98 protein-coding genes (2 of these 98 running past the window's edge) are annotated in these 115,343 nt (G+C 68.6%); 45 read left to right on the top strand and 53 right to left on the bottom strand.

Going from position 1 to position 115,343, the window contains the following annotated elements; all coding sequences use genetic code 11:
• The 5 genes from FM105_RS00915 to hutI form a co-directional block, all read right to left on the bottom strand.
• Window positions 1-168 carry the 5' portion of an IclR family transcriptional regulator gene (locus FM105_RS00915; protein ID WP_087003302.1) on the bottom strand. Its footprint begins 621 nt before the window's first position, so the window shows 168 of its 789 coding nt (coding positions 1-168); it begins with the start codon at window positions 166-168; its stop codon lies beyond the left edge, outside the window.
• Window positions 165-1,943 (bottom strand): amidohydrolase family protein, encoded by a 1,779-nt coding sequence (locus tag FM105_RS00920; RefSeq protein ID WP_087003305.1) that lies wholly within the window; start codon window positions 1,941-1,943, stop codon window positions 165-167. Before FM105_RS00920 ends, FM105_RS00915 begins: the two co-directional genes overlap by 4 nt.
• Entirely contained in the window at window positions 1,940-3,208 is a 1,269-nt protein-coding gene (locus FM105_RS00925; RefSeq protein ID WP_087003309.1) for an allantoate amidohydrolase, read from the bottom strand. The genes FM105_RS00920 and FM105_RS00925 overlap by 4 nt, the downstream gene beginning before the upstream one ends.
• Before the next feature lie 64 nt (window positions 3,209-3,272).
• Window positions 3,273-5,018, bottom strand: a complete 1,746-nt coding sequence (gene hutH, locus FM105_RS00930) for a histidine ammonia-lyase (RefSeq protein ID WP_087003312.1) — start codon at window positions 5,016-5,018, stop codon at window positions 3,273-3,275.
• 163 nt (window positions 5,019-5,181) lie between these two features.
• Entirely contained in the window at window positions 5,182-6,369 is a 1,188-nt protein-coding gene (gene hutI / locus FM105_RS00935; protein WP_087003315.1) for an imidazolonepropionase, read from the bottom strand.
• A 312-nt stretch (window positions 6,370-6,681) separates the two neighbouring features.
• Between hutI and FM105_RS00940 the strand changes: the two genes are divergently transcribed.
• From FM105_RS00940 to FM105_RS00950, 3 genes are all read left to right on the top strand, one after another.
• A complete protein-coding gene (locus tag FM105_RS00940) occupies window positions 6,682-9,234 on the top strand; it encodes an immunoglobulin-like domain-containing protein (protein ID WP_087003318.1) in 2,553 nt (850 codons plus the stop codon).
• Between the two features lie 246 nt (window positions 9,235-9,480).
• Window positions 9,481-9,798 (top strand): TM2 domain-containing protein, encoded by a 318-nt coding sequence (locus FM105_RS00945; RefSeq protein WP_087003321.1) that lies wholly within the window; start codon window positions 9,481-9,483, stop codon window positions 9,796-9,798.
• Between the two features lie 244 nt (window positions 9,799-10,042).
• Entirely contained in the window at window positions 10,043-11,647 is a 1,605-nt protein-coding gene (locus tag FM105_RS00950) for a BCCT family transporter (RefSeq protein ID WP_087003324.1), read from the top strand.
• Here FM105_RS00950 and hutU read toward each other — a convergent pair.
• The 6 genes from hutU to FM105_RS00980 all read right to left on the bottom strand — a co-directional run bounded on the left by hutU (window position 11,617) and on the right by FM105_RS00980 (window position 19,792).
• A complete protein-coding gene (hutU, locus tag FM105_RS00955; protein WP_087003327.1) occupies window positions 11,617-13,377 on the bottom strand; it encodes a urocanate hydratase in 1,761 nt (586 codons plus the stop codon). The two genes, FM105_RS00950 and hutU, sit on opposite strands and share 31 nt — an antisense overlap.
• A 133-nt stretch (window positions 13,378-13,510) precedes the next feature.
• Window positions 13,511-14,962 (bottom strand): sodium:solute symporter family protein, encoded by a 1,452-nt coding sequence (locus FM105_RS00960; RefSeq protein WP_087003330.1) that lies wholly within the window; start codon window positions 14,960-14,962, stop codon window positions 13,511-13,513.
• A gap of 278 nt (window positions 14,963-15,240) precedes the next feature.
• Complete coding sequence (locus FM105_RS00965) at window positions 15,241-16,083, bottom strand: crotonase/enoyl-CoA hydratase family protein (RefSeq protein WP_087003333.1); 843 nt, start codon at window positions 16,081-16,083, stop codon at window positions 15,241-15,243.
• Window positions 16,084-16,152: 69 nt separating this feature from the next.
• On the bottom strand, window positions 16,153-17,397 hold the full coding sequence (locus tag FM105_RS00970) for a CaiB/BaiF CoA transferase family protein (protein WP_087004229.1): 1,245 nt from the start codon (window positions 17,395-17,397) through the stop codon (window positions 16,153-16,155).
• Window positions 17,394-18,476 carry an acyl-CoA dehydrogenase family protein gene (locus FM105_RS00975; RefSeq protein ID WP_087003336.1) on the bottom strand — a complete coding sequence of 361 codons (1,083 nt, stop codon included), beginning with the start codon at window positions 18,474-18,476 and terminating at the stop codon, window positions 17,394-17,396. The genes FM105_RS00970 and FM105_RS00975 overlap by 4 nt, the downstream gene beginning before the upstream one ends.
• Window positions 18,477-18,490: 14 nt before the next feature.
• Window positions 18,491-19,792 (bottom strand): acyl-CoA dehydrogenase family protein, encoded by a 1,302-nt coding sequence (locus FM105_RS00980; protein ID WP_087003338.1) that lies wholly within the window; start codon window positions 19,790-19,792, stop codon window positions 18,491-18,493.
• Window positions 19,793-19,951: 159 nt separating this feature from the next.
• Here FM105_RS00980 and FM105_RS00985 point away from each other — a divergent pair, with 159 nt between their 5' ends.
• The gene (locus tag FM105_RS00985; protein ID WP_087003341.1) at window positions 19,952-20,704 is read left to right on the top strand and encodes an IclR family transcriptional regulator; all 753 of its coding nucleotides are present in this window, start codon (window positions 19,952-19,954) and stop codon (window positions 20,702-20,704) included.
• A 77-nt stretch (window positions 20,705-20,781) separates the two neighbouring features.
• On the opposite strand, the gene FM105_RS00990 is transcribed toward FM105_RS00985, so the two are convergent.
• Both FM105_RS00990 and FM105_RS00995 read right to left on the bottom strand, forming a co-directional pair.
• Window positions 20,782-21,411, bottom strand: a complete 630-nt coding sequence (locus FM105_RS00990) for a class I SAM-dependent methyltransferase (protein WP_256970167.1) — start codon at window positions 21,409-21,411, stop codon at window positions 20,782-20,784.
• Window positions 21,412-21,423: 12 nt separating this feature from the next.
• On the bottom strand, window positions 21,424-21,750 hold the full coding sequence (locus FM105_RS00995; RefSeq protein ID WP_087003344.1) for a hypothetical protein: 327 nt from the start codon (window positions 21,748-21,750) through the stop codon (window positions 21,424-21,426).
• A 179-nt stretch (window positions 21,751-21,929) separates the two neighbouring features.
• Here FM105_RS00995 and FM105_RS01000 point away from each other — a divergent pair, with 179 nt between their 5' ends.
• The 7 genes from FM105_RS01000 to FM105_RS01030 all read left to right on the top strand — a co-directional run bounded on the left by FM105_RS01000 (window position 21,930) and on the right by FM105_RS01030 (window position 31,016).
• Window positions 21,930-23,336: a TM2 domain-containing protein gene (locus tag FM105_RS01000; RefSeq protein ID WP_087003347.1), complete on the top strand. Its 1,407-nt coding sequence runs from the start codon at window positions 21,930-21,932 to the stop codon at window positions 23,334-23,336.
• 197 nt (window positions 23,337-23,533) lie between these two features.
• Complete coding sequence (locus FM105_RS01005) at window positions 23,534-24,079, top strand: MaoC family dehydratase (RefSeq protein WP_087003350.1); 546 nt, start codon at window positions 23,534-23,536, stop codon at window positions 24,077-24,079.
• Between the two features lie 254 nt (window positions 24,080-24,333).
• Window positions 24,334-25,332 carry a Bug family tripartite tricarboxylate transporter substrate binding protein gene (locus FM105_RS01010; protein WP_087003353.1) on the top strand — a complete coding sequence of 333 codons (999 nt, stop codon included), beginning with the start codon at window positions 24,334-24,336 and terminating at the stop codon, window positions 25,330-25,332.
• Complete coding sequence (locus tag FM105_RS01015; protein WP_087003356.1) at window positions 25,329-25,916, top strand: tripartite tricarboxylate transporter TctB family protein; 588 nt, start codon at window positions 25,329-25,331, stop codon at window positions 25,914-25,916. The genes FM105_RS01010 and FM105_RS01015 overlap by 4 nt, the downstream gene beginning before the upstream one ends.
• Before the next feature lies 1 nt (window position 25,917).
• The gene (locus FM105_RS01020; protein WP_087003359.1) at window positions 25,918-27,447 is read left to right on the top strand and encodes a tripartite tricarboxylate transporter permease; all 1,530 of its coding nucleotides are present in this window, start codon (window positions 25,918-25,920) and stop codon (window positions 27,445-27,447) included.
• A gap of 356 nt (window positions 27,448-27,803) precedes the next feature.
• Entirely contained in the window at window positions 27,804-29,264 is a 1,461-nt protein-coding gene (locus FM105_RS01025) for a lipase family protein (protein ID WP_087003362.1), read from the top strand.
• Between the two features lie 123 nt (window positions 29,265-29,387).
• Window positions 29,388-31,016 carry a nuclease-related domain-containing DEAD/DEAH box helicase gene (locus tag FM105_RS01030; RefSeq protein WP_087004235.1) on the top strand — a complete coding sequence of 543 codons (1,629 nt, stop codon included), beginning with the start codon at window positions 29,388-29,390 and terminating at the stop codon, window positions 31,014-31,016.
• Window positions 31,017-31,139: 123 nt separating this feature from the next.
• Here the strand turns inward: FM105_RS01030 and FM105_RS01035 are convergent, their stop codons facing one another.
• A complete protein-coding gene (locus FM105_RS01035; protein WP_087003365.1) occupies window positions 31,140-33,047 on the bottom strand; it encodes a gamma-glutamyltransferase family protein in 1,908 nt (635 codons plus the stop codon).
• Window positions 33,048-33,233: 186 nt separating this feature from the next.
• Here FM105_RS01035 and FM105_RS01040 point away from each other — a divergent pair, with 186 nt between their 5' ends.
• Window positions 33,234-33,932, top strand: a complete 699-nt coding sequence (locus FM105_RS01040) for a DNA alkylation repair protein (protein ID WP_087003369.1) — start codon at window positions 33,234-33,236, stop codon at window positions 33,930-33,932.
• Window positions 33,933-33,994: 62 nt separating this feature from the next.
• Here FM105_RS01040 and FM105_RS01045 read toward each other — a convergent pair whose 3' ends face one another.
• From FM105_RS01045 to FM105_RS01055, 3 genes are all read right to left on the bottom strand, one after another.
• Window positions 33,995-34,447: a DUF2871 domain-containing protein gene (locus tag FM105_RS01045; RefSeq protein WP_087003372.1), complete on the bottom strand. Its 453-nt coding sequence runs from the start codon at window positions 34,445-34,447 to the stop codon at window positions 33,995-33,997.
• Window positions 34,448-34,703: 256 nt separating this feature from the next.
• Window positions 34,704-35,606, bottom strand: coding sequence for a hydroxymethylglutaryl-CoA lyase (locus FM105_RS01050; RefSeq protein ID WP_087003374.1), 903 nt, complete (start codon window positions 35,604-35,606; stop codon window positions 34,704-34,706).
• Window positions 35,603-36,757 carry a CaiB/BaiF CoA transferase family protein gene (locus FM105_RS01055; RefSeq protein WP_143275774.1) on the bottom strand — a complete coding sequence of 385 codons (1,155 nt, stop codon included), beginning with the start codon at window positions 36,755-36,757 and terminating at the stop codon, window positions 35,603-35,605. Before FM105_RS01055 ends, FM105_RS01050 begins: the two co-directional genes overlap by 4 nt.
• 319 nt (window positions 36,758-37,076) lie before the next feature.
• On the opposite strand from FM105_RS01055, the gene FM105_RS01060 reads away from it, so the two are divergent.
• The 12 genes from FM105_RS01060 (at window position 37,077) to FM105_RS01115 (ending at window position 47,155) form a co-directional block, all read left to right on the top strand.
• A complete protein-coding gene (locus FM105_RS01060) occupies window positions 37,077-37,379 on the top strand; it encodes an urease subunit gamma (protein ID WP_087003380.1) in 303 nt (100 codons plus the stop codon).
• Between the two features lie 12 nt (window positions 37,380-37,391).
• Window positions 37,392-38,078 carry an urease subunit beta gene (locus FM105_RS15025; protein ID WP_087003382.1) on the top strand — a complete coding sequence of 229 codons (687 nt, stop codon included), beginning with the start codon at window positions 37,392-37,394 and terminating at the stop codon, window positions 38,076-38,078.
• Window positions 38,075-39,787, top strand: a complete 1,713-nt coding sequence (gene ureC / locus FM105_RS01070; protein ID WP_087003385.1) for an urease subunit alpha — start codon at window positions 38,075-38,077, stop codon at window positions 39,785-39,787. Before FM105_RS15025 ends, ureC begins: the two co-directional genes overlap by 4 nt.
• 19 nt (window positions 39,788-39,806) lie before the next feature.
• Window positions 39,807-40,280, top strand: a complete 474-nt coding sequence (gene ureE, locus FM105_RS01075) for an urease accessory protein UreE (protein WP_087003387.1) — start codon at window positions 39,807-39,809, stop codon at window positions 40,278-40,280.
• Window positions 40,261-40,965: an urease accessory protein UreF gene (locus FM105_RS01080; protein ID WP_087003390.1), complete on the top strand. Its 705-nt coding sequence runs from the start codon at window positions 40,261-40,263 to the stop codon at window positions 40,963-40,965. The genes ureE and FM105_RS01080 overlap by 20 nt, the downstream gene beginning before the upstream one ends.
• 61 nt (window positions 40,966-41,026) lie before the next feature.
• A complete protein-coding gene (ureG, locus tag FM105_RS01085) occupies window positions 41,027-41,641 on the top strand; it encodes an urease accessory protein UreG (protein ID WP_087003393.1) in 615 nt (204 codons plus the stop codon).
• Window positions 41,638-42,546 (top strand): urease accessory protein UreD, encoded by a 909-nt coding sequence (locus FM105_RS01090; RefSeq protein ID WP_087003396.1) that lies wholly within the window; start codon window positions 41,638-41,640, stop codon window positions 42,544-42,546. Before ureG ends, FM105_RS01090 begins: the two co-directional genes overlap by 4 nt.
• 85 nt (window positions 42,547-42,631) lie before the next feature.
• On the top strand, window positions 42,632-43,753 hold the full coding sequence (locus FM105_RS01095) for a FecCD family ABC transporter permease (protein WP_256970128.1): 1,122 nt from the start codon (window positions 42,632-42,634) through the stop codon (window positions 43,751-43,753).
• Window positions 43,754-43,761: 8 nt separating this feature from the next.
• Window positions 43,762-44,826: an ABC transporter substrate-binding protein gene (locus FM105_RS01100; RefSeq protein ID WP_087003399.1), complete on the top strand. Its 1,065-nt coding sequence runs from the start codon at window positions 43,762-43,764 to the stop codon at window positions 44,824-44,826.
• Window positions 44,823-45,593: an ABC transporter ATP-binding protein gene (locus FM105_RS01105; protein ID WP_087003403.1), complete on the top strand. Its 771-nt coding sequence runs from the start codon at window positions 44,823-44,825 to the stop codon at window positions 45,591-45,593. Before FM105_RS01100 ends, FM105_RS01105 begins: the two co-directional genes overlap by 4 nt.
• Window positions 45,590-46,693 (top strand): metalloregulator ArsR/SmtB family transcription factor, encoded by a 1,104-nt coding sequence (locus FM105_RS01110; RefSeq protein WP_087003406.1) that lies wholly within the window; start codon window positions 45,590-45,592, stop codon window positions 46,691-46,693. Before FM105_RS01105 ends, FM105_RS01110 begins: the two co-directional genes overlap by 4 nt.
• 141 nt (window positions 46,694-46,834) lie before the next feature.
• The gene (locus FM105_RS01115) at window positions 46,835-47,155 is read left to right on the top strand and encodes a putative quinol monooxygenase (RefSeq protein WP_087003409.1); all 321 of its coding nucleotides are present in this window, start codon (window positions 46,835-46,837) and stop codon (window positions 47,153-47,155) included.
• Window positions 47,156-47,374: 219 nt separating this feature from the next.
• Here the strand turns inward: FM105_RS01115 and FM105_RS01120 are convergent, their stop codons facing one another.
• The 5 genes from FM105_RS01120 to FM105_RS01140 form a co-directional block, all read right to left on the bottom strand.
• On the bottom strand, window positions 47,375-48,088 hold the full coding sequence (locus tag FM105_RS01120) for a VOC family protein (protein WP_256970129.1): 714 nt from the start codon (window positions 48,086-48,088) through the stop codon (window positions 47,375-47,377).
• Window positions 48,089-48,095: 7 nt separating this feature from the next.
• Window positions 48,096-48,758: a VOC family protein gene (locus tag FM105_RS01125; RefSeq protein WP_087003415.1), complete on the bottom strand. Its 663-nt coding sequence runs from the start codon at window positions 48,756-48,758 to the stop codon at window positions 48,096-48,098.
• 83 nt (window positions 48,759-48,841) lie between these two features.
• Complete coding sequence (locus FM105_RS01130) at window positions 48,842-50,479, bottom strand: peptidoglycan recognition protein family protein (protein WP_087003418.1); 1,638 nt, start codon at window positions 50,477-50,479, stop codon at window positions 48,842-48,844.
• Between the two features lie 332 nt (window positions 50,480-50,811).
• A complete protein-coding gene (locus FM105_RS01135; RefSeq protein WP_087003421.1) occupies window positions 50,812-51,135 on the bottom strand; it encodes a hypothetical protein in 324 nt (107 codons plus the stop codon).
• Between the two features lie 141 nt (window positions 51,136-51,276).
• The gene (locus FM105_RS01140; RefSeq protein ID WP_087003424.1) at window positions 51,277-51,768 is read right to left on the bottom strand and encodes a hypothetical protein; all 492 of its coding nucleotides are present in this window, start codon (window positions 51,766-51,768) and stop codon (window positions 51,277-51,279) included.
• Between the two features lie 271 nt (window positions 51,769-52,039).
• Here FM105_RS01140 and FM105_RS01145 point away from each other — a divergent pair, with 271 nt between their 5' ends.
• The 4 genes from FM105_RS01145 to FM105_RS01160 are packed head-to-tail and all read left to right on the top strand — an operon-like array spanning window position 52,040 to window position 57,952.
• Window positions 52,040-53,827, top strand: coding sequence for a TIGR04028 family ABC transporter substrate-binding protein (locus tag FM105_RS01145; protein WP_256970130.1), 1,788 nt, complete (start codon window positions 52,040-52,042; stop codon window positions 53,825-53,827).
• A 2-nt stretch (window positions 53,828-53,829) separates the two neighbouring features.
• Window positions 53,830-55,014, top strand: coding sequence for an ABC transporter permease (locus FM105_RS01150; protein ID WP_087003428.1), 1,185 nt, complete (start codon window positions 53,830-53,832; stop codon window positions 55,012-55,014).
• Window positions 55,011-55,898, top strand: a complete 888-nt coding sequence (locus tag FM105_RS01155) for an ABC transporter permease (RefSeq protein WP_087003431.1) — start codon at window positions 55,011-55,013, stop codon at window positions 55,896-55,898. The genes FM105_RS01150 and FM105_RS01155 overlap by 4 nt, the downstream gene beginning before the upstream one ends.
• Window positions 55,895-57,952 (top strand): dipeptide ABC transporter ATP-binding protein, encoded by a 2,058-nt coding sequence (locus tag FM105_RS01160; protein WP_087003434.1) that lies wholly within the window; start codon window positions 55,895-55,897, stop codon window positions 57,950-57,952. The genes FM105_RS01155 and FM105_RS01160 overlap by 4 nt, the downstream gene beginning before the upstream one ends.
• A 36-nt stretch (window positions 57,953-57,988) precedes the next feature.
• Here FM105_RS01160 and FM105_RS01165 read toward each other — a convergent pair whose 3' ends face one another.
• Together FM105_RS01165 and FM105_RS01170 are read right to left on the bottom strand one after the other, a co-directional pair.
• Entirely contained in the window at window positions 57,989-59,239 is a 1,251-nt protein-coding gene (locus FM105_RS01165; RefSeq protein ID WP_087003438.1) for an amidohydrolase, read from the bottom strand.
• Window positions 59,240-59,298: 59 nt separating this feature from the next.
• Window positions 59,299-59,721, bottom strand: coding sequence for an organic hydroperoxide resistance protein (locus FM105_RS01170; protein WP_087003441.1), 423 nt, complete (start codon window positions 59,719-59,721; stop codon window positions 59,299-59,301).
• Between the two features lie 184 nt (window positions 59,722-59,905).
• Here FM105_RS01170 and FM105_RS01175 point away from each other — a divergent pair, with 184 nt between their 5' ends.
• A complete protein-coding gene (locus FM105_RS01175; protein ID WP_087003444.1) occupies window positions 59,906-60,751 on the top strand; it encodes an SDR family NAD(P)-dependent oxidoreductase in 846 nt (281 codons plus the stop codon).
• A 115-nt stretch (window positions 60,752-60,866) separates the two neighbouring features.
• On the opposite strand, the gene FM105_RS01180 is transcribed toward FM105_RS01175, so the two are convergent.
• The 5 genes from FM105_RS01180 to FM105_RS01200 form a co-directional block, all read right to left on the bottom strand.
• A complete protein-coding gene (locus FM105_RS01180; protein WP_256970131.1) occupies window positions 60,867-61,328 on the bottom strand; it encodes a DUF6176 family protein in 462 nt (153 codons plus the stop codon).
• On the bottom strand, window positions 61,321-61,797 hold the full coding sequence (locus FM105_RS01185; RefSeq protein WP_087003450.1) for a DUF2087 domain-containing protein: 477 nt from the start codon (window positions 61,795-61,797) through the stop codon (window positions 61,321-61,323). The genes FM105_RS01180 and FM105_RS01185 overlap by 8 nt, the downstream gene beginning before the upstream one ends.
• 243 nt (window positions 61,798-62,040) lie before the next feature.
• Window positions 62,041-62,496 carry a VOC family protein gene (locus FM105_RS01190; protein ID WP_087003453.1) on the bottom strand — a complete coding sequence of 152 codons (456 nt, stop codon included), beginning with the start codon at window positions 62,494-62,496 and terminating at the stop codon, window positions 62,041-62,043.
• 105 nt (window positions 62,497-62,601) lie between these two features.
• Window positions 62,602-63,906, bottom strand: coding sequence for a flavin reductase family protein (locus tag FM105_RS01195; RefSeq protein ID WP_087003456.1), 1,305 nt, complete (start codon window positions 63,904-63,906; stop codon window positions 62,602-62,604).
• The gene (locus tag FM105_RS01200) at window positions 63,903-65,318 is read right to left on the bottom strand and encodes an aromatic ring-hydroxylating oxygenase subunit alpha (protein ID WP_256970132.1); all 1,416 of its coding nucleotides are present in this window, start codon (window positions 65,316-65,318) and stop codon (window positions 63,903-63,905) included. Before FM105_RS01200 ends, FM105_RS01195 begins: the two co-directional genes overlap by 4 nt.
• 107 nt (window positions 65,319-65,425) lie before the next feature.
• Between FM105_RS01200 and FM105_RS01205 the strand changes: the two genes are divergently transcribed.
• Window positions 65,426-66,355 carry a LysR family transcriptional regulator gene (locus tag FM105_RS01205; RefSeq protein ID WP_087003459.1) on the top strand — a complete coding sequence of 310 codons (930 nt, stop codon included), beginning with the start codon at window positions 65,426-65,428 and terminating at the stop codon, window positions 66,353-66,355.
• 217 nt (window positions 66,356-66,572) lie between these two features.
• Entirely contained in the window at window positions 66,573-67,298 is a 726-nt protein-coding gene (locus tag FM105_RS01210; protein WP_179207003.1) for an SDR family NAD(P)-dependent oxidoreductase, read from the top strand.
• A gap of 167 nt (window positions 67,299-67,465) precedes the next feature.
• Here the strand turns inward: FM105_RS01210 and FM105_RS01215 are convergent, their stop codons facing one another.
• Together FM105_RS01215 and FM105_RS01220 are read right to left on the bottom strand one after the other, a co-directional pair.
• Window positions 67,466-68,512 (bottom strand): LLM class flavin-dependent oxidoreductase, encoded by a 1,047-nt coding sequence (locus FM105_RS01215; RefSeq protein WP_087003464.1) that lies wholly within the window; start codon window positions 68,510-68,512, stop codon window positions 67,466-67,468.
• Window positions 68,513-68,612: 100 nt separating this feature from the next.
• Window positions 68,613-69,278 carry an NADPH-dependent F420 reductase gene (locus FM105_RS01220; RefSeq protein ID WP_256970133.1) on the bottom strand — a complete coding sequence of 222 codons (666 nt, stop codon included), beginning with the start codon at window positions 69,276-69,278 and terminating at the stop codon, window positions 68,613-68,615.
• A 97-nt stretch (window positions 69,279-69,375) separates the two neighbouring features.
• Here FM105_RS01220 and FM105_RS01225 point away from each other — a divergent pair, with 97 nt between their 5' ends.
• Both FM105_RS01225 and FM105_RS01230 read left to right on the top strand, forming a co-directional pair.
• Window positions 69,376-69,882: a MarR family winged helix-turn-helix transcriptional regulator gene (locus FM105_RS01225; RefSeq protein WP_179207004.1), complete on the top strand. Its 507-nt coding sequence runs from the start codon at window positions 69,376-69,378 to the stop codon at window positions 69,880-69,882.
• A gap of 99 nt (window positions 69,883-69,981) precedes the next feature.
• A complete protein-coding gene (locus FM105_RS01230) occupies window positions 69,982-70,392 on the top strand; it encodes a cupin domain-containing protein (RefSeq protein WP_179207005.1) in 411 nt (136 codons plus the stop codon).
• Window positions 70,393-70,418: 26 nt separating this feature from the next.
• Here FM105_RS01230 and FM105_RS01235 read toward each other — a convergent pair whose 3' ends face one another.
• The 4 genes from FM105_RS01235 to FM105_RS14610 form a co-directional block, all read right to left on the bottom strand.
• The gene (locus tag FM105_RS01235) at window positions 70,419-71,342 is read right to left on the bottom strand and encodes a ketopantoate reductase family protein (RefSeq protein WP_087003476.1); all 924 of its coding nucleotides are present in this window, start codon (window positions 71,340-71,342) and stop codon (window positions 70,419-70,421) included.
• 102 nt (window positions 71,343-71,444) lie between these two features.
• On the bottom strand, window positions 71,445-74,312 hold the full coding sequence (locus tag FM105_RS01240; protein ID WP_087003480.1) for an AAA family ATPase: 2,868 nt from the start codon (window positions 74,310-74,312) through the stop codon (window positions 71,445-71,447).
• Window positions 74,313-74,453: 141 nt separating this feature from the next.
• Entirely contained in the window at window positions 74,454-75,572 is a 1,119-nt protein-coding gene (locus tag FM105_RS01245; RefSeq protein ID WP_218777882.1) for a GmrSD restriction endonuclease domain-containing protein, read from the bottom strand.
• Between the two features lie 118 nt (window positions 75,573-75,690).
• Window positions 75,691-75,867, bottom strand: coding sequence for a hypothetical protein (locus FM105_RS14610; protein ID WP_179207006.1), 177 nt, complete (start codon window positions 75,865-75,867; stop codon window positions 75,691-75,693).
• Between the two features lie 128 nt (window positions 75,868-75,995).
• Here FM105_RS14610 and FM105_RS01250 point away from each other — a divergent pair, with 128 nt between their 5' ends.
• Window positions 75,996-77,309: a hypothetical protein gene (locus tag FM105_RS01250; protein ID WP_087003483.1), complete on the top strand. Its 1,314-nt coding sequence runs from the start codon at window positions 75,996-75,998 to the stop codon at window positions 77,307-77,309.
• On the opposite strand, the gene FM105_RS01255 is transcribed toward FM105_RS01250, so the two are convergent.
• From FM105_RS01255 to FM105_RS01265, 3 genes are all read right to left on the bottom strand, one after another.
• Entirely contained in the window at window positions 77,278-78,477 is a 1,200-nt protein-coding gene (locus FM105_RS01255) for an MFS transporter (RefSeq protein WP_087003486.1), read from the bottom strand. The two genes, FM105_RS01250 and FM105_RS01255, sit on opposite strands and share 32 nt — an antisense overlap.
• A 167-nt stretch (window positions 78,478-78,644) precedes the next feature.
• Entirely contained in the window at window positions 78,645-81,572 is a 2,928-nt protein-coding gene (locus tag FM105_RS01260) for a DUF3427 domain-containing protein (RefSeq protein WP_087003489.1), read from the bottom strand.
• On the bottom strand, window positions 81,569-81,964 hold the full coding sequence (locus FM105_RS01265) for a (deoxy)nucleoside triphosphate pyrophosphohydrolase (protein ID WP_087003492.1): 396 nt from the start codon (window positions 81,962-81,964) through the stop codon (window positions 81,569-81,571). The genes FM105_RS01260 and FM105_RS01265 overlap by 4 nt, the downstream gene beginning before the upstream one ends.
• Before the next feature lie 503 nt (window positions 81,965-82,467).
• Between FM105_RS01265 and FM105_RS01270 the strand changes: the two genes are divergently transcribed.
• On the top strand, window positions 82,468-83,757 hold the full coding sequence (locus tag FM105_RS01270; protein WP_087003495.1) for a Fic family protein: 1,290 nt from the start codon (window positions 82,468-82,470) through the stop codon (window positions 83,755-83,757).
• Window positions 83,758-83,789: 32 nt separating this feature from the next.
• On the opposite strand, the gene FM105_RS01275 is transcribed toward FM105_RS01270, so the two are convergent.
• From FM105_RS01275 to FM105_RS01305, 7 genes are all read right to left on the bottom strand, one after another.
• Window positions 83,790-85,121, bottom strand: coding sequence for a metal-dependent hydrolase family protein (locus tag FM105_RS01275; RefSeq protein WP_087003498.1), 1,332 nt, complete (start codon window positions 85,119-85,121; stop codon window positions 83,790-83,792).
• A gap of 195 nt (window positions 85,122-85,316) precedes the next feature.
• Window positions 85,317-86,567: a M20 metallopeptidase family protein gene (locus FM105_RS01280; protein WP_087004250.1), complete on the bottom strand. Its 1,251-nt coding sequence runs from the start codon at window positions 86,565-86,567 to the stop codon at window positions 85,317-85,319.
• A gap of 991 nt (window positions 86,568-87,558) precedes the next feature.
• Window positions 87,559-91,263: an efflux RND transporter permease subunit gene (locus FM105_RS01285; RefSeq protein ID WP_087003501.1), complete on the bottom strand. Its 3,705-nt coding sequence runs from the start codon at window positions 91,261-91,263 to the stop codon at window positions 87,559-87,561.
• A gap of 190 nt (window positions 91,264-91,453) precedes the next feature.
• Window positions 91,454-92,671 carry an ABC transporter permease gene (locus tag FM105_RS01290; RefSeq protein WP_087003504.1) on the bottom strand — a complete coding sequence of 406 codons (1,218 nt, stop codon included), beginning with the start codon at window positions 92,669-92,671 and terminating at the stop codon, window positions 91,454-91,456.
• A gap of 26 nt (window positions 92,672-92,697) precedes the next feature.
• Entirely contained in the window at window positions 92,698-93,579 is an 882-nt protein-coding gene (locus FM105_RS01295) for an ABC transporter ATP-binding protein (protein ID WP_087003507.1), read from the bottom strand.
• 244 nt (window positions 93,580-93,823) lie between these two features.
• Window positions 93,824-94,624: a response regulator gene (locus FM105_RS01300; protein WP_087003508.1), complete on the bottom strand. Its 801-nt coding sequence runs from the start codon at window positions 94,622-94,624 to the stop codon at window positions 93,824-93,826.
• Window positions 94,602-96,089: a sensor histidine kinase gene (locus FM105_RS01305; RefSeq protein WP_087003513.1), complete on the bottom strand. Its 1,488-nt coding sequence runs from the start codon at window positions 96,087-96,089 to the stop codon at window positions 94,602-94,604. Before FM105_RS01305 ends, FM105_RS01300 begins: the two co-directional genes overlap by 23 nt.
• 62 nt (window positions 96,090-96,151) lie before the next feature.
• Here FM105_RS01305 and FM105_RS01310 point away from each other — a divergent pair, with 62 nt between their 5' ends.
• Complete coding sequence (locus tag FM105_RS01310) at window positions 96,152-96,856, top strand: GOLPH3/VPS74 family protein (RefSeq protein WP_087003516.1); 705 nt, start codon at window positions 96,152-96,154, stop codon at window positions 96,854-96,856.
• A 78-nt stretch (window positions 96,857-96,934) separates the two neighbouring features.
• Here the strand turns inward: FM105_RS01310 and FM105_RS01315 are convergent, their stop codons facing one another.
• Complete coding sequence (locus FM105_RS01315; protein ID WP_256970134.1) at window positions 96,935-97,798, bottom strand: 2-keto-4-pentenoate hydratase; 864 nt, start codon at window positions 97,796-97,798, stop codon at window positions 96,935-96,937.
• Window positions 97,799-98,084: 286 nt separating this feature from the next.
• On the opposite strand from FM105_RS01315, the gene FM105_RS01320 reads away from it, so the two are divergent.
• The 7 genes from FM105_RS01320 to FM105_RS01350 all read left to right on the top strand — a co-directional run bounded on the left by FM105_RS01320 (window position 98,085) and on the right by FM105_RS01350 (window position 105,615).
• Window positions 98,085-100,196 carry a TRAP transporter permease gene (locus FM105_RS01320; RefSeq protein ID WP_087003519.1) on the top strand — a complete coding sequence of 704 codons (2,112 nt, stop codon included), beginning with the start codon at window positions 98,085-98,087 and terminating at the stop codon, window positions 100,194-100,196.
• Window positions 100,193-101,350: a TAXI family TRAP transporter solute-binding subunit gene (locus FM105_RS01325; protein WP_087003522.1), complete on the top strand. Its 1,158-nt coding sequence runs from the start codon at window positions 100,193-100,195 to the stop codon at window positions 101,348-101,350. The genes FM105_RS01320 and FM105_RS01325 overlap by 4 nt, the downstream gene beginning before the upstream one ends.
• A 263-nt stretch (window positions 101,351-101,613) precedes the next feature.
• Window positions 101,614-101,811, top strand: coding sequence for a hypothetical protein (locus FM105_RS01330; RefSeq protein WP_087003524.1), 198 nt, complete (start codon window positions 101,614-101,616; stop codon window positions 101,809-101,811).
• Window positions 101,811-103,349, top strand: a complete 1,539-nt coding sequence (locus tag FM105_RS01335; protein WP_087003526.1) for a sodium/proline symporter — start codon at window positions 101,811-101,813, stop codon at window positions 103,347-103,349. Before FM105_RS01330 ends, FM105_RS01335 begins: the two co-directional genes overlap by 1 nt.
• Window positions 103,350-103,377: 28 nt before the next feature.
• Entirely contained in the window at window positions 103,378-104,055 is a 678-nt protein-coding gene (locus FM105_RS01340; RefSeq protein ID WP_087003528.1) for a hypothetical protein, read from the top strand.
• Window positions 104,056-104,185: 130 nt separating this feature from the next.
• Entirely contained in the window at window positions 104,186-104,761 is a 576-nt protein-coding gene (locus FM105_RS01345; protein WP_087003530.1) for a dihydrofolate reductase family protein, read from the top strand.
• Between the two features lie 167 nt (window positions 104,762-104,928).
• Complete coding sequence (locus FM105_RS01350) at window positions 104,929-105,615, top strand: hypothetical protein (RefSeq protein WP_087003532.1); 687 nt, start codon at window positions 104,929-104,931, stop codon at window positions 105,613-105,615.
• 288 nt (window positions 105,616-105,903) lie between these two features.
• On the opposite strand, the gene FM105_RS01355 is transcribed toward FM105_RS01350, so the two are convergent.
• On the bottom strand, window positions 105,904-106,356 hold the full coding sequence (locus tag FM105_RS01355; protein WP_087004256.1) for a MarR family winged helix-turn-helix transcriptional regulator: 453 nt from the start codon (window positions 106,354-106,356) through the stop codon (window positions 105,904-105,906).
• Between the two features lie 141 nt (window positions 106,357-106,497).
• Here FM105_RS01355 and FM105_RS01360 point away from each other — a divergent pair, with 141 nt between their 5' ends.
• Complete coding sequence (locus FM105_RS01360) at window positions 106,498-108,015, top strand: MFS transporter (protein WP_087003534.1); 1,518 nt, start codon at window positions 106,498-106,500, stop codon at window positions 108,013-108,015.
• Window positions 108,016-108,423: 408 nt separating this feature from the next.
• On the opposite strand, the gene FM105_RS01365 is transcribed toward FM105_RS01360, so the two are convergent.
• From FM105_RS01365 to FM105_RS01380, 4 genes are all read right to left on the bottom strand, one after another.
• On the bottom strand, window positions 108,424-109,455 hold the full coding sequence (locus FM105_RS01365; RefSeq protein ID WP_143275776.1) for a GNAT family N-acetyltransferase: 1,032 nt from the start codon (window positions 109,453-109,455) through the stop codon (window positions 108,424-108,426).
• The gene (locus FM105_RS01370; RefSeq protein ID WP_256970135.1) at window positions 109,452-110,840 is read right to left on the bottom strand and encodes a hypothetical protein; all 1,389 of its coding nucleotides are present in this window, start codon (window positions 110,838-110,840) and stop codon (window positions 109,452-109,454) included. The genes FM105_RS01365 and FM105_RS01370 overlap by 4 nt, the downstream gene beginning before the upstream one ends.
• Complete coding sequence (locus FM105_RS01375) at window positions 110,810-111,559, bottom strand: ATP-grasp domain-containing protein (RefSeq protein ID WP_143275777.1); 750 nt, start codon at window positions 111,557-111,559, stop codon at window positions 110,810-110,812. The genes FM105_RS01370 and FM105_RS01375 overlap by 31 nt, the downstream gene beginning before the upstream one ends.
• 278 nt (window positions 111,560-111,837) lie before the next feature.
• The gene (locus tag FM105_RS01380) at window positions 111,838-113,031 is read right to left on the bottom strand and encodes a CobW family GTP-binding protein (protein WP_218777884.1); all 1,194 of its coding nucleotides are present in this window, start codon (window positions 113,029-113,031) and stop codon (window positions 111,838-111,840) included.
• Between the two features lie 103 nt (window positions 113,032-113,134).
• Here FM105_RS01380 and FM105_RS01385 point away from each other — a divergent pair, with 103 nt between their 5' ends.
• Window positions 113,135-113,779 carry a hypothetical protein gene (locus tag FM105_RS01385; protein ID WP_087003554.1) on the top strand — a complete coding sequence of 215 codons (645 nt, stop codon included), beginning with the start codon at window positions 113,135-113,137 and terminating at the stop codon, window positions 113,777-113,779.
• A gap of 81 nt (window positions 113,780-113,860) precedes the next feature.
• On the opposite strand, the gene FM105_RS01390 is transcribed toward FM105_RS01385, so the two are convergent.
• Together FM105_RS01390 and FM105_RS01395 are read right to left on the bottom strand one after the other, a co-directional pair.
• Complete coding sequence (locus FM105_RS01390) at window positions 113,861-114,973, bottom strand: alcohol dehydrogenase catalytic domain-containing protein (protein ID WP_087003556.1); 1,113 nt, start codon at window positions 114,971-114,973, stop codon at window positions 113,861-113,863.
• A 96-nt stretch (window positions 114,974-115,069) separates the two neighbouring features.
• Window positions 115,070-115,343: the end of a zinc-binding dehydrogenase gene (locus tag FM105_RS01395; RefSeq protein ID WP_179207007.1), read on the bottom strand. It continues 815 nt past the right edge of the window; 274 of the gene's 1,089 nt are visible here — the last part of the coding sequence; the start codon falls outside the window, past its right edge; it ends in the stop codon at window positions 115,070-115,072.

Raw genomic sequence — 115,343 nt, forward strand, 5'->3', positions numbered from 1 at the left:
TCGGTGGACCATGCCGAGCTCCTCGAGCACACCCAGCAGGTCGTACACCGTCGACCGCGGCAGATCGAGCAACCGCACGAGCGTCCCGGCGCTCACCGCGCGGTTCGAGGCGGACAGCTGGCGCAGGATGGCGACGCTGCGGCGCAGTGCCGGAACCTCGGCGCTCATGACGGGGACTCCGTTGCGTCAGGCACCTCAGCAGCGGTCTGCCGCGTGTGTGCTGCGGACGCGTCGAGCCCCAGCGCGGCGTATGCGTCGCGGTAGAGCGCGCCGATGTCGCCCAGCGTCGTGTGCCTGCCGTCGCGCACCCGTACTCGCCCGGCTGTGACGACCGTATGCACGTCCGCCGAGCTCCCCGCCAGCACCACCTGCTCCCCCACCGACCCGTACGTCCGAGGGCTCGCCGGGTCCACCGCGAAGAGGTCGCACACGCGGCCCACCTCGAACGACCCTGCTGGAAGATCCAGGCTGCGGGCGCCTCCGGTCGTCATCGCTTCGATCAGCTGGGTCGGGGTGAACCGTCCGCGCTGCCCGGAGCGCAGCCGTTCACCCGCTTCCAGTCCCTGCAGCTCCCGCAGCGCGTCGAGCACAACGTGCTGGTCGGAGCCCAGGGCGATCGTCGCGCCCGCATGCGCGAGGTCGAGCGCCGGCCCGATCCCGTCGGCCAGATCCGCCTCCGTGGAGGGACACATGACGATCGTCGTGCCCGCTGCACCCAGCGCCGCGATGTCCGCCTCCGTCAGGTGCGTGGCGTGCACGGGTGACAGCGCGGGGCCCAGGACACCCGCGTCTTCGAGCACCCCTGTGGGCGTGCGGCCGTAGGAGGCCAGGCACGCGTCGTTCTCTGCGGGCTGCTCGGAGACATGGATGTGCACGGGACCGCCGAGTTCCTGGAAGCGCGCGATGTCCGCCGCGGGTACCGCTCGAACGGAGTGGATCGCGGCCCCCAGGGTGACGAGGCGGGCGGATGCCGCCTCGGCGGGCGCCCCTGCAGCCGGCTCCACCGCGGCGGTCTCTCCCTCTCCCTCTCCCGTGACGCACCGGTTACCGGCACGGAACACCGCGCCGTGAACCGGCGCCTCGGACCGTTCACCGGCGTCTGGGCGCTCCGCCGGGTTCGGTTCGTCCGCGAGGGACGGGCCAGTGGTTCGAGGGACACCCGCAGACACCCGTCCGTCAGACCGGCGGCCCGTCCCTCGCGGTGAGGGGGCCCGCACGGAGGGGGCCCGCACGGAGGAATCGCGCGCCTCGAGAGTCCGGGCGAGGTCCGCGTGCCTGCGGAGGTAGCCGTCGATGTCCCCGTCGCCGAACCGCGCCTGCTCCTCCGAGAGCTCCTCCCCGATCGCCCCGGTCAGATAGCAGGTGTCCAGGAGGCGCATGCGAATGCCGACGTCCTCCGCGGCCGCCGCGAGCGCCAGCTCCATCGCGTGCGTTCCCGCAGCATGCTCGGAACCTCCCGCTCCCCGCCCGTACGGTTCGCCGCCTGGCGCGTGGTGGACGTAGTGGAACTCGCCCACACTGGTCCACCCGCCGGCGAGCATCTCTGCGAACACTGCCCGCGCCACCACCCGACACGACTCCGGGGTGAGTCTCCGCGCCACGTCGTACATGACCTCGCGCCACGTCCAGAAAGTCCCGCCGTCCGCGTGGGTGCGGCCCCGCAGCATGCGGTGGAACGCGTGCGAGTGCGCGTTCACCCCACCGGGGAACACGATCCCGGACAGCTGCTGGACACCGTCGGCCGGGAGCTCGGCGGCGGTGACCCCGACCCGCACCTCTGTGAGGAGACCTGCGTCGTCCGTCCGCAGGAGCACACCGTCGCGCACAGCACCGTCCACCCAGGCGCGCTCGCACCAGAAGGCCGAGGCCCCGACTGGCCCCGGTTCTCGGGCAGGCGCCGAGGCATCCCCCAGTGCCGAGGTCTCCGGCCGTGCCGCGGTCACGACCGGTCCTCGACTCCCACTCCCTCCGCTCCCGACTCCTCCACTCCCAGCTCCATCGCCAGGGCATCGGCGAGTGCCCGCACGCCTGCGCGGGCGTCATCGTCCTCGCAGGCCTCCTCCGCCGCGTGGGACACGCCGGTGGGGTTGCGGACGAACAGCATGGCGGACGGCACGTGCGCGGCGAGGATGCCCGCGTCGTGGCCCGCACCCGTCGACTGCGCGGGCGCTTCCGGCAGCAGCGCCGACAGCCGCTGAGTGAGGTCGGTGTGGAAGTGGGTCGTCGGCGAGTACGACTCCTGGTCAACGGTGAGTGTGACCTCCTGGCCCCGGTATCCGGCACCCGAGGCCCGGTCACGGGCCCGCGCGGCGATCTCCTTCAGCACCTCCTGGACAACCTCGTCATCGGGGTGGCGGATGTCGAGCCACACGTCCATCGCGGAGGCGATGACGTTCGTGCCGCCGGGGTGCACCCGCATGCGGCCGACCGTCGCGACCGCACCGTCGAAGCGGCCTACGATCGTCGGGATGTCTCCGATGATGCGTGCCGCCGCGACGACCGGGTCCGCGCGGCGCGCCATGGGGGTCGTGCCCGCGTGGTTGCCCTGTCCCTCGAAGCGGATGTGCCAGCGGCCGTGACCCAGGATCGACGACCCCACCGCGACCGGCTGATCCGTGTTGATCAGTCCCACGCTCTGCTCGACGTGCAGCTCGAGGAACGAACCGATGCGACTCAACCGCTCGTCGTCCCTGCCCACCCGCTCCGGGTCCAGGCCGTGGCGGGTGAGGACCTCTGCGAACGTGTCGCCGCGGTCGTCGGTCATCGCAAGCGCGCGCTTCGGCCCGACCGCACCCGTGAGCAGGCGCGACCCCAGGCATGAGATGCCGAACCGGGATCCCTCCTCTTCTGGGAACACCGCGATCGCGAGTGGTCTGCGAGCGCGTGCGAGCCTGCCCGACTCACGGAGCTCGTCGATCGCCGCAAGCGCCGAGGCCACACCCAGCGGCCCGTCGAACTCACCACCGCCTGGCACCGAGTCCAGGTGCGAGCCGGTCACGACCGCGTTCTCACCCGGCGGGGTCGCCCAGGCCCACGTGATGCCGTTGTGGTCGACCTCCACGTCGAGGCCGCGGGACTCTGCCTCCGCAATGAACCATTCGCGCAGATCGCGCTCCACGCGACTGAAGCCGGGACGCAGGTAGCCGGGACCTCGCGGGTCGCGGCCGGTGTCCTTGATCTGTGCCAGCAGGGAGACGACGTCCGTCATGGTGATCCTCCTCCAGTGCGGTGAAGCGGGTGTGCGGGTCAGTGGGAGCGTGGGGCGATGGGCCTCAGGGTGCAGGGGCAGCGGATGGGTCAGTGGCAGTGCGCGCTGCGCGGGCAACGGCCTCGGGCGCGGCGAACTCGGGAAGGACGCGCACGAGGTGGGCCGCGGAGTCCGCGGCGGCGAGGATCTCACCGGAGCGGACCAGGGCGATCGTCGCCTCGAGCTCCGGGGAGAGGAAGCGATCTGGGCCCGGCCCGGGGACGGTGGGCCGCAGGCGCTCGAGCACAGCGGTGGAGACGGGGGACGGAGCGGCGTCGCGCAGCTCCACTCCGCGGGAGGCCGCGTAGAGCTCGATCCCGACGACGTTCGCGAACGCGTCGACGGAGCGGCGCAGCTTGCGGGCCGCGGCCCACCCCATGGACACGTGGTCCTCCTGCATCGCCGACGAGGGGATGGAGTCGACGCTCGAGGGTGCCGCGAGGCGCTTCATCTCCGAGACGGCGCCGGCCTGCGTGTAGTGGGCGATCATGAGACCGGAGTCCACACCGGGGTCGTCCGCGAGGAACGGGTTGAGGTCCTGGTTGCGGGACGTGTCCATGAAGCGGTCGGTGCGGCGCTCCGCCATCGAGGCGACGTCGGCCAGCACGATCGCCAGGAAATCGAGTGCGTAGGCCAGCGGTGCGCCGTGGAAGTTCCCGTTGGAGGACACGGTTCCGTCGGGCAGGACGACGGGGTTGTCGATCGCGGCGCGCAGTTCGCGGGAGGCCGTCTGCGCGGCGAAGGACACCGCATCACGAGCCGCTCCGTTGACCTGCGGGGCGCAGCGCAGGGAGTAGGCGTCCTGGACGAGGTGCGTCGAGTCGCGGTGGCTCGCGACGATGCCGGAGTCGGTGAGCGTCGTGAGCATGTTCGCTGCGGCCTCAGCCTGGCCCGGATGGGGACGCAGCGGGTGGTGGAGATCCGGCTGGAAGACGCGGTCCGTGCCGAGCAGTCCCTCAACACTCATGGCGGCGGTGACGTCAACGGTCGTGAGGAGGACGTCGATGTCGTGGAGGGCGAGAATCAGCATGCCGAGCATCCCGTCGGTGCCGTTGACCAGTGCGAGGCCCTCCTTCTCGCGCAGTTCGACGGGAGCGATCCCGGCCTCGGCGAGAGCTTCGGCGGCCTGGACAGGTGCAGTGGGGGTGCCGTCGTCGGCCAGCGGTCCGTGGACCTCTCCCTCACCCATGAGGACCAGCGCGCAGGCGGACAGGGGCGCGAGGTCCCCCGAGCAGCCCAGCGACCCGTACTCGTGGACCACGGGGGTGATGCCCGCATTGAGCAGAGCGACGTAGGACTCGAACGTCTCCGTGCGCACACCCGTGCGACCGGTCGCGAGCGTGCGGGCGCGCAGGAGCATGAGGGCGCGGACGACCTCGGGCTCGACGGATGCGCCCACGCCGGCGGCATGCGAGCGGATGAGCGACTTCTGCAGCTGCGTGCGCAGGTCGTGCGGGATGTGGCGCTGTGCGAGCGCGCCGAACCCGGTGGAGACGCCGTAGACCGGGCGGTCCGCGGTGGCGAGAGCGTCGACCGCATCCCGGGCCTTCGCGACGGCGTCCCGCACCGCCTTCGGGATCGTGACCCGTGCGCCGTAGCGCGCGACGGCGACGACGTCCGCGAAGCTCAGCGCGTCGGGGTCGAGCGCGACGGATGCCGGGGCCGAGGCGCCTGCCGGGTCGTGGGAGGTGGGCCCGTGGGAGGTGGTCCGGTCGTGGGCTCGGGCCACAGAACGGTCGGCTCGGGTGCGGTCGGTGGGGGTGTCGGTCATGGGGCCTCCTTGCTGCGGGACGGAACGGTGGTCGTCGGCCGGGGCCGACGGGATGCCCTCAGGTCCATCGTCGCCCATGTGGACGCGGAACGGGAGGGGTACGGACGAGGTCGTGCGACGGGGTGTCACGGTGGAGTCGTGCGGCGCAGTCAGCGCGGCGGGGTCAGTGCGCTTCTTCACCTGCGACGAAGACGCGCTGCACGAGCGGAACCCCCGGCCGGTACATCAGCTGCACGTAGGACGGCGCGTCGAGGATCGCGAAGTCTGCGCGGGCGCCCGGGGCCAGGTGGCCGACGTCCGTGCGGCGGAGCGCGCGGGCGCCTCCCGCCGTGGCCGCGTGGAGCGCCTGTGCGGGGGTGAAGTGCATGTCGCGGACGGCGACGGCGAGGCAGAACGGCATGGAGTTCGTGAAGCTCGACCCGGGGTTGCAGTCGGTGGCCAGTGCCAGGTGCACGCCGGCCGCGACGAAGCGGCGGGCGTCCGGGTAGACCGCTCTGGTGGAGAATTCCGCGCCGGGCAGCAGGGTGGCGACGGTGCCGGCGTCGGCGAGTGCGGCGAGGTCCTCGTCCGTCGCGTGCGTCGCGTGGTCGGCGGAGGCGCAGCCGGTCCGGGCGGCGAACTGCAGTCCGTCACCGTGGTCGAGCTGGTTCGCGTGGACGCGCGGCAGGAGGCCCGCGGTCTTCCCGGCGGTGAGGATGCGCTCCGTCTGCTTAAGCGTGAAGGCCCCGCGGTCGCAGAAGACGTCGATCCACTTCGCCGCGTCTGCCCGCGGAATGATCTCCTCGACGATGAGGTCGACGTACCCGTCCGGGTCGTCCTCGTATTCGGGCGGGAAGATGTGGGCGGCGAGCAGAGTGGCCTCGCTGGTGTGGCGGGCGATGATCTCCAGGCCGCGCAGCTCGTCGGAGACCGTGAGCCCGTAGCCGGTCTTGATCTCCAGTGTGGTCGTGCCCTGGCGCCGCGCCTGGTCGACGAGGTGGACGAGGTTCGCTTCGAGCTGTGCGTCGGTGGCTGCACGCGTGGCGTTCATCGTCGTGCGGATGCCGCCGGCGGAGTAGGACTGTCCGGACATCCGGGCGGCGAACTCCTCCGTCCTGTCGCCGGCGAAGACGAGGTGGTTGTGGCTGTCGACGAAGCCGGGGATGACGGAACGGCCCGCGACGTCGACGGCGAGGTCGTCCGAGGAGGCGGACGGGGCATCGGCGGCGGGGCCCGCGAAGGCGACGTGGCCGTCCTCGACAACGAGGACGGCGTCGTGCACGACGCCCAGCCGGTCACCGGGGTCCGCATGGTGCGCGTGGGCGGGGTCGTTCGTGACCAGCTCTGCGATGCCGGTGATGCGGGTGCTCATCGTGGCTCCTCCTGGCTGCGTGCGGGGCGGTTGGGCGGGGCGGTGCACGGCGGCGGGCGCGATCGCCGACGTGATGTGAAGCCAGTATGCGCGCGTAGGAGCCGGCTGGAACGGGATCTGAGGAAAGCGCTGTCCGATATTTCGGACGAGACGTCGCGTCGTTCCGTCGGCTTCGCCCTCAACGCTCCACACCCAGACCCTTCGCGTGCGCTCCACACTCAGCACCCTCCAGCTTCACTTTCGGGTAACCCTCAGGAAACTCCGCCCCCATAGCGTCGTGCGGGCACAGCCCCACTTCCGTGAAGGACCCCCATGAAGCATCTGACCAGGTTGTTCGCCGCCACGGCAGCACTCACACTCCTGAGCCCGGCGGCCGCCACCTCCGCCTTCGCCTCACCGTCCGATACCGTCTCCCCGACGAACCTGCTGGTGAGCGGCGAGGCCGAGTGGAGCTACCTGGACGACGACACGGACCCCGCCGACGGCCTGCCCGAGCGCACAGACTGGACCGACGCGTCCTTCGACGACTCAGCATGGGAGTCCGCTACCGGGTCGTTCGGTGCACTCCGCGGCGAACTCGACGAGCTCAACGGCGGCTTCACTCCGGACAACCTGCTCCAGCAGTACAAGGACGGCGAGGGCGCGCCGAATACTGAGGCCTTCTTCTTCCGCACGAACATCACGGTCGAAGCCGAGGACCTGGAGGACGCCGGCCAGCTCGCCGGGGCCCTGCAGTACGACGACGCGGCGACCGTCTACGTCAACGGCGAGCGCGTCGCAGGCTTCGACGATGACGGTATCGACTACCCGTCCGAGGGCGAGCGCCGGAACATGCAGTACGGCGGGTCGAACCGGTCCGCTCCGCAGGAAGGCACCTTCGCGATCGACCCGGAGGTCCTGGAGCCCGGTGAGAACACGATCGCCGTCCAGCTGCACCAGGGCCGGGCCACGAGCTCCGACCTGTACTTCGATTTCAAGGACCTCGCGCTCGAACCGGAGCCGGGGAAGGTCGGCCAGTCGTCGATCCTCCTGGGTGTGGGATCGGATCAGTCCGAGCGGAACCTGTCTTGGTTCACCGATTCCGGCGTCGACGAGTCCGTCCAGATCGCTGCGGGGCAGCACGAGACCCTGCCGGGCAACGCGCAGACCTTCGAGCAGACGGAGCGCGGCACCGCCGACGACGGCGCGAACGACTACGTGCACTCCACCGTGACCGGCCTTGAGCCCAGTACCTGGTACTCGTACCGCGTGGGCAGTGAGGAGGGCGGCTGGTCCGACGTCCAGCAGTTCCAGAACCACGACGCAGACCTCGAGCACGAGTTCACGTTCATCGGCGATGCGCAGATCGGTTCCTCGGGCAACATCGAGAGCGACGGCGACGGCTGGCAGACCACGCTCGACCGCACGAATGAGATGTTCCCCGACTCGCACTTCCTCCTGTCCGCCGGCGATCAGATCGAGACGGGCTCCGGCAATCCGGACGAGTACCAGGCCTACCTCGAGCCGGAGCAGATGCGCACGCAGACGTCGGCGCAGACGCTGGGCAACCACGACTACGACGGCAACCAGCCGCAGGCGCTGTTCGGCCAGCACTTCAACCTGCCCAACCAGTGGGAGGGCGACCCCACCGGCGGCAACTACTGGTTCACGCAGAACGACGTCCTGCACCTCAACATCTCGACGGAGAACCGCGACTTCGAGTCGCACCGCGAGTTCATCGAGCAGACGATCGCGGAGCAGGGTGACGAGACCAGCTGGACGATCCTCACCTTCCACCGCTCGATCTACAGCGCCGGCATCCACGCGCACACGGACGGGCGGGAGATCCGCGAGGAGTTCGCGCCGGTCCTCGCGGATATCGAGGGCATCGACATGGTGCTCGCCGGTCACGACCACACGTACGCGCGCACGCACCTGATGGACGGCACGGAGGTGTCCAGCGAGGAGACGACGCAGGCGCCGGAGGGCCATGACCAGGTCCATCCTGAGGGCAACGAGCTGATGTACATCACTGCGAACTCGTCGTCCGGCAGCAAGTACTACAACCTGGTGCCGGAGTCGACAACCCCGTGGACCGCGGTGCGCGACCAGTCCCGCACACCCACGACGGCCAATGTCGAGGTGGGCGAGTGCTCGATCACGACGACGTCCGTGCGTGTGGACAACGGCGAGCAGATCGACAAGGTCGAGCTGGTCAAGGACAAGACCGGTCCGGAGATCGAGACCCCGGGTGACACGGAGCTGACGGTGGGAGACGATTTCGATCCGATGGACGGAGTCGAGGCGTCCGACGAGTGCGGCGAGCTGACGGACGAGGGCATCACGGTCGACGGAAGCGTCGACACTGCCACGGCCGGCACGTACGACCTCACGTACAGCGCGACGGACACCGCCGGGAACGAGGGCACTGCGACCCGCACCATCACCGTCGCCGAGGCCCCCTCGCCGGAGCCGACCGAGGATCCGACACAGGACCCGACGGACGAGCCGTCCGACGAGCCGTCCGACGACCCGTCGGACGATCCGACGGACGGACCGTCGGATGACCCGACGGATCAGCCGACCGGTGAGCCCACGGATCAGCCCACCGACGGGCCGATCGACGACCCCTCGGACGACCCGAGCGACGATTCCGACGAGGGCCGTGACGACGATGGCCAGGATGACGGCCAGGGCGACGGCGGTCAGGACGACGAGGGTCAGGGCGATGACGGAGACGACGCCCCGCAGGGCGGCGAGGACGACCGCAACGACGGCGGAGACCTGCCGCGGACCGGCGCGACCCTTGCGGGCCTCGGCGCGGGTGTGACCCTGCTGGGTGCAGGCATCGCAGCGCTCGTCGCCTCGCGTCGCAGGAAGGCGTGACGCCGAGCTGAGAGCCAGCCGGGCTACCGGCCGGACAACCAGCCGGGCGACCAGCCGGGCGACCATCCGGGCGACCATCCGGGCGGGGCCCACCGACTCGTGTCGGTGGGCCCCGCCTCGTCATGGGTGCGAACGCTCCGGTCGCCCGCGCGCGGCAGGTCCGTTCCCCAGACGTTCGCGTGACGTTGCGGAACTGACACACGGAAACAGTGCGGGCCGGGGGTCAGCGCATCGTACGCTTATGCCATGAACAAGTCCTACCTCGTCACCTGGGCCCTCGCACAGTTCCTGGGCACCCTCGGCATCGACCGCTTCTACCTGGGCAAGATCGGCACCGGCATCCTCAAGCTCATCACCGCCGGCGGATTCGGGATCTGGGCCCTCATCGACCTCATCATGGTCCTCACCGGCAACACGCGGGACAAGAACGGCCAGCCGCTCGAGGGCTTCGAGCAGCACAAGAAGGTCACCCGCATCGTCACGATCGCCCTTCTCGTCCTCGGACTGCTGTCCGGCGGCTGCTCCGCGATGCTGACCGCAGGGAACGTCACTGAGATGATGTGACACCGACCGGCCCCGAGCCGCACACAGAAGAACCGCCTCCGCGTCCTCACGCGGGGGCGGTTCTTCTGTGTGCTCCGTCCCATAACGCTCGAAGCGACGGTTCCATGCGAGCGCCGCCTGTCATCGGGGCTAGGGTATACCGCGCCGTGAATAGCGAAACGGCTCTGACCGTCCGCCCAGCCCTGCAGCGCCTTCAGCCTCCTGACCTGAGCGGACACCCCCTAATCAGCAGGCAGAAGGAATCATGGACCGTCTCGACGGCAGTACTCCCAGCGACCCCCCTCAACGTCCGTCGGATGTCCCTCCGGCCGAACGGACACGCCCCGTCGGCGCGGTGTTCTGGGGAGCACTCGCCATCATCGCCTTCTTCGTCGTCTGGGCATGGATCTCCGCCACCTCGCTCAACGATGCGATGACGTCCGCGATGAACGCGGCTGCGGGCAGCGTGGGCTGGCTGTACCTCCTCGTCCCACTGGGCTGCATCGGCCTGCTGATCTACCTGGCGCTCAGCCGCTACGGCACGATCCGCCTGGGATCCGACGAAGCGCGCCCGGAGTACAGCACCTGGGCATGGCTCGCGATGATCCTCTCCGCCGTGATGGGGGTCGGCCTCATCAGCTACGCGGTCGCAGAGCCCATCTCCCACTTCGCCGCTCCCCCGCACGGACGCGCGGAGGCGGGCACGATCGACGCGGCCGTCACCGCGATGCAGTTCTCCTACTTCGACTGGGGCCCCCACGCGTGGGGCGTGTTCGGCGTGTTCGGACTCGCCATCGCGTACTCCACCCACCGGCGGAAGCGCCCCGGCCTCGTCTCGCCGATGCTCCGTCCGGTCTTCGGGGACCGCGTCGACGGGTGGCTGGGCAAGGTCATCGACATCTTCGCCGTCATCGCCACCCTCTTCGGCACGACGACGTCGCTGGGCCTCGGCGCAGCCCAGATCGCGGAAGGTCTGGATGGTGTGTTCGGCATCCCGTCAACGATGGTCGGACAGATCGTCATCATCGCCGTCATCACCGTGCTCTTCACGCTGTCCGCCCTGTCCGGCGTGCACCGCGGCATCAAGTACCTCAGCCAGACCACGATGCTGCTGTCCGCCGGGCTGGGCGTCTACGTCCTGATCGTCGGTCCCACGAACTTCATCTCCAACCTGTTCTTCCGGTCGGTGGGCCAGTACCTGAGCGAGTTCTTCGCCGTCAGCCTCATCACGCCCACCAGCGCGGAGGACGTCGAGTGGATGCAGTGGTGGACCTTCTTCATGATGGCCTGGTGGCTGAGCTGGGGCGCGTTCGTCGGAGTCTTCCTCGCGAAGATCTCCCAGGGCCGCACGGTCCGCGGCTTCGTCGCAGGAGTGGTCGGGATCCCGAGTCTCGTCTTCTTCCTCTGGTTCACGATCTTCGGCGGCACGGCCATCAGCCTCGACATGAACGGCGCCGGTGACATCGGAACGGCAGCGGCCGCGGACATCAACTCCGCGTTCTTCGCCATGCTCGAGCACCTTCCGCTCGTGACGGTCACCTCGATCATCGCGATCGTCCTCGTCGTCATGTACTTCGTGTCCGGCGCCGACGCGAACACGTTCGTCCTCAGCATGATGTCCTCGCAGGGCTCCCTGCACCCGCGCCGCGCGATCCTGCTCGTCTGGGGACTCGTCACCGGACTGACGGCCGTCGTGCTCCTGCTGGTCGGAGGCCTCGCAGCACTCCAGCAGGCCGCGATGCTCTCTGCCCTGCCGTTCACGCTGATCGTGGCGCTGCTCGGCATCTCACTCGTGATCGAGCTGCGGGGCGACGCGGAATTCAACGCGTCCCAGCGGAGTCAGACCACCGTCGAATCCGGATCGCGCTGATCCAGCGTCACGTCGCTCGGCACCCAGACGCCGCGCTCGTGCGCGACCTCGTGCGCACGGTCGTAGCCGGCGTCCACGTGCCGCAGCACGCCCATGCCGGGATCGTTCGTCAGCAGGCGCTCCAGCTTCTGCGCGGCCAGGTCCGTCCCGTCGGCCACAGAGACCTGGCCGGCGTGGATGGACCTGCCCATGCCGACTCCGCCGCCGTGGTGCAGCGACACCCACGTCGCCCCCGATGAGGTGTTGACCAGCGCATTGAGCAGCGGCCAGTCCGCCACCGCGTCGCTGCCGTCGGCCATCTCCTCCGTCTCCCGGTAGGGCGAGGCGACTGATCCGGAGTCCAGATGATCGCGTCCGATGACGATTGGGGCGGACACCTTCCCCTCCGCGACCAGGCGGTTGAAGAGGAGACCCGCCTGATGCCTCTCCTTGTAGCCCAGCCAGCAGATGCGGGCCGGCAGCCCCTCGAACTCGACGAACTCGTTCGCCGCATCGAGCCACGTGTGCAGGTGCTCGTTGTCCGGGAACAGATCCTTGAGGGCCGCGTCCGTCACGGCGATGTCCTGCGGGTCCCCGGACAGCGCCACCCAGCGGAAGGGGCCCATCCCCTCGCAGAACAGCGGGCGGATGTAGGCGGGAACGAAGCCGGGGAACGCGAACGCACGGTCGTAGCCGGCCGTGCGGGCTTCATCGCGGATCGAGTTGCCGTAGTCGAACACCTCTGCACCGCGGTCCTGGAACTCGACCATCGCACGGACGTGACCCGCCATGGACTCCTGCGCCCGCAGGGTGAACTTCTCCGGATCCTGTGCCGCTTCCTCGTGCCAGTCGTCCAGGCTCACGCCCACCGGCAGGTAGGACAGGGGGTCGTGCGCGGACGTCTGGTCGGTGACGATGTCCACCTGCGCGGACTCGGGCCGGTCCAGCAGGGTGGGCAGCACCTCGGCGGCGTTGCCCACGAGTCCCACGGACAGCGGACGCCTCTCCGCCTTCGCGGCCAGCACCTTCGCGAGTGCCGTGTCCAGGTCCGTCTCGACCTCGTCGAGGTAGCGCTTGGACCGGCGCCGGCGCAGGCACGCTTCGTTCACATCGATGATGAGGCACGCGCCGCCGTTGAGGGTGACGGACAGCGGCTGCGCACCGCCCATCCCGCCGCAGCCCGCGGTGACGGTCAGTGTGCCGGCGAGCGTCCCGCCGAACCGCTTGTCCGCGACCGCGCCGAACGTCTCGTAGGTGCCCTGCAGGATCCCCTGCGTCGCGATGTAGATCCAGGACCCGGCGGTCATCTGGCCGTACATCATGAGGCCCTCCGCCTCGAGCTTGCGGAAGTGTTCCCAGTTCGCCCAGTCGCCCACGAGATTTGAGTTGGCCAGCAGGACGCGCGGTGCCCACTCGTGGGTGCGCAGGACGCCGACGGGCTTACCGGACTGTACGAGGAGGGTCTCGTCGTCCTCGAGTTCGTCGAGGGTGCGGACGATCGCGTCGTAGGCCTCCCACGACCGTGCGGCGCGGCCCGTGCCTCCGTAGACGACGAGGTCCTCGGGACGCTCAGCGACCTCGGGGTCGAGGTTGTTCATGAGCATCCGCTTGGGCGCCTCGGTCTGCCAGGACTTGGCGGTGATCTCCGTGCCGCGTGGGGCGCGGATCGTGCGGGAGGGGTCGTGGGTGGTGCGGGTGGGAGTGGTGCTGGTGGTGCGGGGGCGGAGCGCAGAGTTGGTCGGCTGTGACATGGGAACTCCTCCGGTGCGGACGGCGGCGAACAGGATCGGATCCGTTGCTCACCATCGTGAGGCCCGCAGCCTCGGCGGAGAAGGGGTCAGGGCGCACCTGCCGTCCGAGATCTCGGACTTTGTGGCGAGAGCCTCAGACCTCGGTGGCCAGCTCCTGCTGCAGCTTCGCCGGGTCGGCCTCGGCGTCGGGCTTCGTGAGCAGGGAGACCACTATGAAGGCGATGAGCGACGCTGCGCCCCCGACCACGACCTCCGGGACGGCTCCGTAGTCGACGAGGCCGAACACGCCGGCGAGCCCGCCCACAGACCCCGCGATGATCGCGGCGAGGGCTCCCACGCGAGTGGCCCGCCGCCAGAGCAGACCGCCGATCACGGGCACGAAGACTCCGGAGGCATACATCGTGTAGGCGAGGGAGAGGACAGTGATGATCCCGGGCACGCTGAGTGCGAACACCAGCGCGCCCACACCCAGGATGAGGGTCCAGACGCGGGCGACGGCGAGAGTCCGCGGACTGTTGTCCTCCGGGTCGCGCCCCATGATCTCGCGGTAGAAGTCGTTGGTGATGTGCGTGCTGCCGGCGATCAGCAGCGAATCCGCCGTGGACATGACGGCCGCCAGGATCGCGGCGACGATGACGGCGGCGACGCCGATGGGAAGTACCTCGGAGATGAGGGTCGGCAGGGCCGACGACGAGTGCTCCAGGTCTCCGAACAGCGCACGCGCGCTCATGCCGCCGATGACCGGGAAGATCGCGAAGACCAGGAGGAGCAGGCCGGCGGAGATCGCGGAGATCCGCGCGACGGCCGCACTGCGCGCGGAGAAGAGGCGCTGGTAGAAGTCCTGACCGATGAGGTCGTACATGATCACCGGAGTGATGATGCCGAGCATCGCCATGACGCCCATGCCGACCGGGGAGAAGTAGTCGGCGCTCACGATGTCTCCGCTGGTCTCCGCGAACGTCCGCAGCCCGTCGAGTCCGCCTGCCGCACGCAGACCGGCGATCGCGGCGATGGGCACTCCGATGACGACGATGATGACCTGCACGGCGTCAGTGAGCGCCACGCCCCACATTCCCGCGAAGACCGTGTAGGCGATGAACAGCAGCACTGCGACGATGGCGCCGATCGTCGGATCGATGCCCAGGATGGCCAAGGCTCCGCCGGCGGCGTTGACCTGGGCGGCCACGATGCCGGTCACGGCGATGATGGAGAGGCCCGAGGCCAGACCGCGCACCATCTTCGAGTTGTAGCGAAGCGCGAGGTAGTCGGTGATGGTCCGCAGGGAGAGACTCCGCAGCCTCTCCGCTGACAGCACGCCCAGCAGGATGAGGCCCAGTGCGGTGCCGACGCTGTACGCGACGCCGCTGACGCCGTAGACGTAGCTGTCCTCGCTCACTCCCATGACCGCGCCGCCGCCGATGTGGGTGGCGGTCAGGCCCGCGATCACCATGAAGGGACCGAGCTTGCGGCCCGCCAGCATGAAGTCGTCCGAGCCCTTGATGAGCTTGGTCCCGGCGAGTCCGATCACCGCGACGATCCCCAGGTAGGCGGCGATGATGAGCATCATGATCGTCGTATCAGTCATTCCGATTCCCCGTTCAGCGTCCGTGAGTCGACGGCAGGGAAATGCACCCCTCCCCCGAGCCTCTCAGAGAGTACTGGGCCCCCCGGGACTCCGATGCACCGGGTGGGAGCCGGTGGGGCGACCGCGCGACGTTACCGCACGAGGGACCGCACGAAGTAACCGCACGTCGCCGCCGAGTGAGTACAACCTGGTCCACCGCAGCGCGTCCGGGGACCAGGTTGTACTCACTCGCGGGAGGGGGTGGTTAGCTGTCCCCCGCTCCCCTGCGAAGGTCGGGCTTACTCCCCCGTGAAGGTCGCGTCCCGCTTGTCGAGGAACGCCCCGATCGCCTCTGCGTGGTCCGGTGCGCTGTGGGCCAGCGGCTGCATCGCGGCGGACAGCTCCAGCAGCGACGACAGGTTCGACCCGTCCGACTCCTTCAGCAGCTTCTTCGCCATGCGCACGGCGTGCGGCGGGTTGACCGCGACGCGATCGGCCAGCGCACGCGCCTCCGACATGAGGTCCTCCGGCGCCACGACGCGGCTGACCAGACCCCACTCCAGCGCCGTCTTCGCGTCGACCCGGTCACCGGTGAGCGTCATCTCCGCAGCGCGCGCCGGCCCCACGAGGCGGGGCAGGAACCATGCGCCGCCGTCGCCGGGGATGATGCCGAGCTTCACGAAGGACTCCGCGAACCACGCCGTCTCCGACGCGATGCGCATGTCCGCCATCGCGGTGAGATCGCAGCCGGCGCCCACTGCCGGCCCGTTGACCGCGGCGATGAGCGGCACGTCGAGGCGCTGCAGCGCCAGCGGGATCTGCTGGATGCCGTAGCGGTAGCCGTTGCGCATCTGGTGCGGGTGCCCGCCGAACATGCCGGACTGGTCCCGCATCTTCTTCACGTCGCCGCCGGCGGAGAACGCCTTGCCCGCACCGGTGAGGATGACGACGCGGACCTCGGGGTTCGCATTCGCGGCATCGACCGCGTCGACGATCGCCGCGACCATGTCGTCGTCGGAGATCGGGTTGCGGCTGTCGGGGCGGTTCAGCGTCCACGTCTCCACGTGCCCGTCCAGCTCGACCAGCAGCGCGACGTCGTTCCCGCCGTCCTGCGGTGTCGTATCCTGCGATGTCTCTGTCATGGTGTGCTCCTCATTCGTCAGTGTGCTGCGTCGTGTGCGGACATCAGGTCCGGATACGAACCGGATCAGTCAGCGGGCGTCGGCACCCGCGGGCTCCCCCGCCGTGACGACGGTGCCGTCGTCCTCCAACCGGGCGATCCGCTGGTCGTCGAATCCGTGCCGCTCGAGGACCGCGCGCGTGTCGGCCCCCTTCGCCCGAGGTGCCCACCGGTACCCGGCAGGCGTCCGTCCCAGCTTCACCGGGTTGGCGATCCCGCGGTAGTCACCGTCCTCGAGCACCATGCCGCGGTGGCGAACCTGCGGATCGGCGAGAGCCTGCGACATCGTGTGGACCGGCCCACCGGGGACTCCGCGTGCCAGCAGGGACGCTCCGAGTGCCTCGCGCGCGAACCCTGCCAGGGCCTCGGCGAGTACGGCGCGCAGCTGAGGATAGTTCGTCACCCGGTCGCCGTTCGTGGCGAACCGGGGGTCGTCGACGAGCTCAGGCAGGCCGATCACCTCAGCGAACGAGCGGAACTGCCGGTCATTGCCGACGGCCAGGAAGAACTGCCCGTCGGCGACGTCGAACACGTCGTAGGGGGCGACGTTGCTGTGCGCGGATCCCATCCGCACAGGCTCGTCCCCGCCGTTGAGCAGGTTCGCCGAATGCGGGTGGAGCATCGCGATCGCCGAGTCCAGCAGAGCCGCATCGACGAGCTGTCCACGCCCTGACGTGTCACGCTCCCGCAGTGCCAGCAGGATCCCGGAGAACGACAGGTAGCCCGTCATCATGTCCACGATCGGCACGCCGACCCGGGTGGGCGGCCCGCCGGCCTCGCCGTTGATGCTCATCACAGCGCCATAGGCCTGCAGCACCGCGTCGTACCCGGGCGCTCCGCCCATCGGTCCGTCGGTTCCGAAGCCGGTGATCCGGCAGTGGATCAGCCGCGGATAGCGCTGCGCGATCGTATCGTCCGACAGTCCCCACTTCTCCAGGGTGCCTGCTTTGAAGTTCTCGATGACCACGTCTGCGTCCGCGAGCAGGCGGTCGAGCACCTCCATCCCGGCCTCGGTACGGAGGTCCAGCGCGATGTTGTGCTTGTTCCGGTTGAGCCCGGTGAAGTACGCACCGGTGCCGTCGGGCAGGAACGGCGGGCCCCAGGTGCGCGTGTCGTCGCCCGCGGGCGGCTCCACCTTGATGACCTCGGCACCGTGGTCCGCGAGCATCTGCCCGCACAGCGGTCCCGCGAGCACGCGCGACAGATCGACGACCGTCACTCCGTCCAAGGGGCGCGCCGCACCCTCGACCCCGTTCGGGTGGTCGGCCCCGCTCATGCCGTCACCAGCTCCCACAGGTCCGCGTCACCGTCGAGGACCAGCTCCTCGATCCGCGTCTCCCATTCCGCCGTGGAGCCGAACTCGCGGCGCCACCCCATGACGGGGCGCGTGCGCCGCTGCAGAGAGTGCTCGAGCGTCGTGCCGATCGCCCCGTGGATCTGGTGGGCGTTGCGCACGATCGTCTCCGCCGCTCCCCCGGCGCACGCCTTCGCGGCGGCGATGAAGAAGCGTGAGCGGGCGTCCTGCATGCCGTGCTCCGCGACGGTCAGCACCGCACGGTCCACGATGGTCCGCGTGAGTGCCGCCTCGCTCGCGACGTCCGTGACCAGCTGCTGCACGGCCTGGAACTTCCCGATCGGTCGGCCGAACTGCACGCGGGTCGTCACGTGCTCCACGCACAGCTGGGAGATCGCCTCGCCGGCTCCCGCCATCTGCACCGCGCGGCCCAGCGCCCCGCGGTACCGGAACTCGTCGGCGACCTCCGCGGAGACCTCGACCGCGCCGGCGACTCCCGTCGGCAGCACGACGACGGCCTGCGGCTCGCCGCTCACGGAGGTGCGCTCGTCGAACACGAGGTCGCTCGCCGCGATCTCGTAGACCTGCGGACGCTCGCCGCTCGAGTCGAGCACCACGACCGAGGCCGCAGCCGGCAGCCACGGCACCGTCACCGGACGGCCGGTCGCCACTGCCTCGGCGGCGGTGGAGATGGCCGGAGTGCTCCCGGCGGCATCGGCCGGCGAACCGGTCGGGGCCTCGGCAGAAGCGGGCGGCCCAGCCGCATCGCGCAGCCAGCCGGCCAGCAGATCGTGCTCGAGCAGGGGCAGCGGCACGCCCGCGGAGGCGGCCTCGCCGAGCACGGCGGCGGCCTCGAGCCAGCCGGCATCGCTGCCGCCGGAGTCCTCGGAGCCGGTGAGGCGGGCGAGCCCGGTCTCCTCGAGCGTCGCCCACACCTGGGCGTCGAGGGGGCGGGCGACGGTGTCCGCGAGTCGGTCCGCCGCGTCCGTGAAGATGTCGGCGGCGACTGTGCGGAGTTCGGCTGCGACCTCGGCCGCGTCGGTGATCTGTTCGTTCGTCATCGTGTGTTCCTCTCTCACCGCAGGCCCAGGCTGCGCGCGACCACGCCGCGGAGCACTTCGTTCGTCCCGCCGCGCAGGGTGAAGCCGGGACGCTGCGCGATCGCGGCGTCGACCAGGTCCTGCAGGCGGGGGTTGTCTGCGGCGACGTCGCCGACCAGCCGATCGACGGTCTCCGCGATGTCGCCTTCCTCAGTGGTGCCGAGCACCTTGACCAGCGCGGCGGCGGTGTCCGCGTTCTCGCCGGCCTGCAGGCTGGAGGCGACCGACAGCGACATGTGGTGCAGCGCGGTCACGCGCGCGACGTGGCGGCCCAGCGCTCCGCCTGTGGCGGGGAGGGCGGACGGCGCGGCCGAGGCGGTGGTCGCGGTCGAGGCGGTGGTCGCGGTCGAGGACAGCGAGCCGACCGTGGCCGCCCGGGCCGGCAGCGACGAGCCGCTGTCTGCGGGGCCTTGGCCTGCGGGAGCGTTCTCGAGGGGGGCCTGCGTACGCGCTGCGCGCAGGTGGTCGAAAGCCTCCTCGAGCAGGGCGAAGGTCGACAGGAAGCGCTCCGGGCCGCTGCGCTCGAAGGCGAGTTCGGATGTGACCTGGTGCCACCCCTCCCCCGGCTCGCCGAGCACGCGGTCGTCCGGGATGAAGACGTCGTCGAGGGTGACCTCGTTGAAGTGGTGGCCGCCGTTCATCGAGACGATCGGGTCGATGCTCACGCCGTCGGCGCGCAGATCGACGATGAACTGCGAGAGCCCCGCGTGGCGGTGGGCGGGGTCGAGCGGCTCCGTGCGGACGAGCGCGAAGAAGCCGTCCGCCACATGACCGCCGGACGTCCACGTCTTGCGGCCGGTGATGCGCCAGCCGCCCTCGACGCGGCGTCCCTTCGTCTGGACGCTCGCGAGGTCGGAGCCGGATTCGGGTTCGGACATGCCGATGCCGAAGCACAGGTCCCCGGAGGCGATCTTGGGCAGGAAGGCCTGCTTCTGCTCCTCCGTGCCGAACCGCAGCAGCGACGGGGCGATCTGGCGGTCCGCCACCCACTGCGCGGCGACGGGGGCACCCATGGCCAGCAGCTCCTCCGTCACCGCGAAGCGCTCGAGGAACGTCCGCCCGTGTCCGCCGTACTCCGTGGGGATCGTCATGCCGACCCAGCCGCGGGCGGCGAGCTTCTTCGTGAAGTCGTTGTCCCAGCGGGTCAGCCACGTGTCGACCCACGGGGTGAAGGTGCCGGCTGCGGCCTCCCGGCGGAGGAAGCTGCGGACCTCCAGTCTCAGTGCGCGGGTCTGCTCGTCCTCTGTGACGAGCTGCGGGACGAGTTGTCCGCCCATCCGGGTGTCACCTCAATCGTCGTCGGAGCCGCGGGACTGTCTGTGCACCGCGACTGACCTCACACATTAATACGTGATCCTGTACTCGTCTACTTAATTGCGGTGGACGATGGGACGAATCTACACTGTGGCGAAGACCGCTGACCCTCTGGAGACCCCGTGCACACTCCCCCCTCGCCCGACGGGGCGAAGCCGCGACCGCGCCACCGGATGATCGACCGGGTCGCGGAGATCCTCGACCTCGTGGCCAGGCGCCCTCATGGGGCGAGCCTCACGGAGCTGGCGCGGATCCTCGAAGCACCGCTGAGCTCTGTCCAGGGCCTGTCGAACGGCCTGGTCGCCACCGGGTACCTGGAGGAGCGCGACAGGCTCTACACGCTGGGGCCGGCCCCGCACTTCCTCACCCGGCTCGCGGGGACCCCGGATTCGGATGTCGTCACGCACGAGGATCTGGCGGAGATCTACGAGCAGACGGGCATGACGACCGTGCTGGGGATCATCGTGGGATCCGACCTCTACTACGTCGACCACGCCTCGACCAGCCCGACGTACGGCTATCTGGCGGAGAACTACGTGAAGCGGTCGCTGCTGCGCTGTTCGAGCGGCTGGGTGCTGCTCGCGGGCATGGAGCGGCGCGACCTGTGGGCGCGGCTGGGGGCGGCCAGGGAGCAGGATCAGCCGCTGGTGGAGCGCTTCCTCCAGGAGCTGCCGGCCATCGAACGCGACGGGTTCGTGGTGACACCGGATGTATCAGAGGTGGAGATCGAGGGGATCGCGACTGCGGTGCAGGTCGACGGCCGCACGGTCGCAGCGGTCGCCTGCATCGGCGACCACGCCGAGGTGCGGGACCGCGCGGACGTCATCGTCGACTTCCTGCGGGGCAAGCGGGAGCGGTGGGGCGCGGGGCGCTGAGGCGGGTGCGCTGAGGCGACGGGCCTGACTGACTGAGCCGAGGCCTCGGCGACGGGATCCCGGCTGGGGCGGAAGCGTCAGCGGCGGGAGAAGACCGCGACGAGGAAGTCGTCCGCCGCCGGCTTCAGATCCCACGTGCCCAATCGCAGGTCGAGGGTGAGCCCGGCCGCATCAGCATCCGCGAAGAACTCATCGAACGAGTACCCGCGACCCGCGCCGAACCCGCAGACGAAGCGGCTGTCCGGGTCCATGTGATCGGCGATGCGCTCGAGCACCAGGCGGCGCTCGTCCGACGCGACGAACGTCATGACGTTGCCCGCCATGACGACCAGGTCGAATCGGATGCGGTCGCCGTACGGCTGGCGCAGGTCCATCTGCCCCAGATCGACGGCCTGCCAGTCGGCGTCCGGATGATCCTCCTGCGCGACCTCGATGAGGTAGGGGTCCAGGTCGACTCCGACGACGGTGTGTCCACGCTGTGCGAGCCAGCCTCCCACCCGGCCGGTGCCGCAGCCCGCGTCGAGGATCCGTGCACCCCGTTCCGCCATCGCGTCGATGAGGCGGGCCTCGCCGTAGACGTCCTGGCCGGACGCCTCGATGCGCCGCCACCGGTCCGCGTAGTTCTTCGAGTGCTCCGGATTGCGTTCGAGCGCTTCGGTCCACAGGTTCCCGCGGCGCTCAGGCTGCGCGGCACCTCCGATGGTCAGTCCCGCCACGCGTCAGTCCCGATCGACCAGCAGGTACGAGGCACCCGCAGCGACAGCCGTGACCGACAGGACCGCCGGCCAGGGGCCGATCTTCTTGGCAAGCGGATGGGAGAGCCCGAAGCCCAGGACGTATGCGGCGGACAGCCCGACGGTCGTCCCCGCACCCCGCTTCTGCAGCCACGTGCGTCCCGCGTACGCCCCCGCGGCGGCCAGCACGGCGCCGCCCAGAGGACGGATCATCGTCTCCCGTGCCGTGAGGTAGCCGCCCAGCAGACCCAGTGCGACGACGGGTGCGGTCGAGACCTCGTGCGCGTCCTTGAAGATCGGTTCATTGCTCATGTCTCGGAGTCTACGCACGGGGTCTGACACACGCGCATGGCCGTCCTGTTACACGGCGGATCCGTCTAAGCAACGCGGACGTGTCAGACTTGTCACGACCCCACCTCGGGCGGGCCGCGCAGCATGCCGCGCGCACATCCGCGCAGCGGACCGCCCCCGCAGTCGAAGAGGAAGACCCCATGTCTCAACCGCCCTACGGAACCTCCGGTTCCGGTTCCGCCGACAACGGCGAGCCCCAGTACAACCCGAACACGGGACTGCCCCTGTCGTCCTACGGATCCCAGGACGACTACCGCGGCGACCAGAGCCAGTTCGCCGGACAGTACGGCGGCGGGCAGGACGGCGGCGGGCAGTACGCTTCGCAGCCCGGTCACTACGGCGAGGACGCCGGACAGTACGGCGGCGCTGCACCCTACGGCGCTCAGCCCGACCAGTACGGCGGACACTACGGCTCCCCTCCCGGCCAGTACGGCGCGGCTCCCGACCAGTTCTCGACCGCACAGTACGGATCCGAGCAGTACGGGGCCGGACAGTACGGGTCGGAACAGTCGGCTTTCGGCGGCTACGGCGCAGGCCCGGCACAGGGCGAATCGGACAAGTCCTTCGTCGTCACGTGGCTGCTCGGCTGGCTGCTGGGCACCCTCGGCGCGGATCGCTTCTACCTGGGCAAGATCGGCACTGCGATCGCCAAGCTCCTCACCGCGGGCGGTCTGGGAATCTGGGCACTCGTCGACCTCATCATGCACCTCGTCGGTGCGACGAGGGACAAAGAGGGACGCAGGCTCGCGGGCTACGACCGCCACAAGAAGAAGGCCTGGATCATCACGATCGGCGTGTGGCTGATCGGCATCGTGCTCAACATCATCCTCGTGATCGTCCTGACCATGACCGGCGCACTCTCCTTCACCGGCGGGACGACGCCCGGTTCGGATGACACGACGACGTCGGACTCCTCCGATGACAACGCGCAGGACGATCAGGCCGGAGGCGACGACGCCGGCGACGCACCGGACGACCAGCAGGCAGCCGGGGGCGCTGCCGCCGACTGGGCCGATTCCACCTACGGCACGTTCGAGCCCACCACGACGAGCGGCTCCGGCGAGGACGTCGTGGCGCTGCCGGAGGACGTCACCGCTGCCTACGTGACGGTCGAGGACGTGAGCGGCGACGGCGTGCGCACGTACGGCGTCGACGATGCGGGCGAGATGACGGGCTCACAGCTCGTGGCGCTGACGGACGGCGGCTCCGGATCCAACGTCATCGGGGTCGACGACTACGGCGACGCGACCGGCATCGAGGTCAGCGCGACAGGCGATTGGACCATCACCCTGGCCCCCATCTCCAGCGCGCCGGCGATGCCGGAGAGCGGCACGGGTCCCGGAGCCTTCCTCTACGAGGGACCGGGCGGCGAGGCGACGCTCAGCCACGACGGCGAGTCCAACTTCATCGGCCTCCAGTACACCGACAGCTCGACCAATCTCATCGTGAATGAGATCGGCGTCTGGGACGGCGCGGGCACCGTGGAGCCCGGCCCGTCGCTCGTGACCGTCTCCGCAGACGGCTCGTGGGAGTTCGTCGTCGGCTGACGCACGTCCTGCTCGACACCCGCCAGACGGCGGTCCGCCCGGTTCACGGTGCGGACCGCCGTCTGTCATATGGGCTCCCCCACCGTCATCGGTGCGTCCTCCGTACGATGGTGGCGATCACACTCCGCCCGGAACGGGCCGGAGGCGCGCGGGGCCCAGGCACTGCGCTCGACACCCCAGGCACGGAGGAACCGAGTATGACCACGCACTACGGATGGAACGGCCGCTACTTCGAGGACTTCGTCGTGGGCGACCGCTTCGAGCACCCGCTGGGCCGCACTGTGACCACCACGGACAACTCCTGGTTCACACTGCTGACCCAGAACACCGCACCGCTGCACTTCGACCACGAGTACGCCGCGAACACGGAGTTCGGCCAGCCGCTCGTGAACTCCACGTTCACGCTGGCGCTGGTGACCGGCCAGACCGTCACGGACATCTCGCAGAACGTGTTCGCGAACCTCGCGTGGGAGAACATCAGCCTCCCGAAGCCCGTGTTCGAGGGCGACACGATCCGCTCCCGCTCCGAGGTCCTGGGCGTCCGCGAGTCGAAGTCGCGCCCCACGATGGGCATGGTGACCGTCCGCACGGAGGGCTACAACCAGCGCGATGAGGTCGTCTGCTCCTTCGAGCGCACGGCGATGGTCTACAAGACGGGCCACGGCCCCAACGCGGAGCGCATCGCGAAGCTCGAGGAGAAGTACGCGGCGAAGGACGCCGAGGCCGCCGGCACCGAGGGCTGACACCGCCGACTCCGCCGCACACGACCCGGGCGTCTGCTCCAGGATCAGGAACCCACCTGATCCTGGAGCAGACGCCCGGGTCTTTCCCTGTGCGCATAGCCACATCCCGCCCACCCGTCCACTGAAACCAGGGGATTGTTCGCTGTCTCACAGATGACGCTAAAGTTGTCCGGACTCACAGCCGTCGGCAGCCATCGCAGTGCGGTGGAGCGGCCGATCGGACAGAAGAATTCCGCAAGGAAGAGGAACCCCCTATGAAGACGTCATCAGGCGTCCGGCGCACCGTACTCGCCGTCTACGCGATCATCACTGCGGTGGTGGTCGTGGCGGCGATGACGGTGTCCGTCAAGAAGGCGACGGCCGCGCCGGACATCACCGCGAACCTCACGCTCATCGCCCCGGCAGGACCCGGCGGAGGCTGGGACGGGTTCGTCCGCGAGCAGCAGCAGGCGATGCGCTCAGCCGGTCTGGTCGGCAATGCGCAGGTCGTCAACATCCCCGGTGCCGGTGGGACGATCGGCCTGGGCCGCTTCACCACGATGGGCGACCGGTCGGACACGCTGCTCGCCACCGGCTCCGCGATGACCGGCGGCGTGCTCATCAACGACTCCCCCGTGGGCTACGACGATGTCCGCCCCATCGCGAAGATCGCAGAGGACTACGACGTCGTCATCGTGCCCGCGGACTCCCCCGTCGAATCGATCGACGACCTGCTCGCGGAATGGTCCGAGGATCCGAAGGGGCACCCCTGGACGGGCGGCTCCGCGGGATCCCTCGACCACCTCGTCGTCGCAGAGCTCGCACTCGCGGGCGGACTGGACGCCAGCGAGATCACGTTCATCCCCAAGTCCGGCGGCGGCGAAGCCATCCAGGCGCTCCTCAACGGCACCGCGGACTACGCGGCGACCGGGTACAACGAGGTCTCCGACCAGATCGAGGCCGGCCGTGTCCGCGCAGTCGGCGTGACCGGACCGGAGCGGATCGAGGGGACGGACATCCCGACCATCATCGAGCAGGGGCACGACGTCGAGCTCTCGAACTGGCGCGGCATGCTCGCCACGAAGAACGTCCCCGAAGAGGAGTTCCAGCAGCAGCTCGACCTCCTCGCCCAGATGCGGGAGACCCCCGAATGGCAGGACGCGCTGGAGCGCAACGCCTGGGCCGATGCGTGGGAGACCGGCGACGATCTGGACCGGTTCCTCGACGAGGACCGTGAGAAGACGGAAATGCTGCTCGAGGAGCTGGGACTGTGAACGAGGAACTGCAGGAAGTCGCCCCGGGCCAGTCGATCGACCCGGAGGTCTACGGCACCGAACAGGTGAAGGAGCACGGCTGGTGGACCGGCCGTGCGGGACTCGCGATCCCGGCGCTCATGGTGGCCGTCGCGACGTACATGCTCATCAACCAGTTCACGATGGATGTCGCCCCCGATGCGGAGGGCCCCGGCCCACGGTTCTTCCCCGGCGTCCTCATCGCCGCGCTGTTCGTCATCGCGATCGCGCTGGCCGTGGACATCATCCGCAAGCCCCAGTCGCCGGAGATGGCGGTGATCACCGACCAGGACCAGGTGGGCACGGTCCACTCCTGGTACACCGATTGGCCGCGGCTCGCTTGGGCGGTGGGCGGCATGGTCGTCTTCATCGCGCTGCTGCTTCCTCTTGGCTGGATCCTCGCGGCCGCACTGCTCTTCTGGTGCATCGCCCGCTCGATGGGGTCGAAGCGCCCCGTCTTCGACATCACCCTGGCGCTGCTGTTCTCGAGCGCCATCTACCTGATCTTCGGAGTTGCGCTGTCAGTCGATCTGCCCAGCGGCTTCATCTTCGGGGGAGGACTCTGACATGGATGCTCTGCTCTCTCTGATGGACGGGTTCGGCTCTGCGCTGAGCCCGATGAACATGCTGTGGGTCCTCGTCGGCTGTCTGCTCGGCACCGCCGTGGGCGTCCTGCCGGGCCTCGGCTCATCGATGGCGGTCGCGCTGCTGCTGCCCATGACCTTCGCGCTCGATCCCACCGGCGCGTTCATCATGTTCGCCGGCGTCTACTTCGGCGGCCTGTTCGGCGATTCGACGATGGCGATCCTCATGAACACCCCGGGTCAGGGGTCCGCGATCGCATCCACGTTCGAGGGCCACAAGATGGCCAAGTCCGGGCGGGCGCCCCAGGCACTCGCCACGGCGGCGATCGGCGCCTTCACCGGTGGCATGATCTCCTCGATCCTCGTCGTCTTCCTGGCGCCGGCCCTCGCATCGCTGTCCGCGGTGTTCGGCCCCGCCGAATACTTCGCGCTGGCGCTCTTCGCGTTCGTCGCGACGTCGTCCGTGGTGTCCGACTCCGTCCTCAAGGGACTGGCATCGCTGGTGCTGGGCCTCGCCATCGCGGTCGTCGGCATCGACTCCGTCACCGGCACGGAGCGCTTCACCTCCGGTGTGCCGGAGCTGTTCGACGGCATCTCGCTGGTCACCGTCACGGTCGCGGTCCTCGCCCTGGGCGAGGTCTTCCGGGTCGCGTCGCGCCTGCGCCGGGATCCCGAGGCCATGGTCATGGTCTCGTCCGGCCGCCCCTTCCTGTCCGGCAGGGAGTTCCGCGAGGCGATCCCCGCATGGCTGCGCGGCGCCGGCATCGGTCTGCCGTTCGGCGTCGTCCCCGTAGGCGGCTCCGAGGTGCCCACGTTCATGGCCTACGGCCTGGAGCGCCGCCTCGACAAGCGGAGCGGTCGCAACAAGTTCGGCAAGGGCGCCATCCGCGGCCTCGCCGCACCGGAGGCCGCGGGCAACGCCACGACCGGCACCGCCATGGCGTCCCTGCTGGCACTGGGACTGCCGGTGTCCGCGACCGCGGCGATCATGCTGGCGGCCTTCCAGCAGTACGGTCTGCAGCCGGGACCTCTGCTGTTCGACCGCGCACCGGATCTGGTGTGGGGTCTGCTGGCCAGCTTCTTCATCGCGATGGTCGTGCTGCTGATCCTCAACCTGCCGTTCGCGCCGCTGTGGGCGAAGCTGCTGCTCATCCCCAAGCCGTACCTGTACGCGGGCATCACGGTGTTCTGTGCGCTGGGCATCTACGCCACGTCGAACAACATCTTCGACCTGGGGATGCTGCTGGGGATCGGGATCGTCGGCTTCATGATGCGCCGCTTCGACATCCCGCTGGCGCCGCTCATGATCGGCATGGTCCTGGGTCCGCTCGCGGAATCGAGCCTGCGCGATGCTCTGCTGAGCTCGAACGGGGACTACTCCATCCTGGTCAGCAGCTGGATCACGGCCATCCTCTACGTCGTGCTCGCCGGCGTGGTCTTCCTGTCGCTGTACGGGAAGCTCGCGCAGCGTCGCAAGGAGCGGGGCACTGCGATGACCGACGTCGACAGCTGAGGTCACCCGCCGCGGGGCCGTCCGGGCTCTGCGGCACAGCGCCCTGACTCTGACGACTTATCCAGACAATTGACCCAGAAGACACCAACTTTCATCCGACCGCACAGGTTCCTTCCTATGCGGCCTGATGAAAGCTGGTGTCTTCTGTTCGTCACGCCTCCGAACCGATTCAGTGAGCCCCAGGGGTTACCGATCGGTTCTACTGTTGAGTAACGTACACGGAGGTCGGCCATCACAGGGCCGCCGCAGTCCCGAGGACGCGAGAGGACGACACCCTCGTCCGACCGCTCCGCGACGCCACCCCTGTCCGATCCCTCTCAGCGACGAGACGCACGACAGAACAGGAACATCGAACAATGAGAATCCGCCCCACCACGCGCACCCGGCATCTGAGCAGGGCGACTGCCGCCGGCGCGGCAGCGTTCACCGGCCTCGTCCTGGCATTCGCCACGACGGCGGGCCCCGCGCAGGCCGCCGAGGCCATCCCCGCGACCGATGCGGAGGCCGAGCAGTTCGTCGAGGACCGTCTGGCCGAGGACTCGTCGGCCCTGTCCGCTGACGAGGTGCCCGAGGGCGTGAGCCTCGATGAGGCCCGCGACGCCGTCGACGGAAGCGATGAGATCACGTCCGCGGACATCGAGTACGCCGCCGCACTCGAGGACCTCCCCGCGGAGGAGGGTGCGGACGGATCCGCAGAGGACTTCTACGCGTCCCCCGCGCAGCTGCCCGAGGAGGACGGCGCACTCATCATGCAGAAGTCCGCCTCCTTCTACCTCGACCCGGTCAAGCTCATCCGCCACGATGCGGAGACGACGACGTTCATGTATCGCACGACCGACGAGCACGGCGAGGCCCGTGCGGCGACGGCGACCCTCCTCACGCCCTCGGACAAGGTCGGCGAGCATGCGGAGAACGTGGTCGTCCACGCTCCGGGCACCCAGGGCATCGACGACTCGTGCGCTCCCAGCCGTCAGCTGGGCATGGGCACGGAGTACGAGGGCATCTCCGTGGCATCGGCTCTGGCCGCGGGGCACTCCGTGGTGATCGCCGATTACGTGGGACTGGGGACCGAGGGCCCCCACAGCTACCTCAACAGCACCGAGGAGGGCCGCTCGGTGCTCGACGCGGCGCGCGCGGCGCAGCAGGTCGAGGGAGGCGGCATCGACGAGGAGAGCCGGCTGCAGCTGCGTGGCTACTCGCAGGGCGGGCACGCGACCACCGCTGCGCTGGAGATCGCCGATGAGTGGGCGCCGGAGCTCAACATCGTCTCCGCCTCCGCCGGAGCGGTTCCCACTGACCTGGAGGAAGTGGTCACCGGCGTCTCCGCCATGCAGACCGGCCTGCTGGTCCTGGGCCTGTCGTCCTTCGCGGAGCAGGCAGAGGTGGACCTGTCCGAACTCCTGAACGAGGAGGGCCTCGAGACGGTCGAGCGGACGTCCGGCCAGTGCACGATCGCCGCGCTGCTCTCCAATGCGTTCTCAGACACGACGGAGCTGACGAAGGACGGACGGTCCTTCGCCGAACTCGTGGGCGACGAGCGGTTCGCGGAGGTCCTGCGCGAGCAGAAGCTGGGCGACGGCCCCACCCCGGATGTGCCGGTGCTGGTCAACCACAGCCGCCTCGACGACGTCGTGCCCTTCGAGATGGGCCGTGGCTTGGCGGCGACCTGGTGCCGTGACGGCGCGGACGTCGCGTTCGAGGACAACATCGCGCCCACGCACATCGGCGGCTACATCGGCGCACTGCCGCGCGTGGAGATCTTCACCGCGCGGACGTTCGACGGCAAGAGGCCGCTGAACAGCTGCTGGAGGCTATGAGCGGGAACCCGTCTGAGTCTGCTCACGCTCGGGTCCTCCGCGATCCGAGCGTGAGCAGCTCGCGCGTGAGCGGTCCGAGCGTGAGCGACCTCGGAACCGGTGTTCGGCCGCTACGCTGAGCACATGCCCGTGTGCATTCCGGAAGACCCGGACTTCGCAGAGTCCCGCGCTGAGAAGGCGGTCTGGGACGCGCTCGTCGAGCAGCTGCCGGACAGCGCCGTCCTGCTGCACGGCCAGCGCCTGACCGACGACCGCGACGACATCGAACTGGACCTCCTCGTGCTGTGGCCGGGGTTGGGCGCCGCAGTCCTGGAGGTGAAGGGCGGCAGGGTCGGCATCACCGACGGTCGCTGGCACACGGACGGCGGGGGCCGCAGCAGCACGCTGCGGCGCTCACCCCTCGAACAGGCGATGGTCGGCAAGCACACCCTCTACAGGTACCTGCAGAAGCGGCTGTCCGTCGTGCTGACTCCGCTCGTGGATTCCGCGGTGCTCCCCTACACGATCCTCCCGGACGACTGGGACGTGCCCGATGCGCCGCGGGAGAAACTGCTGGACGGCGAGGACCTCCCCCGTCTGGCGGACCGGATCGCAGGTCTCCTCCGGCGGGCGCACGACCCGGACCGCGACGACCCGTTCGTCCCGCTGGAACCCACGCTGCGCATCCTGCGGCGCACCCACCAGGCACTGGAGAACGTGCGCCTGTGGGCCCGGCAGATCGAGGACAGCGGGAACGCGATGACGGTGGAGCAGGAGAAGCTTCTGCGCATCCTCCGTCACCAGCAGCGCGCTCAGATCAGCGGCGGGGCGGGCACCGGCAAGACGCACCTGGCGCTCATGAAGGCCAGGGCGCTCGTCCGGGAGGGCAGGAAGGTGGCGCTCATGTGCTACTCGCGCGGCCTCGGGCGCTACCTGCAGCTGGCGGTGGCGCAGTGGCCGGAGGAGGAGCGGCCGGCGTACACCGGCCTCTTCCACGACCTCGCCTTCGCGTGGGGCGCGGAACCCGGCGCGGACGACGACTCCGACTTCTGGGAGGAGCGGCTGCCGCGGGAGCTGAAGTCACTCGCCGATGATCGCCCTCGCCGTGAGCTCTTCGATGCGATCGTCATCGACGAGGCCCAGGACTTCTCCTCGCTGTGGTGGGAGGCGGTCCAGTCGGTGCTGCGCAATCAGGTGAAGGACACCCTCTACGCGTTCACGGACGAGCAGCAGCGCCTGTTCCCCCGCGACGGCACCGCTCCGATCACCATGAGCCCGTTCCAGCTGGACGAGAACCTGCGGAACTCCGCGCAGATCGCGGAGGTGCTGGGTCACCTGTCCACCGACCAGGCGATCGTGCGCAACGACCCGGCGTTCGACGTCGAATGGATCGAGTCCCCCGCAGACGACGCTGTCGCCACCGCGGATGAGGTCGTGGAGCGCCTCATGGACGAGGGGTGGAATCCGGGCGACATCGCGCTGCTCACGACCGGCCGGCGCCACCCCGTGCACAAGGAGCACGTCGACGAGTACGGCTGGGACGACTACTGGGAGCAGTGCTTCGCGGAGGAGGACGTGTTCTACGGTCACGTCCTGGGCTTCAAGGGGCTCGAGCGACCGGCCGTCGTCCTCAGCGTCAACGGGATCCGCGACGCCGCCCGCGCGCCGAAGATGCTCTACACCGGAATGTCACGCGCGACGACCCGGCTGGTCGTCGTGGGTGACCTGGAGAGGATCAGGGACCTGGGGCGGGACGCGCGGGCCGAGGGCTGACCGGAATTCCAGTCACGGAGTTCCAGACCTACCAGCTTTCATCGGACCGCACAGCTTCTTTCCTATGCGGTCTGATGAAAGCTGGTGGCTCGATCACCGGACGTCGATCACCGGACGCCGTGGTCACCGTCCCACCGCGTAGCCCTGCGCACCGCGCGGATTCGCTCCCGCCGTCATGAGCCCGGTCGCCGGATCGCGAGTCACGGCGGACAGTCGGCCCAGCGCCCAGTCCCCCGCGCGCGTGACCACGTGGCCACGTGCTTCGAGCCCTGCGATGACGTCATCGCCCAGTCGGTCCTCGACGACCACGCCGGCAGGCGTCCACGTCCGCGGCCAGAACGACCCCGCCATCGCCGTCGTGTGCAACGCCGGCGCATCGATCGCCTGCTGCGGCTCGTATCCGCCCACCAGCAGCCGGAGGACGAGCGCCAGCTGCCACTGGTCCTGCTGGTCGCCGCCGGGAGTGCCGAGCGCGATGACGGGCCTGCCGTCCTTGAGGATCAGGGTGGGCGACAGGGTCGTACGCGGGCGGCGCCCCGGCGTGAGCGGCTGGCCCGATGCCTCGTCCAGCCACGTCATCTGCAGGCGAGTGCCCAGGCTGAAGCCCAGGCCGGGGATCGTCGGCGACGACTGCAGCCAGCCGCCGGACGGCGTCGCGGAGATCATGTTCCCCCACCGATCCACGACGTCGATGTGGCACGTGTCCCCGCGGACGGCGCCGCTGCCATCGGCACCCGCCTCCGCCTCGGTGACGGCGAACATGTGGCCGGAGCCGCCGGCGAACGCCTTCGCGACGGAGGCAGCCCCGCCCGAGGCCCCGGGCACCGTGGGCTCCCCGCCGCCGGACGCCGTCGTGTCGCCGCCGAACTTCGCCGCGAACTCCTCCGCGGTGACCAGCGGCGGCAAGTGGCCCTCGCGTCCGCCCGGCGCCCCCGGTCGGAACTCCGCGGACGCGGTATCGCCGATGAGCGCACGGCGCTGCGCGATGTACTCATCGGACAGCAGGTCTGCGAGGTCGAGGTCGTTGTCGCCGAAGTGCACGTCGCGGTCCGCCATCGCAAGCTTGAGCGCTTCGATGATGGTGTGCGCACCGATCTCCGTCGAGGGATCGAGGCGCTCGTCGTCGAAGCCGTCGAGGATGCGCAGCGCCTCGAGGAGGATCGGACCCTGGCTCCATGCACCGACCTTCGCGATCGTGTACCCGCGGAACTCGATCGTCGCGGCCTCGTCGAACCGTGCGGACGACCCGGCGAAGTCCTCCTCCGTCATGACGCCCGCGTAGTCGCCGCCGTCGGAATGGCGGTGCGGCATGCGGATGAACTCCGCAGCGAGGCGAGCGACCCGACCGGTCCGCCACTCGTGCCGTGCCGCCTCGATCCGCTCCTCCCGAGTGGAGTCCGCGCCGCCGGCCGCCACGAGGTCACGCAGCACCTGCGCATACTCGGGGTTGCGGATGAGCTCGCCGGGCTCCGGCACTCGCCCGTCCGGCATCCAGAGTTCCGCGCTGGTCGGCCAGTGCTCCACGAAGAGACCCTTGACCGCCTTGATCTGGCCGACTGTGCGCGCGAGGACCGGGTGGCCCGCTTCCGCGTAGTGGATCGCGAAGTCCAGAACGTCGGACAGCTCCCACGTACCGTGCTCCTGCAGGAGCAGCAGCCACGCGTCGACGGCGGCGGGGATCGCAGCGGCGAGCGCGCCGGCGCCGGGCACCAGCTCCAGGCCCAGGGAGGCGAAGTGCTCGATCGTCGCGCCTGCGGGTGCCGCCCCCTGCCCCATCATGACGACGGGGGTGCTCGGGTCCTCGGCCGTGGCGAAGAGCCCGGTCATGTCGCCCGCGGGGCCGTTGAGGTGCGGTTCGACGACGTGCAGCACGAAAGCACTCGCCGTCGCCGCATCGAACGCGTTGCCCCCGCGCTCCAGCACCGCCTGGGATGTGGCCGTAGCGATCCAGTGGGTCGAGGCGGACATCCCGAAGGTGCCCTCGAGGGTCGGACGGGTCGTGAACTCTTCGGGTGCGACGAAAGCGGTCATCGATGATCTCCTTCTGCGGTGGAGCGCGAGTGGCGGGTTCTGCGGCGCCAGGTTCATCTGCAGATCCCAGGGGGCTGCCGGTGTATACGTTACTGACCCTTGCGAGGCCGCACACTCCAGCTGCGATGTCACCGGGACCGTCGACGAGTCCGGACATAGGATTCAGAACAGACGAAAGGGGCCCCGATGACCCGGACTGAGCAGTCCACCGCAGACACACCCACCACGACCGAGGTCCTGGCTGAGCTCTCCGACCTCGCCGACCCCCGCATCCTCGCGGTCAATGCACGCCGTGGCGACGACCACGCGGTGAACCTCACGAAGCTCCGGGCCGTCGCGAAGCGGCTGAAGACCCAGCACGACCTCGCGCGGGACCTCTGGTCGACCGGGGATACCGCCGCGAGGCTGCTCGCCCTGCTGGTGTGCCGCCCCAAGGCGTTCGATCGCGATGAGCTCGACACGATGATCCGGCAGGCCCGCACTCCCAAGGTCCACGACTGGTGCGTGAACTACGCCGTGAAGAAGAGCACGCACGCTGAGGAGCTCCGCCGGATGTGGCACACCGATGCCGATCCGCTCGTCGAGACAGCCGGGTGGGCACTCACCGCAGACCGCGTCGCCAAGAAGCCGGACGGCCTGGACCTGTCCGCACTCCTCGATGAGATCGAAGAGCGGATGACCAGCGCCCCGGACCGCCTGCAGTGGGCGATGAACACGTGCCTCGCCCAGATCGGCATCAGTCACCCGGACCAGCGCGAGCGCGCGGTGCGGATCGGCGAGCGGCTCGAGGTCCTCAAGGACTATCCGACTCCTCCGCACTGCACGTCGCCGTACGCGCCGGAGTGGATCGCAGAGATGGTGCGACGGCAGGAGGCGCGGGGCTGATCCTCCGCCCTCGCGCCTCCCACAGGTCTTCCTCACGCCGCAGCAGGGCCCTCAGCCCTTGCTTACGCAGCAACCAGTTCGCGCTCCTCCTCGGTCCGCACATTCGCCGCAGCCATGACACCGGGGCGAAGAGCGAGGAACAGCAGGATCGTGCCCGCGGTGAGGAAGATATGGCCAAGGCCCGCGATGCCGGAGATCATCGCACCCGCTTCCTCGCCGAGCACCGTGAGCGTGCCGTGCCAGACCAGCAGGCCGGTGGTCACGACGACGCCTGCGTTGTAGAGCCAGAAGAACCACGGGAAGAGGCGTGAGCGCGACAGGCCGAACGCCTTGTCGAGCACCAGTGCGAGCAGCATCACGATGAAGCCGAGCACCAGCAGGTGGGTGTGAGCGACGCTCAGCTGCGTGTCGCCTCCGGATTCGAAGGCGGTGCCCTTCGTGAGCTCGCGGTAGTAGAGGCCCGCGAGGAGACCGGCGATCAGGTAGGCGAATGCGGCGTAGAACATCTTCTTCATGGAGACTCCTCATCAGGTGATCGGGATGTCTCCATTCCACCGTCTCCGCGGGCCCGTCACATCAGCGCGGAGGCTGACTCTCCGCTCATCCGATCGATGGATACGGACATGGTCCTCACGGTCAGCGCCACCCTGTTCACCACCACCCACAACCTTTCATCAGACCGCACACCTTCTTACCTGTGCGGTCTGATGAAAGTTGGTAGGTATGGCGGGAGCTGTGAGGGCGGGAGCTGCAGCGGGGACCGGTGTCTGGTCAGCGTCCGGCTGGGAAGGGTCCTGCGGCTGCGATTCCGGAGCCCGGCTCCTTGCCCAGGATCCCCGTGATCCAGCGGCCGGTGTCCACGGCGGATTCCAGGTCGATGCCCGTCGTGCAGCCGTCACGCTCGAGCGCCCACACGAGGTCCTCCGTCGCCACATTGCCCGCGGCTCCGGGGGCGAACGGGCAACCGCCCAGACCGGCCACACTGCTGTCGAAACGCCTCACGCCAGCCGCACGAGCCGCCGCCACGTTGGCGATCGCGGTCCGCCGGGTGTCGTGGAAGTGGGCACGCAGAGGCACGTCGCTCAGCGCCCCCACCTGCTCGAAGAGGTTCTGCGCCTGGCCCGGGACGCCGCAGCCGATCGTGTCCGCGATCGCCAGCTCGTCCAGCGGCGCAGCGTCGAGCAGGGTGCCCGCGATGCGCACGACGTCGGCGATCGGCACCTCGCCCTGGTACGGGCAGCCGAACGCGACGGCCAGCGTCACGCTGAGCTTCTTGCCCGATCCCTCGAGGTCCGGCAGGGCGGTCTCGAGCTCTGCCAGCAGGCTGCCGGTCGACCCGCCCTGGTTCGCCTCGGCGAAGGCGTCCGTGATGGGGAGGACGAAGTTCACCTCGTCGACGGAGGTCTCCAGAGCGCGCAGGATCCCGCGGGTGTTGAGCGCCAGGCCGATGTAGGACACGTCCTCGCGCACCGGGACGCGCTCCATCACCGCTTCCGCATCGGCCATCGTCGGGACACGGCGCGGGTGGACGAAGCTCACGGCCTCGATCCGGCGGGCGCCGGCGTCCGCGAGCCGGGTGATGAGCTCGACCTTGTCCTCGGTGGACACGACCTGCTTCTCGATCTGCAGACCGTCGCGCGGGGTGACGTCGATGATGTCGATTGCTGTGCTCATGATGCGTCTCCTACTTCTGACGGTCCGTTCCAGCGGATGGATCCCGGGGTCCGGGTGAGGCGGGGGACAATGCCGGGATGCGTCACAGTGTCTTCGTCATCACTCACCTCGACGAGCATGTCGCGCTCGCGGAACAGCGGATCCTCGAAGACGTCCGCGATGTCGTTGACCTTCGACGTCGGCACGTTGTGCTCGTCGAGGATCCGGCCGATCTCGTCGGCGTCGCGTGCCGCGGCCCATGCTGCGATGAGGTCGTCCAGTTCGTCCTGGTGCACACCGCGGGCGTGATGGTCGAGGAAGCGCGAGTCGTCGGCCAGCTCCGGGCGCCCCATCGCGCCCGTGAGCCTGCGGAACACCGTGTCCTGGTTCGCCGCGATGACGACCCACTTCCCATCGCTGCTCTGATAGATGTTCGACGGTGCGATGCCCTTGAGCCGCGAGCCGCTGGGGCCTGGAACCACCTGACTGTGGGCGTACTCCGCGGTGGCGCCCTCGAGCAGGGAGAACGACGATTCGACGAGGGACACGTCGACGACCTGCCCCTTGCCGCCGCCTGCAGCATCCCGCCAGTACAGCGCCATCATCACGCCCTGCACGGCGTAGAGCGACGCGACCGAATCGCCCAGGGAGATGCCCGTGCGCGGAGGAGGCTGGTCCGGATACCCGTTCATGTGGCGGAGTCCGCTCGCGGCCTCGGCCACCGCCGCATACCCGGGCTTGTGCGACTTGCTGCCCGTCTGGCCGTAGCCCGACACCCTCGCGATCACGAGGCCGGGGTTCGTCTTCCACAGCACGTCCGGGCCGAAGCCCAGCCGCTCCAGCGTGCCGGGCCGGAAGTTCTCGATGAGGACATCCGCCTCGTCGAGCAGCTCGCGCAGGCGAGCGCTGCCCTCCTCCGACTTGAGGTCGAGGCCGACGCTCGTCTTGTTGCGCGACTGCACCGCCCACCACAGCGAGCGCCGCGCGCCCTGGACGCGCCCCCACGTGCGCATGGGGTCGGGGCTCGACGGGTTCTCGACCTTGATGACCGTCGCCCCGAAGTCCGCCATGATCCGGCCCGCGAAGGGCCCCGCGATCAGAGTCCCGAGCTCGACGACACGCACTCCGTCCAGAGCGTGGGGAGTCGGCCCGCCCGTCGTTCCGTGCTGCATGTGTGCGCCCTCCTCAGAGCCGTGATCACGTGTCGATCCGCGTGCTTCCCATGTGACGGTCACTCTCCTGCATCTCGCCGAGGCGGGACAAGCGGACCGCACGGTTCTGAGATCGCATGTCTGAGATCGCTGGTGGTCGGCTGACCGTCACTTCGACATCGGGACTCCGAGGCCCCGCGTCGGCTAGGGTTCGAAGAGATGTGATCGCTGGGGCCGTCACGCCGACTCACCTTCACGGAATCCGATCGTCGTACGGTCCTCCGACCGGAGGCTGACGGAGCGCGGCCCGCAGCGGGAGCCCGACCGAAGGAGTGCCGCCATGCACCTGACTCCGCGCGAACAGGAGAAGCTGCTCATCGTCGTCGCAGCCGATCTCGCACGACGACGACGTGAGCGCGGACTGCGCCTCAATCATCCGGAGGCGGTCGCCATCATCACCGCGGAGCTGATGGAGGGCGCGCGCGACGGCCGGAGCGTCGCAGACCTCATGAACTGGGGTGCGACCCTGCTGCACCGTGAGGACGTCATGGACGGAGTCCCGGAGATGATCCCGGACGTGCAGGTCGAGGCCACGTTCCCGGACGGCACGAAGCTCGTCACCGTCCACAATCCGATTCGCTGAGCGGAGGCTGCCGTGATCCCCGGTGAGTACGTCCTGAGCAGGGACCCCATCACATGCAACGCGGGCAAGGCGACCCGCATCATCAACGTCGTCAATCGAGGCGACCGTCCCATCCAGGTGGGCTCGCACTACCACTTCTCCGAAGCGAATCCGCAGCTGCAGTTCGACCGCCTGGCCGCCCGCGGCATGCGTCTCGACTCCCCCGCCGGCACCGCGGTGCGGTTCGAGCCCGGCGACGCACGCAGCGTCCACCTCGTGGAGCTCGGCGGTGCGCGCGAGGTGTACGGACTGCGCGACGAGGTCAACGGTCCCGTCGGCTCGACCGTGTCGATGTTCTCCACCGAGGCGATCGGCGGCAGCGCGGGATACGACATCGCCCGCGACCCGGACCTCGCCGTCCGCCACAAGGAGTACCGCAAGGAGAGCGCACCCGAGCAGGAGCTGCACGGCGAGCAGGCGGAGACCGTCTCCCCCGCCAAGAACTCGACCGCCACGGACCAGGAGTTCCACGGCGACCCGGAGACCCAGACGAACTCGATGCAGGCCGTCTCGAGCGCCTCGGGCGATGTGCCGACGGAGAGCACCAGTCGCTCCGAGGGCCGGCCCGCAGACCCGTCGTCCGACGGTCGGTCTGTCGCAGACCAGTCGTCTGAGGACCCGTCCTCCGACGACCCGGCATCCGAGGAGGAGCGTCCATGAGCTTCGAGATGAGCCGCAAGCAGTACGCGGAGATGTACGGTCCCACCACCGGTGATGCCATCCGGCTCGCGGACACGGAACTGCTCGCAGAGATCGAGCACGACTACACCGTCTACGGCGAAGAGGTGTCGTTCGGCGGCGGCAAGGTCATCCGCGACGGCATGGGTCAGAACGGCCAGATGGTGCGCGCGGGGGGAATCCCCGACACCGTCATCACGAACGTCGTCATCCTCGATCACACCGGCATCGTCAAGGCGGACGTCGCACTGCGCGACGGGCACATCTTCGCGATCGGCAAGGCGGGGAACCCTGCCACCCAGGACGGGGTCACGATCCCTGTGGGCGTGGCGACGGACGTGATCTCCGGCGAGCACAAGATCCTCACCGCAGGAGCCATCGACACCCACGTCCACTTCATCAACCCGGATCAGGTGGGAGTGGCCCTCGCCAACGGGACGACGACGCTGATCGGCGGAGGCACCGGTCCCTCCGACGCCTCGAACGCCACGACCGTGACGCCGGGCGAATGGCACATCTCCCGGATGCTGCAGGCGGTCGATTCCCTGCCGATCAATATCGGACTCCTGGGCAAGGGCCACGCGAGCAGTGTCGATCCACTGACGGAGCAGATCCGCGCCGGCGCCATCGGCCTGAAGATCCACGAGGATTGGGGCGCCACCCACGCATCCATCGACCGCGCGCTGCAGGCAGCGGACCTCATGGACATCCAGATCGCGATCCATGCGGACACGCTCAACGAGTGCGGCTTCGTCGAGGACACCATCCGGTCGATCGACGGCCGCGTCATCCACACCTTCCACACGGAGGGCGCCGGCGGCGGACACGCACCGGACATCATCCGCATGGCAGCGCTGTCGAACGTGCTGCCCGCGTCGACGAACCCCACCCTCCCGTACACACGCAACACCGTGGACGAGCACCTCGACATGGTGATGGTGGCGCACAACCTCAACCCCGACATCCCCGAGGACGTCGCATTCGCGGACTCGCGGATCAGGAACGAGACGATCGGTGCGGAGGACGTCCTGCAGGACCTGGGCATCTTCTCCATCACCAGCTCCGATTCGCAGGCGATGGGTCGCGTGGGCGAGGTCGCGCTGCGCACGTGGCAGGTCGCGAACGCGATGAAGCAGCAGCGCGGGCGCATGGCCGGCGACCCCGCGGTCGGGGACAACGCTCGCCTCAAGCGGTACGTCGCGAAGTACACGATCAACCCGGCGATCGCGCACGGGATCGCCGATTCCGTGGGGTCCGTCGAGGTCGGCAAGTTCGCGGACCTCGTCCTGTGGGACCCCGCGTTCTTCGGCGTCAAGCCGCAGCTGATCATCAAGGGCGGGCAGATCGTCCAGGCCCTCATGGGCGACTCCAACGGCTCGATCCCCACTCCGCAGCCCCGCACCATGCGGTACAACTTCGGTGCGATGGGCCGCGCGGTGCACGAGTCCTCTCTCACCTTCCTGCCGACGGCGGCACTGGACGCCGAGGTGCCCGCCCGGCTGGGGCTGCAGCACTCGATCCGCGAGGCCAAGGGGATGCGGGACCTCTCGAAGGCCGACCTCAGACTCAACGACGCGACGCCCCGCATCGACGTCGACCCGGAGACGTACAGGGTCCTGGTCGACGGCGAGCACGTCACGTCGCAGCCCTCCGATGAGCTGCCCATGGCCCAGCGCTACTTCCTCTTCTAGGCCTCCGGAAGGAGACAGCTTGATCATCGACAGCATCCAGGGGAACCGGTCCGACCTCCCCGCAGACGACCTCGCCGCGCTGCGCGAGGACCGCGTCCCCCTCACGAACGCGCAGCTGCTCAAGCGCGTCCAGCGCGTGTCCACGGAAGCCGGTGAGGAGATCGGCCTCCAGCTCGCGCAGCAGCAGGAGCTGCGCGACGGGGACGTGCTCCACCGCGACGATTCGCGGATCATCACCGTGCATGTCCTGCCGACGGACGTCCTCGTGATCTCGCCGGAGGACATCACGACGATGGGCTTCGTCGCCCACAGCCTGGGCAACCGTCATCTGCAGGCGCAGTTCTTCGGCCCGGAGTCCGAGTACGGCAGACCCGTCATGGTGGTGCTCTACGACCACACGGTGGAGGACTTCCTGACCCACCACGGCACGCCCTTCACCCGCGAGGACCGGGTCATGCCGGCCGCGTTCCGCCATGCCGAGCACAGCCACTGATCCAGCAGGGCTGCTGACCCTCATCCAGCTGTCCGACTCCGCTCTGCCGACTGGCTCGTTCAGCCACTCGTTCGGACTCGAGTCATACCTGGAGCGCGGGCTGGTCGCCGACGCGGAGGGCTTCGCCCAGTGGCTGCGCGGCTACCTGCACCAGATGGCGTTCGTCGATGCACTCGCCGTCCGGCTGACCGCCGAGGCCGCACGGACGGGCGATGACGCAGGAGTGCGCCGGACCGACCACCTCCTCCACGCCGCTGCGATCCCCCGTCAGGTGCGCGACGCGGGCACCGCGATGGGGCTGCGGATGAACCGCATCGCCCAGGTCGCGTTCCCGCACGCGACTGCCGCCGCCCGGTACCGCGACGCCGTCGAAGAGGGCGCGTGCCACGGGCACCCGGCCCTCGTCTTCGCGCTCGTCGCGCACGACGCGGGCCTGGATGCGCGCACCAGCACCACCGCGTACCTCATGCAGCTCGCGACGGCGCTCACCCAGAACGCGATCCGGGCGATCCCGCTCGGCCAGGACGCCGGGCAGCGGGTGCTCGCCGAGGCCCGGGGGACGATCCCGGACATCGTCGAGGTGGTCTTCACCCTCGAGGAGCACGACCTGGGGGCGAGCGCCCCCGGACTGGAGATCGCGCAGATGCAGCACGAGACCCAGAGAGCCCGGATGTTCATGTCGTAGGACAGACGCAGACGCATCACCAGACGCACGCACGTCACCAGACACAGTCAGGAGCAGCACGATGAAACCAGTTCGCATCGGAGTCGGCGGCCCGGTCGGAGCCGGCAAGACCCAGCTGGTGGAGCGCATCACCCGCGCTCTGCAGGACAAGTTCTCGATGGCCGCCATCACGAACGACATCTACACGATCGAGGACGCGAAGATCCTCGCCGCGGACGGGGTCCTCCCCCTGGACCGGATCATCGGCATCGAGACGGGTGGCTGCCCCCACACCGCCATCCGCGAGGACACCTCGATGAACGAGGCGGCGATCACGGAGCTCAAGCGCCGGCACGAGGACCTCGACATCGTCTTCGTCGAATCCGGCGGCGACAACCTCTCCGCCACGTTCAGCCCGGAGCTCGTCGACTTCTCGATCTATGTCATCGACGTCGCGCAGGGCGAGAAGATCCCCCGCAAGGCGGGTCAGGGCATGATCAAATCGGACTTCTTCGTCATCAACAAGACGGACCTCGCACCCATGGTGGGCGCGGACCTGAGCGTCATGGAGGCGGACTCGAAGCAGTTCCGCGGCGAGCGCCCCTTCGGCTTCACCAACCTGAGGACGGACGAGGGCCTGGACGCGATCCTCTCCTGGATCCGCCGCGACGTGATGATGGCAGACCTGGCTCAGTGACGGACTCCCGCGCCACCGTTGATCGGGCCGACGCACTCGCCGGGCCGGTCGGCAGTCTCCGACTGCACGTCGCGAACAGGGGCGATCGGGCCATCGCCACGGACCAGTACTTCCAGGGCGCGCTGCGCGTCCTGCGGCCGCACTACCTCGATGAGTCGGGGCAGGTGACGTACACGATCGTGAATCCGGGGGGCGGATACCTGGGCGGCGACGTCTACGACATCGACGTGGAGGTCGCCCAGGACGCCTCGCTCCTGCTCACGACCCAGTCCGCGACGAAGGTCTACCGCACGCCGGAGGCCGCCGCGCACCAGCGCACGGTCTTCCGGCTGGGCCCGCGCGCCGTGCTGGAGAACCTGCCGGACCAGCTCATCGCCTACCGCGAAGCCCACTACGTGCAGGACACGGTCGTGGACATGGACGCATCCGCGACCTTCGTGACGGCTGAGATCATCACCCCGGGGTGGGCGCCCGACGGCACCCTGTTCACCTACGACGAGGTGCGGCTGCGCCAGGAGGTCCGCATCGACGAGGTCCCCGTCGTCCTCGACAGCCTCATCGTGCGCCCGGATGCTGGAGACGAGTCGGTCGAATCGACCCTGTTCATGGCCGGGCGCACGCACCTGGGCACACTGCTGGCGGTGGACGGCCGCATCGACGACGCGCTCGTCGCAGAGGTCCGTGCCCTGGTCGACACCGCGCTTCAGGAGCGCACCGGACCCAGCACCGCAGGCCGCGGGCACGTCACGCCCGTCGCCGGCGTCTCCGCAGTCCCCGGCCCGGGACTCGCCGTCCGGGTCCTCGGCACCTCGACGGAGCACGTCCAGTCCGCCCTCATGGCGGTCGTGGACCTGCTGCGCGCGCGCTGGCGCGCACAGGACCCGGTGCACCTCCGCAAGTACTGAGCCGGCGCGCGACCCCACCTCCAGCACCCCCGCGCCTCCCACAACCCCACCGTGCCGTCCATCCGCCCGGTGCTAACGTGTCCGAGTGGACACATATTCGCCGTCGCGCGCACCGCGCTCTCCGCAGACGGCCGGACCGCCGGAGTCCGCTCGCCGCATCCTCGGGGTGGACCGTCAGCGACGGCGGGGCCGGATCTGGCTCACCGTTCTCACGATCGGCCTCGTCCTCACCGCCATCGCGGGCATCGCACTGGGCTCCGTGGGGATCGCGCCGCAGCACGTGGCGGGGATCCTCGGCCACCACCTGTTCGGGCTCCCCGTCGGTTCCTGGTCGCCCGCGGACGAGGCGATCGTCTGGCAGGTCAGGACCCCGCGCATGGCGCTGGGCCTGTGCGTCGGCGCGGGGCTGGCCGTGTGCGGCATGGCCCTGCAGGCGATGGTCCGCAACGTGCTCGCCGATCCGTACCTGCTCGGTGTGAACTCCGGAGCCTCGTCCGGTGCGGCAGCCGCGATCCTGTTCGGCGCCGGCGCCGTGCTGGGCGAGCACGCTCTCCAGGGCAGTGCGTTCCTCGGCGCCCTCGCCGCGTCACTCCTCGTCTACGCGGTCGCGCGATCCGGCGGCCGGGTCACGTCGCTCCGCCTGCTGTTCGCCGGCGTCGCCGTCGGGTACGCGCTCTACGCGCTCACCAGCTTCCTCATCTTCGCGAGCGGGTCCGCCGAGGGCGCCCGCTCCGTCATGTTCTGGCTGCTGGGCTCTTTGTCGCTGGCGCAGTGGGGCACCCCGCTCCTCGCCGTCGCCGTGGTCACGCTCATCACCGTCGTCGTGCTGACGCTGCACGGCGGGCACCTCGATGCGATGGCCGCCGGCGATGAGACCGCGCGCACCCTGGGCATCTCCCCCGAGGTCCTGCGCACCGGCCTGCTCCTCCTCGTCTCGCTGTGCATCGGTGTGCTCGTGTCCGCGTCCGGCAGCATCGGCTTCGTCGGACTGGTCGTCCCCCACCTCGCGCGCCGGATCGTCGGCTCCGCACATGCCCGCGCGGTGCCGATCACCGCACTGCTGGGCGGCCTGCTGCTGGTGTGGGCGGACGTCGCGGCCCGCACCGCCCTGGCGCCGCAGGAGATCCCCATCGGCATCCTCACAGCACTCGTGGGCGCCCCGTTCCTCCTCATCCTGATCCGCCGGATGCAGGCCACCACCGCATGAGGTCACCCATGTCCCCACATCCCCGCCCCACCCGGCCCGCCGGCTCCCATCTGCGCACCCTCGTCCTCGCCGCCGCCTCGGGCCTGGTGCTGTCCGCGTGCGGAGCAGGCGACACCGCCGCCGAGGCCCCGGCCGGCTCCCAGCAGGAGGCTGAATCCCAGCAGGAGGCCGGATCCCAGCAGTACGGCGACGGCCAGCCGGTCACCGTCACGAACTGCGGTGCCGAGGTGACGTTCGAGTCCCCGCCGGAGCGGCTCGTCCTGCTGAAGTCCGCACCCGTCGCCGCCCTGCACGCGCTGGGGGTGCTGGACCGCGCGGTCGCCCGCGCGGGTGCGTACCCGGAGGAGTACTGGGATGCGGACACGCACACGCAGCTCGAGCAGATCCCGGAGCTCACGTCGAACGTCGACGGCACCGGCCACCTGCACATCTCGAAGGACGTCGTCATCGCCCAGGAGCCGGACGTCGTGTTCGGCGAGGTGGAGAACCTGCCGCGGAGCGGGCTGGCCGATCTGGGGATCCCCGTCCTCGAGGAGCCCCTGCTCTGCACCAACCAGGCGGACACGTCGCCGGACTTCGCCGATGTGGGTGAGCAGATGCGCCTCTACGGCGAAGTCTTCGATGAGGCGGAGCGCGCCGACGAGGTCGCCGACGGGCTCGCACAGCGGGTCGACGCGGTCCGCACGCGCACGGAGGACGCTCCCGATCGCACTGCCGCCGTGCTGTACCCCACCGTGGGCGGCGGCACGACCTACGCCTACGGCACGGGCTCGATGGCTCAGGCCCAGCTGGAGGCTGCCGGGTTCGCCAACGTGTTCGGCGAGCAGCGGGAGCGGGTGTTCGAGGTGACGGCGGAGCAGCTGCTGGGCCGGGACCCGGACGTCGTCATCCTCCTCCACTCGGACGGGGATCCGCAGGCGGTCGAGCAATCGCTCGCGCAGCTGCCCGGTGCGGACCAGCTGACCGCGGTGCAGGACGGGACCGTCATGGCGCAGCTGCTCCACTTCTCCGAGCCCGCGACGCCGCTGGCGGTCGACGGCCTCGAGCAGATCGCGGAGAGGTTCGACCGATGATCAGCGCATCCGGGCTCACTGTCGCGTTCGGGGACACCACGGTCGTGCGCGACGTCTCGCTGTCGACGCTGGACGGCGGTGTCGTGGGGCTCATCGGGCCGAACGGCAGCGGGAAGACGACGGTGCTGCGCATGCTCCACGGCGCGCTGCGTCCGCGCGCGGGATCGGTCGCCCTGGACGACGTGCCGCTGGAGGACATGTCCGCGCGGGACATCGCCCGGGTGCTCGCCGTCGTCGTCCAGGAGGAGCAGTCGGACACCTCGATGACAGTCGGCGAGATGGTGCTGATGGGCCGCCTCCCGCATCTGCCCAGCTTCGCGCGGACCCGGGACGAGGACCATCTCGTCGCGGCCCGGGCGCTGGAGCAGGTGGGTGCGGACCACCTCGGCGGCAGGGTCTTCACGAGCCTGTCGGGAGGCGAGCGGCAGCGGGTGCTCATCGCACGCGCGGTCGCGCAGCAGGGGACCCACCTGCTGCTGGACGAGCCGACCAACCACCTGGACATCCGCTATCAGCACGACGTCCTGCGGCTGGTCCGCAGGCTCGGGACGACGACCGTCGTGGTGCTGCACGACCTCAACCTGGCGGCCCGCTACTGCGACCGACTGGTCCTGCTCGAGGAGGGGACGGTGGCCGCGAGCGGCACACCTCGCGAGGTGCTCACCCCGGACCTCATCCGCCGTGTCTACGGCATCGGAGCGACACCGCTCGAGGCGGAGGGGTCGCTGCAGCTGCTGTTCGCACCGCTGACGGAGGGGGCCGCATGAGCGCGCAGAAGAGGAGCACTGTGGAGGAGTCCGACGAGCTCCAGGCCACCATCACGCACTACTGGGACGGGCGGGCGCGCGCCTACGATGCGCACCAGCTGCGGGATGACCGGGCCTCGGCCGATCACGCCGCGTGGAGCCGCGCCCTCACCCGCGCGCTGCCGGACGGTCCCCTCGATGTGCTCGACGTCGGCACCGGATCCGGGTACCTCGCGTTCCTGCTCGCGGACCTGCGCCACCGCGTGACGGGGATCGATCTGTCGAGCCGGATGCTCGCCCTCGCCACAGACCACGCCCGCGACCGTCGTGCCGCGGATCAGCCGACCGCCGCGTTCGTGCTTGGCGATGCGATGGCCCCTGCGTTCTCCGCGCAGTCGTTCGATGCCGTGGTCAACCGCTATGTCATGTGGACGCTGCACGATCCGTTCACGGCGCTCACGCGGTGGCGACGGCTGCTGCGGCCGGGCGGACGGATCGTGCTCATCGACGCCCCGTGGTTCCCGTACGGCATCGAGGCGAACACGACGGAGGGGTTCGCCGACCACTACGGGGGCACGGTCGCTGAACAGCTGCCGCTGGCCGAGGCGACGAGCATCGAGGATACCGTCGCGCTGGTGCGCCGGGCGGGGTTCCAGCACGTGAGCGCGACGCCGCTCACGGAGATCCTGGAGCTCGACGCGACGATGGGCACCGTGCCCGGTCATCATGTGCAGCTGCAGCACCTCATCAGCGGTGTCGCGCCAGAGGTCGTCGATGGCGTCGGCGCTCATCGCGACGTCGCGGTGAGTGCGGTTGAGGCACTGGAGGAGGGGATCGACGGATGGACCCGCGCCTTCGCCGTCTGCTCTGATCCGACGCGGCTGCGGCTGCTGGTCGCGCTGCATTCGGCACCGGAGGCTGCGGTGTCGGAGCTCGCCGAGGCCGTCGGCAGCACCCCGAACGCGGTCACCCAGGCGCTGCGCCGGCTCGAGGACGCGGGGGTCGCCGTACCGCGGCGGGACGGCCGGCACCGGCGCTGGCGGCTGATCGACGACCGCATCCACCAGCTGCTGCACCATGCCTCCGCGCCGCATTCATCGCTGCACCCCGAACATCCGTGACGCGCTGTCGATATGTGACGCGATGGCGATCCGGGGCGTCGATGAGAGGATGATCGTGACGGTCCGGGCCATCGAGAGGTCCACACGCGCCTCAGGAGCTCGGGCCGGAACATCATGTGAGTCGATCCTGCAGGAGGAACCGTGTACTTCATCGCCGTCCGTTTCGAGGTCAAGCCGGAGAGCGTCGAGAGCTTCCCGGAGGCCGTCCGCGAATTCACCGAGGCCGTCCGCGCGGAGGAGGGCAACCTCTTCTTCGACTGGTCCAAGAGCCTGGAGAAGGACAACGAGTACGTGCTCATCGAGGGCTACACGAACGAAGGCGCGGCACCGCACGTCCAGAGCGACCACTTCGCGAAGGGCCTCGAGGCGATCCGCCCGCACCTCACCAGGACCCCGAGCATCATCTCCCGCAAGGTCGAGGGCAACGGGTGGGACGAGATGGGCGAGCTCAAGCTCGACTGAGCTCCGCACTCCCGACTGCGCAGGACCGGCCCGTCACTCCATGCGGAGTGGCGGGCCGGTCGTCTGTGCGGCACACCAGTCCTGGCCGCGACCGAGGACGTCCCCGCGGGGACGTCCTGCAGCAGGTGCACCCACCCGCGCTGAGGCAGAACCCACCATGGGCAACCGAGGCGTCCCCGCGGGGACGCGGTGCGACAGAAACGTCCCCGCGGGGACGGTTCAGGGATGACCCGGCGAGACGAGGGCGAACTCCCCGCGTGGACCACTGAGCACCGCCCGGAAGCCGGGATCCGCGTCGTCGACAGACGCGACCCGCTCCCCCGTCAGGACGTCGATCGCCCCCGTCAGCCCGTCCGGGTCCGGTCCGAAGAACTCAAGACGCTCCAGCACGAGGGCGCCCTCGAACGAGGCCGCCACTTCCCCGCGTGAGGCCCCCTCCCGCAGCGTGTTCGCCGGGTGCGGGGACGTCCCCCAGTCGATGAGGAACGGCTGCGCCCCGCCGAATGCCAACGGCGTCCGACGGGTGAGCCGCCACTCCAGACGTCCCCCGTCCGGCGTCGCCCTCGTCATGTCGAACACGTTCCCGTAGTCGACACCTGCCACATCTGCAGCCTTGACCGTCCCGTCGAAATCGTCCGGGTGCACGGCCCACCGCTGAGCGCAGATCCCCGTCACACCGGGCAGGGAGCGCGCGGCGAGCGCGGGATCCTGATCCGGATCCGGTCCCAGGATCTCCAGGTACGTCAGGGACTCGTCACCCCAGCCGCGAGGCACCATCGACACGAGGTGGTTCGCCGTCCCACGGCCCGGATGGCTGCCGCCCGGGACCGAGCGGACACCGGTGAGCTCCTCGAACTCGGCGACTCCCGCCGCCAGGTCCGGCACCGCGACGACGAGGTGGTCGAACGTCCCCGGGACGCCGTCAGCACTCACGCCCATCTCAGAGGGTGACAGTGCCGTTGGGTGTGCCCAGCCGTGCACTCATGCCCACCTCGGAGCCCTGTTCGACGTCCGTGCCGTCGGCACCGAGGACGCCCAGCGGCGGCCGCAGAGCCGTCGGATCGGAGTGGGTGAGGGTGAGCGATTCGAGCGTGAGGACGGGCATGTCCTTCGACGCCGGATGCGGGGACTCGCCCCAGTCGATGAGGAACGGCTGCAGTCCGCCGAACGGCAGCGCGCCGCGCACCGTCAGACGCCACTCCAGCAGATCGCCCTCGAGCGTGCGCCGCGAGAGGTCCTGCACCTCGCCGAAGTCGACGCCCTCCGCCTCCGCCCGCGCCACCACCGCGTCGAAGCCCGCCGGGTGGATCGCCCACGTCTGCAGCCGCGGCGCATCGACGTCGTCGACGCCCAGCGGACGCACGGTCCCCTCCTCGAGGTCCTGCTCCGGGTCGGGCCCGAGGATCTCCAGGTACGTGAGCGGACGCGGCTCCTCCGCCCAGTCGGCCGGCTGCAGCCGCAGGAGGTAGTTGGCGGTCCCCCGCCCCTCGTGCGCACCGCCGAAGACGGGCTGCACGCCGGTGGCCTCCGCGAACTCCGCGACCCCGGCCTCCAGGTCGGGAACGACGTAGACGAGATGGTCGAGGGTCTGTGTGATCGTCATGATCAGACTCTACCGACTCGGCGTGCGCACGGGAGGGCGTCAGTCCTCCCGCGGCAGGGCACCGGACCTCCCGCGAGAAGGCGTCAGTCCTGGGCGACTCCGGGCGACAGCTGCTCGACACCGGCGCCGAGGCCGTCGTCCGAGCCCTTGTCGCCAGACTTCTCGCCCTTTCCCTTCTTGTCCTTCTTCTCCTTGGACTCACCGTCGGACTTCTTCTTGTCCGACTTCTTGTCCTCGGACTTCTTCTTGTCCTTGTCGGACTGCGCGTCGACGCTGCGCTCACCTTCCTGCATCGCGACGGCGGTGGAGCGCACGTCCCCCAGCGCGGAGTAGAACGCGTCACCCGGGCAGCTGGTCGTGCCCACGTCGCGGTGGCCGATCACGGTGCGCATCCGCTCACCCGCCACGGTCGTCTTCGCGTCCGCCGAGGTGCCGCTGAGCGACAGCTTCCACGCGATCGCGCCGCTGACCGCGTCGAGCGTCTTCTGCGGCGGCGCCTTCGACTCGAACGTCCCCAGCACGGAGATGCCGAACGTCCCGGTGTTGTAGCCCGCGGCGTGGGCCCCGACGACGGCCTTCGACAGCCCGCCCGCGCGGCCCTCCCAGAGGCGTCCGTACTTGTCCGCGAACATGTTGTAGCCGACGTCGTCCCAGCCCTGGCCCTCGACATGGAAGGTGTGGATGCCGCGCAGGATCGCGGGCACGTCCTCGGCGTCGTAGTCGTTCGCGCCGGCGGTGTGGTGGACGACTGCCGCCGTCGCCTCGTCCGCGATCGCCGGGTCAGTGCTGCCGATGGATTCGTCTGCGCCCCAGTCGTCACGACTGCGGACCTTCGGCTTGTCCGTCTTCTTCACCGAGGACGACACGGGCTGCGCCGCGGTGGCGCTGCCCGGCACGTACGACATCTGCCGTGCGTCGAGGCCGTCCTCTGCTGCGGCACCGTCGCCGGTGTCCGCTTCGGTGCCCGAATCGGGCTCCTCAGCCGGCTGCTGCGGTGCGACGGGCACGTTGTCCTGGACGGCCTCGGCGTCGGAATCGCGACGTTCGGGGTCGACCAGCAGCACACGAGTGCCCTCCGGCTCCCATCCGTCGCCCAGGATCCGCACCTGAGCGCTCTGCGCGCCCGCGACGTAGTAGGGGTCGGTGCCGGGACTGCCCTTGCCGCCCTCATCGTCCGTGTCGCTCTGGAGCTCGGACCAGTTCGACCACTGGCCTGCCTGCTTCGTGCGGATCTCGAAGCGGACGTCGGAATGCTCGTCGTACACGAGCCCGACGATGCCCAGCCCGTCGTCCGGCATGTCGATCTCGTCCGTGAGGCCGGCGATCGTGATGCCGTCCTCGGTCGTATCCGACACGGATCCGTAGGTGCCGGACATGGGGGTCGCGGTGGCTGCCGAGCCCTGCGCCTGTCCGCCGGATGCCGGCTGACCGGAGGATGCCGGCTGTGCGTTCACTCCAGTCTGTGCACCGGGTGCGCGCAGCAGCGAGGGCAGGTTGGAGACTCGATCGGTGAAGCTCGAGCCGGTCGCATCGAAGGTCGTGGCCGATGACGAGCGGGCGCCGGGAAGCTCCAGGCCCGCCTGATCGACGTCCGAGAGCTTCGATTCGGTCAGTTCGGGCGCCTCATCGACCGCAGCGATCGACGGGGCGCCGTGGGCGGTGGAGAGTATGAAGAGCGCAGCCGTACCAGCGACTGCGGCGACAAGGGGTCGCGCATGCATGTCAAGAACCTCTGTTCGCGGGGAAGAAGAAGCGCGACCCGCACGGATCTCCCGCGCGCGACGCACCTGAACTCACAGGGGTGGGTCTGTCCACTCAACATGCTGGCACATCTCAGGGGCGCTGGGTCGGCGCCACGCTCGGCGCGTCACAGTCCGCAATTCGTCACAGTCCGCTCATCCCGCGGACCGATTCCACGGACCTGTGCCCTCCCAGCGCCCTCAGCATCGTCGGCGACTGCTGTCGGCGGCTGGCGTCAGGTACTCGTGTCAGCGACTGCGGCGAGCCGCTGCTGTCGACGGCCGGTGTGAGCCGCCGGTGTCAGCTAATGCTGTCAGCGGCCGCTCTCCGGGTTGATCGCGCCGGGGGCGTTCTGGGGGTCTCCCACGCTGTCGCCCTTCCGGCCCACCGGCTTGTCCGCCCAGCCGCCCGTCGGAGCATCCGCCGGGCTGGGCGCGACCGATTCGACGACGTGCGTCCCGTCAGGATTGCGGACGATCCGATCGCCGTGGGCCGCGCCCGCCACGTCGATCGCGATGTCGTCGGGCTCCGTGTAGTGCTCGGCCGCCGCGTAGTCGACCGCGCCGTCGCCCAGCACTTGGCGGGCTCCCTCATTCACCTTGTCGATCGGCCCCGATCCGCTCGAATTCGTCGCCACGTCGGCCTCCTCTGCTGGTCGTGTACCTGCTGGTCCTGTCCCTGCTGGTCCAGTCTCGCCTGACCCTGTCTCTGCTTGCCGTTCTTCTGGTCGTCGTGTCATCTGTCTCCGTTCACGTCCGTCGTGCAGCGCGGGGTGCTGTCACATCCACACCGGCTTGTCGGGGCGGTTCCGCAGCGCTTCGCTGGCCTCCGTGTCCGCCTGGTCATCGGCCGGGCTGGGTGCCATGGACTCCACGAGGTGCGACCCGTCGCCCTGGCGGGTGATCCGGTCGCCGTGGGCCCTGCCCGCCGCGTCGATCGCGCCGTCGTCGGGCTCCATGTAGAGCTCAGCCGCAGCGTAGTCGACCTCTGCGTCACCCAGGAACAGCCGGGCCCCCGCATTCAGCCGATCGATCGTCCTGCTGCCGCTGGTCTCCGCAGCGAGGGGATGGATCCTCCCCTCCGCGACCGCGATCCGCACACGATTGTGATCGGGGACCGCGTTCCGGTACTCCTCGTCTCTGCGCAGACCGCTCTCCGCGTCCTGATGCATCGCGCTGTCGCGATTGCGGTCAGGGTCCCGGCTCTCCACGGACATCCGGTGGAGATGCTCACGGGTATTGAGGACATGTTCACCATGCGACGTCATCATCACTGCCTCCCTGGGCCGTGCGTGCAGGGTCCCTCCAGTTTACCGGCGCCGCGCGCGCACGGCTATGGGTCAGCCGCGGCACTTCCGGATGAGTTGACACTTCAAGCGATCGACGGTTAGATCTCATACGTGATGACACGACCCGACTCTCTGCTGTGCTGGCGCCGCCGGCACATCGACAACATGGTCATCACCACGTCGTCCTGTTGAGCTGAGCCGCACCGACGGCTCTCACGCCCTCCCCGCTCGCTCTTCGGACGAAAAGAACACCGTGTCCTCACACACCCCCCGATCGACCTCACCCAGCCCTGTCCTGGGCGCACCGGCCAGCGCACACACCGCCGCCGAGGCCGTCCTCACCCCGCGCACCATTCCCCGGCGAGCGCTGCTGGGCGGCGGCCTGGGCCTCGGCGCCCTGCTCACCCTTGCCGCGTGCACGCCTGCGGACACCGCCGCCGTCGACCTCACCGGCGACCCCACGCCGGGCGGCGTGCTGCGGTACTTCGAGCCGCAGACCTGGACGACGCTGTTCCCACCGCAGGCGGGCTTCTACCCCAACGGCGGCATCGTCAACAACATCACCGACCGCCTGCTCTACCAGGACGAGGAGACACTCGACCTGCACCCGTGGATCGCGGAGGAGCTGCCGGAGGTCAACGAGGACGCGACCGAATTCGTCTTCCGCATCCGTGACGGCGTCACCTACTCCGACGGCTCACCACTGGACGCGGCGAACGTCGCGAAGAACTTCGACCTGTTCGGTCTGGGCGACAACGCCCGCGGCCTGCCGATCTCCGAGCAGATCACGAACTTTGCCGGCAGCGAGGTCGTCGACGACCGCACGGTCGTCTTCCGCTTCGACGCTCCCGCGCCGGGCTTCCCGCAGGCCACGTCGACGATGAACGCGGGCCTGCTGTCGAACGCGACGCTGGACCTGGACTCGGAGGGCTTCGGCCCCGGCCGCGCAACAGGGATCTCGACCTCCGGCCCGTTCTACATCGCCGATGAAGTCGTGGGCACCCGCCTGTCCGTCCGCGTCCGTGAGGACTACGACTGGGCACCGCCGCACGTCACACACCAGGGCCGGGCGTACCTGGACGGGCTCGACTACCTGGTGAACGCGGAGTACTCGGTGCGGATCGGCGCGCTGGTGTCCGGCCAGGCCGACGGTGTGCGCGACGTCCAGGCGCCGGACGAGGCCCGCATCGTGGAGAGGGACATCCAGCTCTTCGCACAGCCCACGAACGGCATCAACAACTGCATGAGCTTCCGTGAGCGCGACCCGATCCTCGCGGACGTCGAGGTCCGCCGGGCACTCACCGCCGCGATCGACCGTGAGCGCATCGTGAGCAAGCTGTTCACCGACAACTACCCCGTCGCCACCGGCATCCTGGCCACGAACGCGGCCGGCTACGTCGAAGCGCCCGGCGCGTGGGCATTCGATCCGGAGGAGGCGGACCGCATCCTCGACGAGGCCGGCTGGGAGCGACCCGCCGACGGCGGCTACCGGGTGAAGGACGGAACCCAGCTGAGTGTCCGGGTCAACATCGCGCTGCCGCAGCCTCGGTCGCGGGAGGTCCAGAGCCTCGTGCAGGAGGACTTCCGCCGCGTGGGCGCCCGACTCCTGATCAACGAGGGCGACCAGGCGCAGCAGACCATCGACTCCGCCAACCTGGACCGCGTGCAGATCTACCACTCGATGGTGGCGCGCGCGGACTACGACGTCGTCGCCAGCCAGTGGTCGGTGAACAACCGCAATGCGTTTCTCAACCACGATCCGGAGACGGACGAGTGGGGCGACGAGGAGGTCGAGCGGATCCTTGCGAAAGTCACCGGATCCGCCCGCGTGGAGGACCGGGAGGCCGCCGTCGCGGAGCTCCAGGAGCACTTCATCGACCAGGCCCTCGTCGTGCCGCTCTTCGAGGAGCCGCAGGTGTTCGGCTTCCGGCGGACCGTCCAGGGCTTCGGCACGGAGCCGGTGGGCCGTCCCCGCTTCTACTCCGTCTGGCTGGCCGACCCCGACCGGGCCGCTGACGCCGGCGAGATCTCGGAGGTCTGATCATGTCACCCACGCTCCGCTACATCCTGTCCCGTCTGGGCCAGGCCGTACTCGTTCTGTTCCTCGCCTTCACCCTCGCCGCACTGCTGCTCATGATCCTGCCGGGCGACGGCGTGCTGGCCCGCTTCGCGAACCCCGCCTTGGGTCTGTCCGCCGATCAGGTGGCGGACATCCGCGACTCCTACGGCGCCGACGCACCCTGGTACATCCAGTACTGGCAGTCGCTCGTGGGCTTCCTGCAGGGTGACTTCGGCTTCTCCGTGAACTCCGGTGCCGCGGTGTCCACGCTGATCACGGCAGCTCTGCCATCGACCGCGGTGCTGGCGCTGTGCGGCTTCGTCGCCGCGATCCTGTTGGCACTGATCGTCACGGTGCTCGCCTCCTACGGCAAGCCGCCGTGGCTGGCGAATGTCATCGACTCCGCGCCCGCCCTCTTCGTGTCCGTGCCGGTGTTCTGGCTGGGCATCGTCATCATCCAGGTGCTGAGCTTCCAGCTGGGCTGGGTGAACGTCGTGGACCCGGGGCCCGTCGAAGCACTCATCCTGCCGACGCTGACCCTGGCGATCCCACTGTCCGCACCGCTGGCACAGGTGCTCATCCGGGCGGTCGCCGATGTCCGGACCCAGTCGTTCGTCCACGTGTCCCGCGCGAAGGGCGCGTCCGAGGGCTGGCTGCTGGTGAACACCGTCATCCGCAATGCGACGCTGCCGGCCCTCACGATCGCGGGTCTGCTGTTCGGTGAGCTGGTCGCCGGTGCGGTCGTCACGGAGACGGTGTTCGGCCGCAACGGACTGGGCAGCCTCACCGCCCAGGCGGTCGCGAACCGCGACAACCCGGTGCTGCTGGCGATCGTCGTCATCGCGACGATCGGCTTCGTGCTGGTCAACCTGATCGTCGACCTGCTCTACCCGCTCGTCGATCCGCGCCTGCGCCACCGAGGGCGGGTCGGACGTGCCGCGCGGAAGCACCTGGCGACCAGCACGGCTGACCCGGCCGGCACCTCGGGCGCGGTGGGTGCCGGCACAGCTGGCGCCCCCGGCAACGGCACCTCCGGAACCCCCGGCACCTCTTCCTCGTCGAGTGAGTACAACCCGGACCAGAATTCTGGTTCCGGGGCCGGATCGCACTCACTCGATCGCACGGCGCGGGGATCCGGCACACAGAGCGCAGAGGAGTCCTCGTCATGAGCACCGTCGAACTCGCGGGCGCCGATTCCCGCTCCGCCGCGCAGCCGCCGGCCCGCGGCCGGAAGGGCTCGAGCCGCTCCACCGCGCGCACGTTCTTCACCCCGGGCACGATCATCGCCTCAGTCCTCCTGGGGATCACGATCATCTGGGCGCTGTTCCCGGGCCTCTTCACCGGCCACGATCCCGTCGACGGCGGGGACACCGCCGCGCTGCTGGCGCCGTCCGCCGAGCACTGGTTCGGCACGGACCAGATCGGCCGCGACGTGTACTCGCGCGTGGTCCACGGAGCGTCCCGGTCGTTGCTGGCAGCTCTCATCGCGGTGGGCGTCGGACTGGTCGTGGGCTCCGCGATCGGTCTGATCGCAGGCTCGCGCGGAGGCTGGGTCGGCGAGGTGCTCATGCGCATCGTCGACGTCCTGCTGTCCATCCCGGCCCTGCTCCTGAGCCTCACGATCGTCATCGTGCTGGGCTTCGGCATCGTGAACGTCGCGGTCGCGGTCGGGATCACGGCGATCGCCCAGTTCGCCCGGCTGTCCCGGTCGCAGGCGGTCACGATCATGCAGGCGGACTACGTGCAGGCGGCCTACGGGTCCGGGGGCACGTACTGGTCCGTCCTCCTGCGGCACGTGGTGCCCAACGCGGTGTCCGCCGTGCTCGCGCTCGCGGTTCTGCAGGTGGGCAGCGCGATCCTGCAGATCTCCACCCTGGGATTCCTGGGCTACGGCGCGCCCGCGCCCACACCGGAATGGGGCCTCATCATCGCGGAGGGTCGCAACTTCGTCGCCACCGCCTGGTGGCTGACCGTCCTGCCCGGCCTCATCGTCATGGCCGTCGTCGTGTCGACGCACCGCCTGGGCACCGCACTGCGAAAGGCAGCGGAATGAGCAGCGAAAACAGAGGACGCGGGCCGGCATCCCGCCCGACGGCCGCTCAGAAGCCGGCATCCCGCGGGGTCGGCACCGGTACGCCGGAGAAGTACCAGAGCCGCATCGGCATCGACTACTCGATCGAGTACCCGGAATCGTTCGCGCGGGCGGCTGCGGCAGCAGGCGCGGTTCCCCTCCTGAGCGTCCGCGATCTGGGGGTGGCGTACACGACGCGGTCGGGCGAGCCGTCTGCGGCGATCCGTGACGTCGACCTGGACATCCATGCGGGATCGATGACGGCTGTCGTCGGCGAATCAGGTTCGGGGAAGTCGACCACAGCTGGCGCGGTGATCGGCCTGCTGGCTTCGAACGCGCAGGTCACGAGCGGTGAGATCCGACTGAGCGCTCACGGCGACGACCCGGAGCTGGATCTGCGCGCCCTGTCGCCGCGCGAGTGGCAGAAGGTGCGCGGGGCGCGGATCGGGTACATCCCGCAGGATCCGGGCACGTCGCTCAATCCGCTGAAGACGGTGGGAGCGAACGTCGCGGAATCCCTGCGGCTGCACACCGGCCTGGGGTCGGCGCAGCGGCGAGCGCGTGTCCTCGAACTGCTGGACCGTGTGGGGATCGACCGGCCGCAGATGCGAGCGGAGCAGTACCCGCACGAACTGTCCGGCGGGATGCGCCAGCGCGCACTCATCGCCGCGGCGATCTCGTTGGATCCGCAGCTGCTCATCGCCGACGAGCCCACGTCCGCGCTGGACGTGACCGTGCAGAAGCGGATCCTCGACCTGCTCGACGAGCTGCGCCGTGAGGCCGGCACCGGGATCCTCTTCATCACCCACGATCTGGCGGTCGCGGCGGAGCGCGCCGACGACCTGGTCGTCGTGCGCGACGGGATCGTCGAGGAGCAGGGCCCGGCCCGCAGGCTGCTGGGCCGGCCGGAGAGCGAGTACACGCGCAGGCTGCTGGCCGACGCGCCCTCGATGCAGACACTGGTGGGGGCGGTGGCAGCGCCCGCGTCGTCGAGTGAGTACAACCCGGACCATTCCGGGACCGATCGGGCCGCTTTGCACTCACTCGATGAGGAGAACGCCCCCGCCGAGGCCGGAGTCGGCTCGGAGGAGTCCCGCACCACCGCCGAGGCCGGCGCCGGCTCCACAGAGCGCGTCGCCTCTGCGGGGTCCGGCACGCCCGCCTCTGCGGCACCACTCGTCGAGGTCCGCGGCCTCACTCAGGTGTTCGCCCGGGTGCCGCGAGATGAGGACGACGCGGACACCACGTCGACCACCGCCGCACCGGCTTCTCCCGTCACCGATGACACCGCGATCATCGGCATCGAGGATGTGAGCTTCACAGTCCCCGAGGGCACGACACTGGGCCTCGTCGGCGAATCCGGTTCGGGCAAGTCGACGATCGGTCGCGCGCTGGCGGGCTTCAGCACACCGCAGTCCGGGTCGATCCGCGTGGGCCACTACGAGGCGGAGAGCCTCTCCAAGCGGCAGCTGCGGGAGTTCCGCCGCACGGTGCAGCTCGTCCACCAGAACCCGGCGAGCGCGCTGGACCCCGTCCATTCTGTCGGAGCATCGATCGCGGAGCCGCTGCGGAACTTCCGGATCGGTTCGAAGGCGGACCGTGCCGACCGTGTCGCACAGGCGATGGAGCGCGTCGCGCTCGAACCGGGCCTGGCGTCACGGCGTCCCCGCGAACTGTCGGGCGGTCAGCTGCAGCGGGTCGCGATCGCGCGGGCGCTGGTCATCGAGCCGCGGCTGGTGGTGTTCGATGAGGCGGTGTCCGCCCTGGACGTGACGGTGCAGTCGCAGATCCTCGACCTCATCCAGCGGCTGCAGGAGGAGCTGGGACTCACGTACGTGTTCATCTCCCACGACCTCGCGGTGGTACGGCAGGTCGCGCACACCGTCACGGTCCTATCGCGCGGTCATCAGGTGGAGACAGGACCCGTCGAACAGGTCTTCGCCCGCCCGGAGGACCCGTACACGCAGCAGCTGCTCGCGGCGATCCCCCGGCCGCTCGACACCCAGGTGCTCGACCTGCAGGCACTGTCGATCTGACGCGCGCGCCGTCAGCCCTCTGCACCCTCCGCGCCGTCAGCCCTCCGTGCCGTCCACACCCTCCGCGCCCAGGTACGCCAGAGCGGCGACGACCTGGGTGCGGGTGGCGGTCTCCAGCGTGGGATCGATGGCGGGCGCGAAGAACGGCGAGTGGTTCGCCGGGATGTCGGAGGAGACCGTGTCGTTCTCGACCGCCCGGCGATACGTCTCCGCGGGCACGCACCCCACCGTCCAGTACGCGTAGGGGATGCCGAATGCGTCGGGGATCGTGCTGAAGTCCTCGGACGCGGTCGCGGGGTCGGTCGTGTACACCTGATCGTCATCGAAGTGCGCGGTGAAGGCATCCGTGACCCGCTGGTTCACGTTCGCATCGTTGCTGGTGAGCGGGAACTGGTCGTAGTACTCGAAGTCGGGCTCCCGGGGCGAGCCGGAGGCGTCGCACTCCCCGCGCACGATCCGCTCGATCGAGCGCATGACCCGCTTCCGCAGTGCTGGGTCATAGGTGCGGATGTTCAGCCGCAGCTCGGCCCGATCCGGGATGACGTTCGCCGTCGCCCCGGCGTTCGACGCCCCGACCGTCACCACTGCGAACTGACCGGGCATGGTCTCCCGGGACACGACCGTCTGCAGCTTCAGCACGATCGAGGCGGCCAGCACGACGGGGTCCACGGAGTTGTGCGGCATCGAGCCGTGCGCCCCGCGGCCGTGGACGGTGATCTTGAGGCTGTCTCCCGCGGAGAGGATCGGGCCGGCGGTCGTGCCCACCCGTCCGGCCTCGGCCGGCATGACGTGCTGGCCGAATGCGACGTCCGGGCGCGGCAGCTTGTCGACCAGTCCGTCCGCAACCATCGCCTCGGCGCCGGCGGCGTTCTCCTCCGACGGCTGGAACAGGGCGATGTACGTGCCCGACCACGCATCCTGCGAGGCCGCGAGCAGCTTCGCGGCCCCCAGCAGGGCGGTCGCGTGCATGTCGTGGGCGCAGGCGTGCATGACGCCGTCGACGGTCGAGGCGTACTCCAGCCCCGTGTCCTCGGTGACCGGGAGCGCATCGATGTCCGCGCGGGCGAGCACCGTGGCCCCGTCGCCGTTGGACAGCACACCGACCACGCCGGTCCCGCCGATCCGCTGCACGTCGAAGCCGAACTCTTCCAGCCGGTCTTCGACGATCCCTGCGGTGCGGTGCTCCTCCAGGCCCAGTTCCGGGTGGCGGTGCAGGTCCTCATAGAGCTCCTGCTGCCAGTCCAGCTCCTGGCCGATCCCGGCGAGGACGGTGTCCGTGCTGCCCATGCGCTGCTCCTACTCCTCGAGCCTCAGCTGTCCCGCGGGTCTCAGATGTGCCGCGGACCTCAGACCGCGACGACCTCGACGGGGATGTTCCCGCGGGTGGCCTTCGAGTAGGGGCACAGCTCGTGGGTGCGTTCGACGAGCTTCTGCGCCTGGTCCTTGTCGACGCCCGGCACGCTGACGGACAGCTTGACGCTCAGGCCGAAGCTCTCGCCCTCCTTGCCGATGCCCACTTCCGCGTTGACGACGGATGCGGACGTGTCGACGCCCAGCTCCTTGCCGGCCAGACCCAGCGCACCCTGGAAGCACGCGCCGTAGCCCACGGCGAAGAGCTGCTCGGGGTTCGTGGCACCGCCCGGGCCGCCCATCTCCTGGGGCGCGCGGAGGTCGACGTCGAGGTTCTTGTCATCGGTGGCACCGTGGCCGTCTCGGCCTCCGGTGACCTCTGCCTTGGCCGTGTATGTGATCTTCTCCGGGGTGTTCATGTCGTCTCCTCTTCGTCGAAATCATGAGAATCGGGTATCGATCGAGGTGCCCCGTGAAGCGGCCACCTGCCTTCGACCCTTCCTCACATCGCGGCCGCTGTCTACCGGTCAGACGCCGGTTCGCCGATGCTCCACCACGCAGATCACATGTTCTTCGAGCGGTTCCTGCGAGACAATGGGACCCATGCCGCACTCTCCGTTCACTCGCTCTGGCGGGCTCGCCCCCGTGCCGTCCAATCTGAACGCCGATGTCCTCGACCTCACCAGCCACAGGGCGAAGTCGTCCGCTCCCGTCGCCGTCGTCACCGGTGGTTCCAGCGGGATCGGTGCGGAGATCGTGCTCGACCTCGCCCGTGACCACACAGTCGTGGCGGTGGGTCGGGACATGGAGAGGCTGCAGAAGGTCGTGGAGCAGGCCTCCGGCCCCGCGCCCGAGGCCGCCGCCACCGCCCACGCCGCCGCACCTCCCAGCGCGGGCGGGTCCGTCATCCCCGTGTTCGCCGACCTGAGCGATGCGGAGACCGCGGCAGAGATCCTCGCGGAGGAGATCGCGCCGCTGGGCCGCGTCGATGTGCTGGTGCACTGCGCTGCGACGGCACAGCGCCTGACGGTCGAGGACGCGACGCCGGACGACTGGCGCGCATCGTTCGCGACCAATGTCATCGCGCCGGCGGAGATCTCCAAGACCCTGCTGCCGTGGGTCCGGGCGGTGAAGGGGACCGTGATCTTCATCGGGTCGGGTGCCTCGCGGACGTCGGTGCCGTTCCACACGGTGTACTCCGCGTCGAAGCATGCGCTGCAGGCGATAGCCGACGGGCTGCGCCAACAGGTGACCGCGGACGGCGTGCGGGTCTCGACCGTGGCGCCGGGCCCCACGCACACGCCGATGGCGCAGGAGACGACCGACTACCCCGTGCAGTCCGCGGAGGTCCGACTGGATCCGAGCAGTGTCGCGAGGACCGTCCGCCACGTGATCGAGGCGCCGGAGGACGCACTCGTGAGCGAGGTGTGGGTCCGCCCGCGGTACTGAGGCTCAGTGCCGTGGGTGCTGCGTAGCCGGCACGGACTGTGCTTCATGGTGGGCAGCTTCATGTTCTTCTCCGAGGCGCGCCCGTCGGAAGCCGCCATCGACTTCTGAACACGCCTCAAGCTGGATCCGCGGCCCCGATCTCTCCCCACCGCTGCATGGCTTCGCCAAGGTGGGTGGGAGTGAGCATGAACATCGGCTCCAGCTCCTCCCACCCAGGCTCTTTCACCCGGCGGCTGTACGACGCATGGGATGCGTCGAGGGAGTGGGACTCATCGAGGCCGCCGCCATCTACTCCCATGAGCGCCAGGTGGTAGATCCATGTCGAGCCGTCCGACTCGGTATGTCTGAAGGTCGCTTCGAAGACGGCGCGTTCCGGCGAGAGTGCCTCCAGACACTCGTCGTAGCGGTTGGTGAGCATCGACATCCACTCCGTCAGCTCACCGTCCCGCCCAACGCGCACAGGTGACCGGCTGAGCTCCAGCCGAAGCCCCGGAGGGACGGTGTCCGGCATCGGGAAGCCGGCGAAGTCTCGTGGAACCGGGCGGAAGGACAGGCGGGGCGCATTCGGCTCAGTCATGGTGCGTACCCGCTCCCAAGAATTCCGGCAGCCAGATGCGTTCCCAGTCCCCCGTCTCCTGCGCTTCGTTCGCGTCGCGTACGGGCGCGGTCGCCGTGACCCAGTAGGTCCCGAGGCTGTCGCGCTCCAGCAGGCGATAGTCGACCAGCTCCCGTCGCAGGTAGGCGACGTCCTCGTGGGCCTCGCGCAGGATGGCGTTCACCTGCGATTCCGAATAGATGGCGCCCGGCTCGAAGCGATGCAGCAGCTCGAGGACGACGGCGAAGCGCGGTCGTCTGCGTGCGGGGATCCGCAGGAGCCTGCCGTGCTCGATGCGGCCGTCTTCGAAGTGAGACCTGATGAGCTGTTCGTGCTGGGCGCGTGCGGCGTCCCGGTCGAGGCTCAGCGCGGCCAGCGCCGTCGTGTAGTTCTCACCAGTGCGCTCCATGCGCGCGCGGACGAGCTTCTTGAAATCGCTGTGCGTGGTCATATGTGCGGTCTTCCCGCGCCGCGGGCATCCCCAGCCTGCACGGCGCGTGATCCTCCACATGCGTACCGTGCTGCACGAATCCGTACCGCGATCCCGTGCGATGATCCGAGGATCTGCTCCCCTTCGCCTCTGCGCCCGGGCTGGGGCCGGTGCGCGAGCTGGGCGCTGGATCAGCGCCAGCCCTTACGATGACTCACGGCTCCCAGCCTGTCAATGCGAGCCTCCACTGCATCCCTCTCCTGCTCACCCCCGCGGCACCTCGATCGTCCCGTCCTCCCGCGCGGGCATGCCGGGAGCGTAGGCGACCTCCCACAGGTGGCCGTCAGGATCGGCCCAGTAGCCGGAGTACCCGCCCCACTCGGCACGGGTCGGCTTCTTCACGTGCACGGCACCCGCCTCGAGCGCCTCCGCCATCGCATCGTCCACCTCGGCTTCCGAGGCGAAGTTCAGCGCAAGCGTCACTCCGCGATAGGCAGGAGCACTCCCAGCCTGCGCCACAGGCCCGGCGTCGAGCCCCACATCCTCCGCCAACTCCGCGTACCCGAACAGCCCGATCCACGTGCCCGCGGTCCGGAACCACGTGATCCCCACCGACTGGTCACCCCGCTGCTCCCACCCGAGTCTTCGGTAGAAGGACGCGGATGCGGCGACGTCCGCGACCCCCAGGGTCACAATGCTGAAGTGCGCTGGGACGGCCATGCTGACTCCTCACATCTCATGTCTGCACATCACATGCCCGCGTCGCACCATCGCAACGTGTTCCACAAGAATCCCACGCCCCACGGACACAGGCATGGCCCCGCCTCACTCCATCACCACGTCGCTCACCGGCACCGAGCAGCAGGGCAGGATCTTGCCCTCCCGCACCTCCCGGGGTCGGATCCCTCCCTGGTGGTCCATCTCGACCTCGCCGCTGACCTTCGTCGCCTTGCACGTGCCGCACACGCCCTCGGCGCACGAGGACGGGTGCGCTATCCCCGCCTCCCGCGCCGCTTCCAGGATCGTCATCCCCTTCGGGCACTCCACCATGCAGCCAGCACCGCGGAACTCGACGGAGAAGACCGCCGCCGAGGCCGCCGTCGCCTCCCCGTCCCCCGCACCGTCGTCAACGGCTGGGCGGACACCCGGGTCGGCGAGCGCGACCGGCAACGCGCGACCTGCAGACTCAGACGCAGACGCAGACGCAGACGCAGACGCCGCAGTCTCCGGAACCCGCACCGTCTCGCCGAACACATAGGACTCCGTGTGGATCCGCTCCCACGGCACCCCCAGCTCGACGAGCATCGCGAGCACCGCCTCCATAAAGGCGGTCGGCCCGCAGACGAACACCTCGCGGTCCGCGACGTCGGGCACCAGCAGCCGCAGCTTCTCGGAGGTGAGGCGGCCGCGGACGCCGGCCCAGACCTCGGCGGCGGAATCTGCCGAGCAGACCGGGATGAAGGTCATCCCCTCACGGCCGGACAGGTCCGTGACCTCCTGCCGGTGCACGAGGTCCGCGGGCGTGTGCGCCGCATGGACGTGCACGACACTCGACCACAGCGGCAGCGACCGCTCCCCCGCCGCCGGCAGCGCACGCCGGGCTCGCATCATCGACAGGAACGGCGTCACCCCGCTGCCCGCTGACAGGTAGAGCGCACCCGCCCCTGGTCGCACGTCGGACCCGAAAACCCCGTACGGGCCGTCGGCGCACACCGTGTCACCGACCCGGAACTGCTCGTGCAGGAACGTCGACACCGGCCCGCCGGGGACCTTCTTGACCGTGATCGTGAACTCCTCGACCCCGTCGACACCCAGCGACGGCGTCGAACTCACCGAGTAGCACCGATCCACGCCCACCTGCGGAAACGTGAACGTGAAGTACTGGCCCGGCGAGAACGGCAGGGTGCCGCCGTCGCAGGGTCGGAATGTCACGTCGAGTACGTCGTGGGTGACCGGAGTCAGCGCGGTGCAGACGAGGTCGCCGGTGAACTCATCGCGCGGCAGCGCCGCGGGATGGCCGGGCGACCAGTCTCCGGAGCTCGGGGGCGGAGTTCGGGGCGCCTCGGCCGTGGACAGTCCACCCGTGGGCACCTCGGTCGTCGGCACTCCGCCGTCGTACATCGTCGTCATCGTGCCGCCTCCTCAGTCGCAGCTCCCGCAGTGCCGGCTTCGATTCCGCCGTGCGCGCGCAGCCGCTCGATGTACCAGGCGACGAAGTCCTCGACCTGGTATTCGTGCGGGGCGTACGGGCCCGGGACATAGGCCGGGCTGCTCACGCCCATCTGCGCGCGGACACACAGTTCCGCGTCCTGCTCATTCGTCATGTGCCAGACCTCGGTGAGGTGGGGGACGTCGTAGTCGACGCCCTCCTCCGCGTCCTCGTGCACCAGCCAGGTGGTCCGCAGCAGCGTGCGGTCGACACCCAGCGGGACCAGCGAGAACGTCACCACGTGGTCGCCCAGGAAGTGGAACCAGGTGTTCGGCTGGACGTGGAGGGAGAGGCGCCCCAGGACGGGGGTGTCGAACTCCCCCAGCAGCTTCCGCGAGCCCGCTCGGCCGTCCTTCGTGTACGACTCTCCGGCGCCGTCCAGGGCCTCGCGCTGGATGCGGAAGCCGGTGGGCCGCCCGCTCAGCTCTTCGATCGCCTCCGTGAGCAGGCCGTTGCGGTCGGCGTTGACGGAGAGGAGCTGCTCGGCGGCGAGGTAGCGGTCGTGCGCCGGGCGCAGCCGCTTGGGGATCTCGTCCTCCCTGTACCCGTAGGTGGGGAAGAAGGTGCAGGTGAGCTCCGGGTGCCCGGCCTCGCAGTGGTAGCACTCGCGGTTGTTCTCCATGACGAGCTTCCAGTTGGCGTGCTCGACGATGTCCTCCTGGAACGCGACTTTGGTCCGCTCCAGAGCGTGCGGTGCGATGTAGGGGGCGATGCGTGCGGCGACGTCGTCGATGTCGTCCGGTGCATCCTTCGCGAGGCAGATGAAGATCAGGCCCGCGATGACCTTCACGTGCACGGACATCAGCGAGAAGCAGGCGGGGTTGAAGTCCGGTGCCTGCACACCGGCGTGCACCAGGTCGCCCTCCGGCGAGTAGGTCCACTGGTGATACCCGCACACGATGTTGCCGACGGACCCGGACGACTCCATGAGGAGGCGGGCCCCGCGGTGACGGCAGACGTTGTGGTGGGCGCGGATCTCCTCGTCATCGTCGCGGATGATGATGACGGAGGCCCGGCCGACGTCGAGGGTGACGTAGTCGCCGGGCTCGGGGATCTCCGCGACGGAGGCCGCGAAGATCCAGGACCGGTAGAACACCGCTTCGAGGTCCCGCTGGTAGAAGCCCGGGTCCGTGTAGAAGGGCGCCTCCAGCGAGTGGCCGGACACACGGGTCGCGACGGCGTGCGCCCACCTGTCGGTGGGGCCGGCGAATGCCGCCGAGCTGTCACCCGCAGCCGAGGCCGCCGTCGCCCCCGCGTTCATGTCCGGTTCCGCGGTGGTCTGAGTGGTTGGGGCCTGAGTCGTGTGGGCGTCCGCCCTGGGGATCGTCGTCATCGTCGATGCCCTCCTTGCCTCGAAGCAGTGGCTGTGACTCCAGTGTCCGCCCACGCCATCGGAAAGAGAAGCGAACGAAATTCGATGAGATGATGCAAACTGGTCGCATGATCGATCGCAGGCTGACGGTGCTGCGCATGGTCGCGGAGACCGGGACGGTGACCGCGACGGCGAAGGCGCTGTCCTACACACCGTCGGCGGTGTCGCACCAGCTCAAGACGCTGTCGGAGGACCTCGGCGTCGTGGTCGTCGAGCAGCACGGGCGCGGGATGCGGCTCACCCGCGCGGGCACCGTGCTGCTCGAGCACGCGCATGAGCTCTCCGCGCGCTGGGAGCAGATGCGCGGAGAGGTGCTCGAAGCCGGCGACGAGCACCAGGACGACGCCCTGCGACTGTGCGGATTCTCCACCGCGGCGGGATCGCTCCTGCCGGCGGCGGCCCAAGCCGTGCGCCGCGCATTCCCGGACAGCATGATCGGGATCATCGAGGCCGATCCGGAGGAGTGCTTCGAACTGCTGCTGGCCGAACGCGCAGACGTCGCCGTCGTCGTGGCGACGGAGCCGCTGCCGACGCGGAACGACCCCCGGTTCCAGCAGCGGGACCTGCTGTCCGACCCCCTGGATCTGCTGGTGCCGGCAGACCACCGGCTGGCCCGCGAAGCCGGTGTACCGCTCATCGCCGCGGCGAACGAGGACTGGATCATGGACCGGCCGGGGTCGACCTATCACCGGCTCGTGACCGTGTCGTGCGCCGCCGCCGGGTTCCAGCCGGTCGCCGCGCACGTGGTCCGCGAGTGGGAGACCGGCGCCGCACTCGTGGGCGCGGGGATGGGCGTCTCCCTGGTCCCGAGGCTGGCGCGGCTGCCTGCCGGCCACGACCTCGTGCGGGTGCCGCTGACCGGCGATCCGGTCCCCTCACGCCGGATCCTCACGGGGATCCGCCGAGGCAGCGACAGGAGGCCGATGGTCGCGGCGGCACTCGCGGCCTTGGACGAGGCGGCGCGGGAGATCCAGGAGACGCGGCGGCCGCGGGAGTGAGTGCAAGAGGTTCCGCCAGCAGGTCTGGGCCGCCGGGCTGGCCGGTCGTCCCCCCGCGGATGCAACCGCCGATCGAGAGGTTCCTGCGCGAGAGCCGAACTGAGGACCGACCGCTTTCAACGCCACATTCGACGCGCGGAATACTTCCTGCGAATTCCCAGTTGCCTTCAGTGTCGGCGGTAGCGTCGGAAGCAGAGATTTCAACGAAGGGATCACCGTGCAGCTCCAGCTCGAGAACAAGGTCGCACTCATCACCGGTGGCGGATCAGGCCTGGGCCTGGCCACCGCGAAGAACTTCATCGCCGAAGGCGCCAAGGTCTTCATCTTCGACTTCAACCCGAACGCGAAGGCGACCGCCGAGGAAATCGGCGCCGGCTTCTACCAGGGCGACGTGTCCAAGGCCGAGGATGTCGAGGCCGCCGTCGCCGCAGCCGTCGAACAGTACGGTCAGCTCGACATCGCGGTTGCATCGGCCGGTGTCGGCGGCGAGGGTGACGTTGTCACCTCGACCGTCGAGAACTGGGAGAAGACGAATGGCATCGACTACTCCGGGGTGTTCTACACCAACAAGTACGCGATCGCGCAGTTCCTGGAGCAGAAGACCCCGGGCGTCGTCATCAACCTCGCCTCGATGTTCGGCATGGTGGCAGTCTCGAACAACATCGCCTACTCGGCCTCCAAGGGCGGCGTCGTGAACATGACCCGCGCCGCCGGCACGATGTACGCCAAGAACGGCGTGCGCGTGAACGCAGTCGCCCCCGGCGTGATCGAGACTCCGCTCATCAGCGAAGAGGACCTCAAGACGTACTCCGAGCTGCACCCCGCCGGCCGCGTCGGCCAGGCGCAGGAGGTCGCCGACCTCATCACCTACCTCGCCTCCGACAAAGCAGCGTTCATCACCGGCGCCGTCATCCCGATCGACGGTGGCTACACGGCGGTCTGATACCGCCCGAGTTCGCACCAACCACCCCGAAATGCCCCGTGGCACTCTGACCACGGGGCATTCTCCGACTTCGGGGCGCGAAGCAGTCCACTCAGCTGAATACCCCAAATGGATCTAAAGGATCAAGACTGTCACTTGAGCAGCGGCCTCTGGAGCCGGGTGCCTGCTCAGCCCTTCTGCGCCAGGAGACGTTCCACGCGAGGCTTGACCTCCGTCGCCAGCAGGGTGAGCGACTCGAGGAGATGCTCCTGCGGCAGTCCGCCGATGTCCATCTGCAGGAAATGGCGCATGTGCCCCATGTATCCGTGCAGGTGAACGATGCGCTCGGCGACCTCGTCCGGGTCTCCCACATAGTAGGCGCCGGGGGCATCGGCCTGCGCCAGGAACGCATTCTTGTCCGGAGCGGGCCAGCCGCGCAGTCGCCCCATCTCCACGTTGAGGTTGTACCACCCGGGGTACATGCGCTCCATCGCCTCCTTCTTGGTGGGCGCGACGAGCCCCAGGGCTGCGACGGAGACCTTGATGTCGTCGCCCGTGTGGCCCGCCGCAGCAGCGGACTTGCGATAGAGCTCGGCCAGCGGGGCGAACCGCTGAGGCGCTCCGCCGATGATGCCGTAGGAGACCGGCAGGCCCAGCTGGCCCGCTCGGGCCGAGGACCCCGCGTTGCCTCCGGTGGCGAGCCAGATGGGCATCCGTCCTGACACCGGCTGGGGCACGACGGCCTGGCCGGAGAGTTCCGGACGACGGGCTCCCCGCCACGTCACCTCAGGGGATTCGCTGTCGTTGAGCGTCATGAGCAGGTTGAGCTTGTTGGCGTAGAGCTCGTCGTAGTCGGCCAGGTCGTAGCCGAACAGCGGGAACGTCTCCACCGAGGATCCGCGTCCCGCGGTGATCTCCACCCGACCGCCTCCGGAGATCGCGTCTGCGGTGGCGAACTGCTGGTAGACGCGGACGGGGTCATCGGTGCTGATGATGCTGGCCGCGCTGCCCAGCGTGATCGCCGAGGTGGAGGCTGCCGCAGCGGCGATGACGGCGCCCGGGGACGAGGCCGGCATGGTCTCCGTATGGTGCTCTCCCACGCCGAAGTAGTCCAGCCCCGCGCGGTCGGCGTGCACGATCGCCTCGTGCAGGTTCTTCACCGCCTCCGCACTGGAGCGCAGCGTGCCATCAGTGTTCCGCTGGGCGTCGCCGAAGCTGTATGCGCCGATCTCCATGATGTCTCCAAGGGGGTAAGGGGAAGAGCGTGGTGTGCTGATCCGGTCGGAATCAGGTAGTCAGTCGGTCGGTCGAACGCAGGGCGCCTGCCGGCCACCGTCAGACGGTCGCTGGCACCGCTGCGTCTCTGAGCAGCGCTGTGAGCTGCTCGGCGGTGTGGGACCCGTTGAAGATCTGGGTGCCCGGCTGGAATGCGCGCCCCGCGGCCAGAGCTCCCGCGTCGACGGGGTCGTAGCCCAGACGATCGAGAAACCCGGCCACGCACGCTTTCGCGCGGTCGCTGTCGCCGGCGAGCGCCAGGGCTCGGCGATCCGCGGCGCCCGCCGGGCGACCGTCCTCCTCCAGCTCGTGATAGCCGATGTGGTTCAGAGACTTGACGACGTCTGCGCCGGCGAGGAAGTCCTGGATGACCTCGCTGCTGGTCCGCGGATCGTCCTCGAACTCATCGATCCGACCGTCCGTGGGCGCCCAGTGGTTCATGACGTCGATCACGGTGCGACCCGCCAGCAGCGACGAGTCAACGGTCCGGTGCTTGTGCAGGGGGACAGCGATGACGACGAGGCCCGCTGTCGCCACATCCGCGGCGTCCGTCGCCACGGCGCCCGGGGTCACGATGTCCACCAGCATGGTGATCTCATCGATCGGCTTGGCCGTCGCCATCTTGACCCGGTAGCCGGCAGCGAGCGCCTGCCTGGCGACAGCAGTTCCCACGCGACCGGCACCGAGGATGCCGATGGTCCGCACGTCGGCGTCAGAAGAGTTCAACGCAGCACTCCAGGAGGGTCGTAGATATGTTGTCGTACAGACTATATTGCCAACAGAACATATTGGCAACCGCATATGACCGGGTATGATGACCGGCATGTCCGACAGCCCTCAGACCCCACCCGGCGGTGCCGACCGCACCCCGCCCGGAGACCTGGGCTGGCAGCTGGGCATGGTCCTGCGCGGCTATCAGTCACGGTTCGAAGCAGCTGTCGAGGGAGTGCCCTCCGGGATCCGCGGCTTCCAGATCCTGTCGACAGTCGTCCACCGCGACCCGCCCAACCAGCAGGCGCTGGGGTCTCACCTGGCGATCGACCGGACCGTTCTCACGTACCTGCTGGACAGCCTCGTCGAAGCAGGTGCCGTCGAACGAGTTCCGGCCCCCACTGATCGAAGGGCCCGCAAGATTGAGGCAACGGAGCACGGGCGGGTCCTGCTGGCGCAGCACGAAGAGCGCGTGGCCGCGGCGGAGGCCGACCTCCTGTCCGGTCTGGACGATTCCGAGGCCCGCACGGTGGCATCCCTCATCGGACGGCTCGCCATGGACGTCCACCGCGCGCAACCCGGAACCAGCCCCTGCGAGGCGATGGACCACCTGCCCTGATCCTCCGCCCGGAGTGGCTTCGCAGCAGATCGAGCGACATGCGGGTGAATGACAGGATGGCCTCACCGAGTGAACTTCACGCAAGGAGGCCTGAAGGACATGATCGAACGCGACGGCGACTACGCGTACGACCTCACATTGCACGGCGGCGCAGGCCGCACGACGATCAAGCACTACTTCGTCAAGGAGTCGACGATGCCCGTTTCGGTGCAGATGTGGACACTCGAGCCCGGCGCCAGCGAAGGAATGCACACTCACCACGATCCTCCGCTGGAGGAGATCTACCTCGTGGTCTCAGGCACCGCGACGCTGACCCTCGACGGCGAGGTCCACGAGCTGGGGCCCGGTGATGCGATGCTCAGCAGAGAGGGCACCGACCACGACCTGGTGAACACGGGCACGGAACCGCTGCGGCTCGTCATGGTCTGGGGACCGCCGTCCGAGGACGCTGACCTCAGCGGTTTCAGCACCGTCCAGCACGCCCTGAAGACATTGGCGTCACAGGCGTAGACCCCTCGGCTCTGTCACGCCCTGTCTCACTGCCCTGACGACTGCGCCTGCCGCGCCCGTGCACGGTCGTGCGTGCGCAGCTGGAGGACCGCCGCATCCAGCAGCGGCGTGGGAACACCGTACGAAGCGGCTCGCGCTGACAGGTCCCCGAGGATGTGCTCGGCTTCCTGGGGGTCCCCGTGCTGGAGGTCGCGGTACAGCGATGAGGTGAACGGCGAACCGGCCGCAGTGAGCAGTTCCACGCCCTGCGCGTGGCTCTCCTCCCCGACCGGATGACCGGCCGCCGCAGCGACGCTCTCGGTTTCAGCGATCGCCCGGAGGACGAGCTGCTCTCCGCCTGCCGCGATGATGTCGCCCACCACTCCGCGGAACAGACAGGTCACCACCCCGGCCGAGGCGATGAACGCCCACTTCTCCCACATGCGGGTGAGCACGTCATCGACCACGCTCAGAGTGACACCGGGGACATCGAAGACACTCTGCACGCTGGCTGGCAGTTCACGGCCGTCCAGCGCCCCGATGGTCATCGCACTCATGGGCGTCTTCTGCACGACGGCCCCCGAATCGTCGATCGTCCCGACGATCTTCACGATCCCGCCGATCGTCCGGCCCGGGTACGCATCTGCCAGCTGGTCGATGTGCCGCATCCCGTTGAGGAGCGGCAGGATCACCGTCTCCGCGTGCACTGCGGGTCGGATCTGCTCGATGATCGCCGGCAGAGCGGGCGCCTTCACGGCCACGACGACGAGGTCGTACGGGCCGTCGACGGCGGTGATCGCATTGACGCGATACTGGCGCTCCCCCTCCGGATCGCGGAAGCGCAGCCCCTCGGCCCGGAGCACTTCCGCGCGGCGCTCGCGCACCAGGAAGGTCACGTCGCGCCCCGCCTGAATGAGGCGTGCCCCGAACGCCCCGCCGGTGGCTCCCGCACCCACGACCAGTATCTTCACCGTCGAAACTCCTTCGTCAGTCGAACTCCATGAGACTAGCCGCACGCGGGCCCTGAAGAATCAGAGCCGTACCCAGGCGGATCAGAGCTAGCCCCTGACGGATCAGAGCTGAGCGCGGCTGAAATCGATCGGCAGCAGGGTCCTCAGCTGCTCCGACGTGACCGTCCCGATCTGCACCTCATCGGCCAGCCGGCTGATCTGATGACGCTTGGCCGACGCGAACAGCGTGCGCACGTCGCGGGCGTTGCCGAATCCGGGCTGGTCGCGCTTCGCCGCGATGATCGATCGGGCGGCGCTGATCGCCTCGGCCTCCACCACGCGGTTCTCCGACCGCGCGAACCGCCGGAGGACGTCCAGCAGCTCGTCATCCGAGTAGTCGGGGAAGGTCAGGTGGATGGGGAAGCGGGAGGCAAGACCGGTGTTCGACTGGAGGAAGTCGTCCATCTCCGGGCCGTAACCGGCTGCGATGACGATGAGGTCGTCGCGGTAGTCCTCCATGTACGTCAGGAGTTTGTCGACGGCCTCTCCGCCGAAGTCGTGGTCGCTCTCGGCGGAGAGGCTGTAGGCCTCGTCGACGAAGAGCACGCCGCCGATCGCGGATTCCACCTTCGCCTCGGTCTTGAGCGCCGTCTGCCCGATGTACCCGGCGACGAGGTCGGAGCGGTGGACTTCGACGAGGTGGCCCTGGGACAGCATCCCGAGGCCGTGGAAGATCCTGGCGAGGATCCGTGCCACCTCGGTCTTCCCGGTCCCGGGATTCCCGAGGAACAGCATGTGGCGCGCATCGTCGCTCATTCCCACGCCGGCCGCACGCAGCGCATCTTCCAGACGCACTTCGTCGACGAGCCCCTCGACCTCGTTCTTGATCCGCCCCAGCCCGACGAGCCCGTCCAGGTCGCGCTTCGCGGAGGTGAAGATCCGTTGGCGCTGTGCATCGTCCTTCCGATCCTCACGGACATCGGCAACGGTCACCGTGCGGACCTCGTCGTCGGTGAGGTCGCTCAAGCGTCCGCTGAGTCGCATGCCCTGGCGCTCGATCGTCGCCTCGAAGAGCCGTCGCATCTCCCGGGCGTTGCCGTATCGCGGGGTGCGCTTCCGAGGCAGAGCCGACCGGACTTCTTTGAGCACACCCTCCTCGAGTGCCAGACGCGCATCCGACGCCATGCCTGCGAAGATCTCGACCAGCTCGTCGTCGGTGTAGTCGTCGAAGATCACACGGTTGCCGAACCGCGATTCAAGGCCCGGGTTGGCGCGCAGCAGCGACTGCATCTGCTCGCGGTATCCCGCGGCGATGACGAGGAGGTCGTCGCGGTGCCTGTCCATGAGGGTCATCAGCTCGTTCACGGCTTCCTTGCCGTAGTCGCTGCGCCCGTCGTCGGCGTTGAGCGCGTACGCCTCGTCGATGAAGAGCACGCCGCCCAGTGCCGCGTTCACGCGCTTGCGGACCTTCGGCGCGGTTTCCCCGATCCCCTCTCCGATGAGGTCTGCGCGCGAGGTCTCGACCAGCTTCCCCGTGCGCAGCACGCCGCGGTCCCGGTAGATCTCACCGATCAGCCGGGCGACCTCGGTCTTCCCGGTGCCCGGGTTGCCGAGGAACAGCAGGTGCCGTGCGGGCGGCTCGAGTTCGACTCCCGCCTCACGTCGGCGCTGTGCCAGCTCCGCCCCGCGCAGCACACGCTGCACCGTCTCCTTGACTCCGGTCAGACCGACCATCCGATCGAGCTTCGCCCACGGATCGGAAGACGCCGAGGTGCCTGCCGGCTCCGACCGTCCGTCGCCCGCGCCACCCACGCCGTCCGTCCGGATAGTCGCCGCTGCGACGCCCGCCGAATCCTTCGACTGTGCCGCGCCCTTCGGCCGTGCCGCATCCTTCGACTCGGCTTCTTCTTTCGACTTCGCCGCTTCCTTCGACTCCCGCAGTGCCGCGCGGATGTCGACCAGATCGTCGGCGAGATCTTCGATCGCGATGGAGGCCGGTGTCCGCGCCTCGTCGGGCATCGACAGCGCCATCCAGAGCACGCGGTAGGTGCTCACCGTCCACTGATGCGCTGCGGCGGCCTGGTCTGCACGGATCGCTCGGGCCAGACTGTTCGAGATCGCAGCACGGTCGACATCCGCGCGTTCTCCTGCCGCGACGCGTTCGCGCAGTCGCATGTAGACCTGCCCTCCGAGAGCGGGCCGAAGTTCTGGGCTGAGCGCGGCACCGGCGTCGGTGAGTTCGCTGACCAGCAGATCCTCGAGTGACGGCAGAGTGAAGCCTGAAGTCTTCAGCACCGCCGCTGACCTCTCGATGTGTCCGCGCAGGAGCTCCAGCTCGAATGTCAGTCCGCGAAGATTCGGCACGGCCTCTGCGCCCCGGTCATCCAGCGCACCCGCGAAGATCCCGTCGAGCTGGTCGTCGGTCGCAGAGTTCAGGCGGGCAACGGGCACCGATTCGAGGACCGTGTCGATGAGCCTGACGCACGCACGAGCCGCCTCCTCCAGTGGTGGGACACCGGCAAGCACGTCGAGGACGTCTCTGAGGATGCGAGCGGTCGTCGAGATGTCATTGCGAGCTCGAAGGGTCTGCCATGCAGTTGTCAGCCAGTTGAAGGTCGGGGTCCACGTGACGATGCTGAGGCTTCGTCGGGTCGAGATCCCCGATTCCTTGAAGTCATCGAGAAGCGCCGCGTGCGCGGCCGAATCGAGCACGACGCAGGGCCCCTGCAGCGCCTCGAACATGTAAGCGGTCAGCTGTACGAGCGGCGGGACGCTGTCGAGGATGCCGAATGGGCCGCCCTCTCCGTCGAAGCAGTCGGCATACTGGTGAGTCGCCATACTCAGGATCTGTCCGCGGACCGCTGCGATCGACTCGTCGTCGAGCATCCACGGGGCACCGACGCCCCATCCGCCCAGATACGGCCGACCGGACGTCATAACGGCGAGGTCGTCGTCGGACAGCTGCGAGCGGGTCGGCGAGTGCGTTGACATTGCGTAGTCCCTGGTCTGGGTGATGGACGAAACCGTGCGAGTCGACTTCGAGGGCCGGACGAGAGCGCCCACCAGCAGACTAGTCGCAGGTGGAAGGTGAGACCGTCCAGTCACCCAGCTGACCACACACCGCGGATCGCATCAGGACCACTCGCAGCCGATTCCGTCGCCATCGCGGTCGAGGTGTCCTGCGTATCCCGGGTCGCCCGCGTGCACCGGTGCAGCGCCGGCGTCCCTGGCTGCGTCGCAGTTCTTAAAGTAGACGCCGCCCCCGCCTGAGGTCCCCGACTCGGACGATCCGCTCCCGCCTGAGGATCCGCTCGAGCTCGACTCACTGCTGGACCCGGATGACCCGCCTCCGGAGGTCTTCGACTCCGGCTTCGGATCGGGCTTCGGTTCGTACTGCGGTTCCGGCTCGTATTCGGGCGCAGGCTCCGGCTTCACGTCACCGTCATGACGATCCGGCCAGTCATCGTTGCCGAACTCGTCCTCGTCGCAGTCGAGGAGCAGCCCCTCCATCGCGTCGAACTCCGGTGGGGTGACCCACAGGTCGTAGTCGTGCTTCACCTGGATCTGCCGGGCGACGTACTCACAGCGATAGCTCTTGCGCGGCGGCAGCCAGGTGGCGGCGTCGCCGTCGCTCTTGGACCGATTGACGCTCGATTCAACAGCGAGGAGGTTGACCGGCTCATTGCCGAAGTCAAGGAGCTCTTCCTCGGAGAGCTGCTGCGCCCCGGTCTGCCAGGCATTCGACAGCGCGACGACGTGGTCGATGTCGATGTTGTTGCTGTCGCCGCGGATGAAGTCGAAGGTGTCACCTGTGTAGTCGGAGGTCAAGGAGCCGCCCAGAACCACGCACCCGCCGGACTTCAGGGTGATGTCGTCCAAGTCGCGGCGCAGCACGTCATTGCGGGTGTCGCAGCCGTTGTGATCGACGTCGTCGCGCCACCCGAACAGGTCCCGGTCGTATCCGGTCTTGGGTGCCCGGCCCTTGACCTCCAGCTCGTAGAGCATCTGGAGGGCACTGCCGGTGACCGCGTCGTCCGGGTCGCGGTCGCGCGCGGACTCGTCATCGTCGTCGTCATGCGCCGAGGTGCCGGTCGGCTCCTCCGTGGCAACCGCCGTGGGTGCGTCCGCACCCGTGACAACGGCGTCATCGCCGACTTCCACGCTGCCAGCATCGGCACAGCCCACTAGGAACAGGACCGCGAATACAAGTGCGGCGACCGCATTGCGGCGACGAGAACGAGACGGTGTCACAACCACTCCCTCAGCAAAGTTGACATGTTTACTGAGAGAAGTATGAGTGAGGACTGATCGCAGCAGGTATGAGCGGGGTCACCAGGCGCGCGTGATTCGCATCCCACTCATTCATCGTTCAACTATCCGCATCTCCGTCGCCCCTCTTGCGGGCGAAACGTGCCGCCACCTGAACAGCGACCACGCCTCCTACGATCGCAACCGCCCATCGGAGCAGCATGGGGGCGTCGAAGCCGAGGTCCATGATCAGGTTGATCGCCATGGCGACCAGCGCGGCGAGGAAGAAGCGGAGCATCAGAGCCTTCTGGTGTGTGGGACGGCCAACTGCGCGTGGCCGACGCTACCAGCTGACAGCGCTGCCACATGCGCGTATCTTTATATCCACCTATGACAATGTTCCTGGTCAGCGGCTTACATGCACTCATGACCACAACACAGAAGTCCACGCGGGCGGCACGGTCGCTCGCTTCCCTCACCGCCGTCTCCACTCTCGCTCTGCTCGCCGGGTGCGGGCAGGGTTCCGCGCCGGAGTCGGCACCCAGCTCCGCGCCCGCCGTCGACCCGTCCGACCGCGAGACCCACGAGGCTGCCGGCGCCAATCCGCGCGTCGCTGTCACCTACGACGGGGGCATCCTGGTCCTCGACGGGGTCACCGGTAAACAGCTGGCCGACCTGCCCGCAGAGGGGTTCACGCGCCTCAACCAAGCGGGCGACGCCCGCCATCTCTTCCTGACGGAGGGCGATTCGTTCAGGCTGCTGGACACGGGCACGTGGTCGGAGCCGCACGGCGATCACAACCACTCGTACACAACCGATCCGGTGCTCAGCGATCAGCGGGTCGAGGGCAGCCACCCCGGCCACCTGGTCGTCCACGATGGGATCGCCGCGGCGTTCTTCGACGGCGACGGCGTGGTGAAGACCTTCGACCCCTCAGCACTCGATGCGACGACCGCGATCGAGACCGAGGACCAGACGCTGCCCGACCCGCACCACGGCGTCGCCGTCCCCCGCGAGGACGGAAGCGTCGTCCTCACCGAGGGGACCGAGGAGTCCCGCAGCACCGTCCTCGTCCAGGACGCAGACGGCGAGGAGATCGCACGAATGGACGAATGCCCAGGTGTACATGGCGAGGCCGTTGCTGCCGATGGCGTCATCACGGTGGGCTGCGAGAACGGCATCGTGATCGTCGACGGCGACGAGATCACGCACGTGGAGGCTGACCAGGAGTTCGCGCGCATCGGCAACCAGGCGGGATCGCCGGAGTCGCCGGTGGTTCTGGGCGACTTCAAGACGGATCCGGAGGCGGAGCTCGAGCGGCCCACGCAGATCAGCCTCACCGACACGGAGTCCGGTGAGATCGAGGTCGTCGACCTGCCGTCGAGCTACGCGTTCCGGTCACTGGCTCGCGGACCTCAGGGCGAGGCCCTGGTGCTCGGCACCGACGGGACGCTGCGCGTGATCGACGAGGAAACAGGCGAGACCACCGCCGAGGTCCCGGTCACCGAGGAATGGGAGGAGCCCGCCGAATGGCAGACACCGATGCCGAACATCACGGTGAGCGGTGAACTCGCCTACGTGACGGACCCGGAGACGCAGACGATGCACATCGTGGACCTCACGAAGGCAGAAGACGGCGCCGAGGCCGTGGTCGATTCCGTGGAGCTGTCGCAGGTGCCGAATGAGGTAGCTGTGGCGAGTGGGGCGGTCAGCGAGGCTGGCGGAACAGATCCGTCCTGACCAGCTGCAGTCCGCGCAGCAGGGCGGACAGCACGGCGAGACCAGCGAGGACGAGCAGAGGGACGACCGCACCCAGCGTGGGGAGCAGGGCTTCCAGCAGGACGGGCAGGCCGAATCCCAGGTAGGTGAAGACGTAGAAGATCCCGATCACGATGCCGCGGGAGCTGGCGGGCGTGAGGCGCTCGACGTCGACCAGGCCCTGCTGGAGGCACAGGCCGTAGGCGGTGCCGAGGATGAGGCTCGCGACGACGAAGAGCCAGAACGGGGGCGCGGCCCCGCCCAGACCGGCAGCCGCCATGCCGACGGCGGCCAGCACAGCGCCGGTGACCCCTGCGCGCGGGCCCCAGCCGAATCGGCGGCCCAGCATCTGGGCGCCCAGTCCGGGGATGAGGGTCAGGAGCGCGGCGATCCCGGGCAGGAGCACGCCCGACTCGAGCCGGTCGGCCACGCGACCCGCGAGCACCACGAAGGTCATGGTGGCGCAACTGAACACCCACAGTGCCATCGGGAGGGCGGCGGACAGGGCGCGGCCGACGCTGCGTCCTGCATCGTGTGTGGGTGTCGTCGTGGGTGTTGTCGTGGCTGCAGTCGCAGCGGGAATCGGTGGTTGCTTGCGGGCTGCGACCAGTGCGAGGGCCACGGTCGCGAGCGAGAACATCGTGGTCACTGAGAAGGGAACAGAAAGGACGATGGTGCCCTGCAGAGAGAAGGCCAGCAGTCCCGAGACGATGGGGCCCACGGCGAATCCGAGGGTCAGGAAGATCCCGGCGAGGATTGCTCCGCTGGCGCCGCGGAGCCGACCGGCCCACGCAGTGCCGGCGCTCATCGCCAGCCCGACGCCGAGGCCGACGACGAACCGTCCGATGAGCACCCCGGACTCGCCATGCCACAGGAGAAGCGACGCGTTGCCGAGCGCTGCGACAGAGGCACCCGTCAGGACCACGAGGCGAGCACCGAGCCTGTCAGCCAGCGCCCCGCCGCCCAGCAGGGAGGGAAGCAGTCCAAGGGCGTAGATGCCATAGGCACCGTTGAGCAGGACCTCACTCAGCTGCTCCTGCTCTCGTAGCACTCCGAGCATGGAGGCGAAGTGATTCGCTGCCCACCCCGCACCGAGCAGGAGGAGGAGCACAACGCCGAAAACGCTGTCCCGACTGTTCAAACGGCCCATGCTCACCTCACGATCCTGTGTTCAGACGTCACGTTCTGGCGCCGTGGTGTTGGCGCGGGAAGAGGCCGAGCGACAGCCACAGGGCTGCAGATACAGAGAGCGCAGAGAAACATGCCCAAATCGCACCGGGGAAAGACTGACGAGGTCAGGGGAAACGTTCACAGGGCCTAAACACCGCCCTCATCCAACAAATAGGCATACATTCCAGCCTCAATCGGCGAGTCCAACGTCAAAGTCATAGTGACAACGTCCAGTTCACGGCCACCGTCTGGCATCGTTGTCTGCACCGCGTCCGACGAATGCACTGGACCAAGATAGAAGAAGTCAGTTCCCTCCGCGTCGTCCTTTTTCGCGAAGAGATGCAGGTCCACGTCATTATCGACAATAGTCCGCACTTCGCTGCTACCCAATGTCCGACGACTCCTGGTGTACCAGAGAAGAGACTTTTCGCTCAAGAACTCATCCTCGTATGCGACGCTGTCGTCCACATCATCATGCTTGTGATACGTAATGAAAATTGGGCACGTTCTAGTCTCTTCGTCAACCTTGTACCCAAAAATCGTGCCCTCCTGGTTACTCTTCCAGTTCAACAGGCGACAAACATCCTTACGAGAGTACCGATCACCGATTCGCAGGTCACCAGCGTATCCATACCGATGTCGCGAGATGAACAGCCCAGTATCGATTACGTCCATGACGTGATCAGCAAACTCATCGCACGTGAAGAAATCTTCAAAGAAATCCTCATTAAGGCTCCACCAGCCACCCTCTCGAATGACTGGTGCCGCACCAAACTTAGCCCGCTTCTGCTCGCCGAAAAACTCAAACGTGAGGACACGAGCGACCGACTCCATGGTGCTTGGTCGCACGTCCACGCCCGCGGAGTCCAGAAGTGTGTGCACCGCCTCGTCTGAGAGCACACCGCTCTCAGAGAGAAGATTTCGAATGACAATCAACTCATGAGGCCGCTTCCCGTTTAAAAGCTCCTCAGTAAGAAACTTCAATGATGACGCCTGACGTGGAGTAGGCAGTGAGTCCGTCATCTTCAACGAAGTCAGAAGCGACCAGTACTCCCCCCGCTTGTTTGCGACCACTACAGGGTCAGCGGACTCAAATCGAGCGAGGTCGAACAATCGAGGTGCCCGGCCCAACCGATTTCGCTCAGCGCGCAGAGCCTCCCGAATCCGAGTCATAGAGTCCAGCTTCACTGCCGCCAGAGAAGCAAATATTCTTTCCGCCGCAATTTCATCAAAACTCACACTCGAGTTCCCCGACAGGACACCTGCATTGCGCCCACCAATAAAGTCACGTCGCACCGAATCACGGTTAAGTGACGCATTGCCAAAGAGCGCGATCGGAATGAGGAAGTTCGTTTCATAGTTTCCGATGAAGTCGATCACACGGAGGTGATCCTTGCCAGGCGCTTTGCGCAATCCCCGCCCGAGTTGCTGTGTAAAGATGATGCTTGACTTGGTCCTCCGAAGCATGACAATTTGATTGACGGAAGGAATATCTATGCCTTCATTGAATACATCGACTGTCAGGATATAATCCAGGTCACCCGCCGCCAGCTGCTGTACTACGGAATTTCTTTCCTCGACCGAATCATCTCCGCTCAATGCCACAGTTCTCAATGGTCGGCCGTCAACAATCCTTCCATCAAGTTGCCGTGAAAGCTCGCGCGCTTCACTGTTCCTGCTACAGAACATGAGACCGGACACCCCGACCCCCACATGACCATAGGAGTTGAGCATTCCGACAATATGATCCACTCGCCTCGACGAGACAAGAAGCGAGAAATCAGATTTCTCCTCAACAGAGATCCCGTCGACGACGAGATCGGTCACCCCGTAGTAGTGGAACGGAACCAGCATTCCTTCTTCCAGTGCGCGCCGCAGCCGGATCTCATACGCAACGTTGTAGTCGAACAGCTCGTATACGTTGAAATCATCAGTGCGCTCTGGAGTCGCCGTAATTCCAAGCAGGAACTCCGGCGTGAAGTACTCTATGAGTCCGCGATATGTCCGAGCACCCGCCCTGTGCACTTCGTCGATTAAAATGTAGTCAAAATGATCCTTCTCAATCCCCTCCATCACCCCCGGGCGAGAAAGCGATTGAACTGTCGCAAAGACGTAGGAGGCGTCCGCGTCCTGAAGTCGACCAACAAACTTGCCAACCTCGCCTGCAGAAATTCCGAGGACACGCTTAAATTCTTCGATCGCGCGATCTAAAATTTGCTCACGATGAACAAGGAATAGCATCCGCTTCGGCCCAGCAGCTCGAACGTCAAGAGCAGCGAGAATTGTCTTCCCCGTCCCGGTCGCCGAAACCACAATGGCGCGCCTCTCACCTTGAGAACGAAGATCAGCAATCGCCGACAAGGCTTCGAGCTGCATAGAGTTCGGCACGACTCTACTTGACAGCGTCTTCTCGGTGATCGGAGGCGCTGCTTCCGAACCGAACGAATCCAAGCGCCGACTCTCGTCGTATGCAATCTCGTACTGCTCAATCCACTCAGAGGTCAGAGGGAACGAGTCCAACAGCTGTTGATCGATCGCGTCAGCAAGCTGCTCAACGACATCACCACCAGGAAGCGCAGAGAACCGTAAGTTCCATTCACGATTCCGCTGCAGTGCGTTCATCGTCAAATTGGAGCTTCCAATGATTGCGGTCGTCGACAACTCCTGAGTGAATACATACCCTTTCGCGTGGAATCCCCCGCCTTTGGCGGAATGTATCTTAACGTCAAGACCTGGAATGGAAAGAAGCTCACGAAACACAGCAGGGTGGTTAAAGTTCAAGTATGTAGAGGTTATAAGAGTGCCGCGCCCCCCGAAATCGAGAAGGTGTTGCTTAAGTGCCGCCAAAGCATCTGTCGTCACAAATGCGACAGAAAAAATGAACCGGTCAGACCTGCGGAGCTCTTCAACCAATGATCGCTTCATTGTATTCTCGCCGTCATTGGCGATGAGGATCGGGTTATGGAGCTTGTTTGACGAGACCGTGGAATCGATGAATCCGAACCTAGTGTCGTTCAGTATCGACGCAAAACCACTATCTGCCGCGCCTGACCTCCTCAACTCGGCGTCGGTCATCCGGCAGCCTTAATGATCTTCTCCACTGCAGGAATATCAGCTGGCGCCCAATCCAGCTGCGCAAGCTCAGCGATCGGCAGCCACCTTAGCTCCGCGTGCTCGCGCGCTTGGGGCTCACCGGAGATGATATTGCCCCAATAGGTCGTGAGGTTTACAACGCCGAAGTCGTATTCGTACTCTGTTTCATCGACACGTTCGCCGATTTCTGCCTCGATCGCCAGCTCTTCGTCCAGTTCACGCACTAGCGCCTGCTGGGCCGACTCACCGAGCTCCAACTTCCCACCAGGGAACTCCCACATGCCAGGCAGTGTCATATCTTGACTCCGCTGAGCGCATAAAACGTCGCCGTTACGGACAAGCACGGCGCCAACAACGACGATACGTTTCTTCACAGTGAACTCCCGCTGCAGACTTCTTCTGGTTTCCTGCAGCGTATCCCGAGGTAAGCCCACAGGAAGAGGCGGTCGAGCGCCGGACGTGCCTCGGCCCACGCCTGGACTTCTGTGGTGCGCTCTTGGACAACTCGCCAGCTGCGCCTGTTCCTCGTTTCTGCACCACAGCCGACAGCTTTGAGCAGGAATTCTGGCCCACGCCAAGTCCGACTCGCTGCCCGTCACGCACCGCGCTTAGGCAGGGCACCTTCCTGTGAGGGGTGCCGGGTGGACGGCCGTGAGCCGTGGGCCGTGGGCCGTGGGCCGTGGGCCGTGGGCCGTGGGCCGTGGGCCGGATGCAGGATAGCGACTAGGTCAGACGAACCGGCCCCGCCTATCAACTTTAAGAGTTAAAGTTGATAGCTGACGAGCGTGAGTCCACGATAAGCACTACGTGCATGTGGGTACGAACGACCTGGAACGGTCCGTGCTCGCACACCGTGCAGGACGACCGAGGAGGCACCGTGGGGACCTGGGAGCCGCGGCACTGGGAGTCAGAGGTGGATTCCGGCGTGCCTCGCCGCGAGCGGCGATCCGGGGAATTCTGCGCGTACATCCCCGACCTCCTCACCGATGCGCCGCTCACACTGAGCTCCTCGACCTCCCGGCTCCTGGCTGAAGCCGAGTCAGCAGTGCGTCGACTCGACCGCCGCAGCGCCAACGGCCTCGCGTCACTCAGCAGGTTCCTGCTCCGTTCCGAGGCGATCGCCTCCTCACGGATCGAGGGGATCGCCCCGAGTGCCAAGAAGATCGCGCTCGCAGAACTGGGTCAGTCGGAGGATGTCGAAGGACTCAGCGACACCGCGATCCTCGTCGCCAACAACATGACGGCCGTGCGTGATGCCTCGCAGCGGGTGGCCGACACAGGTGCGATCACCACTGACCATCTCCTGGAGCTCCAGAGATCACTGCTGACCGACGCCCCTCGCCTCCACGGAGTGAGGACGGCTCAGAACTGGCTGGGCGGCTCCTCGCATCACCCCTTCGACGCAGAGTTCGTGCCGCCAGCACCCGACCATGTCCAAGGACTCCTGGATGACCTCGTCGACTACATGAATGGCGCGGCGCACTCCCCCATCGTCCACGCAGCTCTCACGCACGCTCAGTTCGAGACCATCCACCCCTTCGCCGACGGCAATGGACGCGTCGGACGCGCGATCATCCACACACTCCTCACGCGCCGCGGTCTCACCGCGTCCTCGATCCTGCCGGTGAGCCTCATCTTCGCCACTTTCCGTGACGAATACATCCAGGGCCTGACCGCGTATCGCCGCGACGGGTCAGCAGAGTCTCAGCAGACGGTGGACGGGAAGGAGACCTGGATCGTGGTCTTCGCCGAAGCCGTCCTGCACGCAGCTGATCGAGCGGAAGAGCTGGCCGACGACATCGACGTGCTCCGCGATGAGTGGACCACGCTCATCACAGACCACCGCAGGGCGGAGGGGAGGAGTCGAGCACTCCGCAGCGACTCAGCAGTCACTCTCATCCTCAATGAACTTCCCGGGACGCCCGTCCTCACTCCTGCCGCAGTGACCCGCATCCACGATGTCTCCTCGCAGGCCGCGCACACGGCTCTCGACACCCTCCACGCCGCCGGAATCCTGGAGACCGCCTCGATAGGGCGCGGCAGGCGGGCGTACCTCTCGTCGGATCTCCTGAACCTCATCTCGGTGGCCGAACGGAAGCTGGCCAGTACGCGCTTCGACACCCGGCTATCGCCACCGAACCGGCCGGCACCAGCCCGCCCCTCCTGACCCCGCGTACCGATCACAGGGGCCGCCCACCCTCACCGCTTCCGGACGCCGCCCCGATACACCTGGGACACACGCCGGCGCGCCTCGCTCAGCCCCGCGCGGGACAGATCCCCGTCGAACAGCACGAGGTCCGCCGCATAGCCGGGTGCCACGCGTCCCACCAGAGCGAGTCCGCCGCCCGCACCACCACCGCCGGCAGCACCGCTCGGCACTCCTCCCGCGCCCACGCCCGCCACAGCCTCGACCGAATCGATCCCCAAGAGCGCCGCCGCCGTCGTCGTCCCGGCCCGCAGCGCCTCCTCCGTCGACAGCCCGACGCCGACCATCAGCTCCAGCTCCTCGAGATTCTCCCCGTGCGGCCCCACACCGGCATCCGTGCCCATGGCGATCTTCACGCCCGCCTGATGCGCCGCCGCGATCGCCTCGCGGTGGACCTCCGCGACCATCCGCGCCTTCTCCACCACTGCGGGAGGCAGTGCTGCACCCGCATCCGCCGCGGCGATGACCGCCTGGGGCGCCTGCAGCGTCGGCACGAGGAACGCATCCTTCTCCAGGAACAGCTCGATCGTCTGCGCGTCCAGGTAGATCCCGTGCTCGATCGACCGCACCCCCGCCCGCAGCGCGTTCCGGATCCCCTCCGTGCCCTGCGCATGCGACATCACATACGTGCCCTGCGCTGCCGCCTCCGCGACGATCACCTCGATCTCCGCCTGCGTGAACTGGCTGTGCCGCGGATCGTCCGTGGGCGAGAGCACCCCGCCCGTCGAGCAGATCTTGATGTGATCGGCCCCTGCCCGCAGGATCTCCCGCGTCTTCGCCCGCACACCGTCGAGCCCATCGGCCACACCGTCGGGCCTGCCGGGATGCTCCGTGAACATCGGCATGTGCGCACCGGACGCCATCCGCCCGTCACCGTGACCGCCGGTCTGGCTCATGATCGAGATCGCCGCGCGCAGATCCGGCCCCTCGACCAGGCCCTGCGCCAGTGCGGTCTTCACACCCGCATCCGCGCCGCCGGCGTCGCGCGCCGTCGTGACACCCGCCTGCAGCGTCTTCTCCAGGTTGCGTGCCGCGCGGAAGAACTGCAGCGAGAACGGCTCTGTGAACGCGTCCAGGCTGCCGGCGCCCTCGGTCGCCACGTGCACGTGGCAGTCGATGAGGCCGGGAGTGAGTGTCTTCCCGCTCCCGTCGACGACGTCGACGATGGACCCCGCCGCCGAGGCCTCCGCCGCCAACGGCGTCCCTCCCGCCTCCGTCGACCGGACGGCTTCAACCACGCCGCCGCGCACCAGCACGTCATGCGTGCCGATGAATGCGTCCCCGTCGAAGACCTGTGCTCCTGTGATGACAAGCGTGTGGGTCACGCGGTACCTCCTCGATCGTCATTGATCAGATACGGCTCGGCTCCGATTCTGCTCGAGCCTGCTCGAACCACCAGCTTTCATCAGACCACACACCTTGTTTCCTATGCGGCCTGATGAAAGGTGGTGGCTCGCGGTTCGGACTGGTGGCTCGCAGTTCGGGCTGGCGGTTCGCGCATCTGGTGGCCCGTGGTCCTCTCAGTGCCGCGGCCCGTGGTCGGCCCGCTCCCCCGGTGCGTCCGCGCTCCCACTCGCCAGCCTCCGCATCGCCAGGTGCGCCAGCAGCGCCGCCTGGTCGCCCAGCACCGAATCATCGAAGACCACGTGCGGGGAGTGGTTGTCCGCCTGCTGCTCGTCCGGCACGTCGTCCCGTCGAGCACCCAGCATCATGAACGTCCCGGGCACCTCGCGCAGCACGCGGGAGAAGTCCTCACTGGGCATGATCGGATCCGTGAGCAGCTCGAACCGCTCCGCCCCCAGCAGGCCGCTGACCTCGTCCGCCACCCACGCCGTCTCGTCCGCGTCGTTCACCGTGACGGGGTACTCGTCCTCGAACAGGACCTCGGCGGTGCAGCCGTGCGCAGCGGCCACACCCTCGGCCACACGAGTCGCCTCCGCCCTGAACCGGTCGACCGACTCCTCCGACAGCGACCGCACCGTCGCACCCAGCGACGCCGTCTCCGGGATGACGTTGAGCATGTCGCCGGCCGCCAGTCGTGTGATCGACATGACGACCGGGTCGAACACGCTGAACTTCCGCGTCACCATCGTCTGCAGCGCCCCGACCATCTCCGCGATCGCGGGGACGGGGTCATTCGCATTCTGCGGCTGCGAGCCGTGCCCGCCAGCGCCGTGCACCGTCACGGTCAGCACGTTCGATCCGGCCTGCAAGGTGCCGGGCTTCGTCGCGACCAGTCCCCTCTCCGCGACGACCACGTGCACGCCGTACGCCGCACTCACCCGCACGCCGGCGGCGTCGAGCACGCCTTCGCGGATCATGGCGGCGGCGCCGTCGAAGCCCTCCTCGCCCGGCTGGAACATGAACACGACATCGCCGTCCAGCTCATCGCGGTAGGCGCACAGCAGCTGTGCCGCGCCCACCAGCCCCGCCGTGTGCAGATCGTGGCCGCACGCATGCATGTTCCCGTTCTCCGAGCGGAACGGCTCATCGGTGCGCTCCTCGACGGACAGGGCGTCCATGTCGCCGCGCAGCAGCACGGCCTGGGCACCGTCCTCGGGGCGGCCCGGTCCGGTGCCCCGCAGGACCGCCACGACCGAGGTCGTCTCCACTCCCGTCGTGATCTCCAGCGGGAGCCCCTCCAGGGCGGTGAGCACCGCCGCCTGCGTGCGCGGCAGGTCGAGCCCCACCTCCGGGTGCGCGTGCAGGTCGCGCCTCAGCTCCTGGAGAGCCGGCAGAAGGGCCTTGCCCTCAGCGACGAGGTCAATCATCGTGTCGTCCTTTCCGTCGTCGGACGACCACCGGACCCCACCAGCGAGCATCCCGTGTGCAGACCGCTCATGAGCGGTCTGCACTCCGTCCTCGAGTGTACGACCGCGCACGTGGCGGGCACAGGGCTGCGACGAATCAGCGTCGTCTGCACGGAGCGCTGCCGAATCTGCCTCCGCGCCCGCGACCGTACCTGCCTCCGTGCCTGTGTCCGTACCTCTTCGTACTGTCATCGCATGGACCCGCACCCGCCGGTCCACAGCACCAGTCGAGGAGCAGTCATGGATACGCCGCAGACACCGTTCGGCCTTCCCCGCGCCGTCCATCCCGACCTCAGCCCCGCTTCTGCACCCACCGCCGTCACGGAAGGTCCCGACGACGACGGCCCGCCGCCGCTCGCAGGGGTGGCCCCGGTGCAGGTCGTGGCCACCGGCCCATTCAAGGCGTACTCGCCGGACGCGACGGACTGGTCCGTCGGCATCGACCTCCGCATCACGCCGGACGGTCTGGCACTCACCACCCCGTCCGGCCACCACGACTTCGCCGCTTCGCGCTTCACCGTGGAGATGTCGCCGGACGGGATGTTCGTGTGGATCCTCGGGGACCGCTTGGACCACCCCGCCGTCACGGTGCTCATGCCCGCGTCGCTGGAGGACCTGCAGTCGCGGGTCCCGGGCGTGGAGTTCGAAGACCTCGATGAGGCCGCGCACGTCATCCGCCGCCTCACGACCGCCGGCGCGGCCGGGCGGCACACGAAGCACCGGTTCGGGCTGGATCGGTCCGGCGACATGGGCCTCGTCATCAACCCGCTGGAGGGCGAACCGGTGCTGGCGCTGCTGCGGATCGTTAAGAAGGGCGTGGAGTTCCGCACCGACGGGGTCTGGGAGGCGGACTCCCCGGCGAAGAGGATCCTGCCGTTCACCTCCCTGATCCCTGTCACCCGCGGCGCGGTCGCGCGCTTCGACCACCTCGAACGGTCGCCGTCCATGAGCCTCAGTCTGTTCCGTCGCTTCGTGATCCCGGCCGAACTGCCTGCTGCGGCTCCGTCTGCGCAGACTCCGGACCGTTCGGATCCTGACCGTTCGACTCCGCAGTTCCCCGTGCACTCCTCTTCGCCTGCTTCCGTGCGGAGCGGCGAAGCTTCTGCCGCTCCGCCAGCATGTACAGCACCGGAACGAGGACCAGCGTCAGCAGGGTCGACGACGTCAGGCCGCCGATGACGACGATCGCCAGCGGCTGTGAGATGAACACGCCGCCGCCCGTGATGCCGAACGCCATCGGCAGGAGCGCGAAGATCGTCGCGGCAGCCGTCATGAGGATCGGTCGCAGGCGCAGGCGCGTCCCGTGAACCACGGCGTCGTCGAGGTCGAGCCCCTGGTCACGAAGCTTGTTGACCAGGTCGATGAGCACGATCGCGTTCGTCACGACGATGCCGATCAGCATGAGCAGCCCGATCAGCGCGGGCAGCCCAAGCGGGATGCCGGTCGCCGCCAGCAGGATCACCGCACCGGTCCCGGCCAGCGGCACGGACACCAGGAGGATGAGCGGCTGCACAAAGCTGCGGAAGGTCGCCACCATGATGAGGAGCACCAGACCGACGGCGATGAGCATCGCGGTGCTCATCTGCGCGAACGATTCGTCCTGCTCCGCACCGGCACCGGCGAGCCCCACCGTCACACCACCCGGCGTGTCCGTGTCCGCGACCAGCTGCGAGACCTCGGCCGACACGGTACCCAGCGCACCCTCCTCAGGCGTGACGGCGACCGTGGTCTCACGCTCGCCGTCGGCACGGACGATCGTCGACTGCGTCTCCTCCTCCACGACCTCGGCGATGCTGCCCAGCGTGATCGCGTCGCCGGTGAGGTCCGGGATCGCCTCCTGCTCGTCGGCCAGCCGCTCCTCCTCCGCGCGGTCCGCTTCCGCGTCCTCCTGCGCGACGATCATGTCGTCGACCTGCTGCGCGGCGTCGTCGTACCCGGACTGCGCCTGGTCCAGTGCGTCCTCGAGCTCCTCGACCTGTGCATCGATCTGCTCCTGCGGGTCCGGCGGACCCTGCGGCGCGCTCGGATTCCGCAGTTCATCGAGCTGCTCGCGCAGATCCTCGACCTGGGTCCCCGCGTCATCGCGCGCCTCACGAGCGGACTCGAGCTGTTCGGCGGCGTCCTCCTCCGCCTCGCGGGTGGCCTCGTCGGCGCGTGCCTCCTGCTCTTCCGTGAGCGCGTCCTGCGCGTCCTCCTGGGCATTCTGCGTCTGGACCTCGGTGACCGGCAGCTCGATGTCCTCGATCTCACCCGGCGCCGCGTCGGCGTGGGTGGGCGCGATGAGGATGTCGCGCTCCTCCCCCTCGAGGTTCACCGTGCCGGCGGGCGTGCCCTCCAGCGCGGCTGCGACGGCGGCACCCACCTCGGCCTGACTGAAGCCCTGGTCCGCGGCGGCCTCCCGGTCGACATCGACCCGCAGCATCGGCTGCGTCGACGTCTCGTCGGTGCTCACCGCCGCGACGCCGTCCAGCTGCTCAGCCTGCTCCGCGAGCTGCGCTGCCGCATCGGCGCGCTGCCCGTCGTCCGTGCCGGCCACCGTCACCTCGACGTCCTGGCTCATGCCCACGGACCCGGCGGAGTCCACGCTCACGTCGCCCACGTCCTCGAGTCCGTCGATGCCGCCCTGGAGCCTTTCGGCGACGACGGCCGGATCCGCCTCCTCATCGAGTGTGACGGTCAGGGAGTTCGCCGCTCCCCCGCCCGCCGCGGAGATGTTCGCGACGTAGTCGGTGACGTCCGGATCAGAGCCCAGGACCTCCTCGACCTGCGCGGCGGCCTCGTCGCTCGTCTCCAGGGACGAGCCCGTGGGCAGGGTCTGCGTGACGTAGAGGGAGTTCTCCCCCTGGTCGCCCAGGAAGTCGGTCTTCAGACCCGTTGCGACCACGCCGGTGAAGAGCAGGACCACCACGGCACCGGCGATCGTCCGCCCGGGATGGCGCAGCGACGCCTGGATCGCAGGCAGGAACGCCCGCTGCAGCCGGTCGACGGGATCGGACGCCTCGCCCTCGTGGGCCGGCAGGACGGAGCCGTGGGCGACCGCGTCCGGCAGCGGGGTCCTCCCCTTCTGCACGCGCTTCGCGTTCTTCGTGTCGATCCGCGCCTGCGCGCGGGCCCGCCGCTTCTCCGCAGCCGCCTCCTGCTTGGCGTGCCAGACCTCCCACCGCTCATCGAGAGCCGCCTGCTTGGCCGGCTTGAGCGGCTTGGGCCGGTGGCGGAGGAACCAGTAGCTGAGAGTCGGCACGATCGTCAGAGCGACGAGGAGCGAGGCCAGCAGTGCGAGCGAGACAGTCACGGAGAACGGCCGGAACAGCTCGCCCGTGATTCCAGAGACGAACGCGATCGGCAGGAAGACCGCCACGGTCGTGAGCGTGGACGCGGTGATCGCGCCGGCGACCTGCTTGACGGAGGCGACGATGTCCTCGATCCCCAGCTCCCGGTCGCCCTGTCGCCTGCGGATGTTCTCGATGACGACGATCGAATCGTCGACGACGCGGCCCACTGCGATCGTGAGCGCGCCCAGCGTGAGGATGTTGAGCGTGTATCCGCCCCACTGCAGGCCGATCATCGCGATGAGCAGCGACATCGGGATCGACACCGCAGCGACGACGGTCGAGCGGAACGAGCCCAGGAACACGAGGATCACCAGCACCGCGAACAGCAGTCCCAGCCCGCCCTCGACGGACAGGTCGTGGATCGACTGCTCGATGTAGGGCGCCTGGTCGAAGACTGTGGAGAACTCGACGCCCTCGCCCAGCTCGTCCTGCTTCGCATCGAGGACATCGGCGACGCCGTGGGAGACGGCGACGACGTTCGCGTCCTGTTCCTTCGTCACCGACAGCGTCACCGCGTCGCCGCCGTTGGCGCGCGACAGCGTCGTCTGCTCCGCCCGCTCGAGCGTGACGTCGGCGATGTCGCCCAGCATGACGGTGCCGTCGACCGTCCGGATGGGCGTGTCCTCGACCGCTTCCAGATCCGACTTGGGAGTGCCGACCTCGACGGCCAGCGAATTCGGACCGTCGGTCGTCTCACCGCCGGGGACGACAGTGCCTGCGGCCTCGAGCTCGGAGGTCAGTGTGGTCGCATCGACGCCCGCTTCCTCGGCCTCACCGGGCATCAGCTCGATGTGGACCTCGCGCTCGGACTGGCCGGCCACCTCCACGTCACTCACGCCGTCGACGCCCTCCAGGTCCGGGACCAGCAGCGATTCGACGTGAGCGGCGAGATCCTCGTCTCCGTTCGCGCTGGTGACGGCAGTCTGGACGACGGGGATCTCGTCGATCGACGTCGGCAGGACCTGGACCTCGGCGGTCTCCGGCAGATCTGCCCGCACGGACTCGACTGCGGACGCCACCCCGTCCTGGACCTCATCCGCGTCGGCCTCGAACGGCCAGGTCACCGTCGCCGTCGCCGCCCCGCTGGTCGTCTCCGTCGTCACGGCGTCGACGTCCGCGACCGAGGACAGGGCCGATTCGAGCGGATCCGTCACCGTCTCCTCGACGACCTCCGGGGAGGCACCGGGCACCGTCGCCTGCACCATCGCGCTGGGCGTGGTCATCGACGGCATCATCTCCTGATTGAGCATGCTCGTCGCGACCACCCCGAAGACCGCGACCGCGATCGTCGTGAGACCGATGATCAATCGGTTCTTCAGGCTCATTCTGGTGAGTGCAGACACAGGGGTTCTCCAGGTCGTGTTCGTGGTTTCGTCGTGGTCGAGGCTTCGTGCTGAGCGGCCCTGGTCAGCACCGAGGTCAACGGTTCCAGCCTGGTGCTGTTCGCGCGTCCCCCGCACGGGTGATTCCTCTCCCCCTCACGGGGGATTTCCTCCGTCTACGGCCGCGGCCGGGTCATCCGCGGCGCAGCGCGTCCTTCCAGGAGACGCGCGAACCGATCCGCAGGATCGACTGCTCGTACATCCGCGCCCCGATGACGATCGAGGCCGCGGTCGTCGCGATGAGCAGGATGAGCGCGATTACCGGCTCCCACCAGGCCGCGTCGCCCAACAGCAGCCGCACGGGCATGCCGACCGGCGCGGAGAACGGGATGTAGCTGAGCACGCCCATCAGCAGGGGGCTCTGATTCCCGATCACCACGAGCAGGTAGGGGATCATGATGAGGAAGGTGAGTGGTGAGACCGCGCTGGCCACGTCCTCCTGCCGGGAGACGAGCGACGCCGCGCCGGCGTACAGCGACGCCATGAGGATGAAGCCCACCGCGAAGAGCACCCCGAACCAGATCAGCGACGGCCCCAGCAGGGTGAGGATCTCCCCCTGGCCCGTGAGCGCGAACGCCGCGCTCGCTCCGATCGCGATGAGTCCGATCTGGGCGAGCGCCAGGACCGCGTTTCCCAGCACCTTGCCGCCCATCAGCACGCGCGGGGACACCGTCGCGAGCAGGATCTCGATGATGCGCGTCGCCTTCTCCTCCACCACGCTCTGCGCGATCGTCATGCAGTACATGAGCGCCGCCATGAAGAACATGAAGCCGAAGGCGATCGACAGCACGGTGCCCAGCCACGGGGGCATCTCACTCGCTGTCAGTACGACGGCCGGCGGGGGGACCGACAGTGCTGCGACGAGGTCTTCGCTCGCCGCCCTGTCGCCCACCACCACCGGCGTCTGCGCGTCGGTTCCGTCGATGAGCGTGCCCGCCACGTCGATCTCCGCACCGTCCGGTCCGAAGACCGGCTCGCCGTCCAGCGCGGTGCGCAGCTCCTCGGCGCTCAGCACGGCTGAGTCCGCGTCGCCGGAGCGCACCTGGTCGAGGGCCTCCCCCGGTGTGGCGGACTCGGTGACCTCGAAGCCGAGCTCGGGCACCACCGCGGCCGAGGCCGTCGTCGTCACCACCGCCGTGTCGCCTCCCAGCCCGATCCCCCGCCCGCCCATGAGACCCATGACGATGATGCCGCCGACGATCGCCAGCAGCGTGACCGCGAAGGACACGAGGTAGGCCTTCGATCGCAGCTGGACGAGCATCTCCCGCTTCGCGACGAGCCGCACCGCGTTCCACGGCGTGATGCTGTGGCTGGATGAGCTGTGGCTGGGTGAGCTGTGCGTGAGTGACATGGGCGTCTCCTGGTGGATAGCGGATCTCATACGATCTCCCGGTAGATCGCGGACAGCGGCACCCGGTGCGGGGCGAACGACGTCACCGGGCCGTACTCCAGCGCTCGGCGCAGCACCTGCTGGGCCGCGTCCGCGTCCGGAGCGCTGAAGACGGCTGTCCCACGGTCGAACTCGATGACCTCCACGCCGGGCACATCACGGATCCACCCGGCGTCATGCTCCGTCACGATGCGATGGAGACCCGTGGAGTGCTGCTCCTGCAGGAGTGCACGCGAGCCCGCTGCGCGGATGCGCCCGGCGCTGATGATGACGAGGTTGTCGGCGAGCCGCTCGACGACATCGAGCTGGTGGGAGGAGAAGAGGACCGGGGCTCCCCGGGCCGCGATCCGCTGCAGCACCCCCAGCACCACCTCGACCGCCAGCGGGTCCAGACCGGAGAACGGCTCATCGAGGATGAGGACCTGCGGGCGGTGGACCAGGGCCGCGGCGATCTGCGCTCTCTGCTGATTGCCCAGGGACAGATCCTCGAGCGACTCGTCGAACCGGTCGCCCAGGCCCAGTTCGGTGAGGATCTCCCGGGAACGGGAGTCGGCCTCGGCGGCGGTCATGCCGTGCAGCTCGCCCAGGTAGGCGATCTGCTCACGGGTCCGCATCTTCGGGTACAGGCCCCGCTCCTCAGGCATGTAGCCGAACCGGGCGCGGTCCGCCGCGCCGATCGGGTGGCCGTCGAGCGATACCGTGCCGGAGTCCGGCCGTGTCACCCCGATGATGGTGCGCATGGTCGTCGTCTTGCCCGCGCCGTTGCCCCCGACGAAGCCGGTGAGGCGGCCGGGCTCCACGCGGAAGCTGATGTCATCGAGCACCCGGCGGTCGCCGAACGTCTTGCTGATCCTGCTCACGTCGAGCATCGGGACTCCTCTGAGGATGGAGGTGTGCCGATCGCCTCGCTGAGCGATCCGCACCGTATGCCTCCACGCTAGGGATCGGCGAGGGTGAGCGGATCGGCCGCAGGAACGAGATCGCGCGAGTGCCGCGTCATCCTCACGGCTGAGGACCGGAGTCCGATGTCCGCCGATGGGATGAGGTCAGCCGAAAGGGTGAGTTCACCGGCGCTGAGAGGTCGCCGGCGGTGCGACGCCCGACCCGGTCCGGTCACCGGTCGGGTGAGATCACCCGGTGCTCGTAGGCGAAGATCACCGCGTGGATGCGGTCGCGGACGCCCAGCTTCGCCAGGAGGTTGGACACGTGGGTCTTGACCGTCGCCTCCGACACGAACAGCTCCTTCGCGATCGTGGTGTTGCTGAGGCCCCGGGCCACGCCGTCCAGCACCTCGCGCTCGCGACCTGTCAGCCGGGTGAGCTCCACCGGTTCGCCGGCAGCGGCCGGTGCGGGTACCCGGGGCACGGATCCCGGGCCGGGACCGGGGGCCGGGCCGGGACCGGGTGCCTGCGCCGATCCGGGGACGCCTGACCATTCGTGCGCGGCGTCACCCCGGCGCATCGCTGCGATGACCGACATCGTCACCTGCGGATCGATGAGCGCGTCACCGTGGTGCACCGTGCGGATCGAGTCGACCAGCACCGCAGGAGGCGAGTTCTTGAGCACGAAGCCGCTGGCGCCCGCACGCAGCGCGGCCTGGACGACGGTGTCGTCGCGGAACGTCGTGAGCACGATGACGCGGGCATGCACGGCGTCCGAGGCGAGGAGTGCTCGCGTCGCCTCGATGCCGTCCATCACCGGCATCTGCACGTCCATGCAGATGACATCGGGGGCGAGCTCGTGGGCCGCCCGGACGGCCTCCGCTCCGTTCTCCGCCTCGCCCACGACCTCGAACCCCGGTTCGAGGTCGAGCAGCGCCCGGAACCCCGCTCGCACCAGGTCGTGGTCGTCGACCAGGAGCACCCGCACGGGGCTCGAGGATTCCTTCGTCTCATCCACGGGCCATCGTCCCATCCTCGATCCTCTCGCCGCCTCGCGTGGGGACGCGCAGCAGCACCCTGAACCCTCGCGGGTCCCGTGCGCCGACAGTGAGCGTGCCGCCCACCGCATGCGCACGTTCGCGCATGCCGACGATCCCGCGCCCACCACCAGCGAGAACACTTCCACCGTTCCCGAGGTCGTCGGGGACCCTGTCTGCGGGGCCGACGCCGTCGTCGGTGACGTCGAGTTCGATCCAGTCCTCATCGAAGCGCAGCCGTACGTCCGCCGAGGCCACGGGCCCCGCATGCTTGCGCACGTTCGTGAGCGCCTCCTGCAGCACTCGATAGACCGTGAGCTCGACCGTGCTGATGACCGACTCCGGGCTCTCGCCGTACTGCTGGAAGCTGACAGTCATCCCGGACTCCGTGACGCTGTCGACGAGTGCGGGGATCTGCGCGAGCGTCCTGGTCGACGGAGAGTCGACAGTGGGGAGGGACAGGGCCTCCGGCGCTGTCCCCTCATCCTCGCTGCGGAGGGTCACGAGGACGCTCTGCAGCTCCTCGACCGCTTCCCGCGCGCTCACCTCGACGCGTTCCATCGCCGTCGTGACGGACTCCGGGACGTCCCGACTGTCCGTACTCACCTCGAGGGTGCGCCGGGCCACCGCAGCCTGGACGCCCATGAGTGACACATGATGCGCCACCGAATCGTGCAGTTCGCGTGCGATGCGGAGCCGGTCCAACCGCACTGCCTGCTCCGCCAGCTGCGCACGGCTGCGCTCCAGTTCGACGACCTGCGCGTCCATCGTCGCGCGCTGCCCCGCCCGCAGGTACTCGCTGTTGCCCAGCCAGAGCGCTCCCACGTAGAAGAGGACGTTGAGGATCGAGGCCCACAGTCCGAACGCGGCGTTCTGCTCGATGCTCGCGTCCGGGGCCCCAACCGAGGATCCTACGACGACGCCCACGAACGTCGACGACAGCATCGCGAGGGTGATGAGGATGCGCAGCACCGTGACTGCAGTGCGCCGTGCACTCCACGCACCGGCCGAATACAAGAGGTAGAAGTAGACATAGGGCGTGAGGAACTGCTCGAGGTAGCCGACGCCGAGCGACACCAGGAACGCTGCTGTGCACCACGCCAGGGCGAACTGTGGAGCCACCCGGCGGAGCGCCACCGCCAGCCCCATCGCCGCGGGGAAGAGGATCCGCATCCACGGCGGCTGGTCGACGTCGATCGTTCCGGAGACTTCGAGGATCCCCGACCCCAAGACCGACCAGTGCGAGACGGCGATCGTCATGGCGACCAGCACCCCGACGGCCACATCCCGGCGCACCCCGTCACGTCCCGGCTGCGGTCGCGTCCATCCGGCCGGAGCACTGCCGTCGACAGCCGTGAGCAGACCCCACAGTCGTGAGAACGGACCGCGTTCCACGGCCTCGCTCGCCACCGCGCGTCCGTCGGTGCCCGTGCGCGCTGCCGACGCCGCCGATGTGGTCATGCGGCAAGGCTAGAGCAGACGGCACGCTCGCGGATCCGTCGCAGGGATGAGATTCTGGTGCCATGACGCCTGAGACCCACGGATCCGACGGCCTCCTCATCGTCGAGGACCTCGCGCTGCTGCTGGCCGACGACGCGTCCGGGACCCCCGCCGGTGCCGCCACCCTCCACTACTCGCTCGGCGGCGCGCTGCTGGTGGAGCTCGCACTGCTGGGACGCGTTGAAGCAGAGGAGGGCTCGTGGCGGTCGCGCACGACGCTGCGCGCGATCGGTGATGGGCCTCTGCCGGACCCACTGCTGCAGGAGGCGTACGACGCCATCGCAGAGAAGCCGCGGGCCGTGTCCTCCATCCTGCTCACCATCGGCAGCGGATTATGGGAGCCGCTCGTCGACCGACTGGTGGAGCGCGGTCTGCTGGAGCAGAAGAAGTCCAGGTTCCTGGGGATCTTCCCCACGACCTCGCACCCGGCGACCGACGACCCGTACGAGCCCGCGCTGCGGGCCCGCGTCGCCTCCGTGCTCGAAGGAGAGGATCCGGATGATCCGCGGACCGCCGGCCTCGTGGCGCTGATCTCCGCGAGCGGCACCCTGCCCAGCCTCCATCCGCAGCCGCGATGGTCCGGGACAGTCCACGACCGCGGCAAGGAGTTCGAGAAGGGGGACTGGGGCGCGAAGGCCACGGCGGCAGCCGTCACCCGAGCCACGACCGCCGTCACCGCGGGCAGCATCGCCGCAGCCATCGCAGCGGCGACGACCGCGACCAGATGACGCTGCGGTCCTGTTCGACGGGGCCGAACGGCCCGATCACGCCGGTCAGTCAGAGCACGCCGAACTGACCAACCGCGCTCAGGTGAACTGCACGCGCACCTCGCCCATCCCCTGGTAGTCGGCGATGACGGCGTCCCCGGCGCTGACCGGGATGGGCCGGGTGAAGGACCCCGACAGCAGGAGTGAGCCTGCGGGGATCTCCTCTCCCCGTTCGGCGAAGCGGTTCGCCATCCAGGCGGCGCTGGCCGCGGGGTGGCCCAGGACGGCTCCGGACACTCCCGTCTCCACGATCGCCCCGTTGATGGTGAGCTTCGCACCGATCCACGACAGGTCGAAGGCCGCGGGATCGAACTCCTCAGCGCCACGGACCACAGCACCCAGTGCCGCGTTGTCGCTGATGGTGTCCACGACGGTCATGCCGTCCTCGACGAAGTGGCAGTCCAGGATCTCCAGGGACGGCACCACGCACGCCGTCGCCGCGAGGATGTCCTCCGCCGTAAACGCGCCGTCCGCGCCGGAACCCTGACCGGGCACCAGCGCGGAGGCGAGAAGGAAGGAGAGCTCCACCTCCACACGCGCGTTGTTCCACGCGGTCGCCCGCACCGTCGAACCGGCTGCGAGGATCTGGTCCTCGAAGATCACGCCATAGTCGGGTTCGTCGAGGCCGAACGCCTGCTGCATCGCAACGGACGTGAGGCCGATCTTGAAGCCCGCGACCCGTCCGCCCTCAGCTTCACGGCGTGCGCGCCACAGTCGCTGGACCTCGTAGGAATCCGACACCGTCATCGCGGGATGCCTCCGGCTCGCGGGAGCGATCCTGGCCCCCGTGCGCGCAGCCTCGGCGAGCTCATCCACGAGCGCCGCCACCTGTGCGTCAGTCAGTCCCCTGTGGGACACGTCCATCGTCATCGATCCACCCTTCGCGGCTCTGTGAGTCTCCACACACAACAGATTGTGAGGTCTCGCACAGACATCAAGTCCCAGCATCCACCTAATGCCAGCATATTGCATGGAATCCGGTCATAGGACGCATCATTCACCACGCGTCCGTCATGAATGCGAGCCGCTTCTGATATGACCCGTTTCGGCTGATCGAGCGGTCGACTTAAGAGACGTTGAGCCACGTCACAGGTTGGGTAGCATTGCCGTCGTTCTTCACGAGTTCACCGGCGTCAGCCGGTCTCTCGCACCCCACAAACGGACCTGTTCCCTCAACGGAGAGGTGCCCATGAGCACATCACGCACAAGCCACGACGGCGACACGACGCCCGTTGCGGACCCCGGAGCCGTGGCGACCGCCACCGCACCGGAGGGCGACCCTCCCGCTGAGGCCGTCGACGTCGAGGAGCAGCTGGACTTCGACCGCGACCCGGCGAACACCGGAACGCACCTCCCCGTATTCTGGCGCGTCGTCGTCATGGCGCTCACCGTCGCCGGTGTGGTGCTGGTGCTCAACCAGGTGTTCTTCTGGAACCTGGGCGGCACGAACCTGCTGACGAACAGCTTCCTGTACTACCTGCTGGCCGCGTTCCTGCCGATCGTGTTCATCATCTACCCGATCAGGAAGCAGCCCGGCGGCGTCACCGCACGCACCTCCGTGCCCTGGTACGACATCGTCCTGGCCGCCCTCATCATGGTCACGACCATCTACTACGGCATGAACGGCCAGCGCATCTTCGAGCGCGGCTGGGACTACGTCGCACCGCCCACCGCGATGGTCTTCGCGTTCCTCCTGTGGATCCTGGTGCTGGAGACCCTCCGCCGGACGGCGGGCCTCATCGTCACCGGCATCGCGCTGGTGTTCTCCCTCTACCCGGTCTTCGCGGCGGGCATCCCCGTGAGCTTCCTCCAGGGCATCCCGTTCCGTCTGGACCTCACCGCGCAGATCCACGCGATGGGCGTCGACTCGATCATGGGGCTGCCGCTGCAGACGGCCGCCAGCATCCTCGTCGGCTTCCTGATGTTCGGCGTCGCCCTGCAGTTCTCCGGCGGCGCGCTGTTCTTCTACGACCTCGCCATGAGCGCGTTCGGCCGTTTCCGCGGCGGCTCCGCGAAGGTCTCCGTCGTCTCCTCCGCCGCGATGGGCATGATGTCCGGCTCCGCCGTGTCCAACGTGCTCACCACCGGCCCCATGACGATCCCGGCGATGAAGCGCTCCGGGTTCCCCGGGAAGTACGCCGCGGGCATCGAGGCCACTGCAGCCACCGGCGGTACGATCACGCCTCCGATCATGGGCACCGCAGCGTTCCTCATGGTGTCCTTCGTCGGCGTCCCCTACGGACAGATCGCCCTGGCCGCGGCCATCCCCGCGTTCCTCTACTACTGGGGCATCTTCCTCCAGGTCGACGCGTACTCCGCCAAGTCCGGACTGCGCGGCATGCCGAAGGCCGAGCTGCCCAAGCTGGCCCGCACCCTCCTCACGGGCATTCCGTACATCGTCGCGCTCGTCGGCCTCGTGCTGCTCCTGGTCGTCATGAACAACGAGTCGCAGGCACCCTTCTGGGTCATCGGCTTCCTGCTCATCTGCATGCTCTTCATGAAGCGCTACAAGCTCACGCCCACGTCGTTCCTGAACTTCGTGTACGCCTCGGGCAAGACGGTCGCGGAGATCATCGGCATCATCGCGGGCGTCGGCCTCATCGTCGGCGGCCTCTCCATGACCGGAGTCTCGCTGTCGCTGGCACGCGAGCTGGTCAACCTGGTCGGCGACAACCTCGGTCTCATCCTCATCGCGGCCGCGCTGACGAGCTTCGTGCTGGGCATGGGCATGACGGTGTCCGCCGTCTACGTCCTGCTGGCGATCGTCATGGCCCCGGCCCTGACGGAGATGGGCGTCAACCCGATCGCGGCGCACCTGTTCGTCATCTACTGGGCGACCGTCTCCTACATCACCCCGCCGGTGGCCCTGGCCTCGTTCGCCGCGGCGAACATCGCCAGAACACCACCCATGTCGACCTCGATCACCGCGATGCGGCTGGGGGCGGTGAAGTACATCATCCCGTTCGCGTTCGCCGTGAACCCCGCCCTCGTCGCACAGGATTCGACGCTGTCGGAGATCCTCATCGCCCTGGTGACCGCGATGATCGGCATCTACTTCCTCGCCACCGGCTTCGAGGGCTATCTGACACTCAACAGCCGCAGGATCGGGATCGTCATCCGCGTCGTGTCCCTCGCCGCAGGACTCCTGCTCCTGTGGCCGGCCACCACCACGTCCCTCATCGGACTGGGCCTGGGCGCCGTCACGATCATCCTCGCGTTCCTCATCGGCAAGCGCGGACCGGACTTCAGCTCCACCGCAGTCCCCGCGGCCGCCACCACGAAGAAGGAGGCCCGCGCATGAGGCGACTGCCGACGTTCACGGCCGCACTGGCCGCATCAGCACTCCTGCTGTCCGGCTGTGCTGGACCGTCCGAGACGAACATGGTGGGTGGGATCCGCGACCCATTCGTCATCTCCACCTACGGCACGGGCACCTCGACCTACCAGGACACCGCGGCCGTCTCCGATGCGGTGTCGCAGGCCACCGGCTCCCGCGTCCGCATCATCACCTCCGACACGGCGATCGGCCGGATGGCGGCGATGAAGTCCGGCGCTGCGGCGATGGGCCGACTGGGCGATGAGTACATCTTCGCCTACGAGGGGCTCAACGAGTTCGCGAACGAGGACTGGGGACCCCAGGACACCCGGGTCGTGTGGGCGCCGCTGTCCCCGCACTCCCTCCTCACGCGGACCGCGGACGGCATCGAGACGCCCGCGGATCTCAAGGGCAAGAAGGTCCCCAAGATCACTGCGAATCCTTCCGTCAACGGCAAGATCGACGCCTACCTGGCCTACGGCGGCCTCACGCGCGATGACGTGATCGAGGTCGAGATGGCCTACGGCGAGCAGCCGGACGGGCTGCAGCAGGGCCAGATCGACATGCTGTACCAGCAGGTCTACGGCGCGAGCCTGTACGAGCTGGAATCGCAGATGGACGTGTCGTGGGTCCAGCTCGACCCGGACGACGAAGAGGCCGTGAGCCGCATCGACGAGCTCACGGCGTCCGTCAACGTCCTCCCCTTCGAAGGCGCACCCGCGCAGGAGGAGGGCGAGGAGACGAACGGCTTCGTCTACACCCTGCCCATCACCGCGATGGCGGACACCAGTGAGGACGAGGTCTACGCACTCGTGTCCGCGATGGCGGAGAACTTCGAGGAGTACGAGAACACCACGGTCAACACCCCGCGCTGGAACCCCGAAGAGGTCGAGGACACTCCGCGCGAGGCGCCCTTCCACCCGGGCCTCATCCGGTGGCTGGAGGAGAACGACCGGTGGTCGGACGAGGCACAGCAGAAGCAGGACGAGCTCCTGGAGCGCGGCGAGCGCCTCGACGAGGAGTGGGAGGAGTTCCAGGCGACGGATCCCGATCCTGATCAGGAGAACGCCCTCTGGATCGAATGGCGCGCCCAGAACGACCTCGGCAAGGCCAACGACGACCCGGACGCGATCGACTGACCCGAACGATGATCTGATCCTCCTGGTCGACGCCTCGCGTCACCCACCGAACGCCCCTGTCACGCCCCTGCCTCCTCGTGAGGCAGGGGCGTTCGACGTCTCAGGCGGATCGCCTCTCATGCGCTCCGCACAGGTATCGCTGCGATACCTGTGCGGCTCACGCACCCGATCCGTGAGACGCGCTTTGACGCCTCAACAAAGACTGTGAAGATGTGAGTCGTATTACTCCGCAGGACGAAGAAGTCGAAGGAGGGGCACACGACATGTTCGGGCTCCCGATGAGCACCACACTGATCATGGGCGGCGTCATGCTGTTCTGGGTCGTCTACACGATCGTCTTCTATGTGAGGACGAAGGACTGGACCCTCGAGGACGCTGACTACGACGCCTCGAGCGACGACCCCGGCACGGACGGGCACGGTCCCCTCGGCACCGCCGCATCCGGAGAGGGGACACGCTGATGTCGATCGAGATCGTCTTCATCCTCATCTACTTCGCCGTGGTGATCGGCATCGGCCTGGCCGTGAGCCGCCGCAGCTCGAAGAGCCGCGAGGGCTACCTGCTGGGCGGCCGCAGCCTGGGCGCTCCCGTCACGGCGCTGCGTATGCAGTCCACCTCGATGTCCGGCTACATGTTCCTGGGCGCCGGCGGACTGGGCTACAGCCAGGGCTACTACGGCATGTGGTTCGCGCTGGGCGACCTGGGCGGCGGCGTGCTGAACCTGTCGATCATCGGCAGGCGGATGCGCAAGCTGTCGTACCTGCTGGGCTCGATCACGTCGATCGGCTACCTGGAGCGCCGCTACCCGTCGATCTGGACGAAGCTCGTCGCCGGTCCCATCGCGCTCGGCTGCCTGTTCCTCTACGTGCTCGCACAGCTGCTGGCGGGCGGTCAGGGCTTCTCCTCCGTGACCGGCCTGGGGCTCAACGTCTCGCTCGTCATCGCGGTGTCGATCATCCTCATCTACACGTTCCTGGGCGGCTACCTCGCCGTGGCCTACACCGGCTTCCTCCAGGCGATCATCATGGTGATCGGCATGCTGTGGATCCTCATCGCCACCGTGCAGCACGTGGGCGGCCTGACCGCCGGCCACGAAAGCGTCAAGGAGGTCAACGCGAACCTGCTGACCATGTGGGGCGCCGAGGGCCAGTACTTCGGCGAATGGGGCGTCATCCTGGGCGCGCTGCTGATCTTCTCGATCGGCTACATCGGCTACCCCCACGTGAACGTGGGCCACATGTCGATGAAGCGTCCGTCGATCGCGCGGACCGCGGGGCTCTACTCGACCGGGTTCAACCTGCTCTTCATCCCCGGCGCGTACCTGATCGGCCTCTTCGCGCTGCTGATCGTGCCGAACCTCGACAACCCGGAACTGGCGATCTTCGAGGTCGCGCAGGTCGTCCTGCCACCGTTCGCGGTGGGCCTGGTGATGGCCGCGATCATGGCGGCGATCATGTCGACGGCCGATTCGATCCTCCTGCAGGCCGGCACGATCGCCTCGCAGGATCTGGGCGGCACGCTCATCAAGAACCTCAGCGAGAAGGCCGCGGTCAACATCTCGCGCATCGTCATCTTCGTGATCGCGATCATCGGCCTCATCCTCGCGATGTGGCAGCCGCCCGGCGTGTTCGATCTGGTGGTCTTCGCGACCGCGACGATGGGCTCCGCGTTCGTCCCGGCCTACGTGTGCGCGGTGTGGTGGAAGAAGGCGAACACGCCGGGCGCGATCATCTCGATGCTCGCCGGTGCCGTGGGCGCCGTCTGCGGTCAGATCTTCGACACCGCAGGCATGTGGGGGATGGACCCGATGATGGTCGGCATCATCTCGTCCGTGCTGGGCATCATCATCGGCTCGCTCGCCACGCAGAAGTCCCACCCGGTCCCGGCCGAAGTCCTGGCCGCCGTCGAGGAGACCATGCGCGTCGCACCCATCCCCAAGCACCTGGTGATCGGCGAGGACGCGACGCTGTCCACCCAGCGCCCCCGGACGGCGGAGTGACGGTGGTGCGCGCAGCGAGGACCGCGGCATGACGGAGTCGACCGGGCCCGAGGCCGCTGTCGGTTCGAGCGCCGAGGCCGGGGAGGGTGCCCGCGCGCCCTCCCTGGCCTGGCCCGCCTGGATCACGCACGACCGCGCGATCGCGTGGCTGCGGCGCCGGGTTCCGGGTGCCGCTGACGTGCGGGCCCAGCTCTACCACCATCCGATGCTCGCGACCTCGTACGAGGTGCGGAAGCGCGGCGGGTCCGCTTCCGCCCACGCACTGGTCGATCTGGTGGGCGGGCGCGCGTACGCGACGGAGCCGTGGGAGCACGTCGCCTTCGTCCCCATCGCCGAGGCCGAGGCCGGACTCGCGGCCGGAGCGGCCAGCACCGCCGGTCGGGTCCCGGCCGGGACCTCGGCGTCGTCGGAGGGAGGCGGCGCCTCGGGCGAGGGGCGCAGGGAGCCGGCGGGGACCTCGGCGGCGGGGATCTCCGCGCCCCGACGCATCCTCGACGACGAGCGGGGCGAGCGCGTCGCACGGGACCTCGTGCGCAGTGTGCTGCTGCGCGGCAGGCGGCTGGGTCCGCCGGGCCGACTGCATCCGCTGCGGGAGCCGCTGCTGTTCGGCAAGCCCAACTGGTGGCTCACGGGCACGAAGGACGGTCGGCCGGTCGAGATCATCCTGGACGGGCTCTCCGGTCGCCACTACGCGCTGAAGGCGTAGACGAGCGCCTCCCCCGGTCGGCCCGCGGACGCTGTCCGGGTAGCACCGGAACTTCGCGCTTCCGAGGTTGTGGCACTGGACACGGTCTGTAGCCTGACAGGGTGGCCGACGAGGGTCACCAGGAGGAGACATGCGCGAACTCGTGTACTACGTGGCGGTGAGCCTGGACGGATACATCGCGGGACCGGACGGGCAGTTCGACGCGTTCGCACCCGAGGGCGACCACATGAGCGCCCTCCTCGAGCGCTTCCCGGATGCGGTTCCGACCACGATCGCGGAGCAGCTGGGGATCGACCAGTCCGCAGGGGGCTTCTCGACCGTCCTCATGGGGTGGAACACCTACGCGGTCGGCCTGCCCGCAGGGATGGACAGCCCCTACCACCACCTCGAGCAGATCGTGTTCTCACGCACCCAACAGACGGAGGCGGAGAACCTGCGCGTCACGGCGGAGGATCCGGTCCGCACCGTCCAGGAGCTGCGCGGGCAGCCCGGCGGTGACATCTGGCTGTGCGGCGGCGGCCATCTCGCCTCCCAGCTGCTGTGCGAGATCGACCGGGTCGTCCTCAAGCGCAATCCCGTCGTGTTCGGGGCGGGCATCCCGCTCTTCGCGGCGACGGAGTACGAGCCCACCCAGTTCGAGCACCTCGAGACGACGGCCTACGACTCCGGTGTGATCGTGAGTGAGTTGGTGAAGCGCAGCGCGTAGGCTGCGCTCCTTCCTCTGTTCGGAGGTCAGGAGTCGGAATCGAGGTGGGCGGCGTGGTTCAGGCGGTCAGGTGCCTCACCACCGGCACGGGCGCGGCCCGGCTGCGGCACCCGGACGGGTGGTATCGTCGGTGGTGAACCACCGCCGGGCCCGAAAAGGACTCCCTCATGCCCGATTGGCTCGCTCCCATCGCCTACATCCCGGCCTACTGGGGCATGCTTCTGCTGGTGGGCGGAGCCGCGGCACTGGTGTTCTACGTCGTCTGGCGGAGCCTCAACGGCGATACCCGCACCTGGGCGGTCCTGCCGCACTTTCCGCTCCAGGTCTCCCACCACAACACCTGGCCGTTCATGCTGGCGATGATCGGCATCGGGTTGGTGACCCTGCTGCCCACCGTGTTCTTCGAGGCCTGGGCTATGGAAGGGGCCCGGCAGGCCGTCTGGAACGTGTTCCTGGTCCCGGCGGCGCTGGTGGCACTGTCCTTCTTCTGGTGGCCGCTGGCGTGGACGCCGACTTGGTTCAAGAACTGGGCACTCCGCTCGAAGATCGATCCGGAGACCAACCCCTGGACCGATGCGGACATCGACCGGGTCAAATCGGCACCCGACTCCAAGCGCCGTCGGCGAGCGCTGAAGGACATCGCCCGCCTGGTCGGTGAGGCGGAGGTCGAGGGACTGCGGGAGAGGACCCTGCTCGAACGGGAGTCGGAGCGGATCGAGGACTACAACGAACGGCTCGGGATCACCGACGACATGGATTCCATCGAGCGGGCCCTGCTCATCAAGGCCGACCGGAAGCGCCGGAAGGAACAGCAGAAGGCCGACGGGCAGGCCGCGCGGGGCCGCCAGGACTGACGGTGGCCCCCACCGCCCGGGAGTCCCGCAGACCAGCAGTCCCGCCGAGCCAGCCTGACCTGCCAGCGGGCGAGCGCCCGGGGATGATCACGGGCAACCGGCCGGTCCCGAACCACGACCAGGAGGGGGTCCACGCGATCCAGGGAGGTCAACGACCTGCTTGACGCGGCCGAGGCCGAGTCACTTTCCACCTGTGACCTCTGCAGCGCCGCCCCGATTCATCCGTCCCCCGCGACCACCCACCTGTGGAGACAGTCGGCTGACGACCTCAGCGACCACCCGACACGATCATCGCGGCCAGTTCTTGCCGCGACGGCTCTCGATCGCCTCGTTGTAGCGGCGCAGGTAGTCCACGAACTGCAGGACTTCTCCCTCCGACCAGTCCTCGAGGATCCGCGCGAACCCGTCCTTGCGCGCCTCGAGCTCTGCGGTGAGGCGACGCACCCCCTCCTCGGTGGGGCGCAGCTTGCGGGCGATGCCGCCGTCGGGGTCCGGAATGCGCTCGAGGAGCTCCGCCTTCATCGCCGCCGTCGTCTGCCGGTGGATCGTGGAGACGTCCATGTCGAACGCCTCGGCCAGCTCCGCGACCGCCATCGGGCCCTGTGCGTGCAGCCGCGACAAGAGGATCACCGCGCTGCGGTCCAGCGGGACGTCCCGGTCCTTGGGCGCGACCCCCTGCAGAGCGAAGCGCGTCAGCAGCATCTGCTCACGCACAAGATCCTCGAACACATCGTCCTGCATCGCACCATTGTCGCAGGCGAGATCTTCCCCAGGAGACATCGTGTCGCTCACACTCAGCATGGCGGCATTCCCTTCTCACCCGGACATTTGTATACTGCAATCGTATTGCATTCTACAATTGCGTGTTTCACCTGGAGTCCCATGCGCGCGGCCGCGGCCACCTCGTCCACCACCGATCCCGACACCTCGCTCACCCGCCCCCTCACCGGGGCGGGCCCTTCCTCGAACGGTCCCGCCTCCGCCGCTGCACCTCCGGACTCCCCCGCGCCCACCCGCGTGACGCTGGTCCTCGCGACCGCGTGCACGCTCGTGGCGATGATGCAGTCGCTCATCGCACCGCTGCTGACGATCCTCCCGCCCAAGCTGGGCACCACGCCGGGCGCCTTCACCTGGGCCGTCACCTCCACGCTGCTGGCGGGAGCGGTGGCCACCCCCATCGCCGGGCGACTGGGCGACATGCTCGGCAAGAAGCGCGTGATCGTGGGCCTCATGGTCCCGATGCTCATCGGCTGCGCCGTGTCCGCGATGTCGACGGACCTCACGACCATGGTGATCGGCCGGTCGCTCCAGGGCATGGGGATCGGAGCGATCCCAGTCGCCGTGGCACTGCTGCAGGACGTCGTCCCGCCGCAGCGGCGTGCCACGGCGATCGCGCTGGCAAGCGCGTCGATGGGGATCGGCGGCGGGCTGGCGCTCCCCCTGTCCGCCGGCTTCGCGCAGTTCTTCGACTGGCGCCTGCTCTTCTGGATGTTCGCGCTGCTGGGAGCGGTGATGCTCGTGCTGGTCGCGACCCTGGTGCCATCGGGGGCGCACCCCGGTCCCGGTCAGCGGTTCGACGGGCTGGGCGCGGTCCTCATGGCGGTCGGGCTCGTGTCGCTCCTCATCGGCGTCTCGCAGGGGACATCGTGGGGGTGGGCCTCGTGGGAGACGATCGGCGCATTCGCGCTGGCGGTCGTCGCACTCGCGTCGTGGGCCGTGTGGGAGCTGCGCGCCGCGCAACCGCTCGTCGACCTGCGCACCGCTGTGACGCCGGTCGTCCTGCTGACGAACACCGCCTCGATCTTCGCGGGCATGTCCATGTACATCACGCTCGTCGCGACGCCGCAGATCCTCCAGCTGCCATCGGGGTCCGGTCCGGGGCTCGGCGTCTCGCTCCTGGCGGCGGGCCTGCTCATGCTCCCCGGCGGGTTCATCCAGATGCTGCTGGCCCCGGTGGGCGGTCGCCTCATCAACGCGAAGGGGCCCAAGGTCGCACTCATCGCGGGCCTGGGCGTCATCGCCATCGGCTACGGGAGCATGCAGGCCTTCCTCGCGAGCGCGATCGGCCTGATGTTCGCCCACATGATCATCAAGGGCGGGGTGGGCATCGCGTACGGGGCGATGCCGGCGCTCATCATGCGCTCCGTGTCACCATCGGCCACCGGGTCGGCGAACAGCTTCAACACGCTCATGCGGTCGATCGGCAGCTCGACGGGATCGGCCGTCGTGGGCGCGGTGCTCGCAGCGGTGACGATGTCGATCGGAGGAGAGGCCGTCATGTCGGAGGCCGGATTCCGGATCGTCTACCTGATCGGGTTCGGCGTGGCGATCGTCGCCGTAGCGATCGCGTGCTTCATCCCGTTCCGCTTCGGCGCGAAGGGCGCGGCGAAGCGAGCCTAAGCGGAACTGAGCGGGGCTGAGCGGTCGCCGCGGGAGACGCGTCCCGTCGGCTCACCGTCCGTTCGCCGCCTCCATGCTCCTCTGACCGCGGCACGCAGCGGCGAAGCGAACACGGACGCGGCGAACGGGCAAGCATACCCCACTTGGCGAGGGATGCCCTTACGGTTCGACGGACCGGCGCACGCGGGTGGCCCACGAACCAGCAATCCGTCCGTCGTGGGGCAGGCAGCCGCGCTCCCGCACGAAACACCGCCTTTCACCCCGCGTTGAGGCCCGCGAACCACCACCTTTCATCAAGTCGCACAACTTGTTTCCTATGCGGTCTGATGAAAGGTGGTGGGTCGCGTCTTCCCGCATGGGCCGGGCGGCGCGGCGAACACGGAGGCGGCGAACGGCCGATACGGCCCGTCAGGCTGCCGGCGCCGGCGTGCGGTAGCCCGGGAAGAACGCGTCGCGGCGGCGGGTCAGCGGGCCGTTCTCCGCTTCCCACCCGGTGCAGAGCCGCTCGTACTCGTCGTGCTGGATGACGATGCGAGCGGTGGCTTCCGACCGCTCGACCTGCGTGAACCCGGACTTGAAGTGCCGCAGGGATTCCTGGAGCCCTCCGCCCAGGACGTAGTCCCGATCGCCCCGGCTGTGAGCCCAGCTCAGCACGGCATCGAAGATCGCCACCTGCGGCACCCTGCGGTGGAAGTCGGGATGCGTGGCGCCCAGGAAGTACTGGACCGTTCCGCTGCAGGAGGTCACCAGGTGGGCACCTGCCAGCTCGCCGTCCATCATGAGCACCCACAGTGACGTGTACATCCCCGCCTCGTCGCGCAGCCGTTCGAAGTACTCGCGGCTGTATCTGTAGGCGGATCCCGCCTCCACGCGCTCCATCGTCCTCGTGTAGATCCGGTGGAACTCCTCGAGGTGCTCCCACTCCGTATCCTGCACCGCGATGTGCCCGTCCCGCTCGGCCCTGCGCATGTTCCGCCGGTGGTTCTGCCGCATGCCTCCCTTGATCTCCTCCAGGGGCCGGTCGAGGGGGATGACGAACGACGGCCCGTGCTCCACGACGGCTCCGGCACCTGCGAAGTCGCCGAGGCCGGCCAGCGGATGCCCTCGCAGGAAGAGGGACACCACCCCGCGCTCCCGCAGGTGGTCCACCAGTGCGGACACCGCCGCGCGACGCCACTCCTCCGTCGCCCCCTCGGAGAAGACGGGTCCCGCAGGTCCATGAGGCGTCGACGCGTCCTCGAATCCACCGGGCAGGGCGGAGAAGACGAGCGGAACGAGCAGCGCGGACTCCCCGTCCTCCACGACCACGAGGCGACTCTCCGTGCCGTGGAACCGGTCCTCCGCGCGGACGAACGCGGGGATATGGAAGATGTCGTGGCGGGTGCCGGGCAGGTAGGCGGCCCACTCCGGGTCCGAGGTCTCGAGGACGTGCACTCTCATGGCTGTCCCGCTCCACTCAGCTGCCGACCATCCGCATGCGGCCCACCGTCGTGCAGCCCACTCCCCTGCAGCCCACTCTCTTGCAGCCCGTCCGCTTCCGTCACGGCTTCCGTCACGGCTTCCGTCACACCCTCCGCCACAGCCGCATCGCCGGAGGCCCCCTCCGGGTCACCGCTCTGGATCCACAGATTGCCCCGGAGGTAGTCCTCGACGCCCCACGCACGCCGGACCAGGTTCAGCGAGTCCCCGTCGCGCACGTACACGGCCGGCGGGTACTCGATGAACGTCGATTGGTAGGACATCGTGTATGCCCCGACCGTGTGGAAGACGATGCGATCGTCCACGTCGACCGCAGGTGCATCACGGAGCTGGAGCAGTCGGTCATCCTCCATGCACGTGAAGCCGCTGATGATCTGGTCCGGGCGCTCCGCCGTCGCATCCGTGTCGAGGGTGACCTCGAAGGGTCGCCGCCGGCGGAACAGCGGATCGATGTTGGTGCGGCTGGCGTCCGTGACGACGATCGTGCGGGGACCGACCTCCTTGACGTCGATGACGCTGCTGTGGAACTCGACGGGTACGGCGATGAGCGACCCGCCCGGTTCGACGATCAGGCGGGTCCTCCGCGGATCCACCACGGCTCCGAGCACCTCACGGATCGCAGCGATGTACTCATGGAAGGTCGGGCCCTCGTCTTCGCTGCCGAAGAAGCCGCCGCCGATGTCGATCCACTCGAGGTCGAGACCGCGGGACGCGATCAGCTCTGCGGCGACCGATGCGGCCGCCCGGAAGACGTCCACACTCTGCGACTGCGAATTGCGGTGCATGTGGAGTCCCGCGACTCGCACCCCCGCAGCCGTCAGTTCTGCGATCATCCGGTCGAGCTCGCCGTTGTCCGCGTCGAAGCCGAACCGGCTCCCGTCCGGCCCCGTCGTGCTCTCACCGGGGCAGCGGGCCTCGAGATCCCAGTTGACGCGCAGTCCGACGGCGAACTCGGCGTGGGGCATCTCGCTGGCCAGTTCAGCGGCCCACGTGACCTCGCGCTTCGCATCGAGGTTGATGATCGATCCGTTCTGAAGCGCGGACCGCAGGAGCCCACGGCTCTTGATCGGACCGTTGTACACGATGCGGTCCGGCCTGTACCCCAGCGCGAGGGCGAGGCGGTACTCGGTGTCCGAGACGACCTCGGCCCAGACACCGTGGTCCCGCATGAAGGACACCAGCCAGGGCAGCGAGTTCGTCTTGAAGGAATAGGACAGGATCGACGCCGGCCACTGCGTGTCCAGGGCCTGTTGGAAACGGCTGACGAACCCTGTGAGCACGGGCCGATCGATCACGAAGGCCGGTGTGGGCGGTCTCAGGTGGGCTGCACGACGCGTGAGGTCCATGAGGCTGCTCCTTCCTGGTGTGAGAGTCCCATCGCGGACCCGTCCGGACTCGGTTCGAAGCCGATGATGCCTTCGTGCTTCGCCCCGACGTGACCCAGGCGATAGGTGTTCCAGCGCGGCTGGGGGGCGAACCCCAGCGTCGACGCCACGAAGAAGTGCGGCACGTCCGCACCGGCCACGTGGCTGAAGGGGTATCCGCCTCCGAAGCGGGGATTGATGTCGATGACGGAGGCCGCCCCGTCGCCTGAGAGCAGCAGGTCGACATCGACCGTGCCCTGGATTCCCAGGGCGTCGGCCAGAGTCGCGGCCAGGCCTGCGAACGGACCGCTGTCGACGGACACCGCCGCGGCGGTCTCGCCGTTGCGCATGCTGAGCTTGCGGCGGGCCAGCACGCCGGCCACCGGTCCGCCACGCACGGGCGTGACGATGTCGATGCCGTACTCGGTGCCCACCACGTCGGGCTGGACGACCAGCTCGTCATCCGGGGACCCGCCGAGGTCCGAGCGGGTCGCGGAATCCGTCGCCAGCCAGCGGCGGAGCTGCTCGGAGGTGCGCCTGAGCAGACCGGACGAGCCGCTGCCCCAGCGGTCCTTGAGGATCACGGCCGGCGTCGTCTCCAGCAGCGCATGCACCGCTTCCGTGTCCGACAGCAGCGCGGTGCGCGGTGTCGGGACTCCGATCCGGGTCAGGGCGCGGGACATGCGCAGCTTGTCCGCCACGGCGCGGTGGGAGGCGCCCTCCAGGCACGGCACGACCACCCCGCGCTCGCGCAGGCGTGTGCTCAGCCCCTGCGATAGGGCCGTGAGCTCGCAGTCGTCAGGGTCGGTGCGCGAGGGGCGCTAATCGCCACAGCAAGTGCTGTTGTTGTCGCTGATGGCGCGGCCTGTGCGACCGATGACGCCTAGCCCTTGGTCCCCCGGTTGGTCCACTCGCAGGATGTGCGGTTTCCCGCAGTGGGTGGCGGTGGGGGACGGCGAGGCGCGCGCATCACCGCTGGTCAGCTGTGGAGGCGCACGTATCGGTCCAGCCGGTCGAGACCGGACAGAGTCCGGACCCCGCCGCCGAGGCCGCCCGCACCAGGCTGCTCGGAGGCCGCTGCCATCGCAGCGCGCAGGATCGCGTGGACGGCGTCCTCGTCGAAGTCCTCGCCGATCGCCACGAGCTCACTCGTGATCTGACGCTCGTGTGCAGCTGTGCCCGGGTGATCACCGCGGCCATCCTGACCCTGCACTTCCACCGCTCGCTCCGGCACGGCGGACACGTACACACTCGGGCCGACCGCCTGGACGGTGAACCACCGGATCGCCTCTCCGTCCGGGACTGCGATGGCCCCCTTCACCCGGTAGACGCCCGGCGGCAGGTCCTCCACGAAGTCCAGGACACCGGCCGGGTCTGCACAGCCGTCGAGCCTCACTGTCACGGACCGGGCGTGGCGATGCGGGACCCCGGTCTGGTCGATCTCCGCCAGCGCCGCGGCCTCCCGCTCGGAGTACTCCTGGCGGAGCAGGTCCCAGACGGGCAGCTCACCCTGCACATCGGTGGCTGCGGCCGGGCTGTCCGCACTCCCCCTCCGCGCTCCCGTATCCACGAGAAGCGTCGGGTCGAGTCTCCCGAACACGGTTCCCGTCACGAGCACGCGCGGATTGCGCTGGTGCACGCGCGTGCGGATCGCCTCGACTGCGGGCTTACGGTCCTCCACCGGCAGGAGGTCGAGCTTGTTGACGACCACCAGCGTCGTCGCCGCGTAGCGCACGGGCGGCAGGGATCCGGTGTCGACGGTCTCGTCGTGCATGAGGGCATCGACGATGTCGACCACGCCCGCGAGGTGGAACCGATGGCGGCCCCACTGGCTCACCATCCGCGCGAGGGTGAGGGGCTCCGCGATCCCGCTCGCCTCGACGATGATCGCGTCGAGCTCCAGGCGCGGATCGGCAAGCGAGGCGAGGGCCTCTTCGAGCGCGCTCGTGTCGCTGAGGCAGCACACACAGCCGCCGGCGATCGAGACCGGTTCATCGACCTGTCCGGCGACCAGCCCCGCATCGACGTTGAGGTCGCCGAAGTCGTTGACGACGACTCCCACGCGGGAGTCGGGGTGCCGCAGCAGGTGGTTGAGGATGCTCGTCTTCCCCGCGCCCAGATATCCCGTCAGCAGGATGACGGGGACGGCGGGACTCCAGGATGTGCGGCTCACAGCTCCCCAGGATAGGACGCCGAGCTCCGTCCGCCGCACACTGAGACTTACGCGTTCGACGGGTGCCGCTCGCGCGTCCACTGTCTCGCGAGACAATGGACTCATGACGTCCTCGCACACTCCTGACCAGCCGGCCGAGTCGGATCGGTCCCCCGCACCCACCACCCTCACCGCCGCCCAGGTCGTCGCCCACGCCCGCTTCAGTGAGCCGGGCATCGACAAGTCGAGCGCCCTCATGCTGCTGTACTTCGTCACCGGCTGGCTGGAGGAGTGGAACGGCCGCCGCGTGGTCGATGCCGGGTTCGAAGCCTGGCAGCACGGACCAACCGACCCCGGCGCGCACGCCCGCTTCGCGGAGACGCTGCCCAAGCGTCTGCGGCTCCCGGACGATCAGATGCTGGAGCTGCAGGTCGAGGCCGTCGTCACGTGGGGCCTGGGCGGGAAGCCCGGGCAGCGGAAGCCGGTGCATTCGAGCGCGCTGATCAGCGCTGCGAAGGCGACCCGTGCCTACGAGGAGGCGGCGGCTGCGGGGAAGCCGGCGTTCGCCTCGGGCCCGGCGATCCCGACCGATCGCGTGACGGGAGCCTTCCACGAACTCGCCGAGGCCGTCGCCGCGGGGACCACCGACGGACCCTCCCAGCCCGGCGAGGAGGAGCGCGCCGAGGCGGACCGCCAGGCCGAGGCCAAGCGGCTGCGCGCGCAGCTCGCCGAGCGCTTCGACACGGGTCCCGGCCTCACCGAGGTATAAGCGCGCAGGCGTCTGCGGTCCGCGAAGCGCCCTCTCAGCTCGCTCAGCCCGCAGTCTCGCTCAGTCCTCGGCTGACACCCCTCAGTCTTCGAAGAGGATGACCTGGCGCACGGCCTCGCCATCGGCAAGCTTGTCGAGCGCCCCGTTGATTTCGTCGAGCGTGATCGTCGACGAGATCAGCTCGTCGACGGGCAGGCCCTCCTCGCGCCACAGCTTCTCGTAGACGGGGATGTCCTTCGCGGGGACGGCCGAGCCCAGGTAGGAACCCACGACCGTGCGCGCCTCAGCCGTGAGCGTGAGCGGGGTGATCGTCGACGCCGCCTGGGGTGAGGGCAGCCCGATCGTCACCGTCTTCCCACCCACACCCGTCGCCTTGAAGGCCGTCTCGAACGCCTTCGGATGGCCGGCTGCCTCGATGACGATGGGCGCCTTCACCCCGTTCTCCTCGAGCTGTGCGGGGGTGTAGACCTCATCGGCCCCCAGCTCCTTCGCACGGGTCAGCTTCGATTCGTTGGCGTCGACACCGATGACCTTCCCCTTCTTCAGCGACACCGCCGTGATGAGCGCGGCCATGCCGACACCGCCCATCCCCACGATCATGATGGCGTCGCCGTCCTGCGGATCGCCCGCGTTGATGACGGCACCGCCGCCGGTCAGCACGGCGCAGCCCAGGACCGCCGCGATCTCCGGCGGCACGTCATCGCCGACCGGCACGACGGAGCTGCGGTGCAGCACAGCATGCGTCGCGAATCCGGAGACGCCCACGTGGTGGTAGACCTCGCCGTCACCCTCGTGCAGGCGCATGTGGTCGCCCACCAGCGTGCCGGCGTTGTTAACCGCGGTGCCGGGGATGCACGGCAGCTTGCCGTTCGTGAGGCAGTTCTCGCACTCGCCGCAGCGCGGCAGGAAGACAGTGCTCACCTGCTGGCCGGCCGTCAGGTCGGTGATGTTCTCCCCCACCTTCTCCACCACGCCCGAGGCCTCGTGGCCCAGGAGCATCGGTGTGGGCCGCGGCCGGTTGCCGTCGACCACGGACAGGTCGGAATGGCAGAGGCCCGCCGCGCGGATCCTGATGAGCACTTCGTCCGGGCCCGGCCCATCGAGCTCGAGGTCGACGATCCGCAGGGGCTTGCTGTCCGCGTACGGCCGCTCTGCCGTGCCGACGGAATCGAGTACTGCGCCAGTGATCTTCATCGTGGTCTCCTCCGTGGATCTCATCTGTCGTTGTCCTACCGGCACAAGCCTCGATCAGCGAGTGGCGGATCGATCAGTCGTCCGCATGCCGACACATCAGTCACTGATGACGATGCCGGCGCGCGTCACCTTCCGTGCAGCGGCCTGCGCAAGCGCCTCCTCCACCTCATCCAGCGTGAAGTCCTTGTCGACGAGGGACTCCCAGGGGAAGTGCGGCGTGTCCGCGACGAACCGGATCGCTCGTCCCAGCACATTCTGCGGATAGCGGATGGCGGCACGGATCTGCACACCCGTGCGCGTGAAGAGGCCCGGGTCGAAGTCCGTGTACTTGTGCGGCGTGATGTTGCCGATCTCGACGAAGATGCCGCCG

Origin of the sequence: Brevibacterium yomogidense (assembly GCF_900163715.1) — a bacterium.
Classification (GTDB): Bacteria; Actinomycetota; Actinomycetes; order Actinomycetales; family Brevibacteriaceae; genus Brevibacterium; species Brevibacterium yomogidense_A.

What these genes read in the sequence shown, in the direction of transcription:
- FM105_RS01330 (WP_087003524.1), top strand. Translation starts at nt 101,614, where the DNA reads ATGTTCGGGCTCCCGATGAGCACCACACTGATCATGGGCGGCGTCATG.
- FM105_RS01125 (WP_087003415.1), bottom strand. Translation starts at nt 48,758, where the DNA reads ATGACGATCACACAGACCCTCGACCATCTCGTCTACGTCGTTCCCGAC.
- FM105_RS01035 (WP_087003365.1), bottom strand. Translation starts at nt 33,047, where the DNA reads ATGACCGCTTTCGTCGCACCCGAAGAGTTCACGACCCGTCCGACCCTC.
- FM105_RS01195 (WP_087003456.1), bottom strand. Translation starts at nt 63,906, where the DNA reads ATGACGACGATGTACGACGGCGGAGTGCCGACGACCGAGGTGCCCACG.
- FM105_RS01310 (WP_087003516.1), top strand. Translation starts at nt 96,152, where the DNA reads ATGACGCCTGAGACCCACGGATCCGACGGCCTCCTCATCGTCGAGGAC.
- FM105_RS01225 (WP_179207004.1), top strand. Translation starts at nt 69,376, where the DNA reads ATGTCCGACAGCCCTCAGACCCCACCCGGCGGTGCCGACCGCACCCCG.
- FM105_RS00945 (WP_087003321.1), top strand. Translation starts at nt 9,481, where the DNA reads ATGAACAAGTCCTACCTCGTCACCTGGGCCCTCGCACAGTTCCTGGGC.
- FM105_RS01150 (WP_087003428.1), top strand. Translation starts at nt 53,830, where the DNA reads ATGTCACCCACGCTCCGCTACATCCTGTCCCGTCTGGGCCAGGCCGTA.
- FM105_RS01025 (WP_087003362.1), top strand. Translation starts at nt 27,804, where the DNA reads ATGAGAATCCGCCCCACCACGCGCACCCGGCATCTGAGCAGGGCGACT.
- FM105_RS01100 (WP_087003399.1), top strand. Translation starts at nt 43,762, where the DNA reads ATGTCCCCACATCCCCGCCCCACCCGGCCCGCCGGCTCCCATCTGCGC.
- FM105_RS01260 (WP_087003489.1), bottom strand. Translation starts at nt 81,572, where the DNA reads ATGACCGACGCCGAGTTGAGGAGGTCAGGCGCGGCAGATAGTGGTTTT.
- FM105_RS00960 (WP_087003330.1), bottom strand. Translation starts at nt 14,962, where the DNA reads ATGACTGATACGACGATCATGATGCTCATCATCGCCGCCTACCTGGGG.
- FM105_RS01190 (WP_087003453.1), bottom strand. Translation starts at nt 62,496, where the DNA reads ATGGCCGTCCCAGCGCACTTCAGCATTGTGACCCTGGGGGTCGCGGAC.
- FM105_RS01060 (WP_087003380.1), top strand. Translation starts at nt 37,077, where the DNA reads ATGCACCTGACTCCGCGCGAACAGGAGAAGCTGCTCATCGTCGTCGCA.
- FM105_RS01335 (WP_087003526.1), top strand. Translation starts at nt 101,811, where the DNA reads ATGTCGATCGAGATCGTCTTCATCCTCATCTACTTCGCCGTGGTGATC.
- FM105_RS01390 (WP_087003556.1), bottom strand. Translation starts at nt 114,973, where the DNA reads ATGAAGATCACTGGCGCAGTACTCGATTCCGTCGGCACGGCAGAGCGG.
- FM105_RS01255 (WP_087003486.1), bottom strand. Translation starts at nt 78,477, where the DNA reads ATGGGCCGTTTGAACAGTCGGGACAGCGTTTTCGGCGTTGTGCTCCTC.
- FM105_RS00980 (WP_087003338.1), bottom strand. Translation starts at nt 19,792, where the DNA reads ATGGGCGGACAACTCGTCCCGCAGCTCGTCACAGAGGACGAGCAGACC.
- FM105_RS01005 (WP_087003350.1), top strand. Translation starts at nt 23,534, where the DNA reads ATGACCACGCACTACGGATGGAACGGCCGCTACTTCGAGGACTTCGTC.
- FM105_RS01285 (WP_087003501.1), bottom strand. Translation starts at nt 91,263, where the DNA reads ATGAGCCTGAAGAACCGATTGATCATCGGTCTCACGACGATCGCGGTC.
- FM105_RS01160 (WP_087003434.1), top strand. Translation starts at nt 55,895, where the DNA reads ATGAGCAGCGAAAACAGAGGACGCGGGCCGGCATCCCGCCCGACGGCC.
- FM105_RS01045 (WP_087003372.1), bottom strand. Translation starts at nt 34,447, where the DNA reads ATGAAGAAGATGTTCTACGCCGCATTCGCCTACCTGATCGCCGGTCTC.
- FM105_RS01365 (WP_143275776.1), bottom strand. Translation starts at nt 109,455, where the DNA reads ATGAGAGTGCACGTCCTCGAGACCTCGGACCCGGAGTGGGCCGCCTAC.
- FM105_RS00975 (WP_087003336.1), bottom strand. Translation starts at nt 18,476, where the DNA reads ATGACGAACGAACAGATCACCGACGCGGCCGAGGTCGCAGCCGAACTC.
- FM105_RS00965 (WP_087003333.1), bottom strand. Translation starts at nt 16,083, where the DNA reads ATGACAGAGACATCGCAGGATACGACACCGCAGGACGGCGGGAACGAC.
- FM105_RS01180 (WP_256970131.1), bottom strand. Translation starts at nt 61,328, where the DNA reads ATGACTGAGCCGAATGCGCCCCGCCTGTCCTTCCGCCCGGTTCCACGA.
- FM105_RS01000 (WP_087003347.1), top strand. Translation starts at nt 21,930, where the DNA reads ATGTCTCAACCGCCCTACGGAACCTCCGGTTCCGGTTCCGCCGACAAC.
- FM105_RS01020 (WP_087003359.1), top strand. Translation starts at nt 25,918, where the DNA reads ATGGATGCTCTGCTCTCTCTGATGGACGGGTTCGGCTCTGCGCTGAGC.
- FM105_RS01340 (WP_087003528.1), top strand. Translation starts at nt 103,378, where the DNA reads ATGACGGAGTCGACCGGGCCCGAGGCCGCTGTCGGTTCGAGCGCCGAG.
- ureG (WP_087003393.1), top strand. Translation starts at nt 41,027, where the DNA reads ATGAAACCAGTTCGCATCGGAGTCGGCGGCCCGGTCGGAGCCGGCAAG.
- FM105_RS01355 (WP_087004256.1), bottom strand. Translation starts at nt 106,356, where the DNA reads ATGCAGGACGATGTGTTCGAGGATCTTGTGCGTGAGCAGATGCTGCTG.
- FM105_RS01205 (WP_087003459.1), top strand. Translation starts at nt 65,426, where the DNA reads ATGATCGATCGCAGGCTGACGGTGCTGCGCATGGTCGCGGAGACCGGG.
- FM105_RS01165 (WP_087003438.1), bottom strand. Translation starts at nt 59,239, where the DNA reads ATGGGCAGCACGGACACCGTCCTCGCCGGGATCGGCCAGGAGCTGGAC.
- FM105_RS14610 (WP_179207006.1), bottom strand. Translation starts at nt 75,867, where the DNA reads ATGCTCCGCTTCTTCCTCGCCGCGCTGGTCGCCATGGCGATCAACCTG.
- FM105_RS01240 (WP_087003480.1), bottom strand. Translation starts at nt 74,312, where the DNA reads ATGTCAACGCACTCGCCGACCCGCTCGCAGCTGTCCGACGACGACCTC.
- FM105_RS01055 (WP_143275774.1), bottom strand. Translation starts at nt 36,757, where the DNA reads ATGCAGCACGGAACGACGGGCGGGCCGACTCCCCACGCTCTGGACGGA.
- FM105_RS01105 (WP_087003403.1), top strand. Translation starts at nt 44,823, where the DNA reads ATGATCAGCGCATCCGGGCTCACTGTCGCGTTCGGGGACACCACGGTC.
- hutH (WP_087003312.1), bottom strand. Translation starts at nt 5,018, where the DNA reads ATGACCGACACCCCCACCGACCGCACCCGAGCCGACCGTTCTGTGGCC.
- FM105_RS01010 (WP_087003353.1), top strand. Translation starts at nt 24,334, where the DNA reads ATGAAGACGTCATCAGGCGTCCGGCGCACCGTACTCGCCGTCTACGCG.
- FM105_RS01385 (WP_087003554.1), top strand. Translation starts at nt 113,135, where the DNA reads ATGACGTCCTCGCACACTCCTGACCAGCCGGCCGAGTCGGATCGGTCC.
- ureC (WP_087003385.1), top strand. Translation starts at nt 38,075, where the DNA reads ATGAGCTTCGAGATGAGCCGCAAGCAGTACGCGGAGATGTACGGTCCC.
- FM105_RS01320 (WP_087003519.1), top strand. Translation starts at nt 98,085, where the DNA reads ATGAGCACATCACGCACAAGCCACGACGGCGACACGACGCCCGTTGCG.
- FM105_RS01360 (WP_087003534.1), top strand. Translation starts at nt 106,498, where the DNA reads ATGCGCGCGGCCGCGGCCACCTCGTCCACCACCGATCCCGACACCTCG.
- FM105_RS01300 (WP_087003508.1), bottom strand. Translation starts at nt 94,624, where the DNA reads ATGGGACGATGGCCCGTGGATGAGACGAAGGAATCCTCGAGCCCCGTG.
- hutI (WP_087003315.1), bottom strand. Translation starts at nt 6,369, where the DNA reads ATGAGCACCCGCATCACCGGCATCGCAGAGCTGGTCACGAACGACCCC.
- FM105_RS01350 (WP_087003532.1), top strand. Translation starts at nt 104,929, where the DNA reads ATGCCCGATTGGCTCGCTCCCATCGCCTACATCCCGGCCTACTGGGGC.
- FM105_RS01155 (WP_087003431.1), top strand. Translation starts at nt 55,011, where the DNA reads ATGAGCACCGTCGAACTCGCGGGCGCCGATTCCCGCTCCGCCGCGCAG.
- FM105_RS00940 (WP_087003318.1), top strand. Translation starts at nt 6,682, where the DNA reads ATGAAGCATCTGACCAGGTTGTTCGCCGCCACGGCAGCACTCACACTC.
- FM105_RS01370 (WP_256970135.1), bottom strand. Translation starts at nt 110,840, where the DNA reads ATGGACCTCACGCGTCGTGCAGCCCACCTGAGACCGCCCACACCGGCC.
- FM105_RS00970 (WP_087004229.1), bottom strand. Translation starts at nt 17,397, where the DNA reads ATGAGCGGGGCCGACCACCCGAACGGGGTCGAGGGTGCGGCGCGCCCC.
- FM105_RS01280 (WP_087004250.1), bottom strand. Translation starts at nt 86,567, where the DNA reads ATGATTGACCTCGTCGCTGAGGGCAAGGCCCTTCTGCCGGCTCTCCAG.
- FM105_RS01290 (WP_087003504.1), bottom strand. Translation starts at nt 92,671, where the DNA reads ATGTCACTCACGCACAGCTCACCCAGCCACAGCTCATCCAGCCACAGC.
- FM105_RS01200 (WP_256970132.1), bottom strand. Translation starts at nt 65,318, where the DNA reads ATGACGACGATCCCCAGGGCGGACGCCCACACGACTCAGGCCCCAACC.
- FM105_RS01215 (WP_087003464.1), bottom strand. Translation starts at nt 68,512, where the DNA reads ATGGAGATCGGCGCATACAGCTTCGGCGACGCCCAGCGGAACACTGAT.
- FM105_RS00995 (WP_087003344.1), bottom strand. Translation starts at nt 21,750, where the DNA reads ATGAGCAATGAACCGATCTTCAAGGACGCGCACGAGGTCTCGACCGCA.
- FM105_RS01175 (WP_087003444.1), top strand. Translation starts at nt 59,906, where the DNA reads ATGCCGCACTCTCCGTTCACTCGCTCTGGCGGGCTCGCCCCCGTGCCG.
- FM105_RS01305 (WP_087003513.1), bottom strand. Translation starts at nt 96,089, where the DNA reads ATGACCACATCGGCGGCGTCGGCAGCGCGCACGGGCACCGACGGACGC.
- FM105_RS01325 (WP_087003522.1), top strand. Translation starts at nt 100,193, where the DNA reads ATGAGGCGACTGCCGACGTTCACGGCCGCACTGGCCGCATCAGCACTC.
- FM105_RS01250 (WP_087003483.1), top strand. Translation starts at nt 75,996, where the DNA reads ATGACCACAACACAGAAGTCCACGCGGGCGGCACGGTCGCTCGCTTCC.
- FM105_RS01030 (WP_087004235.1), top strand. Translation starts at nt 29,388, where the DNA reads ATGCCCGTGTGCATTCCGGAAGACCCGGACTTCGCAGAGTCCCGCGCT.
- FM105_RS01170 (WP_087003441.1), bottom strand. Translation starts at nt 59,721, where the DNA reads ATGAACACCCCGGAGAAGATCACATACACGGCCAAGGCAGAGGTCACC.
- FM105_RS01050 (WP_087003374.1), bottom strand. Translation starts at nt 35,606, where the DNA reads ATGAGCACAGCAATCGACATCATCGACGTCACCCCGCGCGACGGTCTG.
- hutU (WP_087003327.1), bottom strand. Translation starts at nt 13,377, where the DNA reads ATGTCACAGCCGACCAACTCTGCGCTCCGCCCCCGCACCACCAGCACC.
- FM105_RS01110 (WP_087003406.1), top strand. Translation starts at nt 45,590, where the DNA reads ATGAGCGCGCAGAAGAGGAGCACTGTGGAGGAGTCCGACGAGCTCCAG.
- FM105_RS01040 (WP_087003369.1), top strand. Translation starts at nt 33,234, where the DNA reads ATGACCCGGACTGAGCAGTCCACCGCAGACACACCCACCACGACCGAG.
- FM105_RS01140 (WP_087003424.1), bottom strand. Translation starts at nt 51,768, where the DNA reads ATGATGACGTCGCATGGTGAACATGTCCTCAATACCCGTGAGCATCTC.
- FM105_RS00925 (WP_087003309.1), bottom strand. Translation starts at nt 3,208, where the DNA reads ATGACGGACGTCGTCTCCCTGCTGGCACAGATCAAGGACACCGGCCGC.
- FM105_RS01230 (WP_179207005.1), top strand. Translation starts at nt 69,982, where the DNA reads ATGATCGAACGCGACGGCGACTACGCGTACGACCTCACATTGCACGGC.
- FM105_RS01130 (WP_087003418.1), bottom strand. Translation starts at nt 50,479, where the DNA reads ATGCATGCGCGACCCCTTGTCGCCGCAGTCGCTGGTACGGCTGCGCTC.
- FM105_RS01295 (WP_087003507.1), bottom strand. Translation starts at nt 93,579, where the DNA reads ATGCTCGACGTGAGCAGGATCAGCAAGACGTTCGGCGACCGCCGGGTG.
- FM105_RS01185 (WP_087003450.1), bottom strand. Translation starts at nt 61,797, where the DNA reads ATGACCACGCACAGCGATTTCAAGAAGCTCGTCCGCGCGCGCATGGAG.
- FM105_RS01080 (WP_087003390.1), top strand. Translation starts at nt 40,261, where the DNA reads ATGCCGAGCACAGCCACTGATCCAGCAGGGCTGCTGACCCTCATCCAG.
- FM105_RS01345 (WP_087003530.1), top strand. Translation starts at nt 104,186, where the DNA reads ATGCGCGAACTCGTGTACTACGTGGCGGTGAGCCTGGACGGATACATC.
- FM105_RS00950 (WP_087003324.1), top strand. Translation starts at nt 10,043, where the DNA reads ATGGACCGTCTCGACGGCAGTACTCCCAGCGACCCCCCTCAACGTCCG.